95 protein-coding genes and 1 tRNA gene (1 of these 96 running past the window's edge) are annotated in these 115,343 nt (G+C 37.6%); 47 read left to right on the top strand and 49 right to left on the bottom strand.

Features of this window, described 5'->3' with window-relative positions:
* Window positions 1–358: 358 nt before the first annotated feature.
* Window positions 359–1,153 (top strand): LiaF transmembrane domain-containing protein, encoded by a 795-nt coding sequence (locus tag CLV62_RS07350; RefSeq protein WP_110310143.1) that lies wholly within the window; start codon window positions 359–361, stop codon window positions 1,151–1,153.
* 107 nt (window positions 1,154–1,260) lie between these two features.
* The gene (locus CLV62_RS07355) at window positions 1,261–2,028 is read left to right on the top strand and encodes a LytR/AlgR family response regulator transcription factor (RefSeq protein WP_170120032.1); all 768 of its coding nucleotides are present in this window, start codon (window positions 1,261–1,263) and stop codon (window positions 2,026–2,028) included.
* 63 nt (window positions 2,029–2,091) lie between these two features.
* Here CLV62_RS07355 and recA read toward each other — a convergent pair whose 3' ends face one another.
* Both recA and bcp read right to left on the bottom strand, forming a co-directional pair.
* Complete coding sequence (recA, locus tag CLV62_RS07360; RefSeq protein ID WP_110310145.1) at window positions 2,092–3,126, bottom strand: recombinase RecA; 1,035 nt, start codon at window positions 3,124–3,126, stop codon at window positions 2,092–2,094.
* A 2-nt stretch (window positions 3,127–3,128) separates the two neighbouring features.
* Window positions 3,129–3,617, bottom strand: coding sequence for a thioredoxin-dependent thiol peroxidase (gene bcp, locus CLV62_RS07365; RefSeq protein ID WP_110310146.1), 489 nt, complete (start codon window positions 3,615–3,617; stop codon window positions 3,129–3,131).
* A 246-nt stretch (window positions 3,618–3,863) separates the two neighbouring features.
* Here bcp and CLV62_RS07370 point away from each other — a divergent pair, with 246 nt between their 5' ends.
* On the top strand, window positions 3,864–5,072 hold the full coding sequence (locus CLV62_RS07370) for a cofactor-independent phosphoglycerate mutase (protein WP_110310147.1): 1,209 nt from the start codon (window positions 3,864–3,866) through the stop codon (window positions 5,070–5,072).
* Between the two features lie 63 nt (window positions 5,073–5,135).
* Here the strand turns inward: CLV62_RS07370 and CLV62_RS07375 are convergent, their stop codons facing one another.
* Window positions 5,136–5,390: a hypothetical protein gene (locus tag CLV62_RS07375; protein ID WP_110310148.1), complete on the bottom strand. Its 255-nt coding sequence runs from the start codon at window positions 5,388–5,390 to the stop codon at window positions 5,136–5,138.
* Window positions 5,391–5,909: 519 nt separating this feature from the next.
* On the opposite strand from CLV62_RS07375, the gene CLV62_RS07380 reads away from it, so the two are divergent.
* Genes CLV62_RS07380 through CLV62_RS07390 form a run of 3 tightly spaced genes read left to right on the top strand, consistent with a single transcriptional unit; the run spans window position 5,910 to window position 8,799 of the window.
* Window positions 5,910–6,416: a hypothetical protein gene (locus CLV62_RS07380; protein WP_110310149.1), complete on the top strand. Its 507-nt coding sequence runs from the start codon at window positions 5,910–5,912 to the stop codon at window positions 6,414–6,416.
* A 12-nt stretch (window positions 6,417–6,428) separates the two neighbouring features.
* The gene (gene thrC / locus CLV62_RS07385) at window positions 6,429–7,727 is read left to right on the top strand and encodes a threonine synthase (protein ID WP_110310150.1); all 1,299 of its coding nucleotides are present in this window, start codon (window positions 6,429–6,431) and stop codon (window positions 7,725–7,727) included.
* A 34-nt stretch (window positions 7,728–7,761) separates the two neighbouring features.
* Window positions 7,762–8,799, top strand: a complete 1,038-nt coding sequence (locus CLV62_RS07390) for a S41 family peptidase (RefSeq protein WP_110310151.1) — start codon at window positions 7,762–7,764, stop codon at window positions 8,797–8,799.
* A 50-nt stretch (window positions 8,800–8,849) separates the two neighbouring features.
* Here CLV62_RS07390 and CLV62_RS07395 read toward each other — a convergent pair whose 3' ends face one another.
* The 7 genes from CLV62_RS07395 to CLV62_RS07425 form a co-directional block, all read right to left on the bottom strand.
* Window positions 8,850–10,067: a DUF6051 family protein gene (locus tag CLV62_RS07395; RefSeq protein ID WP_110310152.1), complete on the bottom strand. Its 1,218-nt coding sequence runs from the start codon at window positions 10,065–10,067 to the stop codon at window positions 8,850–8,852.
* Between the two features lie 54 nt (window positions 10,068–10,121).
* The gene (locus tag CLV62_RS07400) at window positions 10,122–11,387 is read right to left on the bottom strand and encodes a DUF2851 family protein (RefSeq protein ID WP_110310153.1); all 1,266 of its coding nucleotides are present in this window, start codon (window positions 11,385–11,387) and stop codon (window positions 10,122–10,124) included.
* A 368-nt stretch (window positions 11,388–11,755) separates the two neighbouring features.
* Window positions 11,756–12,985 (bottom strand): peroxiredoxin family protein, encoded by a 1,230-nt coding sequence (locus tag CLV62_RS07405; protein ID WP_110310154.1) that lies wholly within the window; start codon window positions 12,983–12,985, stop codon window positions 11,756–11,758.
* A gap of 179 nt (window positions 12,986–13,164) precedes the next feature.
* Complete coding sequence (gene nagB, locus CLV62_RS07410; protein WP_110310155.1) at window positions 13,165–13,980, bottom strand: glucosamine-6-phosphate deaminase; 816 nt, start codon at window positions 13,978–13,980, stop codon at window positions 13,165–13,167.
* Between the two features lie 173 nt (window positions 13,981–14,153).
* Window positions 14,154–16,142, bottom strand: a complete 1,989-nt coding sequence (locus tag CLV62_RS07415) for a glucosamine-6-phosphate deaminase (RefSeq protein WP_110310272.1) — start codon at window positions 16,140–16,142, stop codon at window positions 14,154–14,156.
* 283 nt (window positions 16,143–16,425) lie between these two features.
* Window positions 16,426–18,051, bottom strand: coding sequence for a SusD/RagB family nutrient-binding outer membrane lipoprotein (locus CLV62_RS07420; RefSeq protein ID WP_110310156.1), 1,626 nt, complete (start codon window positions 18,049–18,051; stop codon window positions 16,426–16,428).
* Window positions 18,052–18,070: 19 nt separating this feature from the next.
* Window positions 18,071–21,253: a SusC/RagA family TonB-linked outer membrane protein gene (locus tag CLV62_RS07425; protein ID WP_110310157.1), complete on the bottom strand. Its 3,183-nt coding sequence runs from the start codon at window positions 21,251–21,253 to the stop codon at window positions 18,071–18,073.
* Window positions 21,254–21,779: 526 nt separating this feature from the next.
* Here CLV62_RS07425 and CLV62_RS07430 point away from each other — a divergent pair.
* The 8 genes from CLV62_RS07430 to thiL all read left to right on the top strand — a co-directional run bounded on the left by CLV62_RS07430 (window position 21,780) and on the right by thiL (window position 31,791).
* The gene (locus CLV62_RS07430; protein ID WP_110310158.1) at window positions 21,780–24,317 is read left to right on the top strand and encodes an FtsK/SpoIIIE family DNA translocase; all 2,538 of its coding nucleotides are present in this window, start codon (window positions 21,780–21,782) and stop codon (window positions 24,315–24,317) included.
* A 27-nt stretch (window positions 24,318–24,344) separates the two neighbouring features.
* Window positions 24,345–24,749 carry an L-rhamnose mutarotase gene (locus CLV62_RS07435; protein WP_110310159.1) on the top strand — a complete coding sequence of 135 codons (405 nt, stop codon included), beginning with the start codon at window positions 24,345–24,347 and terminating at the stop codon, window positions 24,747–24,749.
* A gap of 150 nt (window positions 24,750–24,899) precedes the next feature.
* A complete protein-coding gene (locus CLV62_RS07440) occupies window positions 24,900–25,535 on the top strand; it encodes a LolA family protein (RefSeq protein ID WP_110310160.1) in 636 nt (211 codons plus the stop codon).
* Window positions 25,536–25,663: 128 nt separating this feature from the next.
* Entirely contained in the window at window positions 25,664–26,596 is a 933-nt protein-coding gene (trxB, locus tag CLV62_RS07445) for a thioredoxin-disulfide reductase (protein WP_110310161.1), read from the top strand.
* Window positions 26,597–26,951: 355 nt separating this feature from the next.
* Window positions 26,952–28,727, top strand: coding sequence for a signal peptide peptidase SppA (gene sppA / locus CLV62_RS07450; RefSeq protein WP_110310162.1), 1,776 nt, complete (start codon window positions 26,952–26,954; stop codon window positions 28,725–28,727).
* A gap of 133 nt (window positions 28,728–28,860) precedes the next feature.
* Complete coding sequence (gene lpxK, locus CLV62_RS07455; RefSeq protein ID WP_110310163.1) at window positions 28,861–29,946, top strand: tetraacyldisaccharide 4'-kinase; 1,086 nt, start codon at window positions 28,861–28,863, stop codon at window positions 29,944–29,946.
* On the top strand, window positions 29,927–30,745 hold the full coding sequence (locus tag CLV62_RS07460; protein WP_110310164.1) for a purine-nucleoside phosphorylase: 819 nt from the start codon (window positions 29,927–29,929) through the stop codon (window positions 30,743–30,745). Before lpxK ends, CLV62_RS07460 begins: the two co-directional genes overlap by 20 nt.
* Entirely contained in the window at window positions 30,745–31,791 is a 1,047-nt protein-coding gene (thiL, locus tag CLV62_RS07465) for a thiamine-phosphate kinase (RefSeq protein ID WP_110310165.1), read from the top strand. The genes CLV62_RS07460 and thiL overlap by 1 nt, the downstream gene beginning before the upstream one ends.
* Window positions 31,792–31,920: 129 nt before the next feature.
* Here the strand turns inward: thiL and CLV62_RS07470 are convergent, their stop codons facing one another.
* The 4 genes from CLV62_RS07470 to CLV62_RS07485 all read right to left on the bottom strand — a co-directional run bounded on the left by CLV62_RS07470 (window position 31,921) and on the right by CLV62_RS07485 (window position 38,429).
* The gene (locus CLV62_RS07470) at window positions 31,921–33,690 is read right to left on the bottom strand and encodes a hypothetical protein (protein WP_146212713.1); all 1,770 of its coding nucleotides are present in this window, start codon (window positions 33,688–33,690) and stop codon (window positions 31,921–31,923) included.
* Between the two features lie 328 nt (window positions 33,691–34,018).
* Window positions 34,019–36,058, bottom strand: coding sequence for a methionine--tRNA ligase (gene metG / locus CLV62_RS07475; RefSeq protein ID WP_110310167.1), 2,040 nt, complete (start codon window positions 36,056–36,058; stop codon window positions 34,019–34,021).
* 237 nt (window positions 36,059–36,295) lie between these two features.
* Window positions 36,296–37,870 (bottom strand): Rne/Rng family ribonuclease, encoded by a 1,575-nt coding sequence (locus CLV62_RS07480; RefSeq protein ID WP_110310168.1) that lies wholly within the window; start codon window positions 37,868–37,870, stop codon window positions 36,296–36,298.
* Window positions 37,871–38,153: 283 nt separating this feature from the next.
* Window positions 38,154–38,429 carry an HU family DNA-binding protein gene (locus tag CLV62_RS07485; protein WP_026627129.1) on the bottom strand — a complete coding sequence of 92 codons (276 nt, stop codon included), beginning with the start codon at window positions 38,427–38,429 and terminating at the stop codon, window positions 38,154–38,156.
* Window positions 38,430–38,703: 274 nt separating this feature from the next.
* Here CLV62_RS07485 and mutY point away from each other — a divergent pair, with 274 nt between their 5' ends.
* From mutY to CLV62_RS07550, 12 genes are all read left to right on the top strand, one after another.
* Window positions 38,704–39,807 carry an A/G-specific adenine glycosylase gene (gene mutY / locus CLV62_RS07490; RefSeq protein ID WP_185144251.1) on the top strand — a complete coding sequence of 368 codons (1,104 nt, stop codon included), beginning with the start codon at window positions 38,704–38,706 and terminating at the stop codon, window positions 39,805–39,807.
* 42 nt (window positions 39,808–39,849) lie between these two features.
* Window positions 39,850–40,341 (top strand): low molecular weight protein-tyrosine-phosphatase, encoded by a 492-nt coding sequence (locus CLV62_RS07495; protein WP_110310169.1) that lies wholly within the window; start codon window positions 39,850–39,852, stop codon window positions 40,339–40,341.
* Between the two features lie 122 nt (window positions 40,342–40,463).
* Window positions 40,464–41,369, top strand: coding sequence for an EamA family transporter (locus tag CLV62_RS07500; RefSeq protein WP_110310170.1), 906 nt, complete (start codon window positions 40,464–40,466; stop codon window positions 41,367–41,369).
* Window positions 41,370–41,453: 84 nt separating this feature from the next.
* Window positions 41,454–41,885 carry a dUTP diphosphatase gene (dut, locus tag CLV62_RS07505; RefSeq protein ID WP_110310171.1) on the top strand — a complete coding sequence of 144 codons (432 nt, stop codon included), beginning with the start codon at window positions 41,454–41,456 and terminating at the stop codon, window positions 41,883–41,885.
* A 32-nt stretch (window positions 41,886–41,917) separates the two neighbouring features.
* The gene (locus tag CLV62_RS07510; RefSeq protein WP_110310172.1) at window positions 41,918–43,675 is read left to right on the top strand and encodes a tetratricopeptide repeat protein; all 1,758 of its coding nucleotides are present in this window, start codon (window positions 41,918–41,920) and stop codon (window positions 43,673–43,675) included.
* Window positions 43,672–44,526: a DUF4292 domain-containing protein gene (locus CLV62_RS07515; protein WP_110310173.1), complete on the top strand. Its 855-nt coding sequence runs from the start codon at window positions 43,672–43,674 to the stop codon at window positions 44,524–44,526. Before CLV62_RS07510 ends, CLV62_RS07515 begins: the two co-directional genes overlap by 4 nt.
* 95 nt (window positions 44,527–44,621) lie before the next feature.
* A complete protein-coding gene (locus tag CLV62_RS07520) occupies window positions 44,622–46,013 on the top strand; it encodes a murein hydrolase activator EnvC family protein (protein WP_110310174.1) in 1,392 nt (463 codons plus the stop codon).
* Window positions 45,998–46,891 (top strand): WxcM-like domain-containing protein, encoded by an 894-nt coding sequence (locus CLV62_RS22020; protein WP_245904043.1) that lies wholly within the window; start codon window positions 45,998–46,000, stop codon window positions 46,889–46,891. The genes CLV62_RS07520 and CLV62_RS22020 overlap by 16 nt, the downstream gene beginning before the upstream one ends.
* Before the next feature lie 40 nt (window positions 46,892–46,931).
* On the top strand, window positions 46,932–47,876 hold the full coding sequence (locus CLV62_RS07535; RefSeq protein WP_110310175.1) for a GNAT family N-acetyltransferase: 945 nt from the start codon (window positions 46,932–46,934) through the stop codon (window positions 47,874–47,876).
* 90 nt (window positions 47,877–47,966) lie between these two features.
* Window positions 47,967–49,628 carry an amino acid permease gene (locus CLV62_RS07540; protein ID WP_110310176.1) on the top strand — a complete coding sequence of 554 codons (1,662 nt, stop codon included), beginning with the start codon at window positions 47,967–47,969 and terminating at the stop codon, window positions 49,626–49,628.
* Between the two features lie 14 nt (window positions 49,629–49,642).
* Window positions 49,643–50,740: a DegT/DnrJ/EryC1/StrS family aminotransferase gene (locus CLV62_RS07545; protein WP_110310177.1), complete on the top strand. Its 1,098-nt coding sequence runs from the start codon at window positions 49,643–49,645 to the stop codon at window positions 50,738–50,740.
* A 278-nt stretch (window positions 50,741–51,018) separates the two neighbouring features.
* Window positions 51,019–53,001, top strand: coding sequence for a KUP/HAK/KT family potassium transporter (locus CLV62_RS07550; protein WP_110310178.1), 1,983 nt, complete (start codon window positions 51,019–51,021; stop codon window positions 52,999–53,001).
* A gap of 39 nt (window positions 53,002–53,040) precedes the next feature.
* Here the strand turns inward: CLV62_RS07550 and CLV62_RS07555 are convergent, their stop codons facing one another.
* Window positions 53,041–54,108: a M20 family metallo-hydrolase gene (locus CLV62_RS07555; RefSeq protein WP_110310179.1), complete on the bottom strand. Its 1,068-nt coding sequence runs from the start codon at window positions 54,106–54,108 to the stop codon at window positions 53,041–53,043.
* A gap of 151 nt (window positions 54,109–54,259) precedes the next feature.
* Between CLV62_RS07555 and CLV62_RS07560 the strand changes: the two genes are divergently transcribed.
* The 3 genes from CLV62_RS07560 (at window position 54,260) to CLV62_RS07570 (ending at window position 56,092) form a co-directional block, all read left to right on the top strand.
* The gene (locus CLV62_RS07560; RefSeq protein WP_146212714.1) at window positions 54,260–55,006 is read left to right on the top strand and encodes a hypothetical protein; all 747 of its coding nucleotides are present in this window, start codon (window positions 54,260–54,262) and stop codon (window positions 55,004–55,006) included.
* A 96-nt stretch (window positions 55,007–55,102) separates the two neighbouring features.
* The gene (locus CLV62_RS07565) at window positions 55,103–55,597 is read left to right on the top strand and encodes a pyridoxamine 5'-phosphate oxidase family protein (RefSeq protein WP_110310181.1); all 495 of its coding nucleotides are present in this window, start codon (window positions 55,103–55,105) and stop codon (window positions 55,595–55,597) included.
* Window positions 55,598–55,600: 3 nt separating this feature from the next.
* Window positions 55,601–56,092 (top strand): metallophosphoesterase family protein, encoded by a 492-nt coding sequence (locus tag CLV62_RS07570; protein ID WP_110310182.1) that lies wholly within the window; start codon window positions 55,601–55,603, stop codon window positions 56,090–56,092.
* A gap of 91 nt (window positions 56,093–56,183) precedes the next feature.
* Here CLV62_RS07570 and CLV62_RS07575 read toward each other — a convergent pair whose 3' ends face one another.
* From CLV62_RS07575 to CLV62_RS07590, 4 genes are all read right to left on the bottom strand, one after another.
* On the bottom strand, window positions 56,184–56,546 hold the full coding sequence (locus CLV62_RS07575) for a hypothetical protein (protein ID WP_110310183.1): 363 nt from the start codon (window positions 56,544–56,546) through the stop codon (window positions 56,184–56,186).
* 47 nt (window positions 56,547–56,593) lie between these two features.
* Window positions 56,594–57,151 (bottom strand): RNA polymerase sigma factor, encoded by a 558-nt coding sequence (locus tag CLV62_RS07580; protein ID WP_110310184.1) that lies wholly within the window; start codon window positions 57,149–57,151, stop codon window positions 56,594–56,596.
* Between the two features lie 5 nt (window positions 57,152–57,156).
* Complete coding sequence (locus CLV62_RS07585) at window positions 57,157–57,525, bottom strand: DUF6249 domain-containing protein (protein WP_245904045.1); 369 nt, start codon at window positions 57,523–57,525, stop codon at window positions 57,157–57,159.
* 67 nt (window positions 57,526–57,592) lie between these two features.
* A complete protein-coding gene (locus tag CLV62_RS07590) occupies window positions 57,593–57,952 on the bottom strand; it encodes a winged helix-turn-helix transcriptional regulator (protein ID WP_110310185.1) in 360 nt (119 codons plus the stop codon).
* Window positions 57,953–58,033: 81 nt separating this feature from the next.
* On the opposite strand from CLV62_RS07590, the gene CLV62_RS07595 reads away from it, so the two are divergent.
* Window positions 58,034–58,405 (top strand): DoxX family protein, encoded by a 372-nt coding sequence (locus tag CLV62_RS07595; protein ID WP_110310186.1) that lies wholly within the window; start codon window positions 58,034–58,036, stop codon window positions 58,403–58,405.
* A 106-nt stretch (window positions 58,406–58,511) separates the two neighbouring features.
* Here CLV62_RS07595 and CLV62_RS07600 read toward each other — a convergent pair whose 3' ends face one another.
* From CLV62_RS07600 to CLV62_RS07610, 3 genes are all read right to left on the bottom strand, one after another.
* Entirely contained in the window at window positions 58,512–58,808 is a 297-nt protein-coding gene (locus tag CLV62_RS07600) for a cupin domain-containing protein (protein WP_110310187.1), read from the bottom strand.
* 101 nt (window positions 58,809–58,909) lie between these two features.
* The gene (locus CLV62_RS07605; protein WP_110310188.1) at window positions 58,910–59,422 is read right to left on the bottom strand and encodes a DUF1858 domain-containing protein; all 513 of its coding nucleotides are present in this window, start codon (window positions 59,420–59,422) and stop codon (window positions 58,910–58,912) included.
* Between the two features lies 1 nt (window position 59,423).
* Window positions 59,424–60,656, bottom strand: coding sequence for a DUF438 domain-containing protein (locus tag CLV62_RS07610; RefSeq protein WP_110310189.1), 1,233 nt, complete (start codon window positions 60,654–60,656; stop codon window positions 59,424–59,426).
* A gap of 342 nt (window positions 60,657–60,998) precedes the next feature.
* Between CLV62_RS07610 and CLV62_RS07615 the strand changes: the two genes are divergently transcribed.
* Complete coding sequence (locus CLV62_RS07615; RefSeq protein ID WP_110310190.1) at window positions 60,999–63,821, top strand: FAD-binding and (Fe-S)-binding domain-containing protein; 2,823 nt, start codon at window positions 60,999–61,001, stop codon at window positions 63,819–63,821.
* Between the two features lie 436 nt (window positions 63,822–64,257).
* A complete protein-coding gene (locus tag CLV62_RS07620) occupies window positions 64,258–64,959 on the top strand; it encodes a porin family protein (protein ID WP_110310191.1) in 702 nt (233 codons plus the stop codon).
* 70 nt (window positions 64,960–65,029) lie between these two features.
* On the opposite strand, the gene CLV62_RS07625 is transcribed toward CLV62_RS07620, so the two are convergent.
* Window positions 65,030–65,467 (bottom strand): helix-turn-helix domain-containing protein, encoded by a 438-nt coding sequence (locus tag CLV62_RS07625; RefSeq protein WP_110310192.1) that lies wholly within the window; start codon window positions 65,465–65,467, stop codon window positions 65,030–65,032.
* Between the two features lie 569 nt (window positions 65,468–66,036).
* Between CLV62_RS07625 and CLV62_RS07630 the strand changes: the two genes are divergently transcribed.
* From CLV62_RS07630 to CLV62_RS07640, 3 genes are all read left to right on the top strand, one after another.
* Entirely contained in the window at window positions 66,037–67,191 is a 1,155-nt protein-coding gene (locus tag CLV62_RS07630) for a DUF4861 domain-containing protein (RefSeq protein ID WP_110310193.1), read from the top strand.
* Window positions 67,192–67,356: 165 nt separating this feature from the next.
* Window positions 67,357–68,136, top strand: coding sequence for a gluconate 5-dehydrogenase (locus tag CLV62_RS07635; protein WP_110310194.1), 780 nt, complete (start codon window positions 67,357–67,359; stop codon window positions 68,134–68,136).
* Between the two features lie 201 nt (window positions 68,137–68,337).
* On the top strand, window positions 68,338–69,579 hold the full coding sequence (locus tag CLV62_RS07640) for an MFS transporter (protein WP_110310195.1): 1,242 nt from the start codon (window positions 68,338–68,340) through the stop codon (window positions 69,577–69,579).
* A gap of 64 nt (window positions 69,580–69,643) precedes the next feature.
* Here CLV62_RS07640 and CLV62_RS07645 read toward each other — a convergent pair whose 3' ends face one another.
* From CLV62_RS07645 to CLV62_RS07655, 3 genes are all read right to left on the bottom strand, one after another.
* Window positions 69,644–70,501, bottom strand: coding sequence for a glycine betaine ABC transporter substrate-binding protein (locus CLV62_RS07645; protein ID WP_110310196.1), 858 nt, complete (start codon window positions 70,499–70,501; stop codon window positions 69,644–69,646).
* Window positions 70,501–71,382, bottom strand: coding sequence for an ABC transporter permease (locus tag CLV62_RS07650; protein WP_110310197.1), 882 nt, complete (start codon window positions 71,380–71,382; stop codon window positions 70,501–70,503). The genes CLV62_RS07645 and CLV62_RS07650 overlap by 1 nt, the downstream gene beginning before the upstream one ends.
* Before the next feature lie 169 nt (window positions 71,383–71,551).
* On the bottom strand, window positions 71,552–72,769 hold the full coding sequence (locus CLV62_RS07655) for a quaternary amine ABC transporter ATP-binding protein (RefSeq protein ID WP_110310198.1): 1,218 nt from the start codon (window positions 72,767–72,769) through the stop codon (window positions 71,552–71,554).
* 339 nt (window positions 72,770–73,108) lie between these two features.
* On the opposite strand from CLV62_RS07655, the gene CLV62_RS21490 reads away from it, so the two are divergent.
* On the top strand, window positions 73,109–73,366 hold the full coding sequence (locus tag CLV62_RS21490; protein ID WP_146212715.1) for a hypothetical protein: 258 nt from the start codon (window positions 73,109–73,111) through the stop codon (window positions 73,364–73,366).
* Between the two features lie 642 nt (window positions 73,367–74,008).
* Here the strand turns inward: CLV62_RS21490 and CLV62_RS07660 are convergent.
* Complete coding sequence (locus CLV62_RS07660; RefSeq protein WP_245904046.1) at window positions 74,009–76,840, bottom strand: triple tyrosine motif-containing protein; 2,832 nt, start codon at window positions 76,838–76,840, stop codon at window positions 74,009–74,011.
* Between the two features lie 270 nt (window positions 76,841–77,110).
* On the opposite strand from CLV62_RS07660, the gene CLV62_RS07665 reads away from it, so the two are divergent.
* The 10 genes from CLV62_RS07665 (at window position 77,111) to CLV62_RS07710 (ending at window position 92,337) form a co-directional block, all read left to right on the top strand.
* A complete protein-coding gene (locus CLV62_RS07665; protein WP_245904047.1) occupies window positions 77,111–80,257 on the top strand; it encodes a SusC/RagA family TonB-linked outer membrane protein in 3,147 nt (1,048 codons plus the stop codon).
* Window positions 80,258–80,276: 19 nt separating this feature from the next.
* Complete coding sequence (locus tag CLV62_RS07670; protein ID WP_110310200.1) at window positions 80,277–81,788, top strand: RagB/SusD family nutrient uptake outer membrane protein; 1,512 nt, start codon at window positions 80,277–80,279, stop codon at window positions 81,786–81,788.
* Between the two features lie 24 nt (window positions 81,789–81,812).
* The gene (locus tag CLV62_RS07675; protein WP_110310201.1) at window positions 81,813–82,685 is read left to right on the top strand and encodes a hypothetical protein; all 873 of its coding nucleotides are present in this window, start codon (window positions 81,813–81,815) and stop codon (window positions 82,683–82,685) included.
* A 124-nt stretch (window positions 82,686–82,809) separates the two neighbouring features.
* A complete protein-coding gene (locus CLV62_RS07680; protein WP_170120033.1) occupies window positions 82,810–83,892 on the top strand; it encodes a family 16 glycosylhydrolase in 1,083 nt (360 codons plus the stop codon).
* Between the two features lie 32 nt (window positions 83,893–83,924).
* Window positions 83,925–86,144: a beta-glucosidase BglX gene (gene bglX / locus CLV62_RS07685; RefSeq protein WP_110310202.1), complete on the top strand. Its 2,220-nt coding sequence runs from the start codon at window positions 83,925–83,927 to the stop codon at window positions 86,142–86,144.
* A 308-nt stretch (window positions 86,145–86,452) separates the two neighbouring features.
* Complete coding sequence (locus CLV62_RS07690; protein WP_110310203.1) at window positions 86,453–87,694, top strand: glycoside hydrolase family 5 protein; 1,242 nt, start codon at window positions 86,453–86,455, stop codon at window positions 87,692–87,694.
* Window positions 87,695–87,962: 268 nt separating this feature from the next.
* The gene (locus tag CLV62_RS07695) at window positions 87,963–89,219 is read left to right on the top strand and encodes a carboxypeptidase-like regulatory domain-containing protein (RefSeq protein ID WP_110310204.1); all 1,257 of its coding nucleotides are present in this window, start codon (window positions 87,963–87,965) and stop codon (window positions 89,217–89,219) included.
* A gap of 146 nt (window positions 89,220–89,365) precedes the next feature.
* Entirely contained in the window at window positions 89,366–89,917 is a 552-nt protein-coding gene (locus CLV62_RS07700; protein WP_110310205.1) for an RNA polymerase sigma-70 factor, read from the top strand.
* Window positions 89,914–90,768, top strand: a complete 855-nt coding sequence (locus tag CLV62_RS07705) for a FecR family protein (RefSeq protein WP_110310206.1) — start codon at window positions 89,914–89,916, stop codon at window positions 90,766–90,768. Before CLV62_RS07700 ends, CLV62_RS07705 begins: the two co-directional genes overlap by 4 nt.
* A gap of 9 nt (window positions 90,769–90,777) precedes the next feature.
* Complete coding sequence (locus CLV62_RS07710) at window positions 90,778–92,337, top strand: carboxypeptidase-like regulatory domain-containing protein (RefSeq protein WP_110310207.1); 1,560 nt, start codon at window positions 90,778–90,780, stop codon at window positions 92,335–92,337.
* A gap of 15 nt (window positions 92,338–92,352) precedes the next feature.
* Here CLV62_RS07710 and CLV62_RS07715 read toward each other — a convergent pair whose 3' ends face one another.
* From CLV62_RS07715 to CLV62_RS07760, 10 genes are all read right to left on the bottom strand, one after another.
* Window positions 92,353–92,736, bottom strand: a complete 384-nt coding sequence (locus CLV62_RS07715; RefSeq protein WP_110310208.1) for a VOC family protein — start codon at window positions 92,734–92,736, stop codon at window positions 92,353–92,355.
* Window positions 92,737–92,756: 20 nt separating this feature from the next.
* Window positions 92,757–93,464 (bottom strand): DNA alkylation repair protein, encoded by a 708-nt coding sequence (locus tag CLV62_RS07720; RefSeq protein ID WP_110310209.1) that lies wholly within the window; start codon window positions 93,462–93,464, stop codon window positions 92,757–92,759.
* Between the two features lie 114 nt (window positions 93,465–93,578).
* Complete coding sequence (locus tag CLV62_RS07725; RefSeq protein ID WP_110310210.1) at window positions 93,579–94,418, bottom strand: FAD/NAD(P)-binding protein; 840 nt, start codon at window positions 94,416–94,418, stop codon at window positions 93,579–93,581.
* Between the two features lie 23 nt (window positions 94,419–94,441).
* Window positions 94,442–95,449 carry a 4Fe-4S dicluster domain-containing protein gene (locus CLV62_RS07730; RefSeq protein WP_110310211.1) on the bottom strand — a complete coding sequence of 336 codons (1,008 nt, stop codon included), beginning with the start codon at window positions 95,447–95,449 and terminating at the stop codon, window positions 94,442–94,444.
* Window positions 95,450–95,452: 3 nt separating this feature from the next.
* Window positions 95,453–96,241: a 4Fe-4S dicluster domain-containing protein gene (locus tag CLV62_RS07735; RefSeq protein ID WP_110310212.1), complete on the bottom strand. Its 789-nt coding sequence runs from the start codon at window positions 96,239–96,241 to the stop codon at window positions 95,453–95,455.
* Entirely contained in the window at window positions 96,234–96,713 is a 480-nt protein-coding gene (locus CLV62_RS07740; protein WP_185144252.1) for a hydrogenase iron-sulfur subunit, read from the bottom strand. The genes CLV62_RS07735 and CLV62_RS07740 overlap by 8 nt, the downstream gene beginning before the upstream one ends.
* Before the next feature lie 89 nt (window positions 96,714–96,802).
* Window positions 96,803–98,803, bottom strand: coding sequence for a CoB--CoM heterodisulfide reductase iron-sulfur subunit A family protein (locus CLV62_RS07745; RefSeq protein ID WP_110310213.1), 2,001 nt, complete (start codon window positions 98,801–98,803; stop codon window positions 96,803–96,805).
* A gap of 21 nt (window positions 98,804–98,824) precedes the next feature.
* The gene (locus tag CLV62_RS07750; protein ID WP_110310214.1) at window positions 98,825–99,670 is read right to left on the bottom strand and encodes a CoB--CoM heterodisulfide reductase iron-sulfur subunit B family protein; all 846 of its coding nucleotides are present in this window, start codon (window positions 99,668–99,670) and stop codon (window positions 98,825–98,827) included.
* Window positions 99,671–99,744: 74 nt separating this feature from the next.
* On the bottom strand, window positions 99,745–100,284 hold the full coding sequence (locus CLV62_RS07755) for a 4Fe-4S dicluster domain-containing protein (RefSeq protein ID WP_110310215.1): 540 nt from the start codon (window positions 100,282–100,284) through the stop codon (window positions 99,745–99,747).
* A 294-nt stretch (window positions 100,285–100,578) separates the two neighbouring features.
* Entirely contained in the window at window positions 100,579–101,481 is a 903-nt protein-coding gene (locus CLV62_RS07760) for a DMT family transporter (RefSeq protein ID WP_110310216.1), read from the bottom strand.
* A 276-nt stretch (window positions 101,482–101,757) separates the two neighbouring features.
* On the opposite strand from CLV62_RS07760, the gene CLV62_RS07765 reads away from it, so the two are divergent.
* On the top strand, window positions 101,758–102,963 hold the full coding sequence (locus CLV62_RS07765) for a hypothetical protein (protein ID WP_146212716.1): 1,206 nt from the start codon (window positions 101,758–101,760) through the stop codon (window positions 102,961–102,963).
* Between the two features lie 125 nt (window positions 102,964–103,088).
* Here CLV62_RS07765 and CLV62_RS21685 read toward each other — a convergent pair whose 3' ends face one another.
* The 12 genes from CLV62_RS21685 to tuf all read right to left on the bottom strand — a co-directional run.
* Complete coding sequence (locus CLV62_RS21685) at window positions 103,089–103,256, bottom strand: hypothetical protein (RefSeq protein ID WP_170120034.1); 168 nt, start codon at window positions 103,254–103,256, stop codon at window positions 103,089–103,091.
* A gap of 70 nt (window positions 103,257–103,326) precedes the next feature.
* Window positions 103,327–103,494 carry a hypothetical protein gene (locus CLV62_RS21690; protein ID WP_170120035.1) on the bottom strand — a complete coding sequence of 56 codons (168 nt, stop codon included), beginning with the start codon at window positions 103,492–103,494 and terminating at the stop codon, window positions 103,327–103,329.
* Between the two features lie 137 nt (window positions 103,495–103,631).
* The gene (rpoC, locus tag CLV62_RS07770; RefSeq protein ID WP_110310218.1) at window positions 103,632–107,918 is read right to left on the bottom strand and encodes a DNA-directed RNA polymerase subunit beta'; all 4,287 of its coding nucleotides are present in this window, start codon (window positions 107,916–107,918) and stop codon (window positions 103,632–103,634) included.
* A 127-nt stretch (window positions 107,919–108,045) separates the two neighbouring features.
* Window positions 108,046–111,858, bottom strand: coding sequence for a DNA-directed RNA polymerase subunit beta (gene rpoB / locus CLV62_RS07775; RefSeq protein ID WP_110310219.1), 3,813 nt, complete (start codon window positions 111,856–111,858; stop codon window positions 108,046–108,048).
* A 106-nt stretch (window positions 111,859–111,964) separates the two neighbouring features.
* Window positions 111,965–112,336, bottom strand: coding sequence for a 50S ribosomal protein L7/L12 (gene rplL / locus CLV62_RS07780; RefSeq protein ID WP_110310220.1), 372 nt, complete (start codon window positions 112,334–112,336; stop codon window positions 111,965–111,967).
* 41 nt (window positions 112,337–112,377) lie between these two features.
* Entirely contained in the window at window positions 112,378–112,890 is a 513-nt protein-coding gene (rplJ, locus tag CLV62_RS07785) for a 50S ribosomal protein L10 (protein ID WP_110310221.1), read from the bottom strand.
* Between the two features lie 16 nt (window positions 112,891–112,906).
* Window positions 112,907–113,605, bottom strand: coding sequence for a 50S ribosomal protein L1 (rplA, locus tag CLV62_RS07790; RefSeq protein WP_110310222.1), 699 nt, complete (start codon window positions 113,603–113,605; stop codon window positions 112,907–112,909).
* 17 nt (window positions 113,606–113,622) lie between these two features.
* Entirely contained in the window at window positions 113,623–114,066 is a 444-nt protein-coding gene (gene rplK / locus CLV62_RS07795; RefSeq protein ID WP_110310223.1) for a 50S ribosomal protein L11, read from the bottom strand.
* 69 nt (window positions 114,067–114,135) lie between these two features.
* Window positions 114,136–114,681, bottom strand: coding sequence for a transcription termination/antitermination protein NusG (nusG, locus tag CLV62_RS07800; RefSeq protein WP_050708324.1), 546 nt, complete (start codon window positions 114,679–114,681; stop codon window positions 114,136–114,138).
* Window positions 114,682–114,703: 22 nt separating this feature from the next.
* On the bottom strand, window positions 114,704–114,895 hold the full coding sequence (gene secE / locus CLV62_RS07805) for a preprotein translocase subunit SecE (RefSeq protein ID WP_110310224.1): 192 nt from the start codon (window positions 114,893–114,895) through the stop codon (window positions 114,704–114,706).
* 18 nt (window positions 114,896–114,913) lie between these two features.
* A tRNA-Trp gene (locus CLV62_RS07810) sits at window positions 114,914–114,986 on the bottom strand.
* A 56-nt stretch (window positions 114,987–115,042) separates the two neighbouring features.
* On the bottom strand, window positions 115,043–115,343 hold the 3' end of the coding sequence (gene tuf, locus CLV62_RS07815) for an elongation factor Tu (RefSeq protein WP_110310225.1). The gene runs 887 nt beyond the window's last position; only the last 301 of its 1,188 coding nucleotides appear in the window; its start codon lies beyond the right edge, outside the window; its stop codon occupies window positions 115,043–115,045.

The raw sequence follows: 115,343 nt of genomic DNA on the forward strand, positions 1-115,343 counted from the left end.
TTTGACAGTAATACTTTAACTCTGAATCGTATAAATCACAGATATACATATAAATCTTTATCAGTTTAAGCTCTTTCTTCTTGGGAATCATAACTGAAAAATAATGGGGATTATTCTTTTAAGTTAATGATTTTCAAGAGATTGAGCAAATGATCAATCGCTTATTTTATTGATTATAAACATTTTAACTAAACAAATCAGCGGAAAAGTTCAACTACTGATTCGCATTAATAATAAATATCTATTATCTTCCTGATAACGAAAGGCTGCTTTATCGACAAAAATACTTGTTTCATCGAAATTATGTTTCTTGTAATATATTATACAGCTACATTTGTTACAAATAAAAATTACAATTATGAAAAATGAATTAAAAATAGACAACCGTAATAATGGGTCGGGATCAAAAATAAGTTTCGCCATTCTGCTCGTATTAACAGGTGTGCTTCTGCTTTCTTTCAATATGGGATTTATACCCGCCGTATACAAACCCATATTAATATCATGGCAAATGCTTCTGGTAGTATTGGGTATTTCCTTTTTATGTAACCGTCAACTTACGAGTGGAATAATATTAATATCCGTTGGGACATTCTTTATATTACCTGTTGTAGGTCAATCTTTCCCCGATTTGTTCAATGGAACACTGCTTAAGGCAGAAGATTGCTGGCCTGTATTATTAATCATTGGAGGGATTTTATTCTTATTCAAAAAAAATGACTTCGGTGTCTGTCAGAAACAAAAATACCGGTGTTCTGAAAAATCGGATTCGGATACGAATAAAGACTTTTCAGGAACAAATCAAACCGTAGACGATTGTATAGACAAATCGGTACTGTTTAATGGCAGCGAGCAAATCGTATTTTCATCTAACTTTCGGGGAGGGGAAGTAAACTGTGCTTTCGGTGAAATTAAACTTGATCTGCGTAAAGTAAGCGGTTTGAATAAGAATAATAATCTGGAAGTAAACGCAATGTTCGGCTCAGTGATTATTTATGTCCCTGGCGAATGGCAAATAAATCTGAAATCGAGTGTCATGTTTGGAGATATTCAGGACAAAAGAGTAATAATAGACATACCAACTAATGAAGATAATATCTTTTTAAACATGAAAGCTTCTTGCCTCTTTGGAAGTATCGAAATAAGAAACTAAATAAGGTCTGAGATTTTATCTTTTTAGATATGAATAATAATCGTTTAAGTTTTTTGATTCTCTTATTAATTATCGCAATTATTACTTTAATCTTGACGGTTGCAGTAATGACTCCCTTAATCTCTTTACCTGCGTCCTATCTCTTTCTGGATGGTATTGTGTGTGGATTGCTGTTAGCTACATTGAGCTTTCTGTTGAAAGAGGTTTTTAGATATGCCAATCATAAATCATTACCCATGACTCAGCAGATAATTAATTATGGAGCATTAGCCGTCCTGTTTGTTCTTTGCTGGGTAGGTATAAGTCTTTTAGTTCTTAATATATTATTACCTGAGGGCACAATAAATTTCTTTTTTCCAACCATACCCATACGTATACTTATAGCTCTACTTGTGTATGGATTGCTTATATCATTATATAGATCCGTTTTTATTAAGGAGCAGGAACAGGGCGAAGATGTAAATATAGAAGTAGAATCAGAAGAGATATTAAATCTTGAATCTCACGAAGAAACAGTCACAGCTGAAAAAGCTCCAGAAGATGAGCTTTTAGAACATGTTGCTGTAAAGAATGGTCAAAAGATCGATCTGATATTTATTAATGAGATTATATCTATTCAGGCAGAAGGTGACTATGTAATGATCTTTACCTCTAAAGGGAAATACCTGAAAGAGCAAACGATGAAATATTTTGCAGATCATCTACCAAAGAATAAATTTGTGAGAGTACACCGTTCCAATATCATAAACATAGACTACATTCAACGGATAGAACTGTACGAAAAACAGAACCAAGTATTAAAACTCCACAATAATTTGCAAGTAAAGATGAGCCTTGCAGGATACAAAGAGTTGAAAAAAGTATTAAACCTATAAGAACTAATTATTAGATATGTATATCTAATAATTAGTTCTTTATAACAAAAAGGTCTGCGACCTTTATTTTGCTTTTAATGCAGCAAAAATCAATTGTTCGAGTTCATCAGCCAATTCAGGATTATCTCTCATCATATCTTTAGCAGCCTCGCGACCTTGTCCCAGTTTGGTTTCATTATAACTGTACCAAGACCCACTTTTTTTGATGATACCCAAATCAGCACCTAAATCAACAATTTCTCCTGCACGTGAAATACCTTCACCATACATGATATCGAATTCAGCCTTGCGGAATGGAGGTGCAACTTTATTCTTTACAACCTTCACACGAGTTTGATTCCCTTTTACATCTTCGCCATCTTTCAATTGACCGATACGACGAATATCAATACGAACCGATGCATAAAACTTCAACGCATTACCACCTGTCGTAGTTTCGGGATTACCAAACATCACGCCGATCTTATCTCGCAACTGATTGATAAATATACAAGTTGTATTTGTTTTATTGATCGCTCCTGTTAACTTACGAAGAGCTTGTGACATTAAACGAGCTTGAAGACCCATTTTAGAATCACCCATATCTCCTTCAAGTTCAGCTTTTGGAGTAAGAGCTGCAACCGAGTCAATCACGACGATATCGATAGCTGATGATCTGATCAATTGCTCGGCAATTTCTAGAGCTTGCTCACCACTATCGGGTTGAGAAATCAATAGATTGCCAATATCGACACCTAATTTCTCAGCATAGAAGCGGTCAAAAGCATGTTCTGCATCCACAAATGCAGCTATACCACCCGCTTTTTGAGCTTCGGCAATAGCATGAATTGCCAGTGTTGTTTTACCTGACGATTCGGGGCCGTATATTTCGATAACACGTCCGCGAGGGAAACCTCCTACGCCCAGTGCAGCATTCAAACCGATAGAACCTGTTGGTATAACAGCGATATCCTCTATTTTCTCATCGCCTAATTTCATGATTGAGCCTTTGCCATAGCTCTTCTCAATCTTATCCATTGCTGCCTGTAAAGCCTTTAGCTTATCGCTGTTAGGTGCAGCAGCATCTTGTTTTTTCGCTTTTTCTTTTTCTTCAGCCATTATTATTTTTTGTTTTTGTTTTTTAGCTCAGTCAACCAATCTAATATTTGTTCGGCGTGCTCTTTAGCCTTGATGTCTTTAGGACTAAAAGTGTGTTCTATGACTCCATTTTCGTCTATAAGAAATGTAGAACGCAAGGTACCCATATATTTCTTTCCGGCTAACGTTTTTTCGGTCCATATTCCAAACTCTTCGACTAATACTTTGTCTTTGTCCGAAACCAAACGGAAGGGAAGCTCATATTTTTCTATAAACTTAGTATGCGATTTCTCATCGTCCACACTCACCCCTACAATTTCGTAGCCTGCCTGACGCAATTCATAGAAGTTATCTCTGAAATTACAGGCTTCGGCTGTACATCCGGGGGTATTGTCTTTTGGGTAGAAATACAAGATAAATTTACGACCTTTAAAGTCACTCGTTTTCACTTCATTTCCTGCCTGATCCGTACCTAAAACCTCAGGTATTTTATCGCCGATTGCTAGAGCCATATTTTCTTGATTTATTTTGAAACCAAAGATAAGATTTAATTCTTTCGACTGAAAATATTTTTCTTATATCACTCTTTTAAAGGAAGCCTCGTATTTTCTTATTGACACCTTTTAGTTGAAAAGGAGTGACAATAAAACATAAAAGCAGTCTCTTTTTAAATATTTTGTATAATTTAGTGTTTTAGTAAAAACAGAGACCAATATTTAAGGACTCTCAAATAAGAGAATTACAATTTCACTTAAGGTATGAAGACAATTATAATTTTAGGAGACGGAATGGCCGATGAGCCTATCGAAGCTTTGGGTAATAAAACTCCGTTACAAGCTGCACATAAACCGTACATCGATTTACTTGCAGCAAAGGGAAAAAGCGGATTATTAGATACGATACCTACGGGATTTAAACCCGGTAGTGAAATTGCCAATCTATCGGTTTTGGGATATAATGTTCCGCTCGTATTCGAAGGACGCGGATCATTGGAGGCTGCAAGTATGGATGTAGACATTGCACCCGGAGAAATGGCTATGAGATGTAATGTTATCTGCATTGAAAATTGTAAAATAAAAAACCATTCTGCCGGACATATTTCAACGGAGGAAGCAGCCGAACTAATCCGGTTTCTGGAGAAAGAATTAGGTGATGATATTGCTAGTTTTTATCCGGGAGTATCTTATCGTCACCTATTGAAGATAAAAGGAGGAAACAAGAATCTCGACTGTACAGCTCCTCATGATGTTATTGGTACACCCTTCGAAGATGTACTTATAAAAGCGACAACTCCGGACGCTCAGGAAACGGCAACATACCTCAACAATCTTATCCTAAAATCTCAGGAATTACTGAAAGATCATCCTGTAAATAAAAAACGTATCGCAGAAGGTAAAGACCCTGCTAACAGCATCTGGCCCTGGTCGCCCGGCTATAGACCTGAAATGCAGACCTTGCAGGAGCTTTACGGCATAAAAAGCGGTTCGGTAATATCGGCTGTCGATCTGATTATGGGTATCGGTAAATATGCAGGGTTGAAGCTTATACATGTAGAAGGTGCAACGGGATTGTATGATACTAATTACGAAGGCAAAGCACAAGCTGCCATCGATGCCCTCAAAAATGATGACTTTGTATATCTTCATATCGAAGCCAGTGACGAAGCAGGTCATGAGGGAGATTTTGAGCTGAAGACAAAAACGATAGAATATCTTGATTCACGAGTAGTAAAAACTATTTATGAGGCTACTAAAGATTGGGATGAACCGATCACTATTGCCATATTACCCGATCATCCTACTCCATGTCATTTGCGTACACATACCAATAAGCCTGTGCCATTCCTTATATACAGATCGGATGGCGATGCAGACAGCGTACAGGTATATGACGAGTTTGAGTCAGCCAAAGGGGATTTTGGTATCTTGGTAGGTCATGAATTTATGGATACATTATTTAGCAAGTAAAGTGACTTGATAATAAGTTATACGAATCAGTAGTTGGATTGTCTCTACTAAACGCTCTTTTTTTTACTGACGCACCCTATCGGGTTTGTCTTTCATTTTGCCTTGATGCAAAACGAAACAAAAGATCAAGACTGTGCCTTTTGCCTGACCCGATACGTGCTCCGAAAGCGAAAACAAAAAAATACGTTTGACACTGATTTCTTTTTGTTTTTTACGCTTTCCTCCCACATCGGGTGCCCCATGCAACCGGCAAGGTCGAAGAGCCTGACGGGCGTAAGCAAAGCCGACGTTTACTTCGGGGGTGAGGCATCCGTTCAACGAAGCAGTCGTTAAGAATAAAATGTAAAGAGTCCGATAGGACGGCTTATTTTATTCCGACGGCAAGTTGATAACGGATCACACCCGTAAGTGGTCGGCAAAGACTTTTTGGTTCCTTTTGCGGCTTTAGGCAAAAGGAACACAAGCAATCTGTGATTGTGCGTAGGAAATAAAGATCTTAAAAGAGCATTTTCACTAACAACTGAACTACTGATTCAGATTCAGCAGTTAAATTGTTTTATCTATAAGGATCAGATACAAGTAAATAAGCGTATGAACTATGTATTTGTCCCTATACGGAAAAAAAGCAACAGTAAATAATGAGAAAAAAAGACAAACAAAAAGTGTTACTTTTGTCACTTTTGTTACTTTTTTAAATGTAAATTTCTCATTGTCTGCTGTTTGGTGAAAAGCCAAAAGTAACACTTAGCTGTCACCTTTGAGTCCTTTTTGTAACTGATGAAACATGATTGTCACTTTTTTGATCATGAATTAATAAATACATTATTTAATAAGTAAATGGTAAAACGGCTCTTCTTCCTTATTCTCTTACTATGCTGGGTAGTAAACATATTCGGACAAGCGGATTTTAAAGGAACTAAGTTTGATCAGGTTTTAATAATCTCCTATGGTGGCTCTGTAGTTGACCATATTAATTTTGATTTTCAAAAATTAGGTGTGGAGGTAGACACTTTGCAATTTAAGCATAAAGCATTTTTGACGATCGAAGAAGGGAGAAGCCTCTATGACTTATTAGTTGATAAATCGTCTTATAAGGGAATTGCTTCTATCTGTTGGATTCCTCATTTATGTATTTATTTTCTGAAAGAGAATAAGACTGTAAATGTAATTGAGGTATGTATGGATTGTAACCGATTGCAATCAGTATTAAGAATTAAAGAGGCAGACCCCGTGAAATATAAAGGAGGGGTAAATATGCCCAAAGGGCTTTCGCCTTCATTAAATGAATATTTACAAAAAATGATGGAGAAATATTCTCTTGATTATAGATTTTTTCAAGAATAAAGTAAATACAATATGAAATATTACAGTACAAATAAACAAGCACAAGAAGCCACATTACAGGAAGCTGTGGTAAAAGGGTTAGCTTCCGACAAAGGTTTGTTTATGCCCGAAAAAATTAAGCAACTGCCTGAGTCGTTTTTTGATAAAATAGATACACTTGGTTTTCAGGAAATAGCCTATGCTGTTGCAGATGCTTTCTTTGGTGACGATATAGAAGCCGATACTTTAAAACAGATTGTATACGATACTTTAAATTTCGATACACCTTTGGTACATGTTAATGATAACATCTATAGCTTAGAGTTGTATCATGGTCCTACATTGGCGTTTAAAGATGTGGGTGCCCGCTTTATGGCTCGTTTGTTAGCTTACTTCATCAAGAAGCAAGGACAGAGTGATGTGAAGGTATTGGTTGCTACTTCGGGAGACACAGGAAGTGCCGTTGCAAATGGCTTTCTGGGTGTAGACGGTATTCATGTATATGTTCTGTATCCTAAAGGGAAAGTCAGTAATATTCAGGAATGTCAGTTTACCACTCTCGGACAAAATATTACAGCTCTCGAAATAGACGGAACATTCGATGATTGTCAGGCATTGGTTAAGACAGCGTTTATGGACGACGATTTAAACAAAAAGCTGAACCTGACTTCTGCTAACTCCATTAACGTCGCTCGTTTTCTTCCTCAGGCTTTTTATTATTTCCACGCATATGCACAGTTGAAGAAAATAAATAAGGCAGATAATGTGGTAGTAAGTGTTCCCAGTGGAAATTTTGGAAATCTCACTGCGGGACTTATCGCTAAACGAATGGGGTTACCTGTCAAACGCTTTATTGCTGCCAACAATAGTAATGATATATTTTACGAATATCTGCAAACGGGGAAATACAATCCCCGCCCATCCGTACAAACCATCGCTAATGCTATGGATGTAGGTGATCCGAGCAACTTTGCCCGTATATTGGATTTGTATAATCATTCTCTATCTGAAATAAAGAAAGATATTTCAGGTGAATGGTATGATGACAATACAATTAAAGACGTAGTAAAGGAAACCTACCAAAAAACAGGTTATTTACTGGATCCGCATGGTGCATGTGCATATCAGGCTTTAGCTGATTATCTCGAGAAAGATGAGGTTGGCGTATTTTTGGAAACAGCCCACCCTGCTAAATTTTTAGAAACCGTAGAATCTATTCTGGATAAAAAGATAGAAGTGCCTTCTGCGTTACAAGCCTTTATGAAGGGAGAAAAGAAAAGCATTCAATTGCAGAATGATTATAACGATTTTAAATACACTATGCTTCAATAACGAGAGTGACCAATAATAATCTGATACACTATCTATGAAAAAAGCAATTATCTCGGTTTTATTTTTCGTTTCCTTTTTGAGTATAAATGCACAAAGCAACTATGCACAAACACTGGAGTGGGTGATCGAAACATTCAGCCAAAACGATGCAGGGTTTCAATACATTGTTGATAAAAAAGGGAAAAAAGATTACGATGACTTCACGCAGGGCATTAAAAGTAGAGTGCCAAATGTAGCTAATGATGACGAATTTGTCAATTTGGTGTGTGAATGGCTGTATTATTTCCGTAAAGGACATGTAGGGTTCGGGGTGAAGGATAAACCGAACCGGAAACCATCCCGGAGTAACTTTGACGATAAAGTATTGCATCTCGATAGATTGAGCGACAAAACACTCTATCTGCGAATTCCTTCATTTGAATATAAGAATAAGGTAGCTATCGACAGTATAATCAAAGTCAATAAAGATATGATTGGTGTTACCCCTAACCTTATCATCGATATTCGTAACGGTTCGGGTGGTAGTGATGCCAGCTTTTGGAAATTATTACCTCTCTTATATACTAACCCGATTAGGCAAGTAGGTCTTGAGTTTAAAGGCAGCGAATTAAATGCTAAAGGCTTTGAGCAATATGCCGAAATGACCAACAACCCCAGCCTTAATAATGTTGCAAAATTATTGAGAGAAAACGATAAAAAGTTTATCGCTGTTGAAACAAGTGACAAAACATCTGTTATAAAGTTCGATAATATACTCCCTTATCCACAACGTGTCGCTATCCTCATAGACGGAGGGAATGTGAGTTCGGATGAGCAGTTTCTTATCTATGCAAAACAAAGTTGGAAAGTGAAACTATTCGGTAAAACCACCAGAGGAGCAATAGATATATCCAATATGACATATACTTTTTCGCCTGACGAGAAATTTTACCTGTCTTATGCAATGAGTAAAAGCAAGCGGATTCCCGATTTCATGGTAGATGATATCGGATTACAACCCGATTTCTATATTGACTCCGAAATTCCCGAAGCGGAATGGATAAATTTTACTAAGGGTATATTGGAGGAGTAAAAAACTATAAAATAAGAACCGGCAGAATAACGATTCTGCCGGTTTTTATTTTATTTCAAGAATTCACATACTAAATCGAATGTCCTTTTAAACTGCTCGGTCACCTCTTTTTTTATTCCTTGTAATGCAGGGAATGGGTCTTCGTGCTTGTATTTATAAGGAAAACCCAATATATCCACTTTGATGGGAATATCACGATTAACTCCCTGCAATGTATTTATAACCTCATATGCAGGAACTACCGTATCTTCCCTTAAAGTAATAGCATAGATACGATCGCTCATTTCTCTGAATTTACTTTCCCTATATTTGGTAAGCGTTTTATAATTAAGCATACTTCTGAAGTTGACCCCTTCGGGGTGAGTTCCTCCTAAGTAGTGTCTCAGTACTTCATCACGTTTCATATGGCTCTCCAGATGCTCTACGACATACGAATAAAGGCTTACGTTGGCTTCACTGTCTAAGATGAATTTGGATACAGGGGACAATCTGTTAAACACTGCTCCTCCGCAAAATGATATAAATCTCGATTTGGAGAAATAATCGTTTTTATTGGTCATCATTAAGATTTCAGATAGGAAACTGCCTATCGAATAAGAGAATACATCAATGGAAGCCTCCGGATCTATATTCGGATGGTTATTGGTTTTGATATCTTCAATTAAATCGATTACATCATAATAGGTTTGTAATCCCGACCATATAAACCTCTGAGGCTTGTTATGCAATCGGGTACTGATTGCCACATTCGATAAACTTGATCCGATAACATCGGGATGCCGATGCTTGCGTTGCTCGCTGATAGAATACATTTCACGCATATCGCTCCATGCAGCCGGAGCTCTGTTCATATGAAATGCAATCGGAAATAAGACTACCGCTTTACCTGTCTTTTCTACAATGTATTTTGCCCAGGGAAGGTATTTAGCCCAATGTTTCTCATTAAACCCATGAAACATAAATAATATTCCCTTCACTCTGGGGGTATTCTTCGGAGCTATTACATGATAACGAAATTTGATATTTTCCAAGATTTCCGCATCCTTTTTGTTCAGCATCTCTTGAATAATATCCGGCTCATATCCGTGCTCAGATCCTAAAGGAATGTATTCATAATCATCGTTATTCCCCGATCCACCGGGTAAAATAAAACGGTATTTAGATTCAAAATTGTAATTTCTCAATACCGTATTTTCATCGATATTAATCTCATTAGCTTCGTAGCATTCTATATTTTTCAAATGCTTATACAAATCACAATATTCCATTTTCTTTCTATTTAGTACAGTAAAACAAATAATTAAGGACTCAGGCCTATTCATTTATTTTTCAGATAAAAGCCGATATCCTATTCTGCAATACAAACATTTCCTTTTTTCACAATATTCTCTTTTCAATTGTATCAATGCCTGAGTATCATAAGCACTTCTCGATCTTACTCCATATAATGCAAATTGCTTGACAATTGAATTGGATTCAGGTTTTATCAAATCTAAGAAATTTAAAGCTCTGTCTACATAAGATTCATCATTAATTCTTCTCCCATATGCAAAAACGATCGGAACTACCGCATTTATAATCATTACATCCAACGATGCATCCCCAATATATTTATTCTTACGAGGAGATTCTTCTCCCAGTTGATAATGGGTCTGCCAATACTCAGAAGCATTTATATGAAGAAGCAAACGTATTTGTCCCAAATCTTTACATTCGAGTACCTTTGAAAATAGTCCTTGTATATTTAATAATAAACCGGCTAACTGTGCCAGTCTAATGTGTGGAGCACTTGTTGGACGTACCCTCAACTTTCTGAATATCTCTTTATCCAAAGGTGTAAGTGAATACTTATTCTTTAGAAAATTATATTCTTGTTGAAGCCTCTGCGTATATTCATCAGAAATAATTAGTTCGTCCAACATTCCTGCTTGTCCTAAGAGCAATGCTTCTATTTGTAACGGATTATCTCCTTGCTTTAAGATATAATGTAATGGCAAGCTCAGAGCCAACCTTTGAAAAGCATCTGAATTAAGCCCAAACCCCATAGACCTTGATAGCAGGACATAAAACACATCTGCCCATGAATTATTAAATGTTCCCAGTAATTTCTGTATATCATTTGATTTTCGCTCCAGACGCTCCATTAATAATGCATTAAGCCATCCTTGTAAATGTATGGCAGGAAATTCTTTCAGGTAGTTACAGCAGGGCAGTGCGACATCCGAATTTAGTAAAAACTCAATATTATCTTTTATATGTTTGGGGTATTGTATCTCACACTGGGGTATAGCAAGCTTAGCCTCATTATATACTTCTTTGGTAGCAAATTCTACAACATGCAATATTACCGAATTATATATTTTATTTTGATCATGCCGATGTTTAAACCATTCGTCCGAAGATCTGTGTATTTCGATATTACCAATCCAAACTCTTTCTCCAACCTTTACCTTTGCATTAAAAAAATCAGGCCCTTCATCTGTGTTATGTAAGCCTACATCTAATATTTCGATCGGAATTCCATCTGTTGTTTTTAGATTTGGTTGAAAAAGCCGATGTTTCCATACATAGTGCAATAGTTGTTCCATTTGTAAATTGGTATCAAGAAAATATTCAGATTAAGTATCAATATGTTTTGCATCCATAAAAATAGGAAATATATATTCTAATTAGGTAGCAGCACATAATATATTCCTTCTTCTTTATATTTTTTATCATTCCGCAAATATTTGTAAGAAGATCATGTCTATCGTGAGTTTAATACAATGAAAATACGCAATAAATGCATAGTGACATATAATGGACACAGGTACTTCAGTAACTTTATAGCAAGTCTTATTTCCGAAATTATAGCATGTTTTTTTAATTTAAAAGCCTGGTCTTCAAAGCTTATTTTGAAAACCAGGCTTAATTATTTTTGTTCTAATGCCTATCTCGAATTCACATTCTAATAAGATTACTTTTCAGCAAGTAATTCATCTACAAGTTTGTTGAAATCGGCTTTAAATTCGTCATAGAATAATCCTGTAGCAGGTCCGTTAAAGCCTGTATGGATTTTTCTTACGACACCTTTTTTATCAATAAATATAGTTGTCGGATAGCTTTTCAAACCTCCATCTAATGCAGCTAACACTTTCTCCGAATCAGCTATCTTTCCTCCAAACAGGACATCATAAGTAATACCGTATTTATTCACTAAATTAGATAAAACTTTTTGTACATATTCAGGATCATCTTTCCGTTCAAAAGCAAGACCTACTATTTCTACACCTCTGTCTTTATTCTCTTTATACCAAGGAGCTAGAAATTCAGCTTCATCCAAACAGTTTGGGCACCAGCTACCTAATACGGAAATGATAACTACTTTGTCTTTAAACCTTGGATCACTTAGAGAAACTTCATTACCTTTCAGGTCTTTTAATTTCAAGTCAATAGAGTTGTATCCCTTTTTCAATTGAGTAAGACCATAAGGATCGGCTAAACGGGCGTTTGCGTTGCGTATTCCTTTGATTTTCTGACTACCTCTTGCTGTAATAAATTCACCCTCGAAGTTGTTTTTATCAATGAATTTACCTTGAATAAGATAAGGGCTTAATCCGGCAAAAGCCGAAAGTCTGAATCCGCTCTTGTCGGATACCCCTTCCAGATAACGGAAATCGCCCGAATTAGTTAAGATAGACCCCGTAAGGATACCGTCTTTCTGGCTGAATATACCAACATTGTTTTTAGTCTCGGTTTCGGTAATGAATTGAATATCCCATTTTCCATCCAACGAATCGGCAGAAGTGCCTTCCGTTGAGAAGCGCGGAGTGTCACCGTATACAGCTTTGAATTCGATGCCTTTATCATTTTCCGAGAACAACCGGCTGAATAATCCGGTAATTGTGTCTCCTTTTATTTGTCCTTTAAGTTCTGTGTCGTATGCTTTAATCGGAATAAATACACTATCGCCTCTGTATGTTATACCATCAAGAGGAACACGTTCCGCTCCGTTTATTAAGGTGACAATGGCTAAGCTGTCCGAACTGCCTTTTTCTACTTCAAATGAAAATGGAATATTGCCATCTTTCGCACTGAATTCAGCATGCCATTTTCCGTCTTTTAATTTTTGAGTTTCTTGCTTGTCATTTTTACAGGATGCTAATCCTATTGCGGCTGATAGCCCTAGTATTAAATATTTCTTCATTGTTATCTATTTTGTACATTTTGTAGAGGGCAAATATAGGATTGAAATTTGTAAAATAAAATCCCACAAGTATGGTATTTACTGAAAAAGCAGTCCTATACTATTTAGAACTGCTTTTCTGTAGATATATTATAAAAAGGTTACTCCTTATTTTAATATCTCGGACCTTGTTAATGTTTTTATTTGCGAAGTAGGGAGTCCGGATTAAGGTTTTCACCTTCTATATCCTTGAAGTACCTGTAGGTTCCCACTTTTAGCTCTTCGGTTGCGGCTTCATCACATACAATGATTGCTTTCTCGTGAAGTTGCAATGCTGTAATAGTCCACATTTGATTGATACATCCCTCCACAGCTTGAGCCAATGCTCTTGCCTTGTTGTGACCATTTACCATGATTAGTACTTCTTTTGCATCTAGTATCGTTCCTACACCTACAGTTACAGAGGTCTTTGGAACTTTATTAATATCGTTGTCAAAGAATCTGGAGTTCGCAATAATGGTATCCTTTGTCAATGTTTTTACACGGGTTCTCGAAGATAGTGACGATCCGGGTTCGTTGAATGCGATATGCCCGTCGGGTCCGATACCTCCCAAGAACAGATCGACTCCTCCCACTGCTTTCATCTTCGCTTCGTATGCTGCACACTCTTCGTCAAGATCGGCTACATTACCATTCAGAATATTTACGTTTTCTTTTTTGATATTCACATAGTTGAAAAAATTATCCCACATAAATGTGTAATAGCTTTGCGGATGGTTTTGTGCTAATCCCACATATTCATCCATATTGAATGTGATTATATTTTCGAACGAAACAATTCCTTTTTTATTTAATTCAATAAGGCTTTTATACATCCCAAGCGGAGACGAGCCGGTAGGTAATCCTAACACAAAAGGTTTGTCTGCCGTTGGTTTTGCTGCATTTATTTTTGCTGCAACATAATTTGCCGCCCATTTTGACAGGTTGCTAAAATCTGACTGAATAATTAATCTCATGTTGTATAGTGTTTATTATGGTTTTTCATATTAAGGTCTCATACCTTTTATTGCTTTGGTAAGTACAAAGGCAACTAATAGTTATGACTCTGAAATACGACATTTAATCTTTTTTACTGACAAAGAAAGATAGGCCTTGTTAAAGCCTATCTTCTTTTCTGATTATTTTTGAGTTAAAGAGGCTTGTATTCCACGAATGCTTCAATAGCTTCGTAAGATGCTAGGCCCAGTCTGCGATATAACTCAGCCGTAGCATGATTTCTGTCCTCGGAACGTTGCCAGAACAGACGCTCGTCATTTCCTAAGAAAGGAGCACTTTCCATCTGAGATTGATGTTTAAGGATAGATAGACGTTTTGAACGTAACTCTTCAGGAGAGATCGGAACTGCCATTTCAATAAAGTCAATTTCCCACTCAGCCCAAGCTCCACGATACATCCAGAAACGGCAGTCGTTCAGCCATGCTGTTTTTTCGTTTTTCAATTCATCAACAGCGGCAAGAATTGCATCAAGACATACTTTGTGCGTTCCGTGAGGATCGGCTAAATCTCCGGCAACAAATACTTGGTGTGGTTTGATAAGCTGTAAGTATTCTTTAACAATCTTTATATCAGCTTCCGATATCGGGTTTTTCTTCACCTTACCTGTTTCGTAGAAAGGAAGGTCGAGGAATTTGATTTTCGAATCCTTAATTCCTACAAAGCGGCATCCGGCAGTAGCTTCTTCACGACGGATACGTCCTTTCATGAATAATACATCCGCAGTATCCTCGTCTCCGGCTTTCTTTTCCTTCATTAAGAAGTTAAGAACCTTTGCCAACTCTTCTTTTAAAATAGTATCATCAGGGCTATACTTAGCACGAACATTCTCCATAAGAGACGCATAGCGAATCACTTCTTCGTCACCTACGGCTATATTACCGGAAGTTTGATAAGCCACATGTACATCGTGGTGTTGATTTACCAAACGTTGGAATGTACCTCCCATCGAAATAACATCATCGTCGGGGTGAGGGCTGAAAATAATCACACGTTTTGGATATGGAGTCGCTCTCTCCGGACGATTTGTGTCATCCGCATTCGGTTTTCCTCCGGGCCATCCTGTGATAGTATGTTGAAGGTCGTTGAATACCTTGATGTTCACATTATAGGCAGAACCATATAATGCCAACAGTTCACCAAGACTGTTATTCTGATAATCTTTGTTTGTCAGCTTAAGAATTGGTTTGTCAACCTCGAAACATAGCCAAACGATTGCACGGCGAATTAGTTGATTTGTCCAATCACAACTTGTAACCAACCAGGGTTTGCTTATTCTTGTAAGGTCGTAAGCCGAATTGAGATCTGTAAATATTTTTACATTAGAGTGGCTTTGTAACCACGAAGCCGGTATTGCATCACTCTTCTTGCCTTCCACTACATCTTTTACACTATGAGCCTTATCTTCGCCCCAAGCAATCAAGGTAATTTTCTTCGCCTTTAGCATGGTTGAGATGCCCATTGTTATAGCACTTTCGGGAACCTTATCTAACGATCCGAATGTATTGGTTGCTTCTTTGCGTGATTGATTGTCAAGTAAAATGAGGCGGGTTTGAGAGTTGATGTTCGATCCGGGGATATTCACCCCGATGTTTCCACCTCTACCTAAGCCAAGTAGTAAATGATCTATTCCTCCAAAGCTCTGAATCTTATCTTCATAAGATTTGCAATGTGAGAAAAGTTGGTCTTTTGCAACTTCACCATCAGGTGAGAATACTTTAGTCCAGTCTATATCAACGTGATCTAAAAGAAGATCCTTTAATAATTGTAGGTTGCTGTCCGATCCTTTTTGAAGAGGGTAATATTCATATACACTAAAAATCACAACATTTTGGAAACTTAGTTTTTCCTCCTTGTGCAATCTTACCAGTTCCTGATAAATGGTTTGTGGTGAATGTCCTCCGGGAAGAGCCAGTACATAATACTCTTTCGTTTCTTGCTTTCTTCTAATCTCTTCGCCAATCTTTCGTGCAACATAATTAGATGCTGCTTTTGATGACTCGTAGATTTGGGTGTCAATTTTTTCATAGCGCGTCAAAGCGGTTTGCTCAAATGCATTAGTCGGATGGTAGTATCGCTGAGGTATCCGTTCTAAGGTAATCTGAGAGCTTAAGTCTGTTTTCATATCTTTTTTTATTTCGGTTTTATTTAAGATTGAACCATGATTAACAAAGATAGTCATTTTAATGTTCAAAATATTCGTTCAAATGGTGCTATTTTTCTTTTAACGATTAAATTTTGAGGTAGTTTGTTTTTCAGATATCTTCCTTCTGGTAAAGAAGTTCAGTGTATTTCTTTCTTGAATAAAGGCTCAGAGCGCTTTGTTGTAAATTCTTTTATGATAAATAAAAAGTGCAAAGTTGTTAAACTTTGCACTTTTTCGTGATTGATATGTGTTTTTCTAAAAGTTAATTAACATTAGAGGTGCAATAATTGCTTCTTTTAGAAGCCCACCATAAAGGGGTTGATGTTTTGTCTCCTCCTGCTCCTAAGAGAGCAACTCCTGCCTCATACTTATCCTTGTTTACAAAAACTTCCTGTTGAGGATATGCCATACGGCTAATGAAGTTATTAGGGTTTTGAATATTTTTATCAAGTGGGTATGTTCCCGCAGCAGGGCTCGTGTATCTTGGAGTAACAAATGCAGGAAGATTCAATCTTCTCTTGTCATTCCATGCTTCCAGTGCTACATCGGGGAAATTAGCTATATACTTTTGAGTTATTATCTTCTCCAGCTTGGTATTTCCATTTCCTGCTGCATCACCATATGCCGCAGATGTCCCCCATCCGTTTTTGTCTGCCGATTTAAGGTAGGTTGTAATATCCGCTGCTGCTACACCCCATGCTTCCATTGATGCAGTAACACCTTTATTATACCATTCTTCGGCACTCCCTGATGCTACAAAGCCACGCTCGTTTGCTTCTGCCATCAAAAAGCAAACTTCAGTATACATAAGTAAGTCAATTGGTTTTGTGTTGTTTTTCACAATCCATACCGGGCTCAGATATGCATAATCAACAGCCATACTGTCTAATAGAGGCTTGTCGGTAGCTGTTTCACTAGCATTCAATCCTGGAGGGATTCCCTGCCATAAACCTTTCACTGATGGTGCGAAGTATTTAGTGCCGCGAGGATCTAATTTAGCCGGAGCTTTTTTAGCTTCTTCGTTAAATGCAATTCCTCCAAGGTTGGTAAATATTTTTTCCATAGTTGTGGTCATAACTTCTTTACTTCCCCAGCTTTGTTGGTACATGAAATAGTTATATTGTTGTCCCCATAAGCCATTACTCATAATCGGTCCTTTTGCATTGTCGCTATTGGCTATCATCAACCCACCTTTGGCTTTTGCTGCATTAGTTACTTCTTGAGCACATAGGGTGGGGTCTATCTCCGATAGTTTAATTGCTAATCTTAGGTGTAACGAGTTAGCAAAGCGTTGCCATTTACCCAGGTCTCCCTGAAAGATAATATCTTGAGTCGATTTGGATACAAATCCTTTATCTGTATTTATGGCTGCCGATGCTTCCGATAGTTCTTTAAAGAAGAATGTATATTGATCTTTAAGTTCTATGTAAGCCGAGTTCTCACCTTTGGTCGTAGGCATTGGTGCAGGTCCGAAAAAATCTAGAAACTGTGATTGCATATATGTACGCCATATTCTAGCCACAGAGTTTAGGTTTATTTTCTCAGGACTGTCTTTAGTGCCTTCTATTGAAGAGTTGGCATGCAATAGCCATCTATAATGATCTGACCAATAATCGATATTGTAGCCGTCGTTAGGTGCCCATGTACGGTTTATAGCGCCATTCTCAAAATATTGAGAGAAGCAATCGATATTTATATTTTTGATACGTTGATGCAAGTGTGCTCCTGCATAGGTTGATCCCGATTTCAGTGCGAATACAAGGTCTGATTCAGCCGGATCCAGATCGGGCAGATATTCTTTGTTTATATTTTCAAATCCATCAGTACAGGCTGAGAATAATAATCCCATACCTAGTATTGCTGTATATAATTTATATTTGATCTTCATTTTAGTTGCATTTTAGTGATTAGAACGAAATGTTTACATTGAATCCGAGGCTGCGAAGTGTTGGCATTGAACCGAATTCCAGTCCTTGTGCATTACCTGTCGAGTAACCGGCTTCAGGGTCAAAGCCTTTTGTTTTGCTGTATATCATCCATAGGTTTCTTCCGACAAGACTCAATTTTGCACTTTGCAAAGGCGTTTTTCTAAGTATACTCTTGGGGAATGTATAGCCTATGCTTGCTTCACGAAGTCTCACATTTGTTGCATCATAAATCCAAGGTTCTGAAATGCCTGCTAATGCCGACCAATATTGTTCTGCTAAAACAGGTTTGTTGTTGGGTGTTCCATCAGCAAAAACGCCATTTACAATAAAGCCTTCTTCGCGATTGGCTAATGTTTCTTCCAATGTTCCGGCAGACATACCTTCTCTTATAGAACCCATATATACATCACCTCCGTATCTCATGTCGATTTGAAACATGAAACTTACATTTTTCACTCTTATATTATTTACGATACCACCCATCCAGTCTGGATTGAAGTTACCCATTTTTACAAAATTAGGGTCTGCAATAGGTAGCCCGCTTGAGTTGACCAATATCTGACCGTCTTTTTTCATATATGGCTTTCCATAAAGGTCTCCGTAATTACCTCCTACTTGAGCTACTATTTTTAAAAAGTCGCTGATTGAGCCGTCGCTCAGAATTTGTTGTGTAATTTCGTCATCCAACTCAAGAATCTTGCTTTGGTTCTTAGCGAAGTTTAAATCAACATTCCATTGAATATCTTTCGTTTGCACAGGAACACCGCTTAATAGTAGCTCAATCCCCCTGTTTCTTACATTACCTGCATTGATAATCTTGTATTTGTATCCGGTAGAGGATGGAACATCAGCCTTTAAAATTTGGTTTCTTGCTTCTTTATTGTAAAAAGCAACATCTAAACCAACACGGTTATTGAAAGCTTTGGCTTCAAACCCTACTTCGTATGATCTTACTCTTTCTTCTTTTAAGTCTTGAAAGCGTAAAACATTTTCAAGAGAAGATATGATAATAGGTGTTCCATTTTGTAGTTGTTCTACCCCATAGCCGCGTTTTTCAAGCAACTGATAAGGTGTTCCCGAATTACCAACATCTGCCCATGAAGCACGCAGTTTTGCATAATCTAAGAAAGAGGGTTTTGCATCCCATTTGTTTAGAGACTCTGTTATTAGCCAGCTAGCACTTACAGATGGATAGAAATACGACCAGTTGTTAGGATTTAACATTGATGACCAGTCGTTTCGTGCAGTCAAATCTAAATATAACGTGTTGTCATATGAGAAAGATGCCGTCGCATAAAGAGAATTTATCTGTTGTTTAGAATAACCATCCTCTGCAATTTTTTGTAATCCGTTCTTTAGTGTATACCAATTAGGAATTCCTAGTCCGCCGGTTTCAGCTTTAAGGTAATCGCTTCTTTGATACATGATGTTACCACCGGCTGTTGCAACCAAGCCTATCTTTTCCGTTAAGCTTCTATTCATGGTGATTAAGAAATCCGCATTTGTTTCATAAAAAGTGTCATCTTGCATCAGATAATCCCCTGATTGTTGCCAATAAGGTGTTCCTGTCGCATGTATATTGGCGAATTTCGAATTGTGGTAATCGATACCATAACGTCCCTGAATATTTAACCAATCGGTAAATTCATATTTTAAAGATGCAAATCCGATAAAGCGGTTGCGTTTATCTATATTCGTGTTTTTGTTGGCTGCCCAGTATGGATTTCTTATTTTAGCAGAATACTCAGGAGTCCATGAAACAGGTTTTCCCGAAAGATCTACACGGGCAGTAGTTAGAGTTCCTTCAGGATATGCAAAGTTAGGGTATGTGTTTGCCAGATCGTTAAAATGTACTGAACGAGGCATTAACAGGTAATTATAGAATATATTGTCAGGATCTCCTGCCAGCTTTATTCTATTGTTTGTCTCTTGGTTTATGTATGACACTTTAGCGTCGAAAGATAGTTTTTTCGAAAGGTTTGCTGTGGCTCTTAAAGTTGCAGATGTTCTTCTGAAATCACTATTTGGCACAACATTGTCGTTTTTCATATTTAATACGCCCAAACGAACTGTCGAATTTTCATTGCCCTTGCTCAAGTCTACACTGTTTGTCCATGTATTTCCTGTGCGTAGGAAGTCTGTTATTTTATTATTGCTCGGGGTATATTTTATTTTATTCCCAAACATATCTACAACATCTTGTCCTTGCATTCTCGCACCCCAGCTTGCTGGTTTGTTGTAGTCGTACAGATTACCACTTCCTTGTCCGTAGCTGTTTTGTAGTTTAGGTAATTGCATCGGGTTGTCAATAGTCAAATTCGAATTAATGCTGACCCCAAGACCTTTATTAAAGCTTCCCTTTTTGGTTGTTATCATGATAACACCATTACCGGCTCTTGATCCATATAATGCAGCTGCCGCAGGGCCTTTCAATATTGACATTGACTCTACATCATCGGGAGAAATGTCAGCCATAGCCGAACCTCTGTCCACGTTCTTGTTACCGTAAAAATCATCAGTTCCACCGGTTGAGCTATCGATGGGAACACCGTCAACTACAATAAGCGGTTGATTATTACCGGCTAAAGAGTTGTTTCCCCGCAATACGATTCTACTCGATCCCGAAGGTCCAGTACCTGATTGTGTTATCAGTAGCCCTGCTACTTTCCCGGTAAGTGCGTTGGTTATGTTGGGGTCTCTGGTTTCAGTTAACCTATCGCCTTTAACTTCCTCCAATGAATATCCCAGAGATTTTTTATCTCTTTTGATTCCCAGTGCCGTAACTACAACTTCATCCAGCAGTTTTGTATCTTCCGATACAACGATGTCGAGTTTTGTTCTACCGCCTACCTGTACTTCTTTAGGATTAAACCCTACATAAGTAACAACAAGTGTAGCATTCGATGGTACTGTCAGTTTATAGTCTCCGTCTAATCCTGTCATTGAAGCATTAGTAGTTCCTTTTTGTACTACACTTGCTCCGATTAGAGTTTCTCCGTTGCCATCTGTTACAATACCCGATACTGTTATTTTTTCTCCTGTCTGTGCCTTTACCGTCATGCCCGATAATAGCATGATTAGTACCATGGTAATAGGAGAGAGAAGACCCAGTCTTCTTCTTTTGGGTACTTTTGTTTGTCTAATGTGCTTACTGTTTTCCATAACGCCGCTTTTTAGTGAAAATATATAAATTAGAGATTTTTCCGTTATTTGATTAATTGGTTTATATTTAGTAGTTTAATGTGTTATTTCTGACTGTGTGTTACTGGTTAATTTAACGACTATTTAATTTTATTAGACAAAACTATATAGGTTCTCATCTATTACAAAAAAAGAACTGTTAATTAACATTCTGGTGAATTGGCATTGTTTATTGTTGATGTATTGGGTTTATATATCTGTTTTTGAGACGATTATGTGCGTTTTTGTGACGCTTTTGTTTTGCTTTTGATATGCATGCATGTTTTTAAACATAAAAGACGGAGGTTGCTAATGCTGATAATTGTTTTTATTTTTTTAGATAAAATGATCTCTGTTTTATGTATGTTGATTCTACAATGAAAAAATGTATCTTTGTTTCTTATTTAAGTAACAGCAAGTATTAAGTGAAATGTCGTGTAGTTATCACTACCAGTTGCAATTACGCTTGTTAAAGTAATAAACAGGTCTGAGGCCTTAAGAAATATATATGCCTGCGAAAAAGAGTAAAAAGAAAAAAAAGAGTACGAAAACGGCGTCAAATGTACTTCGTTTTCTGCGTAGCGAAAGAGGACAGTTCCTTATGGGAGTATGTGTGATCTTTATCGCTTTGTTTATGTTTATTGGGATGATTTCTTTTTTCTTTACCGGTGCAGCTGATCAAAGCAAGGTTGCAAATAAATATTTTCTGGATTTAATAATCCATAAGCAAGACATCAGTAACTGGACGGGTGTAGGGGGAGCTTTTATTGCCGAGGCGCTTATCAATAAATATTGTGGTGTATTTTCTCTTGTCATACCTGTATTTATAGGAATGATAGGAGTTCGTTTAATCGGAATCAAAACAATATCTGTTATCCGCGCATTTATTTTGTGTTCTTTCATCCTTATCTGGGGATCGATTTTCAGTTCGTTTATTCTAACTAAAGTATTTCCTGATAGCCATATAATCTGGGGTGGAAGCCACGGGTCGATTTTAGAGCAACTATTGGAAACTGCTTTGGGTGGAATCGGAGTATCTCTCATTATTATACTGCTGCTTGTTGTTTTTGTAATAATAACGAAGCAAACTTCAGTAGGATTCTTTAAAAATCTTTTTCCCGGATCAAACGGTATTCCTAAAAGTGATGCAATTAATGAGGATGATTTTGAAGATGAAGAAGCAGAAGAGGATAACGAGATTATTGAGAAGAACTCTGTGCTAAATAAGATATTTAACTGGTTCAGAAGAAAGAAAAAAGAAGAAGATGTTTCAGAAGATAATTTGGAAGAGGACAATCTTCTACCGATAAATAATGATTTGCAAAGAGAGTTATCTTCTCCTGTGTATACACCTCCTGCACAAAATAAACCGATTCTCAACAGGCAGTCGAGATCGATTGATGTTGAAGATGATTTTGAAGTGGTTATTCCTCAGGAAGAAGCATATCAGGAAAAACGGAATATCATATCTCCTATCAGACCAATTCTACCAAGGGAAGAGCGTGAAGAGCTTACGGCTTCGGATGTTGAAGAAATGGAAGATTACGATCCTACAAAAGACTTATCTAATTTCCATTTTCCTTCGTCTGACTTACTGAAAGTCTATGACAATACAGGAAAAGGGGTAGATATGGCTGAGCAAAAGGCAAATAAAGATAAGATTATTAATACTCTCCGTAATTATGGGATTGAAATAACGTCAATTAAAGCAACAGTAGGACCTACTATTACACTTTATGAAATTGTACCTCAAGCCGGAGTGCGTATTTCTAAGATTCGAAATCTGGAAGATGATATTGCTCTGAGTTTGTCAGCTTTGGGTATTCGTATTATTGCCCCTATGCCCGGTAAGGGCACTATCGGAATTGAGGTTCCGAATAAAGATCCTCAGATCGTATCCATGCAGTCGGTTATTGCCTCAAAGCGTTTTCAGGAATGTAATTACGATTTGCCTGTAGCTTTAGGGAAAACAATTACCAATGAAATATTCATGTTCGACTTATGCAAAATGCCTCACTTACTGGTAGCAGGAGCAACAGGTCAGGGTAAGTCGGTAGGGCTGAATGCTATTATAACTTCGCTGTTATATAAAAAGCATCCGGCAGAAATGAAGATGGTATTGGTGGATCCTAAAATGGTAGAGTTTAATATCTACTCGACTATCGAGAAGCATTATCTAGCTAAGTTGCCTGATGCCGAAAAAGCGATTATTACCGATGTCAGTAAAGTGACTCAAACATTAAACTCTCTGACAAAAGAGATGGACGACAGGTATGAGTTGCTGATGGCAGCCAGTGTGAGAACGATAAAGGAATATAACGAGAAATTCAGAAAGCGTAGATTGAGCCCGTTAAAAGGTCACCGCTTCCTGCCTTATATAGTAGTGATAATAGATGAGTTCGGCGATTTGATAATGACTGCCGGAAAAGAAATAGAAATGCCTATTGCCCGTATTGCTCAAAAGGCGCGTGCTGTGGGTATGCATATGATTATTGCGACTCAACGTCCTACAACTAATATTATAACGGGAACTATCAAGGCGAATTTCCCTGCACGTATGGCTTTTCGTGTGACATCTCAAATTGATTCACGTACTATTTTGGATATGTCGGGAGCAAATCAACTGATCGGTCGGGGGGATATGCTATTCTCGCAAGGGAGTGATTTAGTGCGTATTCAGTGTGCTTTTGTAGATACACCCGAGGTGGAAGAAATCACACAATATATCGGAAAACAACAAGGGTATGCTAATGCTTTCGAATTGCCCGAATTTGTTGGAGATGGAGGAGGTGACGATAAAACCGGCTCGGTTGATTTGAGTGATAAAGATCCTCTTTTCGAAGAGGCTGCCCGTTTGATAGTTGTTCATCAACAGGGTTCAACTTCTCTTATTCAGCGAAAATTCTCAATAGGGTATAATCGTGCCGGACGATTGATGGATCAGCTCGAAGCTGCCGGAATAGTAGGTGGTACTCAGGGTAGCAAGCCTCGAGAGGTGCTTATTATGGATGAGTACAGCTTAGAGCAGAAATTGAGTTCTATTTAACAGATTGTTAATTTCAAGATAGTTTCTATGGAAAATCTTAAAACAGGGTATGTAAGAGAGCCTTACCTTACTCAAACCAAACGTTATTGCCAGTTTCTTAAACTGAAATTAGGCGGAGATAAAGTAGAGCAGTATAAATACTGGCATAATAGCCAAAATATCTGGAAAGAAATACCTCAAGGTATTCGTAAAGCCGGTATATTGGATATGGAGATCTACTTGATTGGAGGTATGGAGGTGATGATTGTAGAAACACCTCTTGATTTTAATTGGGATGAAGCTTTTGGTAAATTGGCTACCTATGAGCGTCAGGCAGAATGGGAAGATTTTATGTTGCAGTTTCAAGATGTTGAAAAAGGTGGAGCTTCTGATGAAAAATGGCAATTGATGGAGCGGATTTTTTCTTTAGAAGATTGCTTGAGACAAAAATGACTTAGAATTTATGGATGTCGAATTAAACGATTTAATGTGAGATCGGTCTAAAGAGTAAGTTTAAGTAATAGTAGGTATTTATTATTACAACTGTCTATTGATATTAGGCTTACCAAACTAACAAATAGGTCTGAGACCTTAAATGAGATTATGAAGAAAAATTTATTGATACTTGCGTTTCTTTTCTGGATTCTGGGCTTGAATGCTCAGGATGCTAAGAGCATTCTGGATAAAGCGAATCTTGCATATAATCAAGCAGGAGGGATTACTGCATCTTTTACGATCAATACTGAGGATGTAAAAGGTAAGACCGTTTACAGTCAGGATGGAAAAGCTTATCTTAAAGGGAATAAATTTAAGATTGACGTGCCCGATGGTATTACTTGGTTTGATGGAAAAACTCAGTGGGTTTATGCTAAAGGTGGCGATGAGGTGAATGTGAGTAACCCAACAGGAGAAGAACTTGCCGGAGTTAGCCCATTTGTTTTATTAAGCCTGTACAAAACCGGCTTTAAACTCAACTACAAAGGAGAGAAAAAAGAAAAAACTAAAACGGTCTATGTTATAGAGATGATTCCTTTAGGGAAGAAATCCGAATTTACAAAGATGGTTGTTCACATTGATAAAGCAACCAATATGTTTACTTCCGTTAATACATTTGGAAAAGACGGAGTGAATAATCATTTGATAATAACCAAGCTTCAAACAGGTGTAAACCTACCGGATAATACATTCGTTTTTAATAAGAAAGATTATCCTCAAATTGAGGTTATAGATTTACGTTAATTAAAAGTGCTTGCCATAGATTCTGTTTATATTCGAATAGAAAATAAGGAATAATAAGATGTTGTTTTCATAAATGTTATCTATATCTTTGATCTTAATATTGAAATAACAAAACAAAAATAATTGCTATGAGTGAAAGAGTACGTTGCCTGATTATAGGCTCAGGACCGGCAGGATATACTGCTGCAATTTATGCATCGAGAGCAAATTTAGCTCCGGTTTTGTATGAAGGAATACAACCCGGTGGTCAGTTAACCACTACTACAGAGGTTGAGAATTTTCCCGGTTACCCTGAGGGTATCAGCGGAACCGAATTGATGGAAGATCTGAAAAAGCAAGCAACTCGCTATGGTGCAGATATACGTACAGGAATAGTAACTGCGGCGGATTTGAAGTCGACCCCTAAAAAAATAACAGTAGATGGTAAAATCGAAATCGAAGCTGATACAGTAATCATATCTACGGGAGCAACAGCTAAATATCTGGGTATACCCGATGAGGCTAAATATGCAGGTATGGGTGTATCCGCTTGTGCTACTTGCGACGGATTCTTTTATCGTAAAAAAGTGGTAGGTGTAGTAGGTGGCGGAGATACTGCCTGTGAAGAAGCTCTTTACTTGGCAGGAATGGCTAGCAAAGTATATCTTATCGTTCGTAAACCTTTCTTAAGAGCATCCAAAGTGATGCAGGATAGAGTGATGAAACATGAAAAAATAGAAGTCTTGTTCAATACCAATACATTAGGCCTTTTTGGAGAGAATGGTGTTGAAGGAGCTCATTTGGTAAGACATTTGGGTGAAGCCAATGAAGAAAAATTTGATATAAATATCGATGGTTTCTTCCTTGCAATTGGTCATAAACCCAACACAGACATCTTTGTAGGTCAACTGGATATGGATGAAACAGGCTATCTGAAAAGAATACCTGATAGTCCGAAAACAAATATACCCGGGGTATTTGCTGCCGGTGATGTTGCAGACCCTGTTTATCGTCAGGCAATCACTGCTGCCGGAACCGGATGTCAGGCTGCTATAGAGGCCGAACGATATCTAGCCGATTGAGATAGAGCTTATATTAAGTAATTCGAAATATGTAATGCGATGATTTATCAACATAACAATCTCTGGTTGTTATGTCCAGCCAAAGCAATAAAAAGGTCTACGACCTTATATAAGGAGCCAACAGTCTTGTGGCTCCTTTTTGTGTTTTATCAATAGGTCCAAACTCACTATTTTAGGTGAAGATATGTTTCCCCTAAAATATTTTTACCTATATTTGTTAGATTGTGGTAATGAGTTTCTGCGAATTAAGGCCTCAGACCTGTTTATCACTTTGGTAAGTATAATTTCGATAGAGAGTTATAGTTATAAAATGTAACAATAAATATTTACTATTACTTACTTAATTTTTCGTTGCATGAAAGATTTTTTTAAAAGCGTATTGGCTTCGATACTCGGAGTACTTATCAGTAGTTTTATTATAGGTGGAGTTCTTGCTCTATTATTTTTCGGGTTTATCGGGGTATTATTAAGTAGTTCTTCTGATACGTTTATTTTAAAAAGTAATTCGGTACTGACAATTCGATTAACCGGAATAATGAAAGATCGGGTTGTGGAGAATCCTATATTGGAGCTTTTCAATTTGGGAGAAGCAAAGGAAATGGCTTTGACGGATATTCTATCTGCCATAAAAAAAGCAAAAGATAATAATGACATTAAAGGAATATATATAAGCTCGGGTTACTTTATGGCTCCGAGTGCTTCGCTGGCCGAAATTCGAAATCAATTATCAGATTTTAAAGAGAGTGGTAAATTTATAGTAGCTTATGCCGATGATTATACGCAAGGAGGCTATTTCTTGTCCACAATTGCCGATAAAGTGATTCTGAATCCTCAGGGTTCACTCAATTTGCAAGGACTATCTGTTAGCCCGACCTTTTACAAGGGACTGCTTGATAAGATAGGTGTAGAAATGCAAATATTTAAGGTGGGTACTTATAAATCGGCTGTAGAACCTTTTATGTTGGATAAAATGAGCGATGCCAACAAAGAACAGGTAGGTTCCTATATAAATGATATTTGGTCGACCCTTCTGGGACGTATTTCTGAATCGCGGGGTATTCCTGTGGAACGCCTGAATCAGATAACTGATACTTTGCCTGCATTTCAGGAAGGAGAGTTTAGCGTTAAGAACCATTTGGTAGATACTTTAATGTACGAATCGGAAGTTCGGCAATATCTGAAAAGTTTAGTCGGTATTAAAGATTCAGAGAAATTGAATATAGCATCAGTCACAGATATGGTTACTGTCGGAGATTCTCAAAAATCTAAATCATCCGATCAGATTGCTATTTTGTATGCTGAGGGATCGATTGTTAGCGGAAGTAAACCAACCGATATTAATGACAGGTATCTGATTAAGGAGATAGAAAAACTACAGGATGACGATAATATAAAAGCAGTTGTCTTTAGAGTTAATTCTCCGGGGGGCAGTGCATATGCCTCAGAACAGATATGGAAAGCTGTGGAAGACCTCAAGGCTAAAAAGCCTGTAGTTGTTTCCATGGGAAATTATGCTGCATCAGGAGGATATTATATATCGAGCAATGCTTCTAAAATATATGCCCAGCCTACAACTATTACCGGATCGATAGGAATATTTGGAATGTTTCCGAATATGGCAGCATTGACAAATAAAGTAGGCTTGACTTTCGATAATGTGAAAACAAATAAGTTCTCAGATTATGGAGATGTGACTCGTCCGATGAGTGAACAGGAAAAAGCGATTCTCCAACAATATGTTGAACGAGGCTATAAATTGTTTTTAAGCCGTTGTGCCGAAGGTCGGAATCTTTCGCTGGATGCTCTTGAGAAAATAGCAGAAGGCAGAGTCTGGACAGGTAAGCAGGCTCTTGAAATAGGTCTTGTAGATGCTATCGGAGGTCTTGACGATGCTCTCAAAGAAGCAGCTAAGCTTGCAGATATTACCGATTATTCAATCGGTGAATACCCTAAACAAGTGAGTCCTTTTGAAGCTCTGTTCAGGACACAAACTGATGATATAGCGACTCGTGCGCTGAAAGAATATTTAGGTTCGGATTTTCATTTATTGAAAACAATCAAGGATATAAAAGACCTGAAAGAGCAAGACTTTATACAGGCACGTATGCCCTACGACTTGCAGCTAAACTAAGGTCTGACCTATTTAGGGTTTTGGTGTAGTAGCAGACCTGTATGTCTGTTCTCTTGAGGTGAACACATAGGTTCGCTCCCACAAAAAAAACGTATCATAAATATTAATATTATTTGAAGTAGCTAGAGTATCGATGCCCCATAATAACTTACATATAAAAAAATGGTTACTGCCTCTATCGTGGTTGTATGGGTTTGTTGTATTTGTACGAAACAAACTGTTTGAATGTAAGATATTAAAGCAAAAAAAATACGATATTCCTGTTATTTGCGTAGGGAATATAACAGTAGGAGGCACAGGTAAAACACCTCATACTGAATATTTAATAGAACTTCTGCAATCCGATTATAAGATAGCTGTCTTGAGCAGAGGGTATAAGCGTAAAAGTAAGGGGTTTGTATTGGCTGAAAGAAACTCGACAGTTGATCAGATAGGAGATGAGCCTTATCAAATAAAAGGTAAATATCCCGATGTGATAGTGGCTGTTGACAGCGAAAGGCAACGGGGAATCGAAAACCTTTTAGCTTTACCAGAAGATAAAAAACCTGATGTTATTTTACTGGATGATGCTTTTCAACATAGGTATGTGAAGCCCTCTTTTACGATATTGCTTACCGACTATAATCGGTTGATGACCCGTGATAAACTGCTGCCTGCAGGACGTTTACGCGAACCTGTGCATTATGCGGAGAAAGCCAATGTGATAATTGTAACTAAATGTCCCGATGGTATTACACCTCTCGATTTAAGGTTGTTGGCAAAAGATATTCATGCATATCCTTATCAGGATTTGTTTTATACCTCTTTCAGATATGGATCATTGATGCCTGTTTTTGCAGAAAATGAAGAAGAACTGTCTTTAAAGAAACTGCAGAATAAAGATGTGCTGCTTGTGGCAGGTATTGCAAATCCCCGTCCTTTCTTCAAGAAAGTGAAGAGGTATATAAAGAAAGCTGAAACAATGCAGTACCCCGACCATTATCAATTCACATCGAAAGATATTTCGGAGATGAGATCATGCCTTGCCGGTATGGGGGATAAAGATAAAGTCATTATTGTTACCGAAAAAGATGCGGCACGTTTTCGCTCAATGGATAATCTGGATGACGATATAAAGTCAATCCTTTATTACTTGCCTATTCGAGTAAGTTTTGTAAATGAAGAAGATAAAAAACTATTTAATAATAAAATCGTAGATCATGTTAGAGAAAATTCGTGAAACGGCCGATTATATAAAAAGCAAAGTCGGACATATACCTCAATCAGCTATTATTCTTGGTACAGGCTTGGGCGAACTGGCCAATGCCATTACAGATAAAAGAGAAATACCTTATACCGAAATACCGAATTTTCCAGTATCTACAGTAGAAGGACATAGTGGAAAACTGATTTTCGGAAAACTGGGAGATAATGAAGTGATTGCCATGCAAGGTCGTTTCCATTATTATGAAGGTTACACAATGAAGGAAGTAACGTTTCCCGTTCGTGTATTTCAGGCTTTAGATGTAAAGTATTTATTCGTTTCCAATGCAGCCGGTGGAATGAACGGAAGTTTTGATATCGCAGATATCATGCTTATCGACGATCATATCAATATGTTTCCGGAGCATCCACTTCATGGCAAGAATTTTAATGAGTTGGGAACCCGCTTCCCTGATATGAGTAATGCTTATGATAAAGACCTTCGCAGATTGGCGATGGAGATTGCAAAAGAAAATAATATAAAACTGCAACACGGTGTATATGTGGGAACACAAGGCCCTACATTCGAGACTCCTGCAGAATACAATTATTTCCGCATTATGGGTGGCGATGCCGTGGGAATGTCTACGGTGCCCGAAGTGATCGTTGCAAATCACGCTAAAATGAAGGTACTTGCATTCTCTATTATCACAGATTTAGGTGTAATAGGAAAAATCGTAGAAGTAACTCACGAAGAAGTGCAGGAAGCAGCTAAAATAGCTCAGCCTAAAATGGCATTTATTATTAAAGAAGTTATCAAAAGATTGAATAAATAATGCAACAACGTACTGAAATTGCTTCACTCGGAGAGTTTGGTCTGATAAAGCATCTGACAGAAAATATTAAGCTAAAGCACTCAAGCTCTGTTTTAGGGGTTGGAGATGATGCAGCTATTCTTTCATATGCCGAAAATACGAATCAAAAAGTATTGGTCACAACAGACCTTTTGCTCGAAGGGATACATTTCGATCTGATATATGTTCCTTTAAAGCATCTGGGTTATAAATCGGCAGTTGTAAATTTCTCGGATATCTATGCAATGAACGGGCAACCTAAGCAGATAACTGTATCTTTGGGTGTGTCGAAACGATTTTCGGTGGAAGACCTGGAAGATTTTTATGCAGGTCTGGAACTGGCTTGTGAGCAATATGGAGTAGATATTGTAGGAGGAGATACTTCGGCATCTTTAACCGGTTTATGCATATCTATTACTTGTATTGGAGAAGGCATAGAAGGTCAGATTGTAACCCGTGCCGGAGCAAAGGAAAATGATATTATTTGTGTTTCGGGGGATTTGGGAGCTGCTTATATGGGGCTTCAGCTTCTCGAAAGAGAAAAGGCTGTTTTTGACGGTAAAAGCGATTTTACTCCTGATTTTTCGGGGAGAGAGTATTTACTCGAAAGACAATTAAAACCCGAAGCACGTAAGGATATAATAGAAACTTTAGCAAATGAAGGTATTGTACCTACTTCAATGATGGATATATCTGATGGTTTGTCGTCAGAACTTATTCATATCTGTAGACAAAGCAAAGTCGGTTGCAGAATCTATGAAGAGAGACTCCCTTTGGATTACCAAACAGCCGTAATGGCAGAAGAGTTTAATCTGAATGTTACGACTGTAGCTCTTAATGGTGGTGAAGATTATGAACTTCTATTTACTGTTCCCTTGCATCTGCATGATAAAGTGTCGAAGATGAAAGGTGTACGTGTAATAGGGCATATTACAAACGAATCTTTAGGGCTGGCTTTGGAGACAAGAGACAGTACCGAAATAGAGCTTAAGGCTCAGGGTTGGAACTCATTGTCGGAAGATAACTGAATCGATTGACTGATAGAATCTTAAAATAAAAAAGAACCAATTTGATAAAATTGGTTCTTTTTTATTTTAAGACTGAGACCTCTAGGTTTTGCCTTTTTAGAGAGTATAACTTTTATTGTTTGTTTCAGTTTATTTTCCGAATTGTGCTGTTTTTATAGCCCATGCCAATGCATTAGCTGTGAAGATTGAATTATAAACAGAATATTTTGTAGCGCCTCTCCCATAATTGGTTTTAGGAATTGGAAATTTGCTTGCATTAATATTAAATGGACAAATAATCATGTCGGAAGGAGCATTGGATGTGGCAGAATTAAAGCCTCCATCCGAAACAAAGATCAGATTTAGAGTGTTGTGCTTAAATGCTGTAATACCACCTGTGCCGGCATTTTGAGTGGAAACGTCCTGATCATTTGAGTAAATGCTTATCTCGCTACTTGGCAGGTTATACATTGCTCTTGTTTGAGAAGCATCTTCTCCCCATTGAAGCCCCCTGATATCACCAAACGGACCATTTAATATTTCATCGTTTGTAAATGGATATCTGTATACAGCTCCTGCTGCATTTACTAAATTTCCCGATATGGAGGTATTTGCAAACAGGCGTTGTAGTATTCTCGTACCTCCATCTTCTTCCATAAAAGCAAGCATAACGCCTCCGTTTGCTAAATAGGTCACCAATAAATCAGCCATCTGAACAGTGGGATTCCACCAAACTCCAAGAATAACAATATCAGGCTTTTGATTCAGCGCTGTTTGTAGCTGAGCCAAACTGGGAGCAAAGTCTCCCGGGCTTATAAAGTCAAAACCCTCTGCTTTTATAAGACTATTTGCTTGAGTTCCAAAGTTGGTCTGGGTCGTTAAGAGTTGATTCGAATAAGCCGTACCACTAAAGTTGTATCCATATGAGTTGGTATATGTTCCTATACTGAGTATTTTTTTCTTAGTATAAGCCATTACTACTGTGGCAGAACATGTCGCGACATCCGATTTACTGTTAGATGTTATCGTCATTCTTTTTGAGTCTATAGAAGTGGGAGTACCTGTTCCGTATAATGTAACAGTTTGATTGGTACCAACTATTAAAATGCCTGAACCGGCGAAACTGATGCCGTCAACGGTGTTTGTGGTAATGATATAACTTGCTCCTGTTGCTGTAGGGTCTACAGCTAAGGTCATGGTTATAGTATTTGTACCATTTAGAGGGGTGTTCACCTTATATACTCCATTTACTCTAGTGGAACCGCAGGTCATTGAATACAGCGGTTTTACTCTGGAATCTTCAATGATAATGCTAACAGAACAACTTGACAGAACATCATTCAATGAGATTTTTACGTCATTCCCTAATTGTCCGTTAGTAGTATAATTAGTTGGGGTACCTGCACCGGGCACAATAATATTATAAGTCCCTGTAGCCAGAAACTCACCGGAGGTGGTAAAGTAATAGCCGTTCGCAGGGTCGGGCATAGCTGTTATTGTATAAGTTCCTACTTTGGTTACTTTAACAGGTACTGTAATGTAGTTCGTAGATGTGAGAGCTGTAGCAGATAAATATTGACCCGATACGGTTACGGCTTTACAGTCTGTGATTTCAAACTCAGCTTTCCCTATCTTACCACAAACGCTTTTCCATTCTTTATCTATTTTGTGCCAATAGTTAAAGCAGTCTTCGTCTGTATTGAATATAAGTAAACTTTGTTGGTTTATTGCAGAAGGTTTGATGAGATCTCTTTCAACTTCAGTCATTCGAGGTACAAGCACCCCTTTATCACTGCTTACAATCTCTAATATGGCTTTTTCATCCGGATTTTCAGTGTTAATACCTACTTGAGCATATCCGGAAATAAAAGATAGCATAGAAAATATAAATAAAAGATATAACTTTATTGTTTTCTTCATAAAAGACACTCCTTGATTTTTATAATTATTAGCATGTGTCAACATGACTCTTGCTCAAAGATAGTCTGCTTAGGTTTTTTCAATAGCTATTTTCTTCTTTTAGGATGATTTTAAATATACTAGATGTTTGCAGTCGTAGTAATTTGCCCATTGTCAAAGAATTAGATCGTAAATTTATGAGTGTTAGATATTTCTTATAAGTATTCTAAATCGTTTGATTGACAGCTCGTTTAGTAATTCTTATTATGTATAAATGTTAAAAAACAGGAACGGGTATCCAAATATTTGGATACCCGTTCCTGTTTTTTCTGTCTTATTTTACAATAAGTTATCCTATTTTACTTCCCGGAGTAATTAATGCAGAAGGCTGGATGAGAGATAAACTTCCATCGCTGTTTTCTGCCGAAAGCAACATTCCGCAAGATTCAATTCCTCTTAATTTTCTAGGTTCAAGATTAGCTATAAAGCATACCTGCTTACCTGCTAAATCTTCGGGTTTATACCATTGGGCGATGCCTGATATAATAGTGCGTTTAGAGATACCGTCGTCTATAAGAAACTGTAATAGCTTATCAGCCTTAGGGACTTTAATACACTCAAGAACGGTTCCCACCCGAATATCTACTTTCTCAAAGTCTGGGAACTGAATGGCCGGTTTTATTGGGGCAGCCTTATATTCAGATGCTTCATTTGCTTTTTTAGTATCCAGAAGCTTTTGTATTTGTTGCTCAACAGTTTCGTCTTCTATTTTAGCAAAGAGTAATTCTGGTTGGTTTAAAGTATGACCTACTGAAAGTATATCAGTGCGTCCCAATTGATTCCACTCTAAATGCTCGATATTCAAGAATTCCTTTATTTTCTTAGTGCTGAAAGGAAGGAATGGCTCAAATGCAATAGCCAGATTGGCTGTTATTTGCAAAGCGATGTTGAGAATAGTCTCGGTACGTGGCATATCTGTTTTAGCCGTTTTCCAAGGTTCGGTGTCTGCCAGATATTTATTGCCGATACGAGCCAAATTCATAGCCTCTTTTAAAGCATCACGGAATCTATAATTGTCTAGATACTTTTCTACGTTTTGCTTAACATCCGCAAATTCCGCCAGAGTTTCTTTGTCGTAGTTGGTCAGCTCGTGAATTGCGGGAACTTTACCGTCAAAATATTTTTGAGTAAGAATTAGTGCTCTGTTGATAAAATTACCAAGTATCGCTACCAGTTCATTATTGTTGCGGGCTTGGAAATCTTTCCACGTGAAATCGTTATCCTTAGTTTCTGGGGCATTGGCTGTTAATACATAGCGTAAAACATCTTGCTGTCCCGGAAATTCTTCCAAATATTCATGAAGCCATACTGCCCAATTGCGTGAAGTGGATATTTTATCACCTTCAAGATTGAGGAATTCGTTGGCAGGAACATTTTCAGGAAGAATGTATGAACCGTCAGCTTTCAACATCGCAGGAAATACAATACAGTGGAATACGATATTGTCTTTACCTATGAAATGCACAAGCTTTGTATCTTCCGATTTCCACCATTTTTCCCAGCTATCCGGTAATAGCTCTTTTGTATTTGAGATGTATCCGATAGGAGCATCGAACCATACATACAGAACTTTTCCTTCTGCTCCTTCTAATGGAATAGGTACTCCCCAATCTAAATCGCGGCTTACTGCACGAGGGTGTAACCCCATGTCTAGCCATGATTTACATTGACCATACACATTTGATTTCCACTCCTTATGATCTTCAAGAATCCATTGCTTCAACCATGCTTCATGTTTATCAAGAGGCAGATACCAATGTTTTGTTTCCTTCATAATCGGAGGATTACCGGTAATGCTTGACTTAGGATTCTTTAAATCGGTAGGACTCAAAGATGTTCCGCAGGATTCGCATTGATCTCCATAGGCATTCGGGTTTCCGCAATACGGACATTCTCCGGTTATATAACGGTCAGCTAAAAACATTTTAGCTTCTTCATCATAATACTGTTCGCTGGTTTGTTCTTCGAATTCTCCCTTATTGTATAATTTCAGGAAAAAGTCTGATGCAGTTTCTTTATGTATCTCAGAGCTGGTGCGAGAATATATGTCGAAAGCAATGCCAAAGTCCTCAAATGATTTTTTGATAATACCATGATATTTATCTACAATATCCTGAGGAGTTACTCCTTCTTTCTTGGCACGTATGGTGATAGGTACACCGTGTTCATCAGATCCTCCGACATGTATTACTTCTTCGCCTTTAAGACGCAAATATCTGACATATATATCAGCAGGAATATATACTCCTGCCAAGTGACCAATATGTACCGGTCCGTTTGCATAGGGTAGGGCAGAAGTAACTAATGTTCGGTTATACTTTTTATTCATAGAATATTAGTAAGGTCTCAGACCTATTTGTTACTTTGGTAAGTATAATAGTGAGAGACAGTTATAGTTGAAAAATGTAACAATAAGTATTTACTGTTACTTAGTTATTATACAATAAAAAAGGTCTGTGACCTTAAATCTCGAAAAAGACTTGCAAATATACTAAGTTCTGTATAAAATAGGCTCTCTTAGAGGAATAAAAAACGGGTGAACTCTAGTTGAATTCACCCATTTATATTATTTGAGTTCTATCTCTTGTTTGAGATCTATTTCCTCTTTGTTCTGATCGAAAAATCGATATTCGAGAAAAGCCAGGCTTTGGTCGGGAATGATTTTCATCCCGAAGCTGTATTTCCACTTCCATCTCGATTTTAACGAGGGGAATCCTTTGTCTATAAACGCTGCGACATAAGGGTGTACATGTAAGGTGAATTTCTTCACATTTAGTTTTTGGACTAAATAACTTATCTTAGATCTTAATGAGTCTGTAAATAATATAGAGGGTTTAATCTCGCCTTTTCCAAAGCATGTAGGGCATATTTCGGTAGTATCTACTACCATTTCGGGACGCACGCGTTGGCGTGTGATTTGCATCAGTCCAAACTTGCTCAGAGGCAATATATTGTGTTTTGCCCTATCATTAGCCATTAATTCCTGCATTCTTGCAATCAGCTTGCTGCGGTGTTCGCCTTCCGACATGTCGATGAAGTCTATGACAATGATTCCTCCCAGATCGCGGAGTCTTAATTGTCGGGCAACTTCCTCGGCTGCTGCTGAGTTAACCTCCCATGCGTTGTTCTCTTGCCCTGCTTCTTTGTTCTTCGACCTGTTACCACTGTTTACATCTATTACGTGTAAAGCTTCGGTATGTTCTATGATCAAATAAGCTCCGTTACGGAAAGTTACGGTTTTACCAAACAAAGCTTTCACTTGTTTGGTAACAGCAAAACTATCGAAAATGGGGAGTTCGTCTGTATAAAGCTTTACAATATCTCTTTTCTCAGGATCTATAATACTGATATAATCCCTGATTTGGTTATGTACTTCCTTGTCATTTACATGAATAGCCTGAAATGATGGGTTGAATACATCCCTAAGGAGACCCACAATACGTCCGGTTTCTTCATATATTAATGTAGGAAGTTTTTCCCTCTGAATTTTAGGAAGATTATCCTCCCAACGCTTCACTAACGTTTTTAGTTCGTTATCTAATTCGATAACTTTTTTTCCTTCAGCTACTGTACGAACTATTACGCCGAAGTTTTTAGGCTTTATACTTTGAATGAGTTGACGAAGTCTGGCTCTCTCTTCTTTGGATTTTATTTTCTGCGAGATCGATACCTTGTCATTGAAAGGGATCAATACCAAAAAACGACCTGCAAACGACAATTCCGATGTTAGTCTTGGACCTTTGGTTGAGATAGGTTCTTTGGCTATCTGAACCAAAATTTCTTGTCCCACTTTCAGTACATCGCTGATGCTGCCATCTTTGTCAATGTCCGTTTCGAGGGGCATCTTAGGTATTAGCGGAAATCGTTTTGTGTCGCTTAAGGCTTGTTTGAAAAATTTATCTACAGATTTAAATTGAGGACCTAAGTCTAAGTAATGAAGAAAAGCATCTTTTTTGTACCCAATGTCAATAAATGCAGCATTTAACCCCGGCATAAGTTTTTTAACCTTCCCGGCATAAATGTTGCCAACTGCAAATGAGATGTCTCTTGCCTCTTTCTGAAGTTCGACAAGTTTCTTGTCTTCCAACACGGCAATAGAAATCTCTTGCGATTGAACATCAACTACAAGTTCGCTATTCATTTTCTATTACTTGTGACTATTAAATTTGTACCGATACAGTTTTCAGGCTGTATATTATAGGATCGTGACACTCTGAAATGCACAAAGAACAAACTTAAAATGTTATGATAGATTTAAGTTTGTTCTTGTTACTTCTTCTAAAATAAGACGTGAAAAAGATTATTTTTTCTTTTTATGTCTGTTTTTTCTAAGTCTTTTTTTGCGTTTGTGCGTAGACATTTTATGTCTTTTTCTTTTTTTACCGCTTGGCATATCTTTTATATTTTAGAAATTAATACTCTACTTATTTTTTGACTTGATTTACAAAAACTTTAGCAGGTTTGAAAGATGGAATGTTGTGCTCAGGGATGATAATTGTTGTATTCTTAGAGATGTTACGAGCAGTTTTTTGAGCACGCTTCTTCACAACAAAGCTGCCAAAACCTCTCAAATATACATTCTCGCTTTTACTTAGAGAGTCTTTCACTACTTCCATAAAAGATTCCACGGCTGTTAGAACGGTTGCCTTATCGATGCCAGTATTTTTAGCAATTTCGTTAACGATATCTGCTTTTGTCATTTTTGTATTTCCTTTTATTGTTAATTACTAATTTTTTGGACTGCAAATATATAGCTTTTTTATTTCCTTTAAAAATAAATGAAAGGCATTTTTCATTAAAAACTAATTATTTTCTCTCTAAACCTTAATTATGAAGTATCTTTGTGCTTATTTAAGAAATTTCAACTATTGAATGCTATATTATAAGGTTATAACTAATTATAGTTGTTTTACTTGCTAAGTATTAAAAAAAGTCTGAGACCTTAATGGTTTTTTAAGTTTAAAATAGTGTCGATTGAAAACAGGTGATTTGATTATAGATAGAGAGGCTTTTTTTATCAGCCATATATTAATAAGGTGGTACGATCAAAATAAAAGGGATTTACCGTGGCGTGAGACTAAGGACCCGTATTTTATTTGGTTATCGGAAGTAATTTTGCAACAAACACGCGTTGCTCAGGGGTACGATTATTATACACGCTTTACAGAAAGCTTTCCTACAGTGGCTTCGTTAGCTGAAGCTCATGAAGATGAAGTGTTGAAATTGTGGCAAGGGTTAGGTTATTATAGTCGGGCTCGAAATTTGCATGCGGCAGCTAAAATGATCGTTTCCGATTTCGATGGTGTATTTCCTTCAATTTATAAAGATATTCTGTCTTTAAAAGGTATCGGCGAATATACGGCAGCGGCTATTGGCTCTTTTGCCTTCGAATTACCTCATGCTGTAGTAGATGGCAATGTTTTTAGAGTTTTGTCCCGTTTGTTTGGAATAGCTACTCCGATAGATACAACTCAGGGTAAAAAGCTTTTTACCGATCTGGCAAACGAATTGTTGGATCAAAAGCATCCCGGAGAACATAATCAGGCAATAATGGAATTCGGGGCATTGCAATGTGTACCTGTATCTCCCAATTGTAGTATTTGCCCTCTTTCGGATATTTGCTTGGCATATAGCCAGAATAAAGTGACGGCTTATCCCGTGAAGCAAGGGAAAACTAAGGTGAAGGAGCGATATTTTAACTATCTCGATATAAGAATTGGTTCTTTCATGTTTTTGAATAAACGTACGGGAAATGATATTTGGAAAAATCTGTATGAATTGCCTCTTATTGAAACAGAAGAGAAATTGACTTTAGATCAATTGCAGGAGACAGAAGCTTTTTTACAAATTTTCGAAAAGGGCGGAAATATATCAATCCATCCCATGGGTATAACACTGAAGCATGTATTATCTCACCGTATAATTTATGCAAATTTTTATACTGTTACAATTACTGAAGATGCAGCTATTCAAGAGCGGTTTTTGAAAATTGATCAAGCTGATTTATTTAATTTTGCTATCTCTCGACTGGTGGATCGTTACTTAGAACGCCGTAGTGAGGGTGATTTATTTGCGTAAGAGTTGTATCTTTGTGTCATTTTGTAACTAAAGTGATTGATAATGGAAAAGAAAAAATATAAAATATTGTTTGTTTGCCTCGGGAATATATGCCGTTCTCCGGCAGGGGAAGGTATAATGAAACATATTATTTCAGAAAAGGGATTAGATGATAAATTAGAGGTAGATTCTGCCGGAACATCAGGTTATCATGATGGAGACTTGCCCGATCATCGTATGCGCCGTCATGGAACACGTAGGGATTATGTGTTCGATTCGCTTTCCCGAAGATTTACGGTAAACGACTTCGATGATTTTGATATCATTCTTGCGATGGATGATAGCAACTATAGTAATATAATGAGGTTAAGTCCCGATCTGGAATCGCAAAAAAAGGTACACCGAATGGTTGAGTTTTCTCAGAAACACGGTTACGATCATATCCCCGATCCATATTATATGGGAGCGGATGGCTTCGAATTGGTTTTAGATTTATTGGAAGACGCCTGTGATGGGTTGATGAAGCATATCGAAGATACAGTTATACTTAAGTAACGGTAAGTATTAAATCCTACAATGCAAGTAGTTGTAACTGTCAGTTGCAATTACTTGCCAAAGTAAATAAATAGGTCTGAGACCTTAAATACTCTGAAGAAGAGTTGAGAAAGAGATAAAAGATGAATAATAAGTCACTAAAAGGTATTTTATTTGTTGCTATTGGAGCTTCAAGTTATGGAATTGTAGCCACATTTATAAAGAAAGGGCTGGCAGATGGCTATACGACTGCTGAGCTGACATTTGCCCAGGCGCTTCTTGGAGCATCAGTTATGATCTTGCTGAATTTAATATTTAACAGGATTTCGCCTTCAAGGGTTGCGGATCGTCCTCATCGTAAAGATATTATTAAATTACTTCTTGGAGGTATTCCGTTGGGGTTAACAAGCACGTTTTACTATCTTTCATTGAGGTATATACCTGTTTCGGTATGTATTGTAATGCTGATGCAATCGGTATGGATAGGTGTGGTTGTTGATCTTGTGGTTAATAAGATTAAACCGGCTCCTATAAAACTGGTCTCTATAGTGGTTGTTTTGATTGGTACCGTTTTAGCGACAAATGTATTAAATGCGGATGCAGATTTAGATTGGAGAGGTGTTTTCTGGGGATTTCTGGCTGCTATTTCTTATAGCCTTACATTTTTGGCGACAAATAATATAGCAACGGGCTATCGTCCGATGGTTCGTAGTATGTTTATGTTAATCGGTTCCTTAATAATGGTTTCGCTCGTTTGGGGATATTCTTTGTTGGAGAAATTCGATCCCAGTGTATTGTGGACTTGGGGGCTTATTATTGCTTTCTTCGGAACGATTCTTCCTCCCTTGCTTTTCACTAAAGGAATGCCCTTGGTTGGTGTCGGTCTGGGGGGTATTATAGCTTCTATAGAATTGCCCGTTTCGGTGTCTATGGCTTATCTTTTTATAAATGAATCGGTCAATGTTTATCAGTGGATAGGGATTGTCTTGATTCTTTTTGCCATAGCGTTAATGAACATTTCCTTTATCAAAATGTTGAAACCTAATTAAATGTTAAGTTTTTAGCGAATTACTCTATCTTTGATAAAGAATTAATTAATTTCGCAACAGATTGAACAGCAGAATACACAAGATATGAAAGTGAAAATTATAAATAAATCGGCTCACCCCCTTCCAGAGTATGCAACAGAATATTCGGCAGGGCTTGATTTGAGAGCTAATATAGATACAAATATAGTGTTGCAACCTCTTGAAAGAAAACTTGTTCCCACTGGTTTATTCATAGAGTTACCTAAGGGATATGAAGCCCAAATACGCCCACGCAGCGGATTGGCTTTTAAGCATGGTCTGACTGTTCTTAATTCGCCGGGAACTATTGATGCGGATTATAGAGGTGAAATACGTGTAATACTTGTAAATTTATCTAACGAACCTTTTACGATCCAGAACGGAGAACGTATTTGTCAGATGGTCATTGCGGCTCATGCTACTGTGGAGTGGGATGCTGTAGATACCATAGAAGAAACGATCCGGGGGGCAGGTGGTTTTGGGCATACCGGAAAATGAAAATCAGCTAAACACTAAGCACATAAATATATATGTCAAACTATAAATTCCCGATCTTATTCCTTATAGTATTTGTTTTAGGCATCAGTAATATATTTGCACAGACAGTTAAAGGTGACGTAAACCGTCCGGTTCTGAGCTTGGATGATCAACGCAAGTTTGATTATTATTTTTATAATGCCATGAATTCTAAATCTATTGAGAAGTATGGAGCAACATACGACTTTCTGCAATATTGTATGAAAATAGATTCTACAAATGCCAGTGTATTATTTGAATTGGGTAATTTCTTTAACTCTATTCAGAATAAAGATCAGGCATATGCGTATTATCAGAGAGCTGTGGGTTATGATAGCGATAATTTCTATTATAATATGGCTTTGGCTTCTGCTTTAGCTGAAAGACAGGATTATAAAGATGCAGCTTCTGTTTATCAAAAGCTCATAAATCAGAATCCTCTAAAAATAGAATTGTATATGTACCTCTCGGAAGTGTATCGCCTTGATGGGGATTTGTTAAATTCTATTCAGGCATTGAACGATTTGGAGCGTACTATGGGTATGAACGAAAAAATCACTATCCAGAAATTTAAATTATATTCGGCTCTGAACGATAAGAAAAAAGCATACGCTGAGGTTCAAAAGTATATTGATAAATATCCCGATGATATCAGGTATTATATCTTGTTGGCAAATCTCTACCTGCAGGAAGGGAAAAATAAAGAGGCTTATGCATCTTTGAGTAAGGCTAAATCGATTGATCCCGAAGATCCTTATTTGATAACTTCCATGGCTAATTATTACCAGACAGTTGGCGATCAACCTAAAGCAGAGGCCGAACTTCGTGCAGCGCTTTTTAGTTCCAAAACAGATATAGATACTAAAATCGGTATATTAAGCCAGTATATCGGCATACTTCAGCAAGGTCAACAGGATTTGGAGCCTGCATATTTGCTCTTGGATTCCCTGATGGTGGAACATCCGCAGGAGGCAAAATTCAATTTGCTGTATGGTAATTTGTTAATGTTGCAGGATAGAAAAAAAGAAGCTAATTTTCAATACCGGGTTTATGCGGAATCCGATCCTACAAATCCTGTAGGCTGGGAGCAATTATTGCAATCGACAGATGTAGACAGTATAGATGCACTTATAGATGTTTGTAAATCGGCAATTGTGTATTTACCCGAAGAGCCTTTGTTCTATTTTTACCTTTCGGTAGGTCAATATCAGAAAAAAGAATTTAAAGAAGCATTGAAAACTCTGGAGGATGGAATTGTTTTTGCACAAGATAACCCCCGTTTATTATCTGAATTTTATGGACAAAAGGGAAGCATATATTATGAACTGAAACAGCAGGATAGTGCTTTTGTTGAGTTCGATCAGTCTTTGAAATATAATCCTCAGAATCTGGGGGTACTGAACAACTACAGCTATTACCTTTCGCTGGCTCATAAAGATCTTGATAGGGCTGAAAATATGAGTAGCATAACTATAAAGGCTGAGCCTACTAATCCTACTTACCTCGATACCTACGGATGGATATTGTTTATGCAAGGAGCATATACTACTGCAAAAATATATTTGGAAAATGCCGTAAAATACAGCGAGGAAAAGGAAAAAGAGATAAGTGCGGAGGTGTTGGAACATTATGGTGATGTTTTGTATATGATGGATGACAAAGAAAATGCCGTCATATATTGGGAAAGAGCCAAAGAAAAAGGCAGCGAATCGAAAACTCTGGATCAAAAGATTAAAACAAAAACATTTATTGCACCTAATTCTTTGAAATGATGAATGTAAGTAAGGTAAGAAATATCTATAAATTCGTTTTATTCTTTAGTTTGCTTGTTGTGATCTCTTCTTGTAAGTCATCGAAAACGATAGTCAGCAACGATGGTTCGGTAGTTTCAAAAACACACGATCAGGTAGTTAAGGATGTATTGGCATCAGAAACCGATTATGAAACAATCAGTGGGAAAATTTCGCTCGAAATGATTTCGGGATCTAAAACATCGGGCATGAAGGTTAACAGCCAGCTTAAAATCGTAAGAGACGAGATTATTCAATTATCGGTACGTGCTCCCTTTATCAATTCTGAAGTTATTCGTGTAACTATTACTCCCGATTCGGTATATGTTATAGACCGCTTGTCGAAGAAATACGCGGTTGAAAATATCAAAGATTTAGAGCAGGAACGTGGTGTCCAATTTAATTATAATAATCTGCAAGCCTTATTTACAGATGCCTTATTTATTCCCGGAAAAAGTCGTGTAGTAGCAAGTGATTACAATGCATACGATATTTCGATGAATGGAGGCAAGTATCATCTGGAAACGAAAGATAAAACAGGATTATCGTATCGTTTCGTTATCGATCCGAACGACAGGGTGTCAGCTACCCATATTACGGCAAGAGATGGAAAATATTCATTGAGATGGATATATAGCGATTTTGTAAAAGAATCCGCATCTTTGTATCCTACTACGATGGAAGCTAATGTTGACATCAATAAGAAGAAAGTAAAACTTATTATGTCAAATTCCGGATTGGACTTTAATAAAGAATTGACCGTAGATAATAGCCTCCCTTCTAAATATACTAAGGTCTCAGTATTAGATATTCTGAAGAACTATATTAAGTAAGGTAACAATTGTAGTAACATTATTTAGTTATAACAAGCTTTTGGTGAGTGCGCTTACCTGAGCAACAAACAGGTCGGCGACCTTTAAGTGATAAAATGAGATCAGTACTTGTTGTATTTATATTATTTCTCTCAACTCTAGTTGTCTTTCCCCAGTCAAACAATATAAAAGATCTGGAGAATAAGAGAAAATTGGCCCTACGCGAAATAGAGAGTACAACTTTGCTGCTGAATGAGACAAAAAAAAATACCTCCACATTATTAAGTAGAATCAATCTTTTGACAGAACAGATCAGTTCACGTCAGCGATTGATTTCTTTGCTTAATCAGGAAGTTGCTGCTATTTCTGAGCAACAGGCAACTACCGAAAAAGAGATAATCATACTTACTGCAAATCTTAAAAATCAGCAGAAATCATATGCCAGAGCAGTTCAGGGTATAGTTCTGAGAAAACAAAGTGGCAATAAATTGTTGTTTGTTTTGTCGGGAAGTTCTCTGGCTGAATCGCTTCGCCGAATGAAGTATCTAAAAGATTATTCGGAATGGCGGGATAATCAGATTATTGATATCAAACAAAAACAAAAGACTTTAGAGGAGAAAAAAGCAGCTCTAGAGAAATCGAAAGCCGAAAAGAATGCTCTGCTAGGCAATAGAGAAAAAGAGCAAACTAACTTACAGCAAGAAGAACAGGTACATAAACAGGAAGTCTCGGATGCAAGTAAAAAGCAGAAAGAATTACAAGGTATATTACAAACCAAGCAAAAGCAAGCAGATAATCTGAATGCTCAAATAGAGAAACTGATTGCTCAGGAAGTTGAACGTCAGGAACGTGAAGCCAGACGTTTGGCAGAAGAACAAGCTCGACGGGAGAAATTGAAGAGAGAACGGGCAGAGCGTGCGGAACGAGCCGAAAGGGCAAGACGCGAAGCTGCAAGGACTTCTACTAAGCCCCCTGCAAAATCAGAAGAGCCCGAAGAAGAGGAGGTTGCTCCAAAGATTGAAAGAGAATCACCAAGAGAGCGAGAAGAAGTTGCGATGGCTACGCCTACGGTAACAGCCGAGAACTTCAAACTTTCATCCAATTTTGCGGCTAATAAAGGACGCTTACCAATGCCCGTAACTGGTAGTTATAGTATTGTAGGACGTTTTGGTACGCAACAGAACAGTAGATGGAGGGTAACTACCAATAGCAATGGTATAGATATACAAGCCCGATCGGGAGCTCAAGCCCGTGCCGTTTTCGGAGGAGAAGTATCACGTGTGGTAGCATTCCCCGGATTTAATAACTGTATTATTGTACGACATGGAGGGTATTATTCGTTCTATGGGAATATTCAGCAGATTTTTGTTAAACAAGGACAAAAAATATCTGCCGGACAAGCTCTAGGTACGGTTTATACCGATTCGGATACTGGAAACTCTCAACTACATTTCCAGTTGTGGCAGGGAACAACTAAATTGAATCCTGAGCCATGGCTTCAAAAATAAAAGTCAAGGAACAAATCTTGGATCTTCCTAAAGTAGAAGATGCAAGAGGTAATCTTTCTTTTATTGAAGAAGGCGGACAAATTCCGTTCAAAATAGCACGCGTTTATTGGATATCCGATGTTCCTGCGGGACAGAAGAGAGGCAGCCATGCCTTTAAAACGCAGGAAGAAATAATAATTGCCCTTTCCGGAAGTTTTGATGTCGTTTTGAATGATGGCAAAGAAACGCGAACTTATCAACTCAATAGAGCTTATAAGGCATTGTATGTTCCAGCAAAAATGTGGCGTACATTAGAGAATTTTGCAACAAATTCGGTTTGCCTTGTAATCTCGTCTGGAGCTTATAATGAGGATGAATATATTCGTAATTTCAAAAAGTTTAAGCAATTTCTAAAAATAGAAGAAGGTCAGACAAAGGTGAATACCTTGGAGTCTGAATCTATTCAAGAATGTAAAACAATAGTTCAGAATAATACCGTTTTTGGATGTTCTCAGATTGAATTACCTACGATAAAAAGCAGAGCAGGAAATCTAACACCAATACATTGTTCCGTGGATATTCCTTTTGATGTGAAGCGTGTTTTCTTTGTATATGATATTCCTTACGGTAAAACCAGAGGGATGCATGCACACAAACAATGTCATCAATTTCTTTTAGCTGCCAGTGGTAGCTTTGATGTTGAACTGGATGATGGAAAGAGTAAAAGATCGATAAGTGTAAACAGGCCTACAGAAGGTATACATGTTTTGCCCGGAATATGGTCTAAAGAATACAATTATTCATCAGGAGCTATTTGTCTGGTTCTTGCTTCTGAGGCATATACCGAAGAAGATTATATCCGTAAGTATAGTGATTTTAAAAAGATATATGGGAATTAAGGTCACAGACCCCAATGGTAACTCTAACGATTGACATTTGATGTTACTTAGAATAGAAAAATATAATGCCGAATATAAGTCCGTTTGGGATGACTTTGTGTCTTCTTCCCGAAACGGGACTTTTTTGTTTTATCGGGATTATATGGAGTATCATTCTGACCGTTTCACAGATCACTCATTGATGTTTTTTGAGAAAGATAAACTTGTGGCACTACTGCCTGCAAATACTAAGGACAGTGTATTTTATTCTCATCAGGGGTTAACCTATGGTGGTTTAATATTGTCATGCGATACAAAAACACCTCAGACAATTGAGGTAATAAATAAAGTTGCCGATTATCTTCGAGAAAGTGGAGTAAGTAAAATTATATATAAATCGATTCCTTATATATACCATCGTCATCCATCACAAGATGATTTGTATGCTCTCTTTCGGAATAATGCGACATTACTATCAAGAACTATCTCTTCAACGATTGATCTCTCTGATAAGCTTGATTATGCCGAATTAAGGAAAAGGCAAATTAAAAAAGCAGATAAGCTGAATCTTACAGTTTGTGAATCTGATTCGTTCGCCGAATTTTGGACTGTTTTGGAGCAGAACCTGAAAGAAAACCATAAGGCAGTAGCTACTCATTCATTATCCGAAATAGAATACCTTAGAGATAAGTTCCGCAATAATATCCGGTTGTTCTGTACATTAAAAGATGATAAGATACTAGCCGGATGTATAATATTTGAAACCGATACTGTAGCTCATACCCAGTATATATCTGCTTCGGAAGAAGGTAAAGAGAATGGAGCGTTAGACCTCCTGTTCGATCACTTGATAAATAACGTTTTCGATAAAAAGAGGTATTTCGACTTTGGTACATCTACCGAGGATAACGGACATTTTCTCAACGAAGGGTTGATATCCCAAAAAGAAGGCTTTGGAGCCAGAGGTGTCGTGTATGATACCTACCAAATAGAACTAACCAAATAAAAAGTGTTTAATGATATGTTTTAGAATCATAACATAGTTGTTGTGTTTCATGAAACGACAAAAAAGGTCTGAGACCTTAACTACATAGAAATGAATTTTAATTCCTTATTTAGAAGAAAAGATATTAGTAACGGAGGGCATGTTGGAGAAATTCAGGATCATGGACTTAAAAGAATACTGGGTGTAAAAGACCTTACACTTTTTGGTGTTGCGGCAATAATTGGTGCAGGTATTTTCAGTACTATTGGTCGTGCAGCCTTTCATGGAGGACCTGCCGTTTCGTTACTGTTTGTGTTCGTAGCCATAGCATGTGTTTTTACAGCTTTATGTTATGCACAATTTGCATCTATGATTTCTACCAGTGGTAGTGCCTATACTTATACATATGCTACATTGGGTGAGATTTTTGCTTGGGCGATAGGTTGGGCTCTTATTCTCGAATACTCGGTATCCAATATGGTTATTGCTATTTCTTGGTCGGGGTATTTCACGACAATGCTCGAAGGGTTTGGAATACATTTTCCGCATTACCTGTCCATTGGTTATCTGAATGCTTACGAGTCATACCAGAAGGTGATGGCCGATTTACCCGATCTTCCGACCAATGTGTTGCAATCGGCTGAGATCTATCGCAATGCACCCGAAATTTTCGGATATAAAATATTGATAAATTTACCCGCAGGAGGTATTATTATACTGCTTACCTCATTAGTTTTTGTTGGGATTAAAGAATCAAAAGCAGTGAATAACCTATTGGTTTATCTAAAGGTCGGAATTATTTTATTTGTAATTCTAGCCGGATTCTTTTTTGTAAAACCTGCAAACTGGTCGCCATTTGCACCCAATGGAGTTGGAGGTGTGTTAGGAGGTGTTGCAGCTGTCTTTTTTTCCTTTGTGGGATTCGATTCAGTTTCTACTACTGCTGAAGAATGTAAGAACCCACAACGTGATATGCCTCGTGCTATGCTTTACTGTTTGGCAATATGTACAGTCTTGTACATTGCGATTACGCTAGTCTTGACAGGTATGGTAAGCTATAAAGAATTAGGTGTAGATGATCCTTTGGCCTATGTTTTCCAACTAGTCAATATGGATTTTATTGCAGGTGTAATATCTGTAAGTGCAGTAATAGCTATAACGAGTGCGATATTAGTATTTCAGATTGGTCAACCGCGTATTTGGATGACGATGAGCCGCGATGGTTTGTTGTGGCCTAAGTTTGGTAAAATTCATAAGAAGTTTAAAACACCTGCTTTTGCAACTATTATTGCAGGGATATTAGTAAGTGTGCCTTCGTTCTTTCTTGATATGCAATTTGTGGTAGACCTTACAAGTGTAGGTACATTCTTTGCTTTTATACTTGTTTGTTCAGGGGTTTTATATCTCGACTATAAAGGATACAGCAAGAAGGCTAAGTTTAAAGTGCCTTATGTGAATGGAAAGTATATAGTGTCGATTTTATTCCTTATAGCTTTCGCTCTTTTTATATTTAAATTAGATTATAAGGCTCTTTTGGAAGAAAAACCACTATTGATTGTCTTTTGGATAGCATGGGTCGGTCTATCTGTTGCAGCATATAGATTTAAATTTTCGTTATTGCCTACATTGGGTATCCTTACTAATTTGTATCTTATGACCGAATTGGGATGGTCAAACTGGCTCATGTTTTTAATGTGGTTGGCTATTGGATTGACTATCTATTTCTTATATGGATATAAAAAGAGTAAATTAGCCACTATTATTAAGAAATAAAAAAGGTGTAGTATATGATTCCCTTTCTTGACCTCAAAAAAGTAAATAAAAAATATCAGTCGGAGATTGAGCAAGCCGTTTTACGTGTTGTTCGCTCGGGTTGGTATATACTTGGTGAAGAAGTAAAACAATTTGAGAACTCTTTTGCAGAGCATTGTCAGGTAAAGTGTTGTATAGGAGTTGGCAATGGCTTAGAGGCTATTAAATTAATCCTATGTGCTTATAAAGAACTTGGAGTAATGAGTGAGGGCGATGAGGTTATAGTGCCAGCCAACACATATATTGCTACAATATTGGCTATAACCGAAAGTGGATTGACTCCAGTATTGGTAGAGCCTGATATCAGAACATATAATCTTGATCCGAAAAAGATTGAAGAGAAAATAACATCAAAAACGAAAGCAATTTTACCCGTGCATCTCTATGGATTATGTTGTCCGATGGATGAAATTAATAAAATTGCTCAAAAATATAATCTGAAAGTAATTGATGACGCTGCCCAAGCTCATGGAGCAGTGTATAACGGATTTCCGATAGGAGGGTTGTGTGATGCCACTGCTTTTAGCTTTTATCCGACTAAAAATTTGGGAGCATTAGGCGATGCAGGAGCTATCACCACAAATGATAAACAGTTGGCAGAAGTTATCAGAGCATTGGCTAATTATGGAACAGAAGCTAAGTATATAAATAAATACAAAGGCATCAATTCTCGTTTGGACGAAATGCAAGCAGCGATACTAGCTGTAAGATTAAAATACTTGAAAGACGATACAATATACAGACAAGAGTTAGCCTCAAAATATTTAAATGAAATAGTAAACAATCATATTGTGCTGCCTTTTGTTAGGGTTATCGAAGAGCATACCTTCCATATGTTTGTAATACGTTGCCAAAAGAGAAACGAACTACAAAAATATCTATTAGAGCAGGGTATCCAAACACAGGTTCATTATCCTATACCACCACATAAACAAGAGGCTTATAAAGAGTGGAGTAATCTTTCGTTTCCTATAACAGAAAGAATCCATGATGAGGTATTAAGTCTACCCTTGAACACTGCATTAAATTTTTCTGAGATAACAGAAATAATCGATTGTGTGAATAAATTTTAATTATCAGCAGAAATACTATATGCTATTGTGAGGTTGTAACTCGCAACTATACTCGTATTGGCACAAGGAACCAGAATGTTTGGGAGCTTAATAATGTATAACTACAGATATGTTCTGCTTATTTTATGGTTAAGAAATGTGTTGTGTTCGAAAAAAGCTATACATTTGGCTATTTTTAACGAATAAGGTCGCAGACCTATTTATTGTCGATCGAAAGATAAACGACTGATGATTATAATTGAGAAATGCGGCACTAAATTCTAATTTTTACTTAACTTATGAGTAGCAATAAAAGGCATAAAGTACCTTTCGGACCGATAGGTATAATTATGGCAATCGGAGTAGTGTTTGGCGATATAGGAACGTCCCCACTATATGTGATGAAATCTGTATTGGAGGCACTTCCCGACAATCAACTCTCTCGTCCCGAGTATATTATTGGAGCGGTTTCTTGTGTAATCTGGACTTTAACTATCCAAACTACACTTAAATACGTAATTCTTACTTTAAGAGCCGATAATAAAGGTGAGGGGGGAATCTTAGCTTTATATGCACTCATTCGGCAGAAATATCGTTGGGCTTATGTGGTTGCCGCTTTAGGTGCCGCGACTCTATTAGCTGATGGTGTGATTACTCCTGCAATGACCGTTATAACCTCTATGGAGGGATTGAATAATATAGTTCCCGAAGTTCCTATTGTACCCGCTACCTTGCTTATTGTTATGGGTATATTCCTTATACAACCTATGGGTACAAGTTCGTTGGGTAAGTATTTTGGCACAGCTATGTTAGCTTGGTTTGTTATGATTGGGGTTGTAGGGCTCAGCCAATTCGTTTTGGATTTAAGTGTGATCAAAGCGTTTAATCCTCTTTATGCTATCCGATTTCTGATAGAAGCGCCACATACCATGTTTATTCTGGGTGCGGTATTCCTCTGTACGACAGGAGCCGAGGCCTTATATTCCGATCTGGGACATTGTGGACTTAAGAATATTCGTATCTCGTGGGTTTTTGTTAAAATAACATTGATACTTAATTATTTAGGGCAAGCTGCATGGATTATTGATAATCCATCCCTCGTGCAGCATGGAATTAATCCATTCTTTAGTATGATGCCTTCGTGGTTTAGCTTCATTGGAGTAGCTATGGCTACCGTTGCCTCTATTATTGCCAGTCAGGCTCTTATTAGTGGCTCATTTACCGTGATAAGCGAGGCTATCTCCCTGAATCTTTGGCCTAATGTGAAGATAAAATACCCTACACACATCAAAGGGCAGATGTATATTCCGTCTGTTAACTTTACGATGATGATATTTTGTGCTATCATTATTATGATGTTCCAATCTTCATCGCGACTCGAAGCTGCTTACGGGTTGGCTATTACTCTGAGTATGTTGATGACTACCATGTTGCTCTACTTGTATTTCAAAGAAACGAAGAAGCCTATTTGGTTTAGTGTTCCCGTCTCACTATTCTTTTTCATTATAGAGTTTAGTTTCTTTGTTGCCAACATGCAGAAATTCGCACATGGAGGTTTTGCATCTATCCTTATAGCCGGAATTATTTTCTTTATGATGTATTCGTGGTTCAACGGTCGTCGGATCAAACGTCATTATACAACTTATGATCAGGTTAATGAACCTTATTTGGCTCATATACAAGAAATAAGTGAAGATACTACAATTCCTAAAACAGCAACTAATCTGGTATATATCACCAAAGCAAATAACAAGCATGCTTTGGAGAGTAAAATTACCTATTCGTTATTTAAGAAATTCCCCAAAAGGGCGGATACGTATTGGTTTGTCCGTATTAAAAGAACAGATGCACCGTATGAATTCGATTATGAGGTTAAGACTTTTGTTCCCGGTAAGATATTCAGAATCGATCTAAGAGTTGGATTTAAGGTTGGGGTACATGCCGATAAATATGTTCGTTTGATATGCTACAATATGGAACGGGATAAGAAAGTCGATTTATCGTCTCGTTATCCATCTATGCATAAAGCAAAAGGCGATTTCTCTTTTATTGTAGTAGATCGTATCTTCCGTAATATTGAGCTTGAACCACGCCAACGCATAACACTAGCTTGGTATAACCTGATTAAGAGATTTAGTACATCTGACACTCAAATGCTTGATCTGGACCCTTCGTTTGCAATTGTAGAAACTGTTCCCTTGGTGAATGTATACCACAAAGATGATATTTTGGAAAGATTGATAAGCCAGTCGGATCAAGCTGAACAAGATGCAGAAGCTTAGTTGTTCATACAGTTCAAAGTAATGGAAAGGTCTTAGACTTTAAATGCTTAAACTGTTCAATAATTTGTAGTAATATTCTATTGCTTCCCTTATTTCATCGGGTTTTATGTATTCGTCCGCAGTATGTGAGCGAGCCGAATCCCCGGGACCCATTTTTACAGATGGGAACGACATCAAAGCCTGATCGGATAGCGTAGGCGATCCATATGGTTCTCTGCCCATTACTATTGCCCGTTGCACAAAAGGATTTTCAATTGCAATTTTGGAGGAGTTGAGACGATATGAACGGGGTGTAACTTCACACTCTGTATGCTTGTTGATAATATGGAATAATTCTTCGTTGCTGTAACATTCGTTACTGCGTACATCTACAACGAATGAACACTTGTCGGGTACAACATTATGCTGTGTACCTGCATTAACCATTGTTACAGACATTTTTACCGGACCTAGTAAATCACTAATGTTTGGAAATTCGAAAGTACGGAACCATTCTATATCTTTCATCGCTTTATAGATCGCATTTACACCCTCATTACGTGCTGCGTGTCCCGATTCTCCCGTTGCTACGCAATCTAATACCATGAGGCCTTTTTCTGCAATGGCAGGATGCATTCCGGTTGGTTCGCCTACAATGGCAAAACTAGGGATAGGTAGTTCTTTTAATGCCGATTCTATACCTTCTTTACCTGATACTTCTTCTTCGCAAGAAGCTAGAAATATAAGATTATAGTCTTGAATTTTTTGTGTCAATAGAAAAAATGTATGCATAAGGCTAACCAAACTGGCTCCAGCATCGTTACTACCTAATCCGTATAAACGATCGTTTTCCTCTATGGGGGCGAAAGGGTCTTTATTCCATCCCGAAACAGGTTTTACTGTATCTATGTGTGAATTTAATAATATGATTGGTTTCGCTTCCGAAAAATCGGGAGACTTTATCCATATATTATTCCCTTTTCGTTGAGGTGCGAAGCCCATATTTCGGATATATGATTCGATCATATCGGCTACTTCGTTCTCTTGCCTGCTATATGAGGGGATGCAGATCATATTTTTTAATAGATCTACTGCATCATAAAATAATTCGTCAATATTTTTTTTCATAACAAAAACAAAGATAAAATATTGACTTGAATATGTAAGTTGGAACGAACGAAATTAAGAAATATACGAGAAGTTTATTTATCGAAAAGGCAAAATGAATATCTTTGTGCTTATTCTTAACAAACAAATACAAAACAAAAAAGGTAATCTTATGAAATTTTACTTCTTAACACTAATCACTTTAGTGTCTTTCTCTCTTGTGTCCTGTAATGATGATAGTGGTAATGGGCAGGCGGATATTATTTATCTTCCCGGAAAGATTATAAATAAATCGTTGGAAGAAGGCTATGAAGGGAGTGCTACCCTTTATTTTCGTTATGATAAAGAAAACAGAGTAACTTATATAATTCAGTCAATGAATGAAGCTCCTGCTGAGGAAGGAGATACTCTTAGTTTTGCATACGATACTGAGGGACGTTTATCTTCTGTTGTGACTCTGTTTGATACCACTAAGTTTACCTATAACAGCAATAAAGTATATTGTGTGCAAAATAATGCTGACACTTATTATCGAGATACATTGGAGTTGGGCAGTAGTGGTGAACTCCTTAAGCTATACAGTGCAGAATATCTTTATACTTATGAATATGACTGGAAAGGCAATCTGACGAAATATATTGGAACAAATACAGTTGAAGGTCAGACCTCTATAACAACATTAACGTACGATGATAAGAATGGCTTATTTAAAAATATAAAAACCCCATCTTGGTATTTTATAAAAGGGCAAGGGTTTCCTTTATGTTTTATGAATAATACTCTGCAAGAATTACATGCAGATGGAAGTGCAGACACATTTACTTGCAAATACAATGATGTTGGATATCCGGTAAGTGTAGAAGTGGATGGTGAAAATAAGTTTCTCTTAACTGTTGAATATATTACAGTGAATAAATAGAAGAAGTCTAAGGCTTCTCATTTTTAAAACACAGTTTTTTATTAAGCCGTGCTTTTTGTACTTTTACACTTGGTCTAATCCAGATACAAGAAAAATATGGTTACTATTACAATCGAGGAAAGAGAATTTATAGAAGGTACAATCAAGGAGTGTAAGGAGTGTTTCGCTGGAATGATAGATACAGATGGTTTACCCTATGTTATACCGATGAATTTTGGATACAAAGACGATGTTGTCTATTTGCATTCAGGACCAGAAGGTACTGCTGTTCGTTCACTCGAAAGTAATCCGAGTATTTGCATTACGTTTTGTACACCTTCCGAAATTACACATCAACATGAAGAAGTGGCTTGTAGCTATCGTGTACAAGGAAGCAGTGTCATCTGTCGAGGTAAAGTGACTTTCGTAGAGGACTTTGATGAGAAAGTGGAGATTCTTGATATCTTGATGGCACAATATACAGATCGACCTTTTAAATATTCAGATCCGGCTGTCCGCAATGTAAAGATCTGGAAAATCCCTGTTGATAAGGTTACAGGGAAAATTTTCGGAGTGCCTTATAAAGAGTCGCATCATTTTAAAAAAGATTAGAATATGAAAAAAATAGGCTTACTGTCAGACACGCATAGCTATTGGGATGAAAAATATAGACATCACTTTGCCGACTGTGATGAAGTATGGCATGCAGGAGATATAGGTTCGTTCGATTTGACTTTAAAGTTTGAAGCTTTCAAGCCTTTTAGAGCTGTATACGGAAATATAGATGGTGCTGATATAAGGGCTGCATATCCCGAATTCCTGAGATTTACTTTAGAAGGGGTGGATGTCCTTATGACTCATATAGGCGGATATCCCGGAAGATATGATCCAAGAGTGCGTACTATTTTGCAGACTGATCCACCGAAGTTATTTATCTGCGGACATTCGCATATTCTGAAAGTAATGTACGATAAAAAATACAATTGTTTGGATATAAACCCCGGTGCTGCCGGAAAGTACGGCTTTCATAAAGTACGGACTTTATTGAGGTTTGTGTTAGATGACGGAAATATTAAAGATTTAGAAGTAATAGAGCTCTCGGATTGAGAGCTCTTCTTTTGTAATACTGCTAAATATTATAGCTGTATTTTATAACAATAAAGTGCTTTATCTGTGACAACAATAAAGGTCTGCGACCTTACTTTTTTTGCTTATAGTGTCTTCTGTCATCAAAAATAGATATGAACAGAAATACGCTACATGCCGATGTTATTAATATAAAAGGCATATAAAGTGAGGGAGACATTAGCGCCTTGCTTCCATAAGTGAAATATACACCAACACCAAGTATGGCTATCAAAGAGTACATAACACCAAGTATAGATAGTATATTTCCGAAACCCGAACGTGTCTTTGACGCCTGTTGTTTCGATAAAGCTTTTTCTGTTTCAATCTGTTGCATAATTCTGAACTTCAGATTGTCACTTGCTTCAAGCCTTGTTCCGGATAATAAGTCTCGGAATTGGCTATCTTCTATATTGTTTTTAATATCCTTTTCCATATTATAAATGTAATAATTTATTTATATAAACAGAGAGGTCTGTGACCTTAAACTTTTTCATAATGCATCATTGTTCCTATTATATCAGCAAATCGCTTTCGTGCCCGATGTAGTTTTACTTTAATATTCGATTCACCCAATCCCGTTATCAGAACTATATCCTTAATGGAATTCTCTTCCAGATAATATAGAGTAAGCAATAGGCTTTCGTCTTTAGGCATCTTTTCTAAAGTGTCGTTGATAACGGTTTTTCTTTCTTGCTCGTTTATCCTCTCCAATGTATCCCATTCGGAGAAGGAACTTTCGGTATCCATATGTTGGTAGTCAACAAATTCTGTGTTGAACCCCGAGCTGCTTATGTGGGTCAGGGCGGTATTGTATACTATTCGGTAAAACCATGTAGAGAATTTGCTGTCAGTTCTGAATGTATGCAAGTTATGAAAAGCTTTTACATAAGCATTCTGCACGATATCTTCGGCATCCTGCTTATTTCCGCAGATACGAAAGGCTATGGTTATTGCCATATCCTGATAGGTATCTACAAAATAGGCAAAGGCGGACGTATCCCCCTTTAAAACCTGTTTTATTTGTAGCTTTTCATCCATTGGTGTTATCCTTCTAAGTCTTTATCCTTAGTAACAAAGTAGAATAAGATGTAGGCTAGTCCAAGGAACAGCAGAACGAAAGCGATCATAATATATATATCTTCGAGAGTATGAAATGTTTCTACTGCGATATTTCCGAGTATAAGTCCCAACGCAATACCAACACAGAGAAATCCGTTGCGTAGCGACCTGTATCTGTTAGGGGTAGGCTTCGATTTAGGCGGAGGCACTATACCCTGTTTTATCAACTCCAGATTTTCTTTGCTTTTTGTTCGTAATGCTATAAGTCCGAGATACATTCCAAATCCTATCGGGAGAGCGACTGCCGATAAAATAGCAATGATTGGTATTAACCCTTCTTCTATAAAGTCCATAATTATTGGTTGTTTTAGTTGTTATTAATTTGTTTTCATGAATATGACTAGACGAAGTTTGAAATGGTTACAAGTTTGGATGATTTTTATTTTTTTCTCCCCATTCGCTCATTTGATCCAATATGTTTTTTAAGGATAATCCCCATTCACTTAATTGATATTCAACGTGCGGAGGCTTTATAGAATATACTGTTTTTGTAATAAGTCCATCAGATTCTAGTTCCTTGAGCTGAGCAATAAACATACGCTCTGTTATACCCGGAATCTTTCTTCTCAGTTCTCCATATCTCATGCTGCCATTATCGAGAAGTACAGCAAGTATACTTATCTTCCATCTCCCTCCAATTAAAGATAGAGTGAAAAACATTCCGCAATTTTCATTCAGATAGTTTTTATTAATTGAATTTGTAGAGTTTTCTTTTTTCATTTTACAGTTTGTAGTACCTACAATTTTGTAGGTAATTGATTAGTGCTAAGTAATGCAATACATTTGTAAAAAAAAAAGAATATGGAAAAATTAATTACAGTTTTACATTGGTGTGCTTACGTTTATTATATCTATATATTTGGATATGCCAGTCTTTATAAAGTTTTTCAAAAAAAGACAATGATGGATAGTATGTTATCTCTTGGCTTTAATAAACCTTTTACAATAATAATAGGTGCAGCCGAATTAATTGGAGTTATCCTATTATTAGTGGGCTTTTGGCATCACGGAGTAAAAAATATAGGAGTTTTGTTTTTAACTCCTTTTGCAGTTGGTGCATTGACTGCACATTTTGCTCATCAAGAATATAATCATTATTATAATGCTTTGATCTGTTGTGTTCTATCAGGTTTTTTACTGCTTACTGATAAGCACTTCCATATTACAGTCTGATTCTGAGTATCTGATTGTTGATGTGATATTTATCTAAACATAAATAAATGAGCCGTTCGGAATTGTCCCGAACGGCTCATTTAGGTATTTAAAAGGAATAGACGGTTTACCCCTTAATTACTAAACAGATACTGTCTTCCAATGCTGTAACCGAATGAATAATGCCCGCAGGAATTGGGGTTTCTTCATATTGAGATAGCATTACCATCTTATCACCTTCCTTATATACTACTTTACCTTCTAATACTACCAGTTTGGCAGGGATATCAGTTTTGTGATCATCCAGAATCATATTCTTGGTAAAGCCAATAGCTATTACTTTGAAATTTGTTCCGCTTTGCAACACTTTTGCAACAGGGCGTTTAGCAGACTCAAGGTCTTTTAGAATTTGTTTTATAGTCATGTCTTTATTTTTTTATAAGGTCGAAGACCTTTTTATTACTTTGGCAAGCATAACAACCAGAGATAGTTATACTGATAAATCATCGCCTTAAATATTTAGAACTACTTAATATAAGTTTCTATCTTATTATTCTCTTTCTTGCTCCAACAGACATATCCTTTTGTTTGTAAAATATCAATGATAGGAGTAGGTACAAATGGAGTTATCAATTCCAATATCTGACCTGCTTGTAATGATTGAGCTTTGTCAATAATCTGTTTCATGGGACTTCTCCCTTCATCGAGAATAGAGCAGACATCAAATACCTCAACAATCATATTCTCATCCACCCATTCAGGTTTAGGTGAGAAATTGTCTGATTGGGCAATATCTGTATTTGCCGGACATAGGTTTGCTCCTTTCCTCAAAGTAGAAATCATTTCTCCCGGATTGAGCCCCGCAATCTCAGATATTTGCTTTAATGTTGCTACCCTTGCAATTGTTTTTCTGAGAATTGGGTTCTTCAGCTTAGCAAAGGAGGGCGATAGCTCCAGTAATATCTCTTCTAATTGAGGATAATGATCGAGCATTTCCGCAACCTTTGTTTGAAGATTTATATCCAATGGCTTTTCCATATTACTTCGATGTATAAGAAAGTAACCGTTGTTCTCCTTCCAATTTACGATACTCGGTAAGATCCTGAGTACATTCTATAACTCCCAGATATTCCCCTTCTTCGTTTCTCATTGCAATGTATTCGATGTATATGAAACGACCTTTGAAATTGATCCAGAATGCAGCGTTGGTTTCCTTACCACTTTTGAAATCGCTTAATATCTGCTCAACTATGTGAACACTATGAGGTGGATGGCACAGTTGTACACTTCGTCCTATAATAGCTCTATTTCTGTCGAAAATACGGTGAGGTCCTAATGAAAAGAATTTAACCTTGTCGTCTTTATCTACAAATGTTATATCCATGGGTAGTATATTGAATAAAGCGGTTAGTTCTTCTACCGAAAAACTTCCTGTTGGAAGTTGCATGCTGCCATTACCCGAATAAGTAACCTTGCTTATTTCTATATTCTCGGGATTCCATTTGTCTGTAGGATCATAAAGACAAAAGCCAAATTCGGTAGTTTGCTGATACACCTGATACCATTCTTCATCCGTCAATGTATCCATAGACATGGGTAAAAGTATCTCTTCTTCCTTCATAATCATACCTTCTATGGCAGACAATGCAGGCTCTAAGGTATAGGCTATGGCGGTACATAAATCGTCCACAGACAAACCTTCGGGTATGCTTAATATTTCGTGAGCCGCTTTGAGTAGGGCACGTGTTTCGTCATGTTTCCCCCACATTACTTTGGGAGGACCTGTTATGTCGTGCTTTTCGAGAAAAGGAAATAGCAAGTATTCTTTTCTGAGGTAGTGTTTGTCAACATCCGATAGAGCGTTGAAGCATCCTTTCAATTCAATCAGATAGACTTTAATCTCCTCCTCTTTTAAATTAGGTGCTTTGATAAACAGCTCTCTGGTTTGAGCAATTACTTTTGTCAGCTCTTGATTTTCTTTCTTAAATGTATCAACGGGATGACCTGCAGGAACGGGACGTGCTGCCGATTGGTCGATATGCCCATCGAGTACGGCTGTATGTATATCGCAAAGTTTGAGTACCTCTTCTGTTGGTAATCCTTCATTAATAAGTTCTTGTTCTACCTGTACCACATCGTCGTAAGGAATGCTTCTGAGTAATTCTTCAAGTCTTTTTCGTACTACCTCAGGAGCTTCTCCTTTATGCAGTTGAAGAATCAGGTGTTTTAGAAGTTCTCTCTTTTTTTCTGAATTATTTATAAGTTCGCTCATGGCTCAATTGTATTTGTTATTTGAATGTATACAAAGCTAATACCATTGTAGTTCTGAAATTTGTATCAAATGTTACAGGCATTATATTTTGTATATAGATAAACTCTTTTTAGGAGTTCGTAAAGAATAATAACTGTTTTTAGTGAATAAATACAGATAAGTTTTATAAATTGCATAGTATTACTCAACAGTAAGCATTTAGTCCAACGTTATTTAATTATAACGATCAGTTGTACTTATACTTGCTAAAGCAATAAATAGGTCTAAGACCTTAAGGTCGCAAAACGATTCATTCTAAAATAAGACAAGACCAAACTAAGATCAACTAAAACACGAAATACTATGTTACCCCCCAATTATGAATTGCTGATAGGCGAGTTGTCGAAAAAGATCGACCCCAAACGTCTGATAACAAATCCTCTTCAACTTTTGGCATATGGCACTGATGCAAGTTTTTACAGGCTTATTCCTAAACTTGTAGTGCAGGTACATTCCGAAGAAGAGGCAGTAGAGGTAATCCGTCAAACGGGTAGGCTCAATATTCCGGTAACCTATCGGGCAGCAGGTACAAGCCTATCGGGGCAGGCAATTACCGATTCGGTATTAATGGTAGCAACCCATCATTGGAAGAAGTATTCTATACTGGACGATGGTCTGAAAATAAGACTTCAACCGGGAATCACAGGATCGAGAGCTAATGTTTTTCTCGTTCCGTATGGTCGAAAGATAGGGCCTGATCCCGCTTCCATTAATGCGGCTATGATTGGAGGCATTGCCTCTAACAATGCCAGTGGTATGTGCTGCGGAACATCACAAAATTCATATAAAACAATAGCTGATATCCGTATCGTTCTGTATGATGGAACTATACTCGATACAGCTGATAATGATAGTAAACAGGCTTTCGTTCAGAAACATCCTGAGATCATCAGAGAGATAGAAAAACTGAGAGATGATATAAAGGCTGATAGTGTTTTAGATGAAAGAATAAGACGAAAATTTAAGATTAAAAATACAACAGGCTACAGTATCAATGCTTTGGTCGACTTCGAAGATCCATTTGAGATAATCAAGCATTTGATGATCGGTGCAGAAGGAACGCTTGCCTTTATATCCGATCTTACCTACCATACCGTTGTAGATGAGAAATACAAGGCTTGTACTTTGATGATTTTCGATACTATAGAAAAAGCATGCGAAGCAACTCCTTTATTAAAAGAAAGCCCTGTTTCGGCTGTCGAATTATTAGATAGAGATTCTATTCGCTCGGTAGAAAACGATCCCGACGCACCTGCTTATTTCAAAGAACTACCCGAAACTACTTGTGTATTATTAGTAGAGATTCAAGCAAATACAAAGGAAGAAATGGATCAGAAGGAAGCTGCAATTCGTAAGGCGGTTGCTTCTATTCCTACCTATCAACCCTACGTATTTACATCCGATCCTAAAGAATATAATTTCAACTGGAAAGCACGTAAAGGCTTGCTTTCATCAGTAGGAGGATTAAGAAAAACAGGAACAACCTGTCTTATTGAAGACGTAGCATTCCCCGTTCCCCGTTTGGCAGAAGCTTGTCTCGCTATAAAAGACCTTTTTAAAAGACTTGAATATACGGATGCAGTTTTATTCGGTCATGCCTTAGAAGGTAACCTGCACCTTGTTTTCTCTCAGGATTTTTCGACACCCGTTGAGGTCGAGCGCTATGCTAAGCTGATGGATGACTTGTCGGATATTGTAGTGAATCAGTTCGATGGCTCGCTAAAGGCTGAGCATGGAACGGGTCGCAATATGGCTCCGTTTGTAGAGAAAGAATGGGGCGAAGCGGCTTATAAGATAATGCTCCGCATCAAGAATATATTCGACCCCAAGAAGTTGATCAATCCGGGAGTAATTATAAATGAGAATCCTAAAATTCACTTAGAGAATCTGAAACCACTTCCCGAAGCTCATGAATTGGTTGACAAATGTATGGAGTGTGGTTTCTGTGAGCCGAATTGTGTTTCGGAGGGATTGACCCTTTCACCACGTCAGCGGATTGTAATTGCCCGTGAAATATCCCGTTTGAGAGCAGCCGGAGAAGACCCTGACAGATTGAAGAAGATGTTGCACGATGCACAATACTTTTCTAACGAAACCTGTGCCACCGATGGTCTTTGTGCATTGGCTTGCCCTGTGAAGATAGATACAGGAAAATTTATCAAAGATTTACGCCATAGAGAAGCTAGCGAAACAGCTATAGATTTAGCTGAATATATTGGCGATCATATGCCCGGTATTACAAATATAGGAAGAAGCGGACTTAATATTGTAGGCTTTTTCCAAACAGTACTGGGAGATACTTTGATGGGTGGAATTGCAGACAGTATGCGTTTCCTTACATGTAATTCTGTGCCTAAATGGAATAAGTATATGCCTAAGGGGGCACGAAAAATCAAACATACAATAGCTAATCCCGGACAAGAAAATAAGGTCGTTTATTTCCCATCCTGTATTAACCGTACGATGGGTAAATCGAAGGACTACAAGAAGGAAGATGTTGAATTGACTCGCAAAACGGAAGAACTGCTTCAACGTGCAGGCTTTACGATTATTTACCCCGAAGCACTTAATGCCCTCTGCTGTGGTATGGCATTCATTAGCAAAGGGTTGAAAGAAGAAGGAGCACGCAAGTCTCAGGAATTAGAAGATGCTTTATATAAGGCTTCCGAAGGAGGTAAATATCCCGTCCTGTTTGATATGAGTCCTTGTTTTTATACCTTCCACGAAGCATATACTAATAAAGATATCAAGATATATGACCCTATAGAGTTTATGCTCGATTTTGTGATGCCAAAGCTTCCTGTTAAAAATCCCCGTGAGGTAGTAAGCGTATTCCCTGTCTGTTCGGTTAAGAAAATCGGCATGGAACAGAATCTGTATAAGTTGGCAAAAATGTGCTCTCACAAAGTTGCCATGGTCGAAAGCAATTGTTGCGGCTTTGCCGGAGACAGAGGGTTCACATATCCCGAACTGAATAAGCACGGGCAAAGGCATCTGGCAGAACAAATTCCTGCCGGTTGCAAAGACGGTTTCTCTACCAGCCGCACCTGCGAAATTGGAATGACTGAACATAGTGATGTAAATTTCAAGTCGATATTTTACCTGATCGATGAAGTAACAAGGTAACACCTGTATACATTCTTCTCACATAAGTAACAGCTACTACACAAAAAGGTGACACTTGAGGTAGTAGCTGTTACTTTTTTAATTATCTTATAATCAATGGGTAGTCGCTAAAAAGGTTACAAAAGTAACAAAAGTAACACTTTTTCTGCGGAACTTTTTTTTGTGGTATTTCTATATTTGTCACCTTTTCATGTAAAATAAGCATATCCTCAAATTCTTATTGTTTTGTAACTCTTGCATACTATTTTATAGATAAACTTTCATGTATCCGGAATCTTCAATTATGAAATTTTTTATAAAAAGAGATTGCTATTCCCATTTTTATATAAATCGGGTAAATTGAGTTAAATCTTTAACAATGATTCTTTTTTTGACAGTATTGGATTGTTAAAACTTCTCTTAGATTTGCAGCGTTAAAATCACTAAACCTAAATTTATGAAAACGTTTGCACTATTAGCTATCTCGGGAATCAGTCTGTGCGCAGCTCCCGTAATTAAGGCACAAAAGGCTGAATCACCATGGACATTCGGTGTTAAGGCAGGTATTAACTCCTCAACCTTCAATATTGGTAATGGTTCCACTCCGAATAACACGGATGGAATAATTGGATTTAATGGAGGAGTAACCATGGAGTATGCTCTGCGTAATGGCTTTTTTCTGAGCTCAGGTCTTGAGTTTACAACTAAAGGAGCTGACAATGGAACGTCCTCTTATTTATCGCCAGCTCCGAATAGTCTTACCTATACACTGTCGAAGGATTCCAGAAGGCTTAAGTATCTTCAATTGCCTTTAACCGTGGGATATAGGGTTCCTCTATCGAAGGATGTAAATGTAACTTTTAATGCCGGAGGCTATTTTGCTTATGGAATATCAGGAAAAGGTACGTACGAAACATGGGAGGTAAGTAGGAATGAAGATGGAACAACTAGTGTTACTTCTAATCGGTATGAATCTAAAAAATCAGGCGATACCGATTATGGATTACTTGGGGGAGTTGGTCTGGAATATAAACGGTTTTCGTTCAACTTTAATTACGAATTAGGTTTGCGCACTCTTCATACAGGTAGTGCATCTTCCGGTATGAATACAGGATGGAAGAATAGAAATGCGGCATTCACGGTTGGTTACAAGTTTTAAATAAATTAATTAGTTTTTTCGAAGTTGCATCTATCCGGATGCAACTTTTTTTATAAGATTTAAACAAATTCTAAAGTTTAGCTTTTAGGTCTTCTATTTGCTTATCCTTTTCTTTTAAAAGCCTTTCATATAAGTCTTTGATATCATCGAGGGGGTAATTATAATTAGTCTGTGTCTGTGCACTGCCTTCTTGAAATTTATTATTTTGTTGAAGCGTACCCTTACCACCATCCGCTACAGTTTGTGTGTAATTATTTATAATGTAGCTTACAGTATCTTCGTGATTGTATGCTTTTATCATATCGGTGGTTACACCGTTTCCGAGTCCTTTTGCCAAACGTTCGAGCGATTCATCGTCTATATCGGCTTTCCTCAGTACATTCGATAACTGGCTTTCGGAATAACCTGCATTTTCTGCCAGATCATTCTGTTGTAAATGGAATGCTCGCATCAAATGTTTTACATTCTCACCTAAATGTTTGCTTTCGTTTAAGTTGTCCTCTTTCATATTCTATATTTTCTTATTTTCAAGTATGATAGCGTATTATAAAGATATGTTTTATGAAATTTGAAAATTAAATTTCGTTTTCAATTAAGATTATATACAAATCTAATGAAATTATTAAAGAAATTTTTATGATTTTACCTTATTTCATTTACAGGTGAAAGATTTCTATCCTTACCTATACTCTTTACAGATTTCAAACAGACTTTTAGAGTCATATTTTCTAACACTGACGCTCAAAATCACAAAGGTCTTTTTTGCTCTTCGAAGATTACATACAAAATAATAACGCCTTGTTGACTTTACGTTTAATACAATATGTTATAGTCTTTTTTATTGTAAAATACTGTGAAATTTGCCACTTATTGTTACCTTTAGGAACTAAATAAACCGAATCTATTTTTGAGAAAATGAAAGACATTTCTAAATATCTGCATATTAGAGTAATATCCGTATAAGCTTATTTGAGAATGGACATGTCTGTCTCCATAAATAGATGTGTGTTTGGGCACACATACGTTCGTTTTAGACAAAATAGAATGACTACTTATTTAAAAATAAAATTATAAAAGATGAAAAGAGTAATTTATTTATTATTCGCAGCGGTTCTGCTTGCATCTTGCAACAGTAAACCCAAAGAAATGGCTGTGACAGTCGAAAATCCAAGTGATTTTGATCGAACTACCGATTTGGTAGAATTATCATTAGACGGTGTAAAAGCAAAAGTAACTCTGGCGGAAGGTCAGGCTTATGTTGTAAAGAACGCTAAGGGAGAAATCATTCCTTCACAAGTAACTTATGATGGGAAACTTGTTTTTCAATCAGGAGTAAAAGCTAAAGAAACAGTAACTTTTACAGTTTCGGCAGGAGAGAAACAAGAATTTAAAGCACAAACTTACGGTCGCTTTATTACTGAGCGTAAAGATGACTTTGCCTGGGAAAACGATCGTGTTGCTTTCCGTATTTACGGACCGGCTCTTATCGCTTCCGACGGGCCGAGTAATGGTCTGGATATTTGGTACAAACGTACAAATGATATGATTATTGATAAATGGTATAAAGATGAATTGTCCGGAACAGCCTCTTATCACGAAGATCGTGGCGAAGGCTTGGATGATTATAAAGTAGGTCGCTCGCTGGGAGCAGGTGCTATGGCTCCATTTGTAAATGGAAAACTATGGTTGAACGAAAATTTTGCTTCTCAGGAATTATTGGAAAACGGACCGCTTCGTACCACATTGAAGTTAACATATAAAGATCTTGATGTAGATGGAAAAGCATATAGCGAAACTCGTACTTTCTCCATTGATGCGGGTTCTCAATTTTCGAAAGTAGTACAGGAATACGGTGTAGCGGAAGACATGACTGTTGCCGCAGGAATCGTAAAACGTCCGGCAAACGATACTATAATTGTTTCTCCCGAAAAAGACTATATCATCTACAGAGAGCCAAGCGAAAAAGCAGGTCCTGTTTACTTAGGATTGGTATTCCCTGCCGGAATCGACTCTATGGTGGTAGATACCTACAAAGTAGCCAATGCTAAAACTAAAAAGGACGATGCTTATTCGCACGTGTTGGCTGTTGCAACTTACAAAGCTAACCAACCAATAGTATATTATACAGGATATGGCTGGAGCAAATTCGGTTTTGCTGATGAAGCAGCATTCCAAACATATACAAGTAATTTTTCTAAAGGTTTAAAACAACCTCTTGTTGTAAAATTCTAAGGTCTCAGACCTTTTTATTGCTTTGGTGTAGGGGTGAATCTATGTGTTCACCCATCTGTATCGGGCTGACACATAGGTCTGCCCCTACGACTAAAAATATAGCATTAAATATTTTGTATTACTTAAATGGAAAAATAACGGATAACTTAAAAACAACGATATAACATGAAAAATCAATTTTGTTTAGAAGGAAAAGTAGCCCTTGTTACAGGAGCTTCTTACGGAATAGGCTTCGCTATTGCTTCGGCTCTGGCAGATGCAGGAGCAAAAATAGTTTTCAATGACCTGAAACAAGAATTTGTAGACAAAGGTTTAGCTGCCTACAAAGAAGCAGGAATAGATGCTAAAGGTTATGTAAGCGATGTAACCAACGAAGATCAGATAAATGCAATGGTTGCACAGATCGAAAAAGAAGTAGGTGTAATCGATATTCTGGTAAACAATGCAGGAATCATCAAACGCATACCGATGATCGAAATGTCGGCGGCAGAATTCCGTCAGGTAATCGATATAGATTTAAACGGTCCTTTTATTGTAGCTAAGGCGGTTATTCCAAGCATGATCAAAAAAGGGGCAGGTAAAATTATTAATATCTGTTCGATGATGAGCGAATTGGGACGTGAAACAGTATCGGCTTATGCAGCAGCAAAGGGTGGTTTAAAAATGTTGACACGTAATATTGCCTCAGAATACGGAGAATTCAATATTCAATGTAACGGCTTAGGACCGGGTTATATTGCTACACCTCAAACAGCACCATTAAGAGAAGAAGGACATCCTTTCAACTCTTTCATCATCGCAAAAACGCCTGCTGCCCGTTGGGGAACGCCCGAAGATTTGGCAGGACCGGCTGTATTCCTGGCATCAGATGCGTCTAACTTCGTAAACGGACACGTTCTTTACGTAGATGGTGGTATTCTTGCTTATATCGGAAAACAACCTTGATCCCGTAAAATATTTGCGAATTATAATAGTACTGAAATCCCATTGTAACAATCAGTTATAATGGGATTTTTATATTAATATTACTGACCTTAAAATATATTTTAGAGTTTTTCGTCTTCAATGATAGTATAAGTTTTATTTGTTTAGTAAAACTTATATATTTAATATTCGTTTTATAAAAGATCAATAAGAAAATATTACATGGAGCAACAGAAAACCGAGATGCCTGAATTCTCGTCCTATCAGATTTTTGTAGTTATACTATTAGCTTTCCTTCAATTTACAATTATAATAGATTTTGCCATCATATCGCCATTAGGAGATATGCTGATGAAGACTTTGAATATCGAGCCTTCACAATTTGGTCTTTTGGTTTCTTGCTATGCTTTTTGTGCAGGGATTTCAGGATTATTGGCAACGGGCTTTGCCGATCGGTTTGACCGAAAAAAATTCCTTTTGTTCTTTTATTGTGGATTTGTGATCGGAACATTTCTATGTGGATTAGCCTCTACTTACGAAATGTTATTGGTTGCACGAAGCGTAACAGGGCTGTTCGGAGGTGTTATAGGTTCTATATCGTTGGCAATTGTATCCGATCTGTTTGCACTCAATCAAAGAGGTCGGGTAATGGGATATATTCAAATGGCTTTTGCCGGTAGTCAGATTCTAGGTATACCCGTTGGTCTATTTCTGGCGAATCATTGGGGATGGAACTCTACTTTCTTGATGATTGCAGTAGTGGCAACCATTGTTAGTCCTATTATACTGTTTAAACTGAAACCAATAACAGAACATCTAAAGTTGCAGACCGCCGAGACTGCTCTTATTCGATTCTGGAACGTCTTGTCGAATAGTAATTATTTAATTGGGTTTGTACTTATTATGCTTATCTCCATTGGAGGTTCTATGCTAATGCCGTTTAGTAGTGCTTTTCTTATCAATAATGTTGGTGTTACTCAGGAACAACTACCCTTGGTTTTTATGTTTACGGGAATGGCTACCATGATTATAATGCCTGTAGTAGGTAAATTAAGCGATAAGATAGATAAGTTTAAGCTGTTTTTTATCGGGTCGGTTATTTCTATTACAATTACAATTTTATATACTAATCTGACACCTATTCCTCTTTATTTATTGATTATTGTAAATATCTGTATGTTTGTTGGTATTTCAAGCCGAATGGTTCCTGCATCCTCACTCAATACGTCAGTTCCCAATATAAAAGACAGGGGAGCGTATATGAGCTTGTGTTCATCTCTTCAGCAAATGTCTAATGGTATAGCAGCCATGTTGGCAGGATTTATAGTGGTACAAGCCACCCCCGAAAGTCCTTTGCATAATTATAATATATTGGGATATATTGTGGCTGCATTAAGTGTAGTGTGCATCTTTCTTATTTATAAAATAAATGAGAGAGCCAAACAAAAAAATAGCAGTCTCTAGAACTGCTATTTCTGTATTGAATTGATACAAGTTTTTTAATAATCTGTGTCTTGGTTTATAAAGATTATAATTGCTTTGCTGTTTCTTTTTTTACGACCCACGACTGTAAAAGTTCTTTGTGTTTATCATAAAAGATGCGAGCACCAATAGTTGGGTCATTATCTTTTAAAACATCACTCATCAGTTCATTGAGCATTTTCTCATCCATGCTGAAATTTGTGAAGAATTTAGCAAGTTCAGGTTTATCCGTTGAGAATCCTTTTCGTGCAATAATCTTTATTTCGTCTTTCGGATAAATATTCTTTGGATCTTTCAGAGGTTTCAAGTCATATTCAGCCCACATAAAGTGAGGCTTCCATCCTGTGATAACTACCCACTCTTTATGAGCAATAGCCTTTTTCAGGGCTGTAATCATAGATGTTTCAGAAGATGAAATCTGCGTCAGTTCCAGATTATATTCCTTGATTGCATCTTCGGTAGTTCTGTAAATACCGGCTCCCGATGCAATTCCGTATATCTTTCCGTTAAATTTGTCTTTGTTGGCGTTTAATTCTTCTATCGAATTAATGTCTACATAAGTAGGAACCACAAGTCCTGTTATACCATCGTCAAACATAGTACCTAAAATCTCAAGCTTATTTCCATATTTTATCCAATAATCTTTATGAGTGTTGGGCAACCATGTGTCCATACATACATCGGCATCACCGCGTGATAGCGAAGCATAGATCGGACCTAACTCCAAACGTTTAATAGTGACTGTATATCCTTTTTCTTCGAGAATAATCTGTGCCAGATTAGTAATGGCTATACCTTCTGCCCAATTGGGATAGAGTAATAGTACGTCTTGTTTTTTTATACGTTGGCAAGACGGCATAACGATGAGGCAAGCCAATAATATAAATAGTATATTCTTTTTCATTATTTTGCTACCTCCTTCTTCTGTCCAATTGATTGCGTTGTTCTATCAAGTATAATAGCCAGAATTACAATACATAACCCTGCTTCGAAACCAAGAGCTACGTCTGCTTGTTGAATACCTGCATATACACTCTCTCCTAATCCTCCGGCTCCTACCATAGACGAAATAACAACCATAGATAACGCTAACATTATCACCTGATTTACTCCTGCCAATATGGTTGCCATCGCTAATGGTATCTGTACTTTAAACAAAGTCTGTCTGCCGGTACATCCGAAGGCTACGGAAGCTTCCACTATTTCCTTAGGTACATCACGTATCCCCAGAGCAGTCATACGAACCGCAGGAGGTAGGGAGAAGATAACTGTAGCCACTACTCCCGGAACGTTTCCTACCGAGAAAAACAAGATTGCCGGAATAAGGTACACAAAAGCAGGCATCGTTTGCATGAGGTCGAGTAGGGGTCTAACAATAGCATTCACCTTCTTATTGCGGGCACACCAGATTCCTAAAGGAATGCCAATGAGTAGGATTATAAATGTGGCAACTATTACCAACACTAAAGTATTGATCGTTTCTTCCCAAAAGCCCATCCAATAGATAAGGAGGAATCCTAAAATACAAAAAATAGGCAGGTCGAATATATCTTTTGCATTTGCTTTTGTTACATTCGATCTACGACAGCTTTTGTTCTTGATAAAGAATGTAAGTAATGCGAATAATGCGATAAGTATATAAAAAGGGATTGATAATAATGCCCCTTGCATAACATCTACGCAGTTTTCGATAATAATGGTTATTTGTCGGAAAACAGGCTCTCCTGCATCAGAAAGCCAATCGACAAAGTGTTCCACATATTTTCCTATATTTAAATTTTCCATATTATATTTTCTTCTTTTTTAGTATTGTAAATATTGATTCTTATTAAGTAGCGTTAAATATTTAATGCTATATTTTTAGTCGTAGGGGCAGACCTATGTGTCAGCTCGATACAGATGGGTGAACACATAGATTCACCCCTACACCAAAGCAATAAAAAGGTCTGCGACCTTAGTTGGCACTTTCTATGATTGATTGTACCTTATCATCGTCATAACCTGTTACCATCGATACAACATCCGAATGTCGGATATAACCGACCGGACGGTCTTTGTGATCGACAACAGCCAGAGGGTATTTCTGATTAATAAATAAAGGTAATAAGTCAGTAATAGAAGTATCCATCGAAACTTTAGGTATATCTGTCACGATAGAATCAATATTGTTTTCTTTATTGGCAATCTTTTTACGTATATCTTTCTCTCCTACATATCCGATAAGACGCCCTAAGTGGTCCACAACAGGGAGAAATTTAAGTAAATGACGTTCCATCAACCTGAGTGCAGAAGCAGGACCATCTTTTCCCTGCCATATTCGAGCTTTGAAAGGTTCGTTTATAGCCGATGCTGTTATTATTTTAGCCATATCCACATTTCCTATAAATGCTTTTACGTAATCATCAGCAGGATTAAGCAATATATCCTCGGGTGTACCTTGCTGTACTATTACCCCGTCTTTCATTATTGCAATTGTATTGCCGACCTTGATTGCCTCATCCAAATCGTGAGTAATAAATATGATAGTCTTTTTTAGAGATTGTTGAATCTCCACCAGTTCATCCTGCATTTGTGCTCGGATAAGTGGATCTAAGGCACTAAACGCCTCGTCCATCAATAATATCTGCGAATCGGTAGCAATAGCACGGGCAATACCCACACGCTGCTGCATACCTCCACTTAATTGATGAGGAAATGAGCTTTCGTAGCCCGAAAGTCCTACCATATTAAGTATTTCCTTTGCTTTGTTATGCCTCTCTTCCTGAGGCAGACCTTGTATTTCTAATCCGAAAGCAACATTATCTAAAATGGTACGGTGAGGAAGTAATCCGAAATGTTGGAAAACCATACCAACCTTTTTTCTGCGTAGATTGAGGAGAGCATCTTTATCCATTTTGGTAATGTCTTCCCCATCTATTACTAATGATCCTGATGTTGGTACATTCAGCATGTTGAAGCATCTTAAGAGCGACGATTTACCACTCCCCGATAATCCCATAATAACAAATATTTCACCTTCGTTTATGGAAAGGTTTGCATTGTTTACTGCAATGGTACATCTTGTTTTTGAATGAATTTCTTTTTTGCTTCTTCCGCTTTTCAACATTTTGATTGCCTGTCTTTTGGCTGAACCAAATACCAGATACAAATCTTTTATTTCTATTTTACTCATATTTTAAGAATGTAATTGAAGGTCTTAACCTCTTAAGCACTTAGATAATTGTTTTGACTATAATTTGCTGTAGTCAATTGATGGGGTAATAATTATTTTATGGTAGCCAAATAACCAATAGGAGTCTCATTCGATAAGGATTTATAAATAATGCGAATCAGTAGTTGAATTATCTACGCACAATCACAGATTGCTTGTGTTCCTTTTGCCCAAATCCGCAAAAGGAACCAAAAAGTCTTTGCCGACCACTTACGGGTGTGATCCGTTATCAACTTGCCGTCGGAATAAAATAAGCCGTCCTGTCGGACTCTTTCTATTTTATTCTTATCGACTGCTTCGTTGAACGGATGCCTCACCCCCGAAGTAAACGTCGGCTTTGCTTACGCCCGTCAGGCTCTCCGACCTTGTCGGTTGCACGGGGCACCCGATGTGAGAGGAAAGCGTAAAAAAACAAAAAGAAATCAGTCTCAAAAGTATTTTTTTGTTTTCGCTTTCAAACACTTATCGGGTCGTGTAAAGAGGCACAGTCTTGATCTTTTGTTTCGTTTTGCATCAAGGCAAAATGAAAGACAAACCTCGTTAGAGGTGCGTCAGTAAAAGAAGAATGTTTATTACAGACAATTCAACTACTGATTGGTATAAATAAGTAGCATGAAATATTAAAAGCCATATTCCATAGAGACAATTAACTCTAATTTTTATACTTACCAAAACAATAAAAAGGTCTGAGACCTTAATTGGTTCGGGTGTTAAATAAAACAATTATTATACATCAGGTGCATAACAACACACGTTAGGACAAATCATCTCGAATGATTATTGGAGTCCAAAGATGTTATGCTAAAAAAATAAATAGAATTCAGATTTTCGAAAGGTTTTTGTCAAACGATTTTTTGACAAAAAATACACGGCTGACCTAATCTGAATAATGAGAGAATAATCTCTCCATTAATGCAAAGATATAAAAAAACAATTAAATATCAGGACTTTAATGTCTCTAATTGAAATTTAGTTAAAAATGTAGGTGCGCTTTTATTTAGTTGAAATGGTGACATAGTGCTGTTCTTTAGTGTGTTATAGTGAGCTCTCAAATGTTGACTTTTTTTCAATAAAAAAAGGTGGTAAAATTCAATTTTACCACCTTTCAACTACTTATTGTATGCTTTATTTCTAGAGAAGGTTTTATTTTAGGTGAGTCTAAATTGTCTTCTACCTGAAGTCACAAAAAGGTCTGTGACCTTATTTTAAATTGTGTAAAAAATCAGAGAGATTGAGATCCTTATCCAGATTCATCTTCTTTCTCAAACGATATCTGCTTACTTCCACTCCACGAATCGAAATATTCAGAAGAGGTGCTATTTCTTTCGATGTAAGATTCATCTTCAAATAGGCACATAGAATCTTGTCGTTTCTTGTCAGATGAGGATATTTGTTGTCTAATAAAGTAAAAAGGTCTTTATGTATAAGGTTAAAGTTCGATTGAAATACCTCAAAGTCTTTATCATGGTCTATATTATTATTGATTTGAGTGATCAATCGCACGACCTTTTGCTTAATGACACTTGTTTGCTTATTCTCATCCAGAGATTTAGAGATACTCATTACATTTTTTCTGACATCCTCCAGCATTTCATTTTTACGCACAATATTCAGTATATAGCCCGATAATTCCTGTGTCTTATAATGAAGCTTTGTCTTGAGGTTCTCATTCTGTAATTCATATATTTTTTTATCTTTAAGCATACGCTCTTCTTCGTATTGCTTGCTTTGGGCGATAAGTAATTCACCCTTTTCGTTGATTATTTTTTTCTGCTTTCCTATTGTCCTCTTATATATATAATAGGATATCAACAATAAAAATAAACCATATACAATCCATGCCCACATCGATCGGTACCACGGCGATAGAATTTCGAATTTGATGCGGGTCGTTTCTCCGGCTGTATGCTCTCCTTTTATAAAAGCTTTAACTTCAAAGGTGTATTCACCTTCTATCAGGTTTGTATATTCTTTAATTGTTTTTGGTGCGGGAGTACTCCATTTCTCATCTATCCCTCTTAATCGGTACGAATAAAGAATATCTTCGTTCTTAGAATATTCAGTGGCTGCAAAATGAATATTGATTGAGTTGAGTGAATAGGGTATTCTAATTGGTTCGGACGAATTACCATAATAAAGGGTACTATCATTACTTGTCGCCACAAGTTTACGGATGGCTATATTCAGACTGGTATTTCTTTTATGGTCTGATGATAGGTCTACTTTCACAAAAGCTTTATCTACGGCTACAATCGCAGATATTGAATCTAGTAAGGTAACATTTTCATAACCACTGATAAGGTCATTTGCCAAACCGATATTAAAGGTATTCTTATTATATCCATCCTTTCCATAGGGTAATAGTTTAAGGCTTTTATCTGATACGTACCATATGTTTTTTAGTTCGTCAACCTTCAAATATTCATAATACTTACTTCCATCAAGTAGCTTTTCAAGTTGTGCATAACGATCGAAATTATCGGATATACGGCTATATTGATAAATACCGTCCAATGCACATATAACAAGGTTGTTATCAATCTTTCTGAAAGTGGTGTTTTCTCCTATTATTATGTCTTTTAGATTATACTCTTTACGGTTGATAAGAGAATCTTGAGTGTTGTTCAATGTAATTCTTTGTATGGAAGTACCCATGTTTACTACCCAGAAAGTATTATTTATCTCATCTTCAATAAATCCTCTGGATGAATTGAAGAAATTCGCAACATTATGGGAGAATTGCCAGATGCCGTTTTTCTTTTCCAAAATCCTGAATCCCGAATAAGCCCCTGCAATCATGCGATTGGGATTAGATGCCAGAGGATGTATTTCCCATATACCTGTCAGATTTATCTTATAGGTTGACTGTGGCGAAATTACAGTAATACCATTATCGCCTCCACAGAATAAAGTATTGTCATAAATTGTCAGTGACCATATTTGTCCTTCCGAATCTTTTATGAGCTGATATTCTCCATTCTTGCCCATCTTATATAATCCTTGATTCGTACCCAAATACAATTCATTATTAAATAAAGCGGAGCAATATCCTGTTCCAATAGGTGAGTTTATCGCAAACATCGGACGTATGGGCGATTGCAGATCAATATAGCTAATGCCTTTATCGAGCCCTAGCCAAAGATTGTGATTTCGATCGAAAGTAGAACTCAGGACAGTGTTATTGCTCAATCCGTTTGTCAGATTAAACACCTCATGATACTCTTTCTTTTTCAAATCAAATAAGAATACACCATTCTGAACTGATCCCAGTGCTACTTGTGACTCTGCAAGTGATGCGCAAAACAATTGATTTTTAGCAATAAAATTATCTGCTATTGATTGTATATTTTCGCACCATGAGTTGTCGAGCAAATACAGCCCATTGCGTGCTGTAATTACTAATATTTTATTGTCATAAGATAGCAGTTCTACAATTTTTTTTCCTTTTAAAACTTCAGATGGTGCAAGAAGTTCGACCTTATTTCTATGGTTGAGAAAAAATATACCTTCGGTTGTTCCTAAGTATATCTTGTTATTAATAAGAGTAGAACAGTCTATTTTGTAATTAGTGGTTATTTTTTCAATTGTATCTTTTGAGGTATTATAGATGAGAATATTTCCGTCATCTAGAAAATAGGTTTGATTATCTATTGTATATATACTCCAAACTTCGCCCCACCAGTTGGAAAGTTTATCCGAAAGAGAATAATAGGTTGGTAATCCGATACTATTTGGCTCAAAATAGCCAAATTCGGAGCTTCCGCCTACATATATTCTCTTTCCCGTGATCTCCACTGATCTCACAATTTTATTTTTTATAGGATATAAGTTCCAGTTTACACCATCAAATTGGAGCAGTCCGTTTGTATTGGCGAAATACATCCACTGATTATTGGCTTGTTCAACCATCCAGTTCTGAAAACCACCTTTGTAGGTGTTTCTTTCGTGGTTGATAATGTTTCGTTGCCAAGACGCAAAAGTTGGTAATGAAAACAACAATAAGCAATAAATTATATATAGTCGATCTCTCATAGTTTCTAATAGTTAAAAGCACACTAAGTTGTAAAACATTTTCAAATGTAAAAAAAAGTTTTTTGAAGTATGTTTTTTATCTGTAAAAATTTAATTTTAAGTAAATTATATTTAGTATGTAGTAGTCTTGTCGTATACAAGATTTTGTTTTTTGAGTTTTTGACGTAGTTAAAATTTTTAAGAAAGATACTTGACACAATATCTTCATCCACCGAAAAGAAGATTTCTGCAGATTATAGATTTCTGCCCAACCTTTAAATAAATCAAACCATGAAGAAAAAAATGTTTGCTATCAATCGGCAATTGTTAGGACTTATTATGTTCCTGATATTTTTCCCGATGATTGCTTTCGCACAAAGCAATCAAATTACAGGAATCGTTACAGATGCCCAAACAGGCGAGGCTCTTGTCGGAGTATCTGTTGTTCAGAAAAACACATCTAACGGATCAGTAACCGATCTCGATGGAGCTTTCCAAATAAACGCTCCTATTAATTCGGATCTCGTATTTAGTTATCTGGGTTATGAAAACCTCGAAGTTAGAGCTTCTTCTCAATCTTTAAATGTAAAGTTAAAGGAAGCTACAAAACTTATTGATGAAGTTGTTATCGTAGGTTACGGCGTTCAGAAGAAAAGCGTAGTTACAGCTGCTATCAGTAGTGTAAAAGGGGACGATTTAGCTCTAAAAGCTCCTACACGTATAGATAATGTGCTGAAAGGAATGGTGTCAGGGGTGAACATTACCCAAGCATCAGGACAACCCGGTGACGGCTCGAAAGTACGTATCCGTGGTATCGGTACCATTAATAACAGTGATCCTCTATACATTGTAGACGGAATGCCTATTTCGGGAGGTATCGATAATGTCAACCCTGCGGATGTGCTTTCTGTAGAAGTGCTTAAGGATGCAGCTTCTGCTGCCATCTATGGAACACGTGGAGCGAATGGGGTAATCCTTGTAACTACCAGACAAGGGAAATCAGGAAAAACCATAGTTAATTACAACTTCAATTACGGATGGCAAAACGCAGCCAAAAAAAGAGCTGTACTTGATGCTACCGAATATGCTATCTTGATGAACGAGCAAAATATGAATTCGGGTAAAGCTCCTATCTATAGCGATCCTCAATCATATGGCAGAGGTACTGACTGGCAGAAAGAAGTATTCAATGCCGATGCACCGATGTACGAACATCAGGTGAGTGTAGCAGGTGGTAGTGACAAAGGAAACTATTATCTGTCATTCGGATATTTCAACCAAGAAGGTATCGTAGGCGGTAACTTCGACAGATCTAATTATGAAAGATATTCTATTCGTTTGAATAATAATTATACTGTATTCGATGAGTCGAAGACCCGAAGTGTTCTTTCTTCTCTTAAGATAGGAAGTAACCTTACATATGGTCGTATTAATTCTACGGGTATTGGTACAAATAGTGAGTTTGGTTCGGTATTAGGTAGTGCTTTGGCTTTGTCACCGATACTTACTGTACTGGCGCAAGACCCGGAGGCTACCTTAGCTGCTCATCCGAATGCTGTTAGAGATAGAAACGGAAATGTATTTACAATAGTAGGTGATCAGTTTAATGAAATAACTAATCCGTTAGCTTATTTATCGTTACCTCCCGAAAAAAATAATTCAGATAAGATTCTTGCAAATTTTTGGGGAGAAATAGAGCTTTATAAAAATCTTAAATTCAAATCCTCTTATGGCGTCGATCTTGCGTTCTGGGGTAAAGACGGATACCTTCAACCTTATTTTCTCGGAAAAAGTAACAATCTGGACGAATCTAAAGTTTGGTCTGAGATGCATAGAGGTTTTACGTGGCAAATTGAAAATACACTGTCTTATGTAAAAGATATCCAGGATCATCATTTTACATTTTTGGTAGGTCAGTCGGCCCTGTCAGCTAGAGCACAGTATCTGAGAGGAGAAAGTTCTTTACTGATGGATAATGACCCTGGTAAAGCAAACATAAGTTTCACTCAACGTCCGGAACAGGCGAGAGGGGCATGGGGTTATCCTGATCCATATTATCGTTTAGCTTCTTATTTTGGTCGTTTGAGCTATAATTATCAGGAAAGATACATGGGCGAATTAACAATGCGCCGTGATGGTTCTTCGAAATTTGGACCTAATAACAAATGGGCTAATTTCTACTCGGTTTCGTTGGGATGGAATATTACGAATGAAAAATTCATGGCCGACAGACCCGACTTCATAACATCATTAAAACTGCGTGGTAGCTGGGGACAAAATGGTAATGACCAGATTGATAATTTTCTATACACAACTATGATTAATGGAGGCAATAACTACATTTTAGGAAAAGAAGGCGCTATTGTGGTTGCTCCCGGTTCTAAACCTAACGGATATCCTAATGAGTCTATCGGATGGGAAGAATCGGAACAAACCAATATCGGCCTTGACTCTCGTTTCTTTAATGGAGCTTTATCATTCACGGTTGATTGGTTTGAGAAAAGAACCAATGGAATGTTGATGAGATTGCCTTTACCGGCGTATATCGGTGATACCCCTCCTATGGGTAATGTGGGTGATATGAAAAATACAGGGGTTGAGTTTGATGCTTCATACCAGTTTAAAGTGGCAGATGTATCGCTACATGTAGGTGGAAATGTTTCTTATATCAAAAATGAATTAATTGAATTGGGTAATAGTAACGGGTGGGCTAATTACGATGCCATACATAGTGTCGGTACAATTACAAGAGCAGAAAATGGCGAACCGTTCCCATTCTTTTACGGACTTAAAACCAATGGTATTTTCCAAAGCCAACAAGAAATCAACGAATATGTAGATAAAGACGGTAAGCTGATACAACCAAATGCTCAACCCGGGGATGTGAGGTTTATTGACCTGAACGGCGACGGAAAGATTAATGATGATGACCGCACAAAATTAGGTAAGGGTATGCCTGACTGGATGTTCGGGTTTAATATTGGTGCACAATGGAGAGGCTTTGATCTTAATATGATATTACAAGGAACATCGGGTAATGATATTTTTGACGGAACACGAAGGATTGACCTTGCAAGCGTTAACTTACCCGGCTATATGTTGGATCGTTGGACTGGACCGGGTTCTTCAAATACCATACCCCGTTTATCATTAACTGATGACAATGGTAACTGGAAATCGTCCGACCTATATGTAAAAGACGGCTCATTCTTGAGGCTTAAAAACATACAACTCGGATATAGTTTACCTGCATCTCTTGTTAAAAAAGCATATCTGGGAGCTGTAAGGGTTTATGTTTCTGCAGAGAACTTATTGACATTCACTTCGTATGAAGGCTTTGAACCTGAAATTTCATCGGGAGGTACCTCATTAGGTGTAGACAGGGGGGTATATCCTCAGGCCAGAACAGTCTCTGTAGGTGCAAACATTACATTTTAATTATTAAAACGAAATCACAATGAAAAAGATATTGATATTTGGTCTGACTTCCCTATTGATGTTAAGCTCTTGTACAGAGTCTTTTCTGGAGTCTACACCAACAACACAGATACCAGCCGAGCAATTCTATAACTCGGAAGAACGGATTACTCAGGGGTTAATCGCTGCGTATGCCCCGCTTCAATGGCCCGATTGGGCATTCGGGCAATACAACCCTCTTCAGTTTGTATCGGATGTAATGTCTGACGATGTACGTGTAGGTGGTGGTAATGCTAAGGATAATGAACATTTGCAACGTATGCGGTTCTTTAATGCAAATTCCCTGCTTGTTTGCGAATCTCTTTGGACTGTCTTTTATTCGGGAATTAACCGCGCGAATATTGTAATACATCGTATCGATGATGTACCTAATCTGGCTCCTGCAAATAAAAACAGAATCTTAGCCGAAGCCTATACTTTAAGAGCGTACTATTACTCTTGGTTATGGAAATTATGGGGTAATGTTCCTCATTATGATGTAAACCCATCGACACCTCCTTTTCTGGTACCTCAGATATCAGCTGACGAATTGTATGCGAAGATCATCGAAGACCTAAACTTTGCTCTGGATGGAGATAAACTTCCTTCGACGGTTGTAAGTGGAGAAACGGGACGATTTACTAAAGCTGCAGCACAGATGTTGAGAGCTAACGTGGTAATGTATCAAAACGATGAGGCTAAATTTCCGCAGGTTTTACAAGATATGCAGTCGATAATAGGGGCAGGTTCGTATGACTTGAACAGTTCGTTTGGCGATATATGGGAAGACAAAGGTGAGTGGAGTAAAGAGTCGATCTTTGAAGTTAACTATTCAGACGATTTAGCTACCCGAAGCTGGGATAATCCTTTATTTGCCGGAGGTAGTGTATATCCTACTCTTATCGGTATTAATGGAATAAGTAATAGTCCTGAATTTGCAGGAGGATGGGGCTTCGAGCCGGTTGAAAAGGCATTGTATGATACCTATGAAGCAGCCGATCAGCGTAAAGACGGAGGTATTTTAAACTTTGCCAAGCATAAAGAAGAGTATCCCGGTGCAAATTACGATCCTCGTTACGATGACACAGGATATTTCAATCGTAAATATTTGCCTCGTCAGGGAGGAAACAGTAAGTCGACAGCTCCCAAGGAATTGAACTACAGAAACAACTATCGTGTATACCGTTTCTCTGAAACATTACTGATTGCTTCAGAGTTGCTTGTTCGCACAGGAGGAAGTCAAACACAAGCTGATGAATATTTAAATAAAGTAAGAGGCAGGGCATATAATAATACAGGGAACTATAAAAAAACAGCTACTCTTGACAATCTGCTGATAGAGAATCGTTTGGAGTTTGCACTGGAGGGACACCGTTTCTGGGACTTGGTACGTTTCGGAAAAGCTGAACAAGTATTGGGATCAAGAGGGTTTACTGCAAATAAAAAACATTTGCCAATACCTCAATCCGAGATTGACAAAGCCCAAGGTACATTGACTCAAAATCCATATTAATAGAAACCTTAATTTTAGAAAATCATGAAAGCAAAAAAATATATATTAGGTCTTCTGGGTATGGCTCTGTTGTTTACAGCATGCGATCCCGATGTAGGAGATAAACCAGGTATCGGTGATGCACCATCGGTTGACGACATCAAATTTACGATGACCCCTAGTGCGGAAGATCCGAATACAATACAATTTGATTTTACAAGCGACCTTATTTCGCCTTATTGGGCTTTAACAAACGCTGACGGTTCGATTATGTCAACAAATAAAAGATCATTTCCATTTAAGTATATTTGGGCAGGAGAGCATGATGGATCTATTCAGGCATATGGGCGTGGAGGTTTAAGTGAAGCTAAAACCTTTAAAGTAAGTGTTGCGTCTAATGACCCTGTCATTTACTTACTGACGGGAAAAGATACTCCCAAAGTCTGGATCTGGGATTCTTCCGTTCAAGGTCACTTAGGATGCGGTGAGCCCACTACATCCACTCCTAACTGGTGGAGTGCAGGGCCTAATGAGTTGGCAGGAAGAGGTATTTATGATGATGAACTGACTTTCATCTTAAATGCGAAGCGTGACTATTCTCTGAAAGCCAACAATGATATTTACGTAAATGAATCTGCTGCCAAAGTAATGGCCCCCGATTTGTTTCCTAACGGATCAACAGTAGCAGTAACGGTTCCTTATATACAACCTGCAGGACAGACATGGTTTATGGATATGGATGCTGACGGTAAGCTTTACCTCACTTTTACGAATAAAGGTTTTCCGAGTTATGTAGCACATCCGGATGTATTAGGAAATGTACGATATGAAATATTGGAACTAACCGAAAATACTTTGCAACTGCAATGGAAAGGTTCTGGTATCAATTGGTATATGAGATTTAAAGTTAAACAGTAAGTTTTGTTTTGATGTAGGTGGGTGAACCTATGTGTTCACCCATATAGGGCAGACACATAGGTCTGCCCCTACAAATAAAAATCCGGCAATAAATAGATAACAATACTTATAAGACAAAATGTCCATGAAAAACAAACATATATTTATAGCCATAGTGTGCTTGTTTTACAGCACTTTACTCTGTAAATCCCAAGCTCCGGCAGGATATGATCTGGTGTGGCAGGAAGAATTTAATGAGGCCCCCAATTCCAATGGCTCTTTGCCTCTTCCGGGAGATAAATGGTGGTTTGAAACCGGAGGCAATGGTTGGGGAAACAACGAGTTACAGTATTATACTGATCGTGTGGCAGGTACTGACACGGTGGCTAAAATTCAAGGAGGTAATTTAATTATTACTGCATTGAAACGCCCGAAACCGTATTATGGAATGGACTATGTATCGGCACGAATGAATACAACCGAATCTTGGAAATATGGATATTTCGAAGCAAGGATAAAAGTTGCAGCAGGCAGAGGTACATGGTCGGCATTCTGGATGATGCCTAAAAATTTTACAGCATGGCCGCTTGATGGAGAAATAGATATAATGGAATATGTAGGCTATCGTCCTAATGTAACACAGACTTCAATTCATACAGATCTGTACAATCATAAAATAGGCACGGAGAAAACAGCTACAAAAGATATTCAAAAAGCAGAAACCGAATTTCATGTTTACGGACTGGAATGGACAGAGGATCAGATTATAGGATATGTTGACGGTGTTGCATATTTTACATTCAAGAACGATCATCTGGGAGACAAAAGAACATGGCCTTTTAATGCACCTTTCTATCTGAAGTTAAATTTGGCGATAGGTGGTGACTGGGGTGGGCTTCAGGGTGTTGCAGAAGATATATTCCCCTCGAGATACGAAATCGATTATGTAAGGGTGTACCAAAACAAAGCGACAGCTTCTGTCGAAAAGGAAGAGATTAATAATATACCTTTTACTTTTAATAAAGAGAGTAAATCTCTTTCACTTAATGTGAAAAATGGGGAGGTAACCAGCCTCCATATAACCGATATACAAGGCCGGCTGTGTAAAACAAAATCAATAGAAGATGATTATACAAGCATAGATTGTTCTGACCTACCTCGAAACAGCGTATATATACTAACCTTGAAGGGTAACAGAACTCAGGAGAATTATAAGTTTATTAATTAAGGTTTATTATTTACATTATTAATATAGAACGGATGAAGATCAAATTATTAAGTATATTATACTTATTAAACCTGTTTATAGGATATTCACAGCAAAAGAATTACGATAAAGAGATCGAGCAATTGTTATCAAAGATGACTCTTGAAGAGAAAATTGGTCAGATGAATCAGTTAAACTTCAATGGAATGAGTGATAATCTTGTTCAGCAAATCAAAAAAGGAGAAGTAGGATCTCTACTCAATATAATTACCCCTAAGGAAGTAAACGAATTACAAAAGGTCGCCTTGGAGAATAGTCGTTTGGGTATTCCTTTGATTATCGGACGTGATGTAATTCATGGTTTCAAGACTGTATTCCCTATACCCTTAGGTCAGGCAGCGTCATTTGATCCTCAAACGGTGGAGAACGGAGCCCATGTGTCGGCAGCCGAGGCTCGCGAATTGGGTGTTAACTGGACATTCGCTCCTATGTTAGATATTTCTCGTGATGCACGTTGGGGACGTATTGCAGAAAGTTTGGGTGAAGATCCATATTTGGCAGGTCAATTGGGTGCAGCTATGGTGAAAGGCTTTCAAGGAAAGAACCTATCTGATCCTACATCAATTGCAGCTTGCGTAAAGCACTTTATAGGTTACGGAGCAGCAGAAGGAGGTCGTGACTATAACAGTACAAATATACCTCCTCATTTGTTACACAATGTATACTTGGTTCCATTTAAGAAAGCTATTGATGCAGGTGCAGCAACATTAATGACCTCTTTTAACGATAATGACGGTATACCGGCTTCAGGAAACGAATATTTACTGAAAGACGTACTTCGTAAAGATTGGAAATTCGATGGGTTTGTAGTTTCGGATTGGGCTTCAATGACTGAAATGCTTGCTCACGGATTTGCAAAAGATGCCAAAGAAGTAGCAAAAATATCGGCAAACGCAGGTCTTGATATGGAGATGGTAAGTGGAGCGTATTCGCAACATTTGAAAGCATTGGTTGAATCGGGCGAAGTTTCTATTGCCGATGTTGATAATTCGGTACGTAATATATTGAGAGTTAAATTCCGCATGGGATTATTCGATAATCCGTATGTAGATACTAACAAAGCGTCTATATTATATTCAACGGAACATCTTCAGGCAGCAAAAGACGCAGCTATTAAATCTGCAATTCTGTTGAAAAATGATAATGTACTGCCATTAAAAGAAAATATAAAGATAGCAGTTATAGGACCATTAGCTGATGCTCCTCACGATCAGATGGGTACTTGGGTATTCGATGGTGACAAAAATCATACAATTACACCCCTTAAAGCATTACAGACTACTTATAGCAATATAAACTATATATACGAACCTGCATTATCATTTAGTCGTGATAAAAATACAGCAAACTTTGAAAAAGCGAGACAAGCAGCAGCTTCGGCTGATGTTGCCATAGTATTTTTAGGTGAAGAAGCTATTCTATCGGGAGAAGCTCACTCTTTATCGAATATTAATTTGATAGGAGTGCAATCAGACCTGTTGAAAGCTGTAAAAAGTGTTGGTAAACCTGTTGTTTTAGTTATCATGGCAGGTCGCCCATTGACTATCGAACGCGATTTGCCTTATGCAGACGCAGTTCTTTATAACTTCCATCCCGGAACAATGGGGGGACCTGCTATCTTGGATTTGTTGTTCGGGAAAGCCAATCCAAGCGGAAAACTTCCGGCTACATTTGTTAGAGAAGTAGGTCAGATACCAATGTATTATAATCATTTCAACACAGGACGTCCAGCCCCCGAAAATGTAATGGCTTTAGATGAGATACCTAGAGAAGCAGGGCAAACATCATTGGGAAATACATCCTTCTATCTTGATTCGGGCAAAGATCCATTGTTTCCATTCGGATACGGTTTATCATATAGCACGTTTGATTACTCTAACCTTGTCTTATCCGCATCATCTATCCCGATGGGGGGAGAACTTACAGCAAAGGTTACAGTTAAGAATACGAGTAATGTAGATGGAACTGAGGTGGTACAACTTTATACAAGAGATTTAGTTGGCTCAATCGTTCGTCCTGTAAAAGAGTTGAAAGGTTTCCAAAGAGTAGACCTGAAAGCAGGAGAATCTAAAACGGTAGAATTTAAATTGACAACAGACGATCTGGCTTTCTATGGTAAAGATCTTGTGAAAAAAGCAGAAGCCGGAGATTTCGATTTATGGATAAGTTCAAGTAGTAAAGAGGGTTTGAAAGCTAAATTCTCGATTCAATAAGAACTGAAAAATATTATTACAGCATTTCGGTGGAGATGTCTTATAATTTATTAAAAGTGAATCATAGATGAGAACTGCGGTACTCACCTTTTTGTGCAAATTTTATAGCTGATATTTTTAATCATGGATTCCGAGTTATTACTGTTAATTTTCAAGAGAGTAATTGAAGTGGTTCTCATCTAATGGTTCACAGACGGAATAAACAGGTAAGGATAAACTAAAGAACGGTCTAAGCTAGAATTAAAGATATGGCTTAGACCGTTCTTATTTAATGACTAACAGGTCTTATGACTTCAAAATAATGTTTTATGAAAAAATTATTGTATTTAATTTTACCTCTGGTATTATTTAGTTGTTCACCAAAAGAAGTCCGGAAAACGGATGCTTCGAAGTTTATTCGTGTAGAAGGTCCTGATCTGATAAAGTCAAATGGCGAAAAAATACTCATACAAGGAACCAATCTCGGTAATTGGCTCAATCCCGAAGGATATATGTTTCATTTTCAAGATGTAAGTTCTTATCGGTTGATAAATGAAGCGTTCTGCGAAATGGTAGGTCCCGACTTTACAGCTTGGTTCTGGCAAGAGTTTAAAAAGAACTACATTACTCAGGAGGATATAAAGTATATCAAACAAACAGGTATGAACTCTCTTCGTATTCCGTTTCATTACAAAATGTTTACGGACGAAGATTATATGGGGCTTACTGCCAATAAGAATGGCTTCGAGATGATAGACCAAGTAGTGGAGTGGTGTCGCCAAGAAAATTTATATGTGATTCTTGATATGCATGATGCTCCAGGTGGACAGACCGGCGATAATATCGACGATAGTTATGGATACCCTTGGTTGATGGATAGCGAACCAAGTAAAGTGCAGTTCTGTGAAATATGGAAAAAAGTGGCTCAACATTATGCTAATGACACAATCATATTAGGTTATGATTTGTTGAATGAGCCGATTGCCCATTATTTCCTGGAGGAATATGCACACTTGAATGATTCGCTTGAACCTCTTTATAAAAGATGCGTGGACTCTATCCGTACCGTAGATCCCAATCATATAGTATTGTTGGGTGGTGCACAATGGAATGGTAATTTTAATGTATTTAAAGACTCTAAATTTGATGATAAACTGATGTATACCTGTCATCGTTATTGGTGTGATACATTGCAAACCAATATTCAGGATTTTGTAAATTTCAGAGACAGTGTCAATCTGCCTATTTATATGGGAGAAACAGGTGAAAATACAAATGAATGGATTGCTGCTTGGACTCGTCTAATGGAACGCAACAATATAGGTTGGCATTACTGGCCTTATAAAAAGATGGATTCCGAAAGAGGTATGGTTTCTATAAAAGCTCCTGAAAACTGGAACCTGATTATAGACTATACCACTAAAGATAGAAGTAATTTTACAAAAATACGTGCCGTAAGACCCGATCAGGCACTTGTGAAAAAAGCAATGATTGACCTTCTCGAAAATATGAAGTTCGCAAATTGTAATATCAATAAAGGATATATTTTAGCACTAGGCATGAAACCTTAAAGGTTCAGTGAAAATATTTTAAGGGGGATTCGTACATGGCGAATCCCCCCTTTTTTGATATAAATTGAACAATAAATAAGCGATCTCAAAAATAAATGAGATTTAACATAGGGTTTTTATTTCCTGACCGATCATATTAGTACAAGCAGGTATTAATGCAATATGGTTAAATATAACTATCAGTTGTAATTATACCAGCTAAAGTAATAAATAGGTCTGCGACCTTAGTACAAGCAGATTATTATATCAACAATTAAATAATACCAATATGAAAACGACAAGTAAACAAATAGCAGGATTTCTGATTATCCTCTTTTTAGCTTTGAGTGTTTCCTCTGTATCGGCACAAAATGAATCTCATTATACATCGGTAAGTGGGGTGGTAAAGGATAAGAAATCGAAGAAGAAACTCGAGTATGTGAATGTCTCTATTCCGGGAACAGGCATAGGAACAATAACAAACGAAGACGGCGAATTTCTGATTAAGATAAATGATTCTATTAATGCTAAGGAATTGGAAATATCGCATCTCGGATATTTTAATTATAAACTTCCGATTGATAAGCAAGCTACTCAAAGAGCAGAAATATTATTGACTGCCAATGTCAATTTATTAGATGAGGTTATAGTAGAATCTATTGATCCTCTCGAATTGGTGAGGAGAGCGATTGATCGGATTGGAAATAATTATTGTCCTGAGACTAATCTGATGACCGGATTTTATCGCGAAACGATTAAAAAAGGACGTAACTATATCAATATTTCGGAGGCTGTGATTGATATCTATAAAACTTCTTACGATAAAGGTATTGCGGATGACGACCGTATACAAATAGAAAAAGGACGTAAGCTGTTGAGTCAAAAATCAGGAGATACACTTGCTGTGAAACTGATAGGTGGTCCTAATCTTTCGGTCTATCTTGATATAGCTAAAAACAAGGACCTTTTACTTGATAAGGAAACATTGGCAAATTACAAATTTAAGATGGAAGAATCGGTTATGATAGACGAACGCCCACATTTTGTAGTAAGCTTTGTTCCTCAGGTCAATCTACCTTATGCACTGTATTATGGTAAATTATATATAGATAAACAAAGTATAGCTTTTACACGTGCAGAGTTCAGTCTGAGTATGGACGACCGCAACAAGGCAACTCAGGCTATTTTGAAAAAGAAACCGTTTAATTTACACTTCAAGCCCGAAGAAGTTTCGTTTATGGTAACTTATAAACTGCGTGACGGTGTCAGCTATCTGAATTATATAAGAAGTGAATTCCGATTTAAATGTGACTGGAAACGGAAGTTGTTCTCTACCAATTACAGCATTGTTTCCGAGATGGTAGTTACTAGCGGAAAAGTAGGTAAGGTAGATAATATTCCATCGAAACTAGCATTCAAACAAAGTCAGTCATTATCTGATAATGTGAGCAGTTTTAGAGATACCAATTTTTGGGAGGACTATAATATTATTGAACCTTCGGAATCTTTAGAATCAGCAGTAACCAAATTGAAAAAACAGCATTGAGAATAAATACAAAGAGATATTTATTACTATATTCACCTTCTCCGATTCTTTCTCTAAAAGAATATCAATGAAAGAAAGATAAGGAAAGCTGAAAAGAAGCAGGTTAGCGGCCTGATGTTTGAAACAATCTGTTACCTACTGCCTTTATGTTAAACGATTTTTTTGTAGTTAGAAAGATAAAAGAGGGAGATATAAAAGTTTTTGAGCAAGTGTTCAGACGCTATTATTCTCCCCTTTGTCTCTATGCTGCCGGAATAACAGGAAGGACAGATATTGCAGAAGAAATTATACAGGATTTGTTTTATGTGTTATGGCGTGATAGGGAAAGCCTTCAGATATTTACATCTCTAAATGGATATTTGTATGGAGCTGTCCGTAATCGCTCACTTCAATATTGCGAACATCGGGGTGTTCGGGACCGTCACAAGGATAAAACATTCTCAGAAAGTGTAGAGATTTCAGATTCTACCCCCGAAGAGCAGTTGGAGTACAAAGAATTGGAAGAGCTAATAAATAAAACTCTTGGAAAAATGCCCGAAAGACGGCTTCGTATATTTAGGATGCAGCGTTTTGAAGGGAAAAAATACGCTGAAATAGCGACCATACTCTCTATATCAATTAAAACAGTGGAGGCTGAAATGACAAAAGCACTCCAATCGTTACGTAAGGAAATAGAGAATTATACTCAGATATTATGACTCAGATAGAAAAAAAGAAAACAAATACTGATCAGGCTTGGAATTTGCTTTACAGCCGTTTGGAGCAAGACGGATTGCTGCCTGAAACAGGAGGAGGCAAAAGAACCTTTATACGTTCTGCAACGTTTAAATGGGTAGCAAGTATAGCAGTACTTTTAGTGAGTATGGCTGTTGCTTCTATTGTTATCAACAACAATTTGAAAGAGCAGCAATTACTTTCATTGCATAATGAAAAGGATGAAGCTACGCTTGTGACAACTTTAGAAGATGGGTCAATAGTATATTTGGCAGATCAGACTTCATTACATTATCCGAAGCATTTCGAAAAGAAGAAACGGGAGGTATTTCTTGAAGGAAATGCATTCTTTGATATAAAGGGAAACAGAGAGCGTCCGTTTGTTATAGAAACAGATCAGATTCAGGTAGAAGTATTAGGGACAGCTTTTAATGTAAAAGGAAAAGATGCAGATAATTTTTCTTTGTCCGTAGATCGTGGAGAAGTAAAAGCAACTTTGAAAAAAACCGGACAAAGTATCTATATAAAAGCAGGAGAAACAGGATTGCTTCAGTCCAGTCAATTACAAACTGTTGTAACAAAAGATCTGGATCAGTTTCAAAGGTATACCCGGCAGATACAGTTTAAAGATGAGCGTTTGGCGGATGTCGTTCGCGTAATCAACAAGCATGCAGAGGGTGTACAACTGGAGGTTGATCCTGATATTGAAGGCAGATTGCTTACTGTAACTTTTTCTAATGATTCTCCATATTCGATGGCTCAGCTTATATGTATGGCTCTAAATCTAGAGTATGTGCAACAACAAAATAAAATACGTATTTCGGAACTAAAATAAACCGTAAGTATGAAAAGGACGGCTCAATACCTTTTTCATTATGTCATTACTTTGTTGTTGCTGTTTTCTATGGTTGCAACAGCTCTTGGTAATGATGGCGATGTTTTGAACCGTAAAATTGAGTTAAGCAAAAATAAGGGAACAGTATATCAGCTATTAAAAGAAGTTTCCGATAAATCGGGCTATCTGTTTATATACGATAGTCAGATTATAAATAATGATAAAACAGTAAAAGTCCCCCAAAAAGAATATACATTGCGGGATGCAATTTATGCTATAACAGGTAATAAAAATCTTAATATACGAATTGTAGGTAATCATATTCTATTAAATCTACAACAAGAAGAAAATATTGTTATCAACCCGGTTATAAAGCTAAAACCAGAAGCGAAAGACAGTATTATACAGTATATCACCTTAGGAGGTACTTTGGTAGATGGTATTAGTAGTGATCCTGTTCCTTATGCTGCCGTGGGGATTCTGAATTCAACGATAGGTACAATAACAAATCAGAATGGAGACTTTAGACTCATATTACCCGATTCGCTGAGGGATTCTAAAATAAAATTTTCACATATCGGCTACCAATCCCAGGAAGTTGAGCTTTCTTTTCTCACCGAGCAACAAATTGTGTTTACTCTCACCCCGAAGGTTGTTCCATTGCAGGAAGTGGTTATACGTATTGTAAATCCGGTAGACGTGTTGCGTAATATGTGGCTTAAACGGAGTGAGAACTATTCTTCGACTCCTGTTCATATCACTGCATTTTATAGAGAAGGTATAGAACACAAGAATAAGAATGTAAGTCTTACCGAGGCTGTTCTTGATATATATAAGACCGGTTACCAGAGCGGAGAGACCGGCGATCAGGTGAAACTCTTAAAGATGAGGCGAATTATAGATAAGCAAAGTCCCGATACTCTGATTACTAAAATGAAGTCGGGTATAAACTCAAGTTTGTTACTCGATTTAATAAAGAGCGATACCCCCGGTTTTCTTAATCCTATAAATAACGGTCAGTACATTTACAGGCATACCGATATAACAGTGCTCGATAATAGACGGGTAAATGTACTTTCATTTGAGCCAAGACCCGGAGCAGAACCCTTATATAAAGGAGAATTATACATAGACGCCGAAACTTATGCTTTGGTTCAGGCCAATTTCGAGATTCTTCCCGATTATGTAAAGAACGCTACGGATATGTTTATCGTTCGTAAAAGTCGTGATATAAATATTACTCCTCAGAATGTTACCTATGTAGTGTCTTACAAATCGTTAGATGGTATTTATTACCTGAGTCATGTGCGTGGCGATTTACATTTCAGAGTAAGAAAGAAGAATCGGATTTTCAGTACACCCCTGCATATGTGGTTCGAATTGGTGAACTGCGAAACCGATACATCGGATAATTCACGTTTTGCTCGAAACGAAAGGTTGGCTACTCAAAATATATTCTCCGATACTTCTTTTGAATACGATCCCAATTTCTGGGGGCATTTCAATGTGATTATGCAAGAAGATAAATTGAAGGAATCGGTTTTGCAGATTCTGAAAAATAACAAATAGGCAATTTCCGAGGTCTTATTCTGCTATAAGTTCAACCCTGTTGTTATCTACATCGAGTACAACGCTTTCGAAATAGCCGTCTCCGCTTGTTCTCGGTTCACCCACTATCTGATAACCGTCGGATCTTAAGCGTTCGGTCAATTCCAATACCTGATCTTTAGTACCTACCGTAAAAGCGAAATGGCATAAACCGAGAGATTCAACTTCCACTTTGTTGGTTATATCTTTACGTCTCATAATTTCGAGAGTTGTATCTCCTTCAAAAGTGATGAAATACGATTCAAACCCTTTTGTCGGGTTTACGTATTTAGTATTCGAAATACCTCCGAAATAGGTAGTATAAAACTCTCTCATCTCTTCCAGATTCTCTGTCCAGACGGCTATGTGTCCAATTCTCATATCAGATTATTTTTTTGATGTTATTTTTTCATTGCTTCGGCTCTCAATTGTTGAGGCATCTTTTCTATGGCATAGCGTAAGGCAGTTCGGGGCATGATGGCTTTCTTTGATAGTACGTAATCGAATACTTCCTTTTGATGTGCTTCGCTTGCTGCTTTAAGCATCCACCCGTAACCTTTCTGTACCAGATCGTCTTTATCAAGAAGCAATATGTCTGCAATTTCGAATATCTCTTTCAGGAATAATCCCTTTCGGGCAGGAATAATCAGTGTTACTGCGGCGGCACGTTTTACCCATCGATTATCCGATTTTGTCCATTCTTTTAGTTTAGCAATATATTGAGGATACATTTCTATAAATGTCCCTATGGAGTGGTTGCATAAGGTATCGCACGAAGCCCAATTGTTGACATAATTATTTACCCATCCCTCAAAGATGTCGAAGTCTTTAGTTTCGTAATTCGAATGAATGAAATACGACCAGTTACAGGCAATGAATGATTCTTCGAGATACCCCGATTTCCACAATTCGCTGCATAATCCAAGAATGTATTCTTTCGGTTTATGTTGAATGGTTGCGAAGGATTCTTTTCCTATTTTATTGACAAGAGGCACTTTTACACCATAAAATTCGATCTTTTCTTTGAAGAAGTTCTGTCCGTTCTTTAGTGTTTTCTCGTCAATACTATCTTGTAGAGCCTGACGAATTTCAGATAATATGTTTTCCATCCCTTTTGCTTTATATCCTAAAGGTAGGACTAAATTATGTAATAGGCAAAACGAAAGAAGGAACTATCTCTATAAGATAATTCCTTTTTGCATTTATTTGTAACTCTTTATATCTTAGTACTCCGCAGGCAATGCCTCTAATTCTACTTTAGAGAATACAGGGCCGTCTTTGCATACATATTGACTGCCGACATTGCAGCGTCCACATTTACCGACTCCGCATTTCATACGGTTCTCCAGAGTGGTGTAGATATTCTCGTCCGTAAAACCTAACTTCTCTAATACGGGAAAAGTAAACTTAATCATAATCGGAGGGCCACAAACAATGGCTACTGTGTTTTTAGGCGAAGGATTCATTTTCTCCAATACCGAAGGCACAAAACCAACTTCGCCTTTCCAGTCGGGAGTTTCACCACCGGGATCGACAGTGGTAACCAAGCGTACATCGGGTCTTTCTTCCCATTCCTTTAGTTCGTGTTTGTAAACCAGATCGGCTACCGATTTAGCACCATAAAGAATACTTACGTCTCCGAAATTTTCACGTGTATCCAGAGCGTTCCATATTACACAACGCATAGGAGGTAAGGCAATACCGCCGGCAATAAACAGAAGATTTTTACCTTTCCATTCATCCATCGGGAATGTATTACCAAAAGGGCCTCTGAATCCCATGGTCTGCCCTTCTTCCAATTTAGCTAAAGCTGATGTCACCTTGCCTGTTTCACGAAAAGTGCATTCTATATATCCTTTTCGGGTAGGAGAGGAGGCTATACAAAAAGTACTCTCTCCTTCACCAAAAGCTGAGTATTCACCAAATTGTCCTGCTTTAAACTCAAAATTATTGCCTGCTTCTTCGTCTTTAAATTTCAAGCGGAAAGTTTTTACTCCGGGAGCTTCCTGAGTAATTTTTTCAACGATCATTAAATGAGGAAGATATATATTTGAATTATCCATAAGATTCTGTGATTTTAGAGTATTTATAGTGCTGCTATCTCGGTCAAATGTTCTGCAATATTCATATCCACAGGACAAGCCCGTGAGCATCTGCCGCAACCCGTGCATCCTCTTACCGAAATACGTTCGGGCATATAGGAGAATTTATGTAACAGGCGTTGTCTCCATCGTTGGCTTTGCATCTCTCTCGGATTGTGTCCCGAAGTGTGCATCGTGAACAGTGAAAAACCGCACGCGTCCCAACAGCGTAATCTGTTACCCGAACTTCCATGAGCATCTTCCTGAATGTCAAAGCACGCACAAGTAGGGCACACATAAGCACACGCTCCACATCCTAAACAACGTTCGGACTGTTGTTTCCAAACAGGGCTTTCGAACATATTGGAAATCTTCTTATTCAACTCCTCTAAACTGAATTGAACGGGTACTTGTGCCAAATACTCTTCCTTATTTACATTCGGGTCAGCTTCGAAAAAGCTGCTGTGTTTATCCACCAGACTTTTGCCTTTTTCTGTAATAATTTCCGCCAGATAACCGTCTTTGATGGGTGTTAGCAGAATATCGCTTCCTGTGGTATTTCCCGGACTGCCGTTAACCGATGTACAGAAACAAAACTCATCGCACTGAGTGCAGCTAACGGCAATCAGAGTAGTACGTTTCATTCTCTCATTGAAAGGCAAATCAGGGGTGTCCCAATTGAAAATTCCCGATAAGGGTTTGAAGCCTGCCGCATCGCAGGGATGAATCCCGAAAACAACAGTTTCGGGAATAGTAGTTGTGTCAAAATTTTGAAGTGTTACATCTCCATTTTTTTTTGTGTATGAAAATAACTTCTCGGTACGGGGAAACGCAACCGCTTTAGCCGATTGCGTGGTTTGTATATGATCCATAGAAATTTCTTCCACAGATGTTATATGTTTATAGTCTGTTTTATTCCCCTTTGCAACAGGAGCATAAATCTGATTTCCTTCATTGTTCAATTGAGTGAGCCAATTCATTAACGAATTGTGGCTTATATATTTTCTCTCCATAGCTTATAGTATAAAAGATTCTTTATCCTCTGGTTTGAATGTAGACAATACATTGCCTTTGTCATTCGGATCACCGAAATTGGCTTTTACCGTTTCCGACATTTTGTGTGTTAGCAGATGGATCGGAATACCGATCGGACACGCTGTACCACACGAACCGCAATCAGAACAACGTCCTGCCATATGCATCACACGATTGATCTGCCATTCCATATTCCCCAAAGTACTAGCCCACGGTTGAATCCATTGAGGGCGATTCACTTCCACTATACACTTGGTGCAATAACACATCGGACAAGCAGCACGGCAAGCATAGCACTTGAAACATTTAGATAATTCATCCGACCAAAACGCCCAACGCTCGGCAGATGACATTGCGTCTATTTGTTTGATCAATTCGTCATCTTCTACTTTGGGAGGTGGAGGAGTATCTTTCAGGTATTGTTTTATTTCTTCTAATGAATTGAGAGTTCGAATTTGTCCATCACTTGATAATCCAAATACTTTCAGGTTTTCTTCTTTCAGTTGATTTTCAACAAAAAGTTGAGCAATACTCTTTAAGGCGTAATAAGATGCGGATATACCTACTTTTTTACCCTTAACCAGATCTTTTCGGGTTAAATAAACCGCCAGATTTCCGGTACATTTATCGTTGAATACGAGTTTTTGAGTTTCATCTGCATTATTGGCAAAAAGAGGTCTAGGGTTTCGAGTGCCTTCTTCGTATCCGATAAAAATATCGATTTCCCCTTTGTCGAACATTTCTTTGGCTTTGTTTCTCAATTCATCCATTGTTTACCTCCATTTCTTTGGCTAATTCGGCTTCGTTATCGGCTAAGAAATCCGCTGCTTTGCGGTATTCGGTGTATGGTCCAAGTTCACGGATAGATGCAACTGTTTCGTTTACAATATCCGCCCATTTTGCACCTTCGGCAGCCGATACCCACGAAAACTGAATCCTGCGAATATCTATTCCCATAAAGTCGAGCAGACTTCTGAAAAGCATCCAACGGCGGCGGGCATGAAAATTACCCGAAGTGTAATGGCAGTCATTCGGATGGCATCCCGATACAATCACCCCATCCGAGCCATTGGCAAAGGCTTTGAGCAGCAGCATAAAGTCTATCCGTCCCGTACATGGAAATCGAACGATTTTTACATTCGAGGCATATTTTATACGGCTTGTACCTGTCAGGTCTGCTCCGGCGTACGTACACCAGTTACAGACAAAGGCTAATATTTTAGGTTCAAATTCGTTATTCATATTGTTTATTTTTTTAAAGCCCCTCTTAGTCTCCCCCAAGGGGAGAAACTCCCTCTTTTGGAGGGGTGGGGAGGCTGTGAGGCTTGTTATTACGCTTCCAATACCGCCATTACTTCGGCATACATTTGTTCGTTAGAGAATCCTTGTATATCAATAGATTTAGACCGACAGAAAGAAACGCAAGTACCACAACCCTGACATAATCCGGGATTTACCTGAGCAACCGTTTTGATAACTTCGCCTGCTCTGTTTTTAATTTCCTCGTGTACTATTGCCTGATACGGGCAAGCCGTTTCGCATAAGAAACAACCTACACAAGTAGACACTTCGTGTGAAGCAATACGATTCACTACGGCTACCACAGGTTCACGAGTCAACTCACTGTTCGAGAATAATCCGATTACTTTTGCTGCTGCTCCCGATGCCATTCCTACTGTTTCGGGAATGTCTTTCGGAGCTTGACAAGCACCGCATAAGAATATTCCTGCTGTGTTGGTTTCTACAGGTTTTAATTTAGGGTGAGCTTCTGCAAAGAACTTATACGGATCATAGGAGATATGCATTTTTTGAGCCAATTCTTCTGCTCCGTGACTAGCTACTCCCGCACTCGCAAGTACTACCATATCCGCTTCTATTTCGACAGGTTTACCGCCTAAAAGAGTATCTACCCCTTTGACTATCAGTTTGCCGTCTTTTTCATATACACGAGCCACACGACCACGTACATAGTTTACACCATCGTCTTCAATTGCTCTGCGAACAAATTCTTCGTAATTCTTACCTGCTGCCCTTATATCCATATAGAATACATAAGATTCACCATCATGTACTTTATGCTGATACAGCATGGCATGTTTAGCAGTGTACATGCAACATATCTTGGAACAATAAGGTAATCCTTTAGCCGGATCTCGTGACCCTGCACAGGCTATAAATACGATCTTCTTAGGTTCGGTTCCATCCGAAGGACGGCGGATTGCTCCCAAGGTAGGACCTGAGGCAGATGCGAGACGCTCGAATTGTAATCCTGTAATTACGTCCTTGTATTTACCGTAACCATATTCGGGGAAGAAATCGGGTTTCAACACATTGAACCCTGTAGCTGTAACGACAGCACCAATATCTTCAGTTATAAATTCATCGGGTCTGTCGAAATCGATTGCCCCTGTAGGACATACTTTCTGGCAAACTTTACATTTTCCTTTTGTATAATAGGTACAGTTTGTTTTATCAATCACCGGTTTATTGGGTACAGCCTGAGGAAAGGGCGTATAAATAGCCGTCCGTAGGCCGAGTCCTTCGTTAAACTCACTGGGTATTTTCTTTGTCGGGCATTTTGAGTAGCAAACTCCACAGCCTGTACAAAGCTTTGGATCAACACTTTTTGCTTTAAGTCGAATAGTTGCTTTGAAGTTACCGATGAAACCTTCCAGTTTTTCTAATTCAGCATAAGTATATAATGTAATATTGGGATGTTGAGCAACCTCTACCATTCGGGGGGTAAGAATACACTGCGAACAGTCGAGGGTAGGAAATGTTTCCGATAGCTGAGACATGTGCCCTCCAATGGAAGGGTCTTTTTCTACCAGAATAACCTGATGTCCTGCATTGGCAATATCCAAACTCGATTGAATACCTGCTATACCTCCACCTATAACAAGTGCTTTCTTGTGAATAGGTACTTTTATGGAGCTCAACGGTTTGTTGAGCTTTGTTTTTTCAACAAGCATTCTTACCAGATCAATAGCCTTTTCGGTAGTCTGATCTCCTTTTTCGTGTACCCAAGAACAATGCTCTCGCAAGTTGGTCATTTCGCACATGTAGGGGTTTAATCCTGCTTCGGAACAAGCTTTACGAAAGGTTGGTTCGTGCATACGAGGAGAACAAGCCGCAACCACAACTCCAGTGAGACCTTTTTCTTTAATAGCCTCTTTTATCATTGTTTGTCCGGGATCCGAACACATATATTTATAGTCGACACTGACTTCTACCCCTGTTATTTTAGAAGCTTCTTCGGCTACTTTCTCACAATCAACGGTGGCACTTATATTCTCTCCGCAGTGGCAAACAAATACTCCTATTTTTGACATAATTTATTCTGTTTAGGTCGTTTATGCAAACGTCGGTGCTACAAATAGTTTCTTAAGTCCAACTTCCTCTTTACTTAATCCAACGGCTAATCCTATAGCCTGAGTGATATACATAACAGGAGTTTGGATATTCATTTGGAGGTAACTATTGATTTGAGGACGGCGCATATCCAGATTAGATTGGCACATGGGGCATGCAACAATTATAGCTTCTGCTCCTCTGTCCGAAGCATCTTTTACAATCTTACCCGAAAGTTTGGCGACAATGTCTGTGCGTGAAACAGAGAATCCTGCACCACAGCATTCGGTTTTATACCCCCAATCCATAGAATTAGCACCTATTCTTTCCATCAATATATCCATTGATTGTGGATCTTCTAAGCGGTCGAATTTCAATATATTTTGAGGACGGACAAGCAGGCAACCATAATAGCATACTACTTTACGATCGAACGGTTTTACTACCTTTTCCTCTATTTTATCAGCAATATATTTGTCAATAAATTGCATCACATTCAGAATTTGTAGATTTCCTGAAAGAGGCATCTTTAAGATTTCGGAAACTTTATTTTTTAATTCTTTGTCTTGATTTAGTTCATGCTGGGTAACCGTCAGTCGGTTATAGCAGGCTGCACAAGGCACAACTATCTCGGTCATGCCGTCTTTTTCAGCCAGAGCAAGTACTCGGGCAGGTAATGCCATTGCCAACTCGTGATTTAGATTGTGTGCAGCGGTTGCCCCACAACAATTCCAGTCGGTAATCTCCTTTAGCTTGATATCGAAAGCCTTAGCGAGAGCCAATGTCGATTGGGCGTACTCTGAAGAAGTCCCTTTCAGAGAGCATCCCGGATAGAATCCTATTTCCATAGTTTATAGTTGATCGTGCCAGACTTCCGAAACACTGAAAGTCGGCGTGTTTTCTTCGTTAATCTTAGGTTTGCTTACTTTTTCGTCCTAGAGAAAATAGTAGCCATCTGTTTTTTGTCTTCGACCATTTCGGGTAGGATCGGAAGTTTTCCTTTCGAAAACATTTTAGGAGCTATGTTCATGTCTTGCAATAGATTCAAGGTGCGAGCTTTATAACCTGCAACCAAGCCTATTTCATATAAGCGTCCGGTAAATTTTACCGAGTCTATAAAAGCTTTGTGAAAAGAAACTATTTGACTTGATTTTTTATTTATGGATTTCTTCTCCAGAGATTTCTCCCTCATATAATCCATCAACTGAGGAATATCTATTTCCATAGGGCAACGTGTCAAGCAATTTTGACAAGAAACACAAAGCCATATAGTCTCCGATTGTAGTAAGCTATTGTAATTAGCAATGTCATTTGTTTGCAACATTCTCATAGCCAGACTAGGGGGATAGTCCATGTCATCAGCTAAAGCACAGCCTGCGGAGCATTTTCCACACTGATAACATTTGTTGACATTTACGCCTACTTTTGATCGTATTTCAGATATATAGCTTTCTTTTTCCATAGAATAGTACAATTTAAGTCTCTTTATAATATCTAAGCTTGTGTTATTTTATAATGTTTAAATATCACAAAATGGGTATTTTGATAATCGGACATTGCAAATTACGCAAAAATAAATTTAACTAAAACTTTTTATACTCTTTTTATTTTATGTTATAGGACATAATTTAAGCTCTAAAGTGATTGCTTCTAGTTTTGTATATTCTAAATATGTAGCTGTGTATTATATTATTAGATCGTGTTTTTTATTTAATAGATTGTTGATTTTAGGTTTAGGAAATTAGCATCAAATTGTTTACACGGTCTTTCGTCTTAGTTTAAATCCTTTTTCGGCTACATATACGCCACAAAGGATAAAAATAGAACCGAGAAGAGCAATGGTCGTGATTTGCTCGTTTATAACAATGGCGGAAGTCAATAAAGTGACTAATGGCACAAAATAAATATAGTTTGAAGTTTGTATAACGCCAAGTTCTTTGACGGCACTATTCCACATAATATAGCATAATAATGAGGCAACTACTCCAAGGAAAAGTAAATTGGCTATAATTATCGGGTCAGTCAATAGATTTGTATGGAATACATTTGTACTGAATAGTATAAATGGAAATAAAGTAACAATGCCATAGAAAAAGACTTTCCGAGTAATAAATAGTGTCGAGTAGTGTCCATTCAAGCGTTTGAGTATTATCCCATAGAAAGCCCATGACAAGGCTGCTAAAATAGTGAGAATATCTCCTAATGGATTGATCTGTAAAATAAAGCTACCGTTGAAAACAACAAGAGCAACACCCAATAAAGCTATTATTGAGCCGAAAATTAGGTGTGATTTTATATGTTCTTTTTTGTAAATGAAATGTGATAGAAATGCCGTGAAGATGGGAGCAGTACAAATAATTAGAGACACATTAGATGCAAGGGTAATCTTTAAAGCTGTGTTTTCGAGAACGAAATACAACGAGCCGGCACATAATCCTGTACCAACAAACAAAAGTTCGTCTTTTATGCTTTTTGCAAATAGCTTGCGTGGACAGACAAACCAAATACAAACGTATGCCAAGAGGAAACGATAGGATAGAATCTCAATAGGAGAAAGTCCATACCCAATAAGTACTTTAGTGGATACAAAAGTAGTACCCCATATAGCTACCGTTAAAATTGTTATTATATGATACCAATATGCTTTGGATTTTTGCATGATGAGTCTTGTGTATTTCTATATGCAAAAATACGATGTATTATTGTAATGTTGATATCTCCCAAGTCCTTTTATTAATATAAAATATCTTATTTGTAAATAATTTATATAATGGGTATTGATGTATTCCAATTCGTTTTGTAGTTTTTTTTCCTATAATAAAAGATGAGGATGGATCCTTGTCAAACTAATTTTTGCATAGTATATCAATTTTATTTATAAGAAATAGTTTATTACTAAATATTAGTATATTTACGGAAATATAAAATAAATACTATGAAACACTTGAAAACTATGCTTGCACTGTGGTGTGTACTATTTTCCTCATTATTGGCGTATCCAGCATCGGATAGTATTAAATGGGATGCATTTGAAGTTGCTCAGAAGGCTTTGGGGGATAATCTTAATTACCTCGGAGCAATTAAAAAATTGAAAGTGATTGAGGGAGAATGCTCCGGCTCTGGAGCAGAAAAAGATATGTACTTGCAGGCAGCAATGACTTATAATGCATTTGTTATTAATAATTCTAATTCAGACAGTTTATGTCAAAAGAAATTTTCGGCATTTACAATAAAAGAACCTTTCTTTAATTTCATCTCCGAAGGCAATGATGCTATTGACGAAATTGCCAAAAGAAGTAAAGACCATCAGGTTATAATGATTAACGAAATCCATTGGTTTTCAAGGGAGCGCTATTTTACAAACTACCTATTGAATTCTTTTTATAATAATGGATTTCGCTATTTGGCAATGGAGGCTATCGGCGAAGATGGTGACTCTTTAACGATGAGGGGATACCCTATAGCGTCCACTGGTATTTACACGGTGGATCCGCGAATGGCTAATACAATAAGAGATGCTATAGAAATGGGGTTTACTTTGGTTAATTATGATTATTATGGTAAAGAAAGGGAATACAAGCAAGCTGAGAATATATACAATAAAACTCTTAAACTAGATACAGAGGCAAAAGTTCTGGTGCATGCAGGAGGAGATCATACCAATAAATGTTCAGGTAGTAAAAAAATGGGGTATTTCTTTCAGGAAATTTCAGGTGTTGAACCTTTTGTTATTAAACAGATTAAACAGGTGCAGTTATCAAAGAGCGACTATAAGGGTATTGCAATTGAGGAGTCAGCAAATGTGTGTGTATATGATATAGGTGTGATAAATGGATTTGATGAAACAGATTTTTTATATAAGCCACACCAATCTCAGAAGTCTATAAAAATAGAAAAACTTATCGCTTCATTCCCGAAAGTAGATATTATACAAGAATCTGTTTTTCTGTCTGTATATATAGAAGAAGAATTTTTAGCAGAAGGTCTAAAAGCCATCCCTGTAGTTAGCTATTTAGTTGATAATAAATTTCTGAATTCGTCGATTAAGCTGCCTCAAGGAGAATATATAGTTACTATAAGGAATGATGAGGGAGAAGTAATTCGTCAAAATAAAATAGATGTGACGGTAGACCCGATTTGACATAACTTTCTTCTCTGGAATTTACACAGATAAAAGAAGACGAAAATTTATCCGCCTTCTTTTATATAAGGAATGTAGTCCTATAACCGATCAGTCAGGTGATGTATTAATGAAAATAAGATAGCTTAATCATTTTCATCGTCATCATATAAATTATTAAGCTCAAAAGATAAACTATCGAATTCTTTTATCCATATTTCGCGTATTTCCTTTGGAGTAGCGGCTGGTGGATTATCAATTTTATCTTGTAGTATCTCAATTTCTTTTTCAAGTTCATTACGCCTATTAGTCATTTTCTCTAGATATTTAAGTTCGTAATATAGATTTAGTATAATGAAATACAGAGTTATAAAGAGTAAAATTTTATCCTCTGCTTTCCATACTTTCTTCGTCCGGATTTATTTTGTTAGTAGCTGCCTTAACCTCTTTCTTGGTAGCAGGTTCAGGAACTTCTCCCGAATTATGAACTATTCTGGCAGTTTCATAAGACTTAAATTCTTTCAGTTTAGTTGGCTTGTTGATTATCTTCATAATAGTCAGGTTTTTTATATAAACGTATAAGCAAACGATAAAGTTTTAAGAAGATATTATTAATCTTTATTGCATAACTAAAAAAAGAGGACGAATAATTTATTCGTCCTCTTTCAATATTATAATGTATGAGTTGATTAAGACTCTACACTGTCAAAGTCTACAACAGTTTTTCTGTTAGCCATTACTCTGTCAAAATCTTCTTTAGTGCCTACAACAAGCTTATCAAAATCTCGTTGACCAGTACCTGCAGGAATCAAGTGACCACAGATAACGTTTTCTTTCAGACCTTCCAATCTATCAACCTTACCATGGATAGCAGCATCGTTAAGAACCTTAGTAGTTTCCTGGAACGAAGCAGCCGACATGAAGCTGGTTGTTTGAAGAGCTGCACGTGTAATACCTTGAAGTATTTGGTTGGCAGTTGCCGGAATAGCGTCACGAACCTCTACGATACGAAGGTCACGACGTTTCAACATCGAGTTCTCGTCTCTAAGTTTGCGTGCAGTAACAATCTGTCCGGGTTCGAATGTAGAAGAGTCTCCTGCATCTACAACGACTTTTTTACCCCAGATACGATCGTTTTCTTCCATTACAACATGCTTGTCAATAACTTGTTGTTCAAGGAAACGAGTGTCTCCCGGATCAACCACTTCTACCTTACGCATCATCTGACGTACGATAACTTCGAAGTGTTTATCATTGATTTTCACACCTTGCAGACGATATACATCCTGTACTTCGTTTACGATATATTCTTGTACTGCGGTTGGTCCCATAATAGCAAGAATATCCGAAGGAGTGGTAGCACCATCCGATAGAGGCATACCTGCACGGATGAAGTCATTCTCCTGTACCAGAATTTGTTTAGAAAGAGGTACCAGATATTTCTTTATCTCACCTGTTTTAGATGTGATAATTACTTCTCTGTTACCACGTTTGATCTTACCAAACGAAGCCTCTCCATCAATTTCAGATACAACAGCAGGGTTAGAAGGGTTACGTGCTTCGAATAACTCGGTAACACGAGGAAGACCCCCCGTAATATCACCGGCTTTACCTACTGCACGAGGTATCTTAACAAGTACATCTCCGGCTTTCATTGTATCGCCATCTTCTTTGATAACGTGAGCGCCAAGAGGTAAACTGTATGTTTTGATTATGTTGCCTTTCTCATCCAGAATATGTGCTTCAGGAGCTTTAGTTTTATCACGCGATTCGATAATGATCTTTTCTTTCAAACCGGTTTGTTCATCCGATTCTACTTTGTAAGTTACATTTTCTATAACGTTTTCAAACTTGATCTTACCTGTTGCCTCTGATACGATAACAGCATTAAATGGATCCCATTCGCAAATTACATCACCCTTCTTAACCGATGCGCCTTCTTTGAAATAAAGTTTAGCACCATAAGGAATATTGTGAGTAAGTAATACGATTTTAGTATTAGGATCTACAACACGTATTTCTACAAGACGGCTTACTACGATTTGTACTTTTTTGCCTGCCTCGTCGATAGTTTCAACAACACGCAAGTCATCAATTTCCAAAATACCATCGTATTTTGTCATGATGCTGTTTTCAGTAGCAATATTCGAAGCAATACCCCCTACGTGGAACGTACGAAGTGTAAGCTGTGTACCCGGTTCACCGATTGACTGAGCAGCGATAACTCCAACGGCTTCTCCTTTTTGAACCATACGACCGGTGGCAAGGTTACGACCGTAACACTTAGCACATACGCCTTTTTTAGATTCACAAGTCAATACCGAACGAATTTCAACACGCTCGATTGGTGAGTTTTGAATAATTGTAGCAGCTTCTTCTCTGATTTGTTCGCCAGACTCTACAAGGATTTCTCCTGTTAGAGGATGTTGAATATCATGAACAGAAACACGACCCAATATACGTTCGTATAATGAAGCTACAACTTCTTCGTTGTTTTTAAGTTCTGTACAAACAAGTCCGCGAAGTGTACCACAGTCTTCTTCATTGATAATCACATCTTGTGATACGTCAACCAGACGACGAGTAAGGTATCCTGCATCGGCTGTTTTCAATGCTGTATCGGCAAGACCTTTACGAGCACCGTGGGTAGAGATAAAGTACTCTAACACCGACAGACCTTCTTTAAAGTTAGAAAGGATAGGATTCTCAATAATTTGAGCACCTTCCGCTCCACTTTTCTGAGGTTTTGCCATCAATCCACGCATACCTGACAACTGACGAATCTGCTCTTTAGAACCACGGGCTCCGGAGTCAAGCATCATATATACAGAGTTGAAACCTTGGTTATCTTCTGAAAGTTGTTTCATCAAAATGTTCGACAACTTAGAGTTGATGTGTGTCCAGGTATCAATAATCTGGTTGTAACGTTCGTTATAGGTGATGAATCCCATATTGTAGTTTCCTAGAATCTGTTCAACTTCATCATATCCTTGTTTAACAAGCGTTTCTTTTTCTGCGGGGATAATTACATCCTCAAGGTTGAACGACAATCCTCCACGGAACGCCATTGTATATCCAAGATCTTTAATATCGTCAAGGAACTGAGCCGTTTTAGCAACTCCAGCCAATTTGATGATATTACCGATAATATCTCTAAGAGATTTTTTAGATAAGATTTCGTTGATAAATCCTACTTCGATCGGAGTGTTTTGGTTTACAAGTACACGTCCTACCGTAGTTTCGCGCATAATTGTAGCTACTTGTCCATTCTCGTCAAGGTCTCTTACATACACTTTGATAAGGGCATGTATATCAACTTTCTTCTCATTGTAAGCAATGATAGCTTCTTCCGGTCCGTAAAAAGTAAGACCTTCACCTTGTGCTCCCGGACGTATTTTTGTAATATAATACAGTCCTAATACCATATCCTGAGAAGGTACTGTAATAGGAGCACCGTTAGCAGGGTTCAAGATATTGTGAGAGGCAAGCATCAACATTTGGGCTTCCAATATAGCGTCATTACCAAGAGGTAAGTGAACAGCCATCTGGTCACCGTCAAAGTCGGCATTGAAGGCAGTACATGAAAGTGGGTGCAACTGAATTGCTTTACCCTCGATCATTTTAGGTTGGAATGCTTGGATACCCAAACGGTGCAGGGTAGGGGCACGGTTGAGCAATACTGGGTGACCTTTCATCACATGCTCAAGAATATCCCATACTACAGGCTCTTTGCGATCAACGATTTTCTTCGCAGATTTTACCGTTTTCACGATACCACGTTCAATCAATTTACGAATCACAAATGGTTTGAATAGTTCAGCAGCCATATCTTTAGGAAGACCACATTCGTGCATCTTCAATTCAGGACCAACGACGATTACCGAACGAGCTGAATAGTCAACACGTTTACCTAAAAGGTTTTGACGGAAACGTCCTTGTTTACCTTTCAAACTATCGGAAAGTGACTTAAGAGGACGGTTTGATTCTGTTTTGATTGCACTCGATTTACGAGAGTTATCGAACAATGAATCTACTGCCTCTTGAAGCATACGTTTTTCGTTACGTAAGATTACATCCGGAGCTTTAATGTCGATCAATCGTTTCAAACGGTTGTTACGGATGATAACACGACGATACAAGTCATTCAAGTCAGATGTTGCAAAACGACCTCCATCCAAAGGAACCAAAGGACGAAGTTCGGGTGGTATTACAGGAACAATCTTAACGATCATCCATTCGGGACGGTTTTTCGCCTTCGAACCACGGAAAGCTTCCACAACCTGAAGTTGTTTCAAAGCTTCGTTTTTACGTTGTTGAGAAGTATCTGTATTAGCTCTGTGACGAAGTGTATTAGCCAATGAATCGAGATTCAAACGAGCTAACAGGTCGTAAACAGCTTCGGCTCCCATTTTGGCAATAAACTTATTGGGGTCCATATCATCCAATAGTTGATTGTCTTTGGGAAGTGTATCTAAATGGTTCAGATATTCTTCTTCTGTCAGTAAATCTTTGTAGGCAACGCCTTCTTCTTCCTTGATACCGGCTTGTATTACAACATAACGTTCGTAATAAATGATCATATCAAGTTTCTTGGTTGGTATACCAAGAAGATAACCCATTTTATTAGGCAAAGAACGGAAATACCAGATGTGAGCAACAGGCACTACCAAATGGATGTGACCTGTACGTTCGCGTCTTACTTTTTTCTCAGTAACCTCTACACCACAACGGTCGCAGACGATACCTTTATATCGGATACGCTTGTATTTACCGCAATGACATTCGTAGTCTTTTACCGGACCAAAAATACGTTCGCAGAACAAGCCGTCACGTTCGGGTTTGTATGTACGATAGTTTATAGTTTCGGGTTTCAAGACTTCACCGCTCGAACTTTCGAGAATTTCTTCAGGAGAGGCAAGACTGACAGTGATTTTTGAAAAGCTACTCTTTACTTTACTATCTTTTCTAAAAGCCATATATCAAATTATATAAAGAGTTAATTTATTTTTTCAATTGAGCAATAAATCAATGTGCCGATGTGCCAATTTCCAATCAATTATGTCATTGGCACATTTGCATATTAATTTATTGATTCATTAATCTTTAATCAAGAGTTACGCTCAAACCAAGACCTCTCATTTCGTGTAATAATACATTCAATGATTCAGGTATACCCGGTTGTGGCATTGGTTCGCCCTTAACAATAGCTTCATAAGCTTTAGAGCGTCCCATAACGTCATCCGATTTGATTGTAAGTATTTCTTGTAAGATGTGAGCAGCACCAAATGCTTCAAGTGCCCAAACCTCCATCTCTCCGAAACGTTGACCCCCGAATTGTGCTTTACCTCCAAGAGGTTGTTGCGTAATAAGCGAGTATGGTCCGATAGAACGGGCGTGCATCTTGTCTTCAACCATGTGACCAAGTTTCAGCATATAGATAATACCTACTGTTGCAGTTTGGTCGAAACGGTCTCCTGTACCACCATCGTGCAGATATGCTTTACCATAGCGAGGTACGCCGGCTTTGTCTGTCCATTCGTTAAGATCGTCAAGACTTGCACCGTCAAAGATAGGAGTTGCAAATTTCACACCTAATTCTTTTCCTGCCCAACCTAATACGGTTTCGAATATCTGTCCAAGGTTCATACGAGAAGGTACACCCAATGGATTCAATACAATATCAACAGCTGTTCCGTCTGCTAAGAATGGCATATCTTCCTGACGAACGATACGAGACACGATACCTTTATTACCGTGACGTCCTGCCATCTTATCACCTACTTGTACTTTACGTTTTTTAGCTACGTATACTTTTGCGATTTGTACAATACCCGATGGAAGTTCATCACCGATTGTAAGATCGAAACGTTTACGTTTCAGTTCAGCGTCAAGTTCTTTATACTTACGTAGATAATTTACAATTACGCTCTTTATAAGCTCGTTTTTATTATCATCAGTAGTCCAGTTACTTACTTGAATCGATTCGAAGTCGATGCTGTCAAGTGCCGATTTTGTGAATTTAGCACCCTTAGCAATAACATCCGTATTCAAATAATCCTTTACTCCTTGAGATGCTTTTCCTTCGGTAAGAACCAATAGCTTGTCAACTAAAATAGTTTTTTGTTTAGCCATTTTTTCTTCGTACTCTTCGTCTAATTTTGGAAGCAACGCTTTACTAGAAAGTTTTGTTTTTCCTTTTTTAGCCGCTTTAGAGAACAAATTGGTTCCAATAACAACACCTTTCAATGATGGAGAAGCTTTCAAAGAAGCATCTTTCACATCGCCGGCTTTGTCACCGAATATTGCACGAAGTAATTTTTCCTCAGGTGAAGGATCAGACTCTCCTTTAGGAGTAATCTTACCAATAAGAATGTCGCCGGGACCTACACGAGCTCCTATACGAACGATTCCTCTTTCATCCAAGTCTTTAGTTGCTTCTTCGCTAACGTTAGGAATATCAGAAGTTAATTCTTCAACACCACGTTTAGTATCACGTACATCCAAAGAAAACTCTTCTACGTGAACAGATGTAAATACGTCTTCACGAACGATACGCTCATTCAATACGATAGCATCCTCAAAGTTATAACCTTTCCAAGGCATGAAAGCAACCTTAAGGTTCTTTCCTATTGCAAGTTCACCATCTTCAGTAGAATAACCTTCGGTAAGAATATCACCTGCTACTACGCGTTGTCCCTTTTGACATGTTGGTCTAAGGTCAATAGTTGTATTCTGGTTAGTCTTTCTGAATTTAGGTACTATATATGTCTTTACAGCACTGTCGAAGCTTATAAATTCTTCGTCATCCGTGCGGTCATATTTAATTTTGATAGTACTCGCATCTACATACACAATTTCACCGGGGCCTTCCGCCACGATTTGTGTACGAGAATCTTTAATAAGCAAACCTTCTATACCTGTACCCACGATAGGAGCTTCGGTACGAAGTAAAGGAACTGCCTGACGCATCATATTAGATCCCATCAGTGCACGGTTGGCATCATCATGCTCCAAGAAAGGAATCAAAGATGCTGCAATAGATGCAATCTGAGTAGGAGATACGTCCATCAATTCGATTTCCTCAGGACCTACTACCGGATAGTCGGCATCCTGACGTGCTTTTACACGAGTGTTGATGAAACTACCGTTATCATCTAAAGGAGCATTTCCTTGAGCGATAATTTTCTCTTCTTCCTCTTCTGCTGCAAGGTATATAATACCGTCTTCAGAAAGATCTACTTTGTTATTAGTAACCTTACGATAAGGAGTCTCGATGAATCCAAGCTCGTTGATTTTTGCATATACACAAAGAGAAGAGATAAGACCGATATTCGGTCCCTCAGGAGTTTCAATAGGACACAAACGACCGTAGTGAGTAAAGTGAACGTCACGCACCTCGAAACCTGCTCTTTCACGAGAAAGACCACCGGGCCCAAGTGCCGACATACGACGTTTGTGAGTAATCTCAGCTAGTGGATTGGTTTGATCCATGAACTGAGACAATGCATTTGTTCCGAAGAATGTATTCACAACAGATGAAATTGTTTTCGCATTGATCAGATCAATAGGAGTAAACACCTCATTGTCGCGGACATTCATTCTTTCACGAATGATACGAGCCATACGGTTAAGACCAACTCCAAACTGGTTGTAAAGTTGTTCTCCTACAGTACGTACACGTCTGTTACTTAAGTGGTCAATATCATCTACAATTGCTTTAGAGTTGATAAGCTCAATTAAGTATTTTATAATTTCAATTATATCTTCTTTAGTCAAAACACGAACGTCTACGCTCGTATTCAAACCAAGTTTTTTGTTTATTCTATATCGACCTACTTCTCCTAAATCGTAACGTTTCTCAGAGAAGAATAAACTGTTGATAACTTCGCGTGCACTGGTATCATCAGCAGGCTCAGCACTACGCAATTGTCGGTAGATATGACGAACTGCATCGATTTCTGAGTTACTAGGGTCTTTTTGTAAAGTGTTATAGATTATTGTATAATCCGAAGCATTCTGATTGCTCTTATGCAATAGTATCGAGCCTACACCAGAGTCAAGAATAGCATCCATATGGTCTTTCTCAACGATGGTTTCACGCTCGATGATAACTTCGTTTCGTTCAATAGAAGTAACCTCACCAGTATCTTCATCTACAAAATCTTCCATCCATGTCTTAAGGATACGAGCAGCAAGCCTGCGTCCCTCTATCTTTTTTAGATTTTGCTTATTAACTTTAACTTCCTCGGCAAGGTCAAATATTTCGAGAATATCTTTATCACTTTCAAAACCGATAGCTCTAAGCAGAGTAGTTACCGGTAATTTCTTTTTTCTGTCGATATATGCATACATGACACTGTTGATGTCTGTAGCAAATTCTATCCAAGAACCCTTGAATGGAATGATACGTGCAGAATACAGTTTACTACCATTGGCATGTACACTTTGTCCGAAGAATACACCCGGCGAACGGTGAAGTTGCGATACAACTACACGCTCAGCTCCATTGATGACAAAAGTACCTTTCTCTGTCATGTATGGAATTAGTCCAAGGTATACGTCTTGAATTACTGTATCGAAATCCTCATGATCGGGGTCTGTACAGTAAAGTTTTAGCTTTGCTTTAAGAGGAACACTATACGTTAAACCTCTCTCGACACACTCATCGATAGTGTAGCGGGGAGGGTCAATATAGTAGTCCAAAAATTCTAGTACAAAGTTGTTGCGAGTATCAGCAATTGGAAAATTCTCAGCAAAAACTTTATATAAGCCTTCTTTCTTTCTTTTTTCAGGAGGTGTATCAAGCTGTAAAAAGTCTCTAAACGACTTTAATTGTACTTCAAGAAAATCAGGGTACTGAAGAGGATTTTTTATTGAAGCAAAGTTGATTCTTTGATTTGTTGTAGTTGAAGACATGGAATACTCTTTTTTTTGAACTAATTACTTTTGACGCAAAAAGGTCAAGAACCTCCTTTCACAGAAGGTTCTCAACCAACATCCTGATTAACAGGATTTTCTTGTTTTATTTAAGTTCAACTTCAGCTCCCGCTTCTTCCAGTTGTTTTTTCAATGCATCAGCTTCGTCTTTGCTAACACCTTTTTTCAATTCTGAAGGAGCAGCATCTACTAGATCCTTAGCTTCTTTTAAACCTAAACCTGTTAGTTCTTTAACAGCTTTTACTATAGCTAGTTTGTTTGCACCAGCAGATTTCAAAACAACATCAAATGCTGTTTTTTCTTCTACAGCTTCTGCTGCAGCAGCAGGAGCAGCAACGGCAACAGCTGCAGCAGCTGGTTCGATACCGTATTCTGTTTTAAGAGTTTCAGCCAATTCGCTAACTTCTTTAACTGTCAAATTTACTAGTTGTTCAGCAATAGCTTTTACGTCTGCCATTTTTGTATGTATTAAAATTGTTATTACTTCTTTTGTTTAATTTATCTTTTCGATAGAGTCTCAAGTACTCCGTGGATGGTGTTACCACCCGATTGAAGAGCAGATACAACGTTCTTGATTGGTGATTGTAACAATCCGATAACTTCGCCAATAAGTTCTTCCTTGCTCTTAACATTTACTAATGCCTTAAGATTTTCAGCTCCAATATAGAAGCTTTCTTGCACGTATGCAGCCTTAAGACTAGGTATACCTTCTTTGCTATATTTATCAATTAATTTAGCAGGAGCATTTGCAACGTTAGAAAGCATGATAGCTGTATTACCTTTCAGGACAGGAGTCAATTCAGAATAATCAGTATCTAATGAATCTAGTGCTTTTTGCAACAAGGTATTTTTAACTACCATGAGTTTGATATCACTTTTGTAGCATTCAGCTCTTAAAGCGCTGGTTTTAGCTGCATTCAGTGTAGAGATATCAGTCAGATAAAAGTAATCGTATCCTTTTATCGTAGCTGCAATGGTATCTATAATGGTGCTTTTGTCTTCCTTTCTCATAATTCCGTAGTTTTAATTAGTTTTCGTCTACTGATTTAGGGTCGATTTTAATACCCGGACTCATAGTGCTAGAAAGAAATACACTCTTCACATAAGTACCTTTTGCCGAAGTCGGTTTCAATTTGATAAGCGTATTGATAAACTCTTTCGCATTATCTCTGATTTGATCGGCGGTAAATGATACCTTACCTACAGATGCATGGATAATACCTGTTTTATCAACCTTAAAGTCAATCTTACCAGCTTTAACCTCAGTAACGGCTTTCGCTACGTCAACAGTTACAGTACCGCTTTTTGGATTCGGCATAAGACCACGAGGACCTAATACACGACCTAAAGCTCCGATTTTACCCATAATGGCAGGTTGAGTGATGATAACATCAATATCAGTCCAGCCACTTTTTATCTTTTCAATATATTCATCAAGACCAACGTGGTCTGCTCCGGCTTCTTTAGCAGCAGCTTCGGCGTCTGGCGAACATAATACAAGAACTCTAACTTGTTTTCCTGTTCCATGAGGAAGAGATACTACACCTCTTACCATCTGGTTAGCTTTACGTGGATCTACACCCAGACGTACATCTACGTCAACAGATGCATCAAATTTACTTGTAGTAATTTCTTTTACAAGTTCAGATGCTTCCTTAAGTGAATAAGATTTCCCTGCTTCAATTTTGCTAAAAGCTAACTTTTGATTTTTTGTAAGTTTACCCATTTCTCAATTGAAGTTTATTAATTAACATTAGGGAAAGCCCCTTTTACAGTGATCCCCATACTTCTAGCTGTTCCGGCAACCATTTTCATAGCCGATTCGATTGTGAAACAATTCAAATCAGTCATTTTATCTTCAGCTATAACTTGCACTTGTTCCCAAGTTATCTCAGAGATTTTTTTACGGTTAGGTTCAGCAGAACCACTTTTTTGCTTTGTAAGCTCAAGTAGTTGTATAGCTACAGGAGGATTTTTGATTATAAAATCAAAAGACTTATCAGCATAGTAAGTTATTACAACCGGTAATATCTTGCCTGCTTTGTCTTGAGTTCTGGCATTAAATTGCTTGCAGAAATCCATAATGTTAATCCCTTTAGAACCTAAAGCAGGTCCTACGGGAGGAGATGGATTTGCTGCACCGCCTTTAATTTGTAATTTTACTTGTCCAGCAATTTCTTTAGCCATTTTTGTTTTAAATTTTTTTGTTTTTGTTTAAAACTTAGTGGAAAATCAATAAAAAATGCGTAACCAAATTTATTGTTCTTTTTCGACTTGTAAGTAATTCAATTCGAGAGGAGTTTTCCGTCCGAATATTTTCACCATCACTTTAAGTTTCTTTTTCTCTGCGTTCACTTCTTCAATAATACCCGAGAAACCATTGAATGGTCCATTATTGACCTTCACTGTTTCTCCAACGATATACTGAACATCCATTTCTTCGGCTTGCTCGTCTAACTCGTCCATTGTTCCCAAAATGCGGTTTACCTCAGATTGGCTCAACGGTTGCGGATTAGTGGCATTGGGAAGAAAACCGGCAACATAATTTATGTTGCGAAGTTCATGCACAACTTCACCCACCAAAGCAGCCTCTATCAAAATATATCCGGGGAGATAAGCTCTTTCTTTAAGAACCTTTTTCCCGTTACGCATGATATAAGTCTTTTCGGTAGGTATAAGAACTTGAGAAATGTATTTTCCTAACTCGGTTTTCTTTATCTCCGCCTCAAGATACTCTTTGACCTTATTTTCTTTTCCGCTAACAGCACGCAGTACGTACCATTTCTTTTCGATTTCAGTCATTTTAATAAATTAAAGAGGATTATTATACAAGATTGTAAAAATACTTAAGCGCCCATTCGAAAACAGAGTCTATCCCAAATACTACTAGTGCCATAATAAAGGAAGCTATCATAACAACAACAGCACTGCTGGTGAGCTCTGCACGTGTAGGCCAAGAAACCTTGTGTACAAGTTCGTTATAGGAGTCTTTTACGTATTGAATTATTTTTTTCATTACCCATTAAGAGATTTGCACGGGTTGAGAGACTCGAACTCCCGACACCTGGTTTTGGAGACCAGTGCTCTACCAACTGAGCTAAACCCGTAAATAAAGCCGGCTATATGGTTATAGCCGACTTGGCTTTATTTTTTGATTAAATAATTAATCAACGATTTCTGTAATCTGACCAGCACCTACTGTACGACCACCTTCGCGGATTGCGAAACGTAGACCTACGTTACATGCTACCGGATAGATCAATTCTACATTGATTGTTAAGTTATCACCAGGCATTACCATGTCTGTTCCTTCTGGAAGAGTGATTTCACCTGTAACATCTAATGTACGGATGTAGAATTGAGGACGATATTTGTTGTGGAATGGAGTGTGACGTCCACCTTCTTCTTTTTTCAAGATATATACCTCAGCTTTGAATGTAGTGTGAGGAGTTACTTTTCCTGGG

It is taken from the genome of Indolivaga alginatilytica (assembly GCF_003201355.1).
GTDB classification, from domain to species: domain Bacteria; phylum Bacteroidota; class Bacteroidia; order Bacteroidales; family Dysgonomonadaceae; genus Dysgonomonas_A; species Dysgonomonas_A alginatilytica.

Coding starts and splice junctions, on each gene's coding strand:
- CLV62_RS07350 (WP_110310143.1), top strand. CDS start 359: ATGAAAAATGAATTAAAAATAGACAACCGTAATAATGGGTCGGGATCA.
- CLV62_RS07355 (WP_170120032.1), top strand. CDS start 1,261: ATGACTCCCTTAATCTCTTTACCTGCGTCCTATCTCTTTCTGGATGGT.
- recA (WP_110310145.1), bottom strand. CDS start 3,126: ATGGCTGAAGAAAAAGAAAAAGCGAAAAAACAAGATGCTGCTGCACCT.
- bcp (WP_110310146.1), bottom strand. CDS start 3,617: ATGGCTCTAGCAATCGGCGATAAAATACCTGAGGTTTTAGGTACGGAT.
- CLV62_RS07370 (WP_110310147.1), top strand. CDS start 3,864: ATGAAGACAATTATAATTTTAGGAGACGGAATGGCCGATGAGCCTATC.
- CLV62_RS07380 (WP_110310149.1), top strand. CDS start 5,910: ATGGTAAAACGGCTCTTCTTCCTTATTCTCTTACTATGCTGGGTAGTA.
- thrC (WP_110310150.1), top strand. CDS start 6,429: ATGAAATATTACAGTACAAATAAACAAGCACAAGAAGCCACATTACAG.
- CLV62_RS07390 (WP_110310151.1), top strand. CDS start 7,762: ATGAAAAAAGCAATTATCTCGGTTTTATTTTTCGTTTCCTTTTTGAGT.
- CLV62_RS07395 (WP_110310152.1), bottom strand. CDS start 10,067: ATGGAATATTGTGATTTGTATAAGCATTTGAAAAATATAGAATGCTAC.
- CLV62_RS07400 (WP_110310153.1), bottom strand. CDS start 11,387: ATGGAACAACTATTGCACTATGTATGGAAACATCGGCTTTTTCAACCA.
- CLV62_RS07405 (WP_110310154.1), bottom strand. CDS start 12,985: ATGAAGAAATATTTAATACTAGGGCTATCAGCCGCAATAGGATTAGCA.
- nagB (WP_110310155.1), bottom strand. CDS start 13,980: ATGAGATTAATTATTCAGTCAGATTTTAGCAACCTGTCAAAATGGGCG.
- CLV62_RS07415 (WP_110310272.1), bottom strand. CDS start 16,142: ATGAAAACAGACTTAAGCTCTCAGATTACCTTAGAACGGATACCTCAG.
- CLV62_RS07420 (WP_110310156.1), bottom strand. CDS start 18,051: ATGAAGATCAAATATAAATTATATACAGCAATACTAGGTATGGGATTA.
- CLV62_RS07425 (WP_110310157.1), bottom strand. CDS start 21,253: ATGGAAAACAGTAAGCACATTAGACAAACAAAAGTACCCAAAAGAAGA.
- CLV62_RS07430 (WP_110310158.1), top strand. CDS start 21,780: ATGCCTGCGAAAAAGAGTAAAAAGAAAAAAAAGAGTACGAAAACGGCG.
- CLV62_RS07435 (WP_110310159.1), top strand. CDS start 24,345: ATGGAAAATCTTAAAACAGGGTATGTAAGAGAGCCTTACCTTACTCAA.
- CLV62_RS07440 (WP_110310160.1), top strand. CDS start 24,900: ATGAAGAAAAATTTATTGATACTTGCGTTTCTTTTCTGGATTCTGGGC.
- trxB (WP_110310161.1), top strand. CDS start 25,664: ATGAGTGAAAGAGTACGTTGCCTGATTATAGGCTCAGGACCGGCAGGA.
- sppA (WP_110310162.1), top strand. CDS start 26,952: ATGAAAGATTTTTTTAAAAGCGTATTGGCTTCGATACTCGGAGTACTT.
- lpxK (WP_110310163.1), top strand. CDS start 28,861: ATGCCCCATAATAACTTACATATAAAAAAATGGTTACTGCCTCTATCG.
- CLV62_RS07460 (WP_110310164.1), top strand. CDS start 29,927: ATGTTAGAGAAAATTCGTGAAACGGCCGATTATATAAAAAGCAAAGTC.
- thiL (WP_110310165.1), top strand. CDS start 30,745: ATGCAACAACGTACTGAAATTGCTTCACTCGGAGAGTTTGGTCTGATA.
- CLV62_RS07470 (WP_146212713.1), bottom strand. CDS start 33,690: ATGAAGAAAACAATAAAGTTATATCTTTTATTTATATTTTCTATGCTA.
- metG (WP_110310167.1), bottom strand. CDS start 36,058: ATGAATAAAAAGTATAACCGAACATTAGTTACTTCTGCCCTACCCTAT.
- CLV62_RS07480 (WP_110310168.1), bottom strand. CDS start 37,870: ATGAATAGCGAACTTGTAGTTGATGTTCAATCGCAAGAGATTTCTATT.
- CLV62_RS07485 (WP_026627129.1), bottom strand. CDS start 38,429: ATGACAAAAGCAGATATCGTTAACGAAATTGCTAAAAATACTGGCATC.
- CLV62_RS07495 (WP_110310169.1), top strand. CDS start 39,850: ATGGAAAAGAAAAAATATAAAATATTGTTTGTTTGCCTCGGGAATATA.
- CLV62_RS07500 (WP_110310170.1), top strand. CDS start 40,464: ATGAATAATAAGTCACTAAAAGGTATTTTATTTGTTGCTATTGGAGCT.
- dut (WP_110310171.1), top strand. CDS start 41,454: ATGAAAGTGAAAATTATAAATAAATCGGCTCACCCCCTTCCAGAGTAT.
- CLV62_RS07510 (WP_110310172.1), top strand. CDS start 41,918: ATGTCAAACTATAAATTCCCGATCTTATTCCTTATAGTATTTGTTTTA.
- CLV62_RS07515 (WP_110310173.1), top strand. CDS start 43,672: ATGATGAATGTAAGTAAGGTAAGAAATATCTATAAATTCGTTTTATTC.
- CLV62_RS07520 (WP_110310174.1), top strand. CDS start 44,622: ATGAGATCAGTACTTGTTGTATTTATATTATTTCTCTCAACTCTAGTT.
- CLV62_RS22020 (WP_245904043.1), top strand. CDS start 45,998: ATGGCTTCAAAAATAAAAGTCAAGGAACAAATCTTGGATCTTCCTAAA.
- CLV62_RS07535 (WP_110310175.1), top strand. CDS start 46,932: ATGTTACTTAGAATAGAAAAATATAATGCCGAATATAAGTCCGTTTGG.
- CLV62_RS07540 (WP_110310176.1), top strand. CDS start 47,967: ATGAATTTTAATTCCTTATTTAGAAGAAAAGATATTAGTAACGGAGGG.
- CLV62_RS07545 (WP_110310177.1), top strand. CDS start 49,643: ATGATTCCCTTTCTTGACCTCAAAAAAGTAAATAAAAAATATCAGTCG.
- CLV62_RS07550 (WP_110310178.1), top strand. CDS start 51,019: ATGAGTAGCAATAAAAGGCATAAAGTACCTTTCGGACCGATAGGTATA.
- CLV62_RS07555 (WP_110310179.1), bottom strand. CDS start 54,108: ATGAAAAAAAATATTGACGAATTATTTTATGATGCAGTAGATCTATTA.
- CLV62_RS07560 (WP_146212714.1), top strand. CDS start 54,260: ATGAAATTTTACTTCTTAACACTAATCACTTTAGTGTCTTTCTCTCTT.
- CLV62_RS07565 (WP_110310181.1), top strand. CDS start 55,103: ATGGTTACTATTACAATCGAGGAAAGAGAATTTATAGAAGGTACAATC.
- CLV62_RS07570 (WP_110310182.1), top strand. CDS start 55,601: ATGAAAAAAATAGGCTTACTGTCAGACACGCATAGCTATTGGGATGAA.
- CLV62_RS07575 (WP_110310183.1), bottom strand. CDS start 56,546: ATGGAAAAGGATATTAAAAACAATATAGAAGATAGCCAATTCCGAGAC.
- CLV62_RS07580 (WP_110310184.1), bottom strand. CDS start 57,151: ATGGATGAAAAGCTACAAATAAAACAGGTTTTAAAGGGGGATACGTCC.
- CLV62_RS07585 (WP_245904045.1), bottom strand. CDS start 57,525: ATGGACTTTATAGAAGAAGGGTTAATACCAATCATTGCTATTTTATCG.
- CLV62_RS07590 (WP_110310185.1), bottom strand. CDS start 57,952: ATGAAAAAAGAAAACTCTACAAATTCAATTAATAAAAACTATCTGAAT.
- CLV62_RS07595 (WP_110310186.1), top strand. CDS start 58,034: ATGGAAAAATTAATTACAGTTTTACATTGGTGTGCTTACGTTTATTAT.
- CLV62_RS07600 (WP_110310187.1), bottom strand. CDS start 58,808: ATGACTATAAAACAAATTCTAAAAGACCTTGAGTCTGCTAAACGCCCT.
- CLV62_RS07605 (WP_110310188.1), bottom strand. CDS start 59,422: ATGGAAAAGCCATTGGATATAAATCTTCAAACAAAGGTTGCGGAAATG.
- CLV62_RS07610 (WP_110310189.1), bottom strand. CDS start 60,656: ATGAGCGAACTTATAAATAATTCAGAAAAAAAGAGAGAACTTCTAAAA.
- CLV62_RS07615 (WP_110310190.1), top strand. CDS start 60,999: ATGTTACCCCCCAATTATGAATTGCTGATAGGCGAGTTGTCGAAAAAG.
- CLV62_RS07620 (WP_110310191.1), top strand. CDS start 64,258: ATGAAAACGTTTGCACTATTAGCTATCTCGGGAATCAGTCTGTGCGCA.
- CLV62_RS07625 (WP_110310192.1), bottom strand. CDS start 65,467: ATGAAAGAGGACAACTTAAACGAAAGCAAACATTTAGGTGAGAATGTA.
- CLV62_RS07630 (WP_110310193.1), top strand. CDS start 66,037: ATGAAAAGAGTAATTTATTTATTATTCGCAGCGGTTCTGCTTGCATCT.
- CLV62_RS07635 (WP_110310194.1), top strand. CDS start 67,357: ATGAAAAATCAATTTTGTTTAGAAGGAAAAGTAGCCCTTGTTACAGGA.
- CLV62_RS07640 (WP_110310195.1), top strand. CDS start 68,338: ATGGAGCAACAGAAAACCGAGATGCCTGAATTCTCGTCCTATCAGATT.
- CLV62_RS07645 (WP_110310196.1), bottom strand. CDS start 70,501: ATGAAAAAGAATATACTATTTATATTATTGGCTTGCCTCATCGTTATG.
- CLV62_RS07650 (WP_110310197.1), bottom strand. CDS start 71,382: ATGGAAAATTTAAATATAGGAAAATATGTGGAACACTTTGTCGATTGG.
- CLV62_RS07655 (WP_110310198.1), bottom strand. CDS start 72,769: ATGAGTAAAATAGAAATAAAAGATTTGTATCTGGTATTTGGTTCAGCC.
- CLV62_RS07660 (WP_245904046.1), bottom strand. CDS start 76,840: ATGAGAGATCGACTATATATAATTTATTGCTTATTGTTGTTTTCATTA.
- CLV62_RS07665 (WP_245904047.1), top strand. CDS start 77,111: ATGAAGAAAAAAATGTTTGCTATCAATCGGCAATTGTTAGGACTTATT.
- CLV62_RS07670 (WP_110310200.1), top strand. CDS start 80,277: ATGAAAAAGATATTGATATTTGGTCTGACTTCCCTATTGATGTTAAGC.
- CLV62_RS07675 (WP_110310201.1), top strand. CDS start 81,813: ATGAAAGCAAAAAAATATATATTAGGTCTTCTGGGTATGGCTCTGTTG.
- CLV62_RS07680 (WP_170120033.1), top strand. CDS start 82,810: ATGAAAAACAAACATATATTTATAGCCATAGTGTGCTTGTTTTACAGC.
- bglX (WP_110310202.1), top strand. CDS start 83,925: ATGAAGATCAAATTATTAAGTATATTATACTTATTAAACCTGTTTATA.
- CLV62_RS07690 (WP_110310203.1), top strand. CDS start 86,453: ATGAAAAAATTATTGTATTTAATTTTACCTCTGGTATTATTTAGTTGT.
- CLV62_RS07695 (WP_110310204.1), top strand. CDS start 87,963: ATGAAAACGACAAGTAAACAAATAGCAGGATTTCTGATTATCCTCTTT.
- CLV62_RS07700 (WP_110310205.1), top strand. CDS start 89,366: ATGTTAAACGATTTTTTTGTAGTTAGAAAGATAAAAGAGGGAGATATA.
- CLV62_RS07705 (WP_110310206.1), top strand. CDS start 89,914: ATGACTCAGATAGAAAAAAAGAAAACAAATACTGATCAGGCTTGGAAT.
- CLV62_RS07710 (WP_110310207.1), top strand. CDS start 90,778: ATGAAAAGGACGGCTCAATACCTTTTTCATTATGTCATTACTTTGTTG.
- CLV62_RS07715 (WP_110310208.1), bottom strand. CDS start 92,736: ATGAGAATTGGACACATAGCCGTCTGGACAGAGAATCTGGAAGAGATG.
- CLV62_RS07720 (WP_110310209.1), bottom strand. CDS start 93,464: ATGGAAAACATATTATCTGAAATTCGTCAGGCTCTACAAGATAGTATT.
- CLV62_RS07725 (WP_110310210.1), bottom strand. CDS start 94,418: ATGGATAATTCAAATATATATCTTCCTCATTTAATGATCGTTGAAAAA.
- CLV62_RS07730 (WP_110310211.1), bottom strand. CDS start 95,449: ATGGAGAGAAAATATATAAGCCACAATTCGTTAATGAATTGGCTCACT.
- CLV62_RS07735 (WP_110310212.1), bottom strand. CDS start 96,241: ATGGATGAATTGAGAAACAAAGCCAAAGAAATGTTCGACAAAGGGGAA.
- CLV62_RS07740 (WP_185144252.1), bottom strand. CDS start 96,713: ATGAATAACGAATTTGAACCTAAAATATTAGCCTTTGTCTGTAACTGG.
- CLV62_RS07745 (WP_110310213.1), bottom strand. CDS start 98,803: ATGTCAAAAATAGGAGTATTTGTTTGCCACTGCGGAGAGAATATAAGT.
- CLV62_RS07750 (WP_110310214.1), bottom strand. CDS start 99,670: ATGGAAATAGGATTCTATCCGGGATGCTCTCTGAAAGGGACTTCTTCA.
- CLV62_RS07755 (WP_110310215.1), bottom strand. CDS start 100,284: ATGGAAAAAGAAAGCTATATATCTGAAATACGATCAAAAGTAGGCGTA.
- CLV62_RS07760 (WP_110310216.1), bottom strand. CDS start 101,481: ATGCAAAAATCCAAAGCATATTGGTATCATATAATAACAATTTTAACG.
- CLV62_RS07765 (WP_146212716.1), top strand. CDS start 101,758: ATGAAACACTTGAAAACTATGCTTGCACTGTGGTGTGTACTATTTTCC.
- CLV62_RS21685 (WP_170120034.1), bottom strand. CDS start 103,256: ATGACTAATAGGCGTAATGAACTTGAAAAAGAAATTGAGATACTACAA.
- CLV62_RS21690 (WP_170120035.1), bottom strand. CDS start 103,494: ATGAAGATAATCAACAAGCCAACTAAACTGAAAGAATTTAAGTCTTAT.
- rpoC (WP_110310218.1), bottom strand. CDS start 107,918: ATGGCTTTTAGAAAAGATAGTAAAGTAAAGAGTAGCTTTTCAAAAATC.
- rpoB (WP_110310219.1), bottom strand. CDS start 111,858: ATGTCTTCAACTACAACAAATCAAAGAATCAACTTTGCTTCAATAAAA.
- rplL (WP_110310220.1), bottom strand. CDS start 112,336: ATGGCAGACGTAAAAGCTATTGCTGAACAACTAGTAAATTTGACAGTT.
- rplJ (WP_110310221.1), bottom strand. CDS start 112,890: ATGAGAAAGGAAGACAAAAGCACCATTATAGATACCATTGCAGCTACG.
- rplA (WP_110310222.1), bottom strand. CDS start 113,605: ATGGGTAAACTTACAAAAAATCAAAAGTTAGCTTTTAGCAAAATTGAA.
- rplK (WP_110310223.1), bottom strand. CDS start 114,066: ATGGCTAAAGAAATTGCTGGACAAGTAAAATTACAAATTAAAGGCGGT.
- nusG (WP_050708324.1), bottom strand. CDS start 114,681: ATGACTGAAATCGAAAAGAAATGGTACGTACTGCGTGCTGTTAGCGGA.
- secE (WP_110310224.1), bottom strand. CDS start 114,895: ATGAAAAAAATAATTCAATACGTAAAAGACTCCTATAACGAACTTGTA.